The 113,997-nt window shown below is 72.4% G+C and carries 102 protein-coding genes (2 of these 102 cut by a window edge); 66 read left to right on the top strand and 36 right to left on the bottom strand.

Annotated elements, in window-relative coordinates:
- From ACN9MM_RS08510 to ACN9MM_RS08495, 4 genes are all read right to left on the bottom strand, one after another.
- Nucleotides 1–1,123, bottom strand: partial view of an FAD-dependent oxidoreductase gene (locus tag ACN9MM_RS08510; RefSeq protein ID WP_426363045.1) — the 5' portion only. It extends 482 nt beyond the left edge of the window; the window shows 1,123 of its 1,605 coding nt (coding positions 1–1,123); it begins with the start codon at nt 1,121–1,123; the stop codon falls past the left edge of the window.
- A 6-nt stretch (nt 1,124–1,129) separates the two neighbouring features.
- Nucleotides 1,130–2,665: a glycerol kinase GlpK gene (gene glpK / locus ACN9MM_RS08505; RefSeq protein WP_426363044.1), complete on the bottom strand. Its 1,536-nt coding sequence runs from the start codon at nt 2,663–2,665 to the stop codon at nt 1,130–1,132.
- Nucleotides 2,666–2,700: 35 nt separating this feature from the next.
- Nucleotides 2,701–3,459, bottom strand: coding sequence for an MIP/aquaporin family protein (locus ACN9MM_RS08500; protein ID WP_426363043.1), 759 nt, complete (start codon nt 3,457–3,459; stop codon nt 2,701–2,703).
- Nucleotides 3,460–3,737: 278 nt separating this feature from the next.
- A complete protein-coding gene (locus tag ACN9MM_RS08495) occupies nt 3,738–4,502 on the bottom strand; it encodes an IclR family transcriptional regulator (RefSeq protein WP_426363042.1) in 765 nt (254 codons plus the stop codon).
- Nucleotides 4,503–4,746: 244 nt separating this feature from the next.
- Here ACN9MM_RS08495 and metH point away from each other — a divergent pair, with 244 nt between their 5' ends.
- The 4 genes from metH to ACN9MM_RS08475 all read left to right on the top strand — a co-directional run bounded on the left by metH (nt 4,747) and on the right by ACN9MM_RS08475 (nt 12,794).
- Nucleotides 4,747–8,256, top strand: coding sequence for a methionine synthase (metH, locus tag ACN9MM_RS08490; protein ID WP_426363041.1), 3,510 nt, complete (start codon nt 4,747–4,749; stop codon nt 8,254–8,256).
- A 138-nt stretch (nt 8,257–8,394) separates the two neighbouring features.
- Entirely contained in the window at nt 8,395–9,093 is a 699-nt protein-coding gene (locus ACN9MM_RS08485; protein ID WP_382861120.1) for an HAD family hydrolase, read from the top strand.
- 463 nt (nt 9,094–9,556) lie between these two features.
- Nucleotides 9,557–11,146 carry an ABC transporter substrate-binding protein gene (locus ACN9MM_RS08480; RefSeq protein ID WP_426363040.1) on the top strand — a complete coding sequence of 530 codons (1,590 nt, stop codon included), beginning with the start codon at nt 9,557–9,559 and terminating at the stop codon, nt 11,144–11,146.
- A 67-nt stretch (nt 11,147–11,213) separates the two neighbouring features.
- Nucleotides 11,214–12,794, top strand: a complete 1,581-nt coding sequence (locus ACN9MM_RS08475) for an ABC transporter substrate-binding protein (RefSeq protein ID WP_426363039.1) — start codon at nt 11,214–11,216, stop codon at nt 12,792–12,794.
- A 67-nt stretch (nt 12,795–12,861) separates the two neighbouring features.
- On the opposite strand, the gene ACN9MM_RS08470 is transcribed toward ACN9MM_RS08475, so the two are convergent.
- Entirely contained in the window at nt 12,862–13,539 is a 678-nt protein-coding gene (locus ACN9MM_RS08470) for a response regulator (protein WP_030691890.1), read from the bottom strand.
- A gap of 58 nt (nt 13,540–13,597) precedes the next feature.
- Nucleotides 13,598–14,500 carry a RecB family exonuclease gene (locus ACN9MM_RS08465; RefSeq protein ID WP_426363038.1) on the bottom strand — a complete coding sequence of 301 codons (903 nt, stop codon included), beginning with the start codon at nt 14,498–14,500 and terminating at the stop codon, nt 13,598–13,600.
- A gap of 181 nt (nt 14,501–14,681) precedes the next feature.
- Here ACN9MM_RS08465 and ACN9MM_RS08460 point away from each other — a divergent pair, with 181 nt between their 5' ends.
- From ACN9MM_RS08460 to ACN9MM_RS08450, 3 genes are all read left to right on the top strand, one after another.
- Nucleotides 14,682–15,815, top strand: a complete 1,134-nt coding sequence (locus tag ACN9MM_RS08460) for a site-2 protease family protein (RefSeq protein WP_426368699.1) — start codon at nt 14,682–14,684, stop codon at nt 15,813–15,815.
- An 18-nt stretch (nt 15,816–15,833) separates the two neighbouring features.
- Complete coding sequence (locus ACN9MM_RS08455) at nt 15,834–16,721, top strand: tRNA (adenine-N1)-methyltransferase (RefSeq protein WP_015032448.1); 888 nt, start codon at nt 15,834–15,836, stop codon at nt 16,719–16,721.
- Nucleotides 16,722–17,022: 301 nt separating this feature from the next.
- Nucleotides 17,023–17,601 (top strand): hypothetical protein, encoded by a 579-nt coding sequence (locus tag ACN9MM_RS08450; RefSeq protein ID WP_426363037.1) that lies wholly within the window; start codon nt 17,023–17,025, stop codon nt 17,599–17,601.
- Nucleotides 17,602–17,605: 4 nt separating this feature from the next.
- Here the strand turns inward: ACN9MM_RS08450 and ACN9MM_RS08445 are convergent, their stop codons facing one another.
- Nucleotides 17,606–17,917: a ferredoxin gene (locus ACN9MM_RS08445; protein WP_426363036.1), complete on the bottom strand. Its 312-nt coding sequence runs from the start codon at nt 17,915–17,917 to the stop codon at nt 17,606–17,608.
- 240 nt (nt 17,918–18,157) lie between these two features.
- Here ACN9MM_RS08445 and arc point away from each other — a divergent pair, with 240 nt between their 5' ends.
- The 5 genes from arc (at nt 18,158) to prcA (ending at nt 23,805) form a co-directional block, all read left to right on the top strand.
- Nucleotides 18,158–19,924, top strand: a complete 1,767-nt coding sequence (gene arc / locus ACN9MM_RS08440; protein WP_382861103.1) for a proteasome ATPase — start codon at nt 18,158–18,160, stop codon at nt 19,922–19,924.
- A 190-nt stretch (nt 19,925–20,114) separates the two neighbouring features.
- Nucleotides 20,115–21,626, top strand: coding sequence for a depupylase/deamidase Dop (gene dop / locus ACN9MM_RS08435; protein ID WP_426363035.1), 1,512 nt, complete (start codon nt 20,115–20,117; stop codon nt 21,624–21,626).
- Nucleotides 21,627–21,786: 160 nt separating this feature from the next.
- Complete coding sequence (locus ACN9MM_RS08430) at nt 21,787–21,999, top strand: ubiquitin-like protein Pup (protein ID WP_030315996.1); 213 nt, start codon at nt 21,787–21,789, stop codon at nt 21,997–21,999.
- A 161-nt stretch (nt 22,000–22,160) separates the two neighbouring features.
- Nucleotides 22,161–23,000, top strand: a complete 840-nt coding sequence (prcB, locus tag ACN9MM_RS08425; RefSeq protein ID WP_382861097.1) for a proteasome subunit beta — start codon at nt 22,161–22,163, stop codon at nt 22,998–23,000.
- 52 nt (nt 23,001–23,052) lie between these two features.
- On the top strand, nt 23,053–23,805 hold the full coding sequence (gene prcA, locus ACN9MM_RS08420; protein WP_365223025.1) for a proteasome subunit alpha: 753 nt from the start codon (nt 23,053–23,055) through the stop codon (nt 23,803–23,805).
- A 62-nt stretch (nt 23,806–23,867) separates the two neighbouring features.
- Here the strand turns inward: prcA and ACN9MM_RS08415 are convergent, their stop codons facing one another.
- On the bottom strand, nt 23,868–24,887 hold the full coding sequence (locus ACN9MM_RS08415; protein WP_426363034.1) for a LacI family DNA-binding transcriptional regulator: 1,020 nt from the start codon (nt 24,885–24,887) through the stop codon (nt 23,868–23,870).
- 123 nt (nt 24,888–25,010) lie between these two features.
- Between ACN9MM_RS08415 and ACN9MM_RS08410 the strand changes: the two genes are divergently transcribed.
- The 13 genes from ACN9MM_RS08410 to ACN9MM_RS08350 all read left to right on the top strand — a co-directional run bounded on the left by ACN9MM_RS08410 (nt 25,011) and on the right by ACN9MM_RS08350 (nt 39,038).
- Nucleotides 25,011–26,282, top strand: coding sequence for an MFS transporter (locus ACN9MM_RS08410; RefSeq protein ID WP_383695009.1), 1,272 nt, complete (start codon nt 25,011–25,013; stop codon nt 26,280–26,282).
- A 69-nt stretch (nt 26,283–26,351) separates the two neighbouring features.
- Nucleotides 26,352–27,713: a Pup--protein ligase gene (pafA, locus tag ACN9MM_RS08405; protein WP_033204999.1), complete on the top strand. Its 1,362-nt coding sequence runs from the start codon at nt 26,352–26,354 to the stop codon at nt 27,711–27,713.
- Nucleotides 27,714–27,830: 117 nt separating this feature from the next.
- Nucleotides 27,831–28,772, top strand: coding sequence for an FKBP-type peptidyl-prolyl cis-trans isomerase (locus tag ACN9MM_RS08400; RefSeq protein WP_426363033.1), 942 nt, complete (start codon nt 27,831–27,833; stop codon nt 28,770–28,772).
- A 58-nt stretch (nt 28,773–28,830) separates the two neighbouring features.
- Nucleotides 28,831–29,211 (top strand): FKBP-type peptidyl-prolyl cis-trans isomerase, encoded by a 381-nt coding sequence (locus tag ACN9MM_RS08395; RefSeq protein WP_426363032.1) that lies wholly within the window; start codon nt 28,831–28,833, stop codon nt 29,209–29,211.
- 123 nt (nt 29,212–29,334) lie between these two features.
- Nucleotides 29,335–30,291 carry a helix-turn-helix transcriptional regulator gene (locus tag ACN9MM_RS08390; protein ID WP_426363031.1) on the top strand — a complete coding sequence of 319 codons (957 nt, stop codon included), beginning with the start codon at nt 29,335–29,337 and terminating at the stop codon, nt 30,289–30,291.
- Nucleotides 30,292–30,307: 16 nt separating this feature from the next.
- Nucleotides 30,308–31,261 (top strand): helix-turn-helix transcriptional regulator, encoded by a 954-nt coding sequence (locus ACN9MM_RS08385; RefSeq protein ID WP_365223013.1) that lies wholly within the window; start codon nt 30,308–30,310, stop codon nt 31,259–31,261.
- Between the two features lie 52 nt (nt 31,262–31,313).
- The gene (locus ACN9MM_RS08380) at nt 31,314–31,577 is read left to right on the top strand and encodes a hypothetical protein (RefSeq protein ID WP_189804517.1); all 264 of its coding nucleotides are present in this window, start codon (nt 31,314–31,316) and stop codon (nt 31,575–31,577) included.
- A gap of 58 nt (nt 31,578–31,635) precedes the next feature.
- A complete protein-coding gene (locus ACN9MM_RS08375) occupies nt 31,636–31,833 on the top strand; it encodes a hypothetical protein (protein WP_426363030.1) in 198 nt (65 codons plus the stop codon).
- 184 nt (nt 31,834–32,017) lie between these two features.
- The gene (gene tatA / locus ACN9MM_RS08370) at nt 32,018–32,305 is read left to right on the top strand and encodes a Sec-independent protein translocase subunit TatA (protein ID WP_426363029.1); all 288 of its coding nucleotides are present in this window, start codon (nt 32,018–32,020) and stop codon (nt 32,303–32,305) included.
- A gap of 105 nt (nt 32,306–32,410) precedes the next feature.
- Complete coding sequence (tatC, locus tag ACN9MM_RS08365) at nt 32,411–33,313, top strand: twin-arginine translocase subunit TatC (protein ID WP_426368698.1); 903 nt, start codon at nt 32,411–32,413, stop codon at nt 33,311–33,313.
- 254 nt (nt 33,314–33,567) lie between these two features.
- Nucleotides 33,568–36,396 (top strand): DEAD/DEAH box helicase, encoded by a 2,829-nt coding sequence (locus ACN9MM_RS08360; RefSeq protein WP_426363028.1) that lies wholly within the window; start codon nt 33,568–33,570, stop codon nt 36,394–36,396.
- Between the two features lie 169 nt (nt 36,397–36,565).
- The gene (locus tag ACN9MM_RS08355) at nt 36,566–38,197 is read left to right on the top strand and encodes a cytochrome P450 (protein WP_426363027.1); all 1,632 of its coding nucleotides are present in this window, start codon (nt 36,566–36,568) and stop codon (nt 38,195–38,197) included.
- Nucleotides 38,198–38,234: 37 nt separating this feature from the next.
- Nucleotides 38,235–39,038, top strand: coding sequence for a class I SAM-dependent methyltransferase (locus ACN9MM_RS08350; protein WP_426363026.1), 804 nt, complete (start codon nt 38,235–38,237; stop codon nt 39,036–39,038).
- A 22-nt stretch (nt 39,039–39,060) separates the two neighbouring features.
- Here ACN9MM_RS08350 and ACN9MM_RS08345 read toward each other — a convergent pair whose 3' ends face one another.
- The 3 genes from ACN9MM_RS08345 to ACN9MM_RS08335 are packed head-to-tail and all read right to left on the bottom strand — an operon-like array spanning nt 39,061 to nt 41,358.
- The gene (locus tag ACN9MM_RS08345) at nt 39,061–39,990 is read right to left on the bottom strand and encodes an ADP-ribosylglycohydrolase family protein (RefSeq protein ID WP_426363025.1); all 930 of its coding nucleotides are present in this window, start codon (nt 39,988–39,990) and stop codon (nt 39,061–39,063) included.
- 4 nt (nt 39,991–39,994) lie between these two features.
- Nucleotides 39,995–40,447, bottom strand: a complete 453-nt coding sequence (locus ACN9MM_RS08340) for an ABA4-like family protein (RefSeq protein ID WP_426363024.1) — start codon at nt 40,445–40,447, stop codon at nt 39,995–39,997.
- Nucleotides 40,444–41,358, bottom strand: a complete 915-nt coding sequence (locus tag ACN9MM_RS08335) for a hypothetical protein (RefSeq protein WP_426368697.1) — start codon at nt 41,356–41,358, stop codon at nt 40,444–40,446. Before ACN9MM_RS08335 ends, ACN9MM_RS08340 begins: the two co-directional genes overlap by 4 nt.
- 199 nt (nt 41,359–41,557) lie before the next feature.
- Here ACN9MM_RS08335 and ACN9MM_RS08330 point away from each other — a divergent pair, with 199 nt between their 5' ends.
- Nucleotides 41,558–42,190 (top strand): MerR family transcriptional regulator, encoded by a 633-nt coding sequence (locus ACN9MM_RS08330; RefSeq protein ID WP_426363023.1) that lies wholly within the window; start codon nt 41,558–41,560, stop codon nt 42,188–42,190.
- Between the two features lie 919 nt (nt 42,191–43,109).
- Here ACN9MM_RS08330 and ACN9MM_RS08325 read toward each other — a convergent pair.
- Together ACN9MM_RS08325 and ACN9MM_RS08320 are read right to left on the bottom strand one after the other, a co-directional pair.
- Nucleotides 43,110–43,946 (bottom strand): siderophore-interacting protein, encoded by an 837-nt coding sequence (locus ACN9MM_RS08325; RefSeq protein WP_426363022.1) that lies wholly within the window; start codon nt 43,944–43,946, stop codon nt 43,110–43,112.
- Between the two features lie 126 nt (nt 43,947–44,072).
- A complete protein-coding gene (locus tag ACN9MM_RS08320; protein WP_426368696.1) occupies nt 44,073–44,978 on the bottom strand; it encodes a 5'-3' exonuclease in 906 nt (301 codons plus the stop codon).
- 349 nt (nt 44,979–45,327) lie between these two features.
- Between ACN9MM_RS08320 and ACN9MM_RS08315 the strand changes: the two genes are divergently transcribed.
- From ACN9MM_RS08315 to ACN9MM_RS08300, 4 genes are all read left to right on the top strand, one after another.
- Nucleotides 45,328–46,404, top strand: coding sequence for a quaternary amine ABC transporter ATP-binding protein (locus tag ACN9MM_RS08315; RefSeq protein WP_426363021.1), 1,077 nt, complete (start codon nt 45,328–45,330; stop codon nt 46,402–46,404).
- Entirely contained in the window at nt 46,397–48,211 is a 1,815-nt protein-coding gene (locus ACN9MM_RS08310) for an ABC transporter permease/substrate binding protein (RefSeq protein WP_426363020.1), read from the top strand. Before ACN9MM_RS08315 ends, ACN9MM_RS08310 begins: the two co-directional genes overlap by 8 nt.
- Nucleotides 48,212–48,373: 162 nt before the next feature.
- Nucleotides 48,374–48,925: a helix-turn-helix domain-containing protein gene (locus tag ACN9MM_RS08305; RefSeq protein ID WP_382861045.1), complete on the top strand. Its 552-nt coding sequence runs from the start codon at nt 48,374–48,376 to the stop codon at nt 48,923–48,925.
- Between the two features lie 7 nt (nt 48,926–48,932).
- Nucleotides 48,933–49,655, top strand: a complete 723-nt coding sequence (locus ACN9MM_RS08300) for a helical backbone metal receptor (RefSeq protein ID WP_426363019.1) — start codon at nt 48,933–48,935, stop codon at nt 49,653–49,655.
- Here ACN9MM_RS08300 and ACN9MM_RS08295 read toward each other — a convergent pair.
- Nucleotides 49,582–50,742 (bottom strand): TDT family transporter, encoded by a 1,161-nt coding sequence (locus tag ACN9MM_RS08295; RefSeq protein WP_426363018.1) that lies wholly within the window; start codon nt 50,740–50,742, stop codon nt 49,582–49,584. The two genes, ACN9MM_RS08300 and ACN9MM_RS08295, sit on opposite strands and share 74 nt — an antisense overlap.
- A gap of 349 nt (nt 50,743–51,091) precedes the next feature.
- On the opposite strand from ACN9MM_RS08295, the gene ACN9MM_RS08290 reads away from it, so the two are divergent.
- Entirely contained in the window at nt 51,092–51,949 is an 858-nt protein-coding gene (locus tag ACN9MM_RS08290; protein WP_426368695.1) for a LysR family transcriptional regulator, read from the top strand.
- A 21-nt stretch (nt 51,950–51,970) separates the two neighbouring features.
- Here ACN9MM_RS08290 and ACN9MM_RS08285 read toward each other — a convergent pair whose 3' ends face one another.
- A complete protein-coding gene (locus ACN9MM_RS08285) occupies nt 51,971–53,596 on the bottom strand; it encodes an amidohydrolase (RefSeq protein ID WP_426363017.1) in 1,626 nt (541 codons plus the stop codon).
- A 101-nt stretch (nt 53,597–53,697) separates the two neighbouring features.
- Nucleotides 53,698–54,417 carry a TetR/AcrR family transcriptional regulator gene (locus tag ACN9MM_RS08280; protein ID WP_426363016.1) on the bottom strand — a complete coding sequence of 240 codons (720 nt, stop codon included), beginning with the start codon at nt 54,415–54,417 and terminating at the stop codon, nt 53,698–53,700.
- A gap of 68 nt (nt 54,418–54,485) precedes the next feature.
- Between ACN9MM_RS08280 and ACN9MM_RS08275 the strand changes: the two genes are divergently transcribed.
- Nucleotides 54,486–55,916 carry a purine-cytosine permease family protein gene (locus ACN9MM_RS08275; RefSeq protein ID WP_426363015.1) on the top strand — a complete coding sequence of 477 codons (1,431 nt, stop codon included), beginning with the start codon at nt 54,486–54,488 and terminating at the stop codon, nt 55,914–55,916.
- A gap of 91 nt (nt 55,917–56,007) precedes the next feature.
- On the opposite strand, the gene ACN9MM_RS08270 is transcribed toward ACN9MM_RS08275, so the two are convergent.
- The 3 genes from ACN9MM_RS08270 to ACN9MM_RS08260 form a co-directional block, all read right to left on the bottom strand.
- Entirely contained in the window at nt 56,008–56,688 is a 681-nt protein-coding gene (locus ACN9MM_RS08270) for a gamma-glutamyl-gamma-aminobutyrate hydrolase family protein (protein WP_426363014.1), read from the bottom strand.
- Nucleotides 56,689–56,717: 29 nt separating this feature from the next.
- On the bottom strand, nt 56,718–58,151 hold the full coding sequence (gene eat, locus ACN9MM_RS08265) for an ethanolamine permease (RefSeq protein WP_426363013.1): 1,434 nt from the start codon (nt 58,149–58,151) through the stop codon (nt 56,718–56,720).
- Between the two features lie 116 nt (nt 58,152–58,267).
- Nucleotides 58,268–58,996, bottom strand: a complete 729-nt coding sequence (locus ACN9MM_RS08260; protein WP_382861025.1) for a FadR/GntR family transcriptional regulator — start codon at nt 58,994–58,996, stop codon at nt 58,268–58,270.
- An 89-nt stretch (nt 58,997–59,085) separates the two neighbouring features.
- Between ACN9MM_RS08260 and ACN9MM_RS08255 the strand changes: the two genes are divergently transcribed.
- The 4 genes from ACN9MM_RS08255 to ACN9MM_RS08240 all read left to right on the top strand — a co-directional run bounded on the left by ACN9MM_RS08255 (nt 59,086) and on the right by ACN9MM_RS08240 (nt 63,970).
- Nucleotides 59,086–60,450: a glutamine synthetase family protein gene (locus ACN9MM_RS08255; protein WP_426363012.1), complete on the top strand. Its 1,365-nt coding sequence runs from the start codon at nt 59,086–59,088 to the stop codon at nt 60,448–60,450.
- A gap of 23 nt (nt 60,451–60,473) precedes the next feature.
- Nucleotides 60,474–61,829: an aldehyde dehydrogenase family protein gene (locus ACN9MM_RS08250; RefSeq protein ID WP_426363011.1), complete on the top strand. Its 1,356-nt coding sequence runs from the start codon at nt 60,474–60,476 to the stop codon at nt 61,827–61,829.
- A gap of 5 nt (nt 61,830–61,834) precedes the next feature.
- Nucleotides 61,835–62,620 carry a 3-oxoacyl-ACP reductase gene (locus ACN9MM_RS08245; RefSeq protein WP_426363010.1) on the top strand — a complete coding sequence of 262 codons (786 nt, stop codon included), beginning with the start codon at nt 61,835–61,837 and terminating at the stop codon, nt 62,618–62,620.
- Nucleotides 62,621–62,701: 81 nt separating this feature from the next.
- A complete protein-coding gene (locus ACN9MM_RS08240) occupies nt 62,702–63,970 on the top strand; it encodes a haloacid dehalogenase-like hydrolase (protein ID WP_426363009.1) in 1,269 nt (422 codons plus the stop codon).
- Here the strand turns inward: ACN9MM_RS08240 and ACN9MM_RS08235 are convergent.
- Nucleotides 63,967–65,169 carry an amino acid deaminase/aldolase gene (locus ACN9MM_RS08235; RefSeq protein ID WP_426363008.1) on the bottom strand — a complete coding sequence of 401 codons (1,203 nt, stop codon included), beginning with the start codon at nt 65,167–65,169 and terminating at the stop codon, nt 63,967–63,969. The two genes, ACN9MM_RS08240 and ACN9MM_RS08235, sit on opposite strands and share 4 nt — an antisense overlap.
- Before the next feature lie 108 nt (nt 65,170–65,277).
- Between ACN9MM_RS08235 and ACN9MM_RS08230 the strand changes: the two genes are divergently transcribed.
- From ACN9MM_RS08230 to ACN9MM_RS08220, 3 genes are read left to right on the top strand one after another with little or no spacing between them, the layout of a single operon-like run.
- Nucleotides 65,278–66,807, top strand: coding sequence for a hypothetical protein (locus tag ACN9MM_RS08230; RefSeq protein WP_426363007.1), 1,530 nt, complete (start codon nt 65,278–65,280; stop codon nt 66,805–66,807).
- On the top strand, nt 66,804–67,988 hold the full coding sequence (mycP, locus tag ACN9MM_RS08225) for a type VII secretion-associated serine protease mycosin (RefSeq protein WP_426363006.1): 1,185 nt from the start codon (nt 66,804–66,806) through the stop codon (nt 67,986–67,988). The genes ACN9MM_RS08230 and mycP overlap by 4 nt, the downstream gene beginning before the upstream one ends.
- 34 nt (nt 67,989–68,022) lie before the next feature.
- On the top strand, nt 68,023–68,754 hold the full coding sequence (locus ACN9MM_RS08220) for an SseB family protein (protein ID WP_382867134.1): 732 nt from the start codon (nt 68,023–68,025) through the stop codon (nt 68,752–68,754).
- A 93-nt stretch (nt 68,755–68,847) separates the two neighbouring features.
- Here the strand turns inward: ACN9MM_RS08220 and ACN9MM_RS08215 are convergent, their stop codons facing one another.
- Nucleotides 68,848–69,216 (bottom strand): DUF1844 domain-containing protein, encoded by a 369-nt coding sequence (locus tag ACN9MM_RS08215; RefSeq protein WP_426363005.1) that lies wholly within the window; start codon nt 69,214–69,216, stop codon nt 68,848–68,850.
- Between the two features lie 353 nt (nt 69,217–69,569).
- Between ACN9MM_RS08215 and infC the strand changes: the two genes are divergently transcribed.
- From infC to pheT, 7 genes are all read left to right on the top strand, one after another.
- Entirely contained in the window at nt 69,570–70,250 is a 681-nt protein-coding gene (gene infC, locus ACN9MM_RS08210; protein ID WP_383661014.1) for a translation initiation factor IF-3, read from the top strand.
- Nucleotides 70,251–70,373: 123 nt separating this feature from the next.
- Nucleotides 70,374–70,568 carry a 50S ribosomal protein L35 gene (gene rpmI / locus ACN9MM_RS08205; protein WP_015032399.1) on the top strand — a complete coding sequence of 65 codons (195 nt, stop codon included), beginning with the start codon at nt 70,374–70,376 and terminating at the stop codon, nt 70,566–70,568.
- 106 nt (nt 70,569–70,674) lie between these two features.
- Entirely contained in the window at nt 70,675–71,061 is a 387-nt protein-coding gene (gene rplT, locus ACN9MM_RS08200; RefSeq protein ID WP_017241732.1) for a 50S ribosomal protein L20, read from the top strand.
- A gap of 143 nt (nt 71,062–71,204) precedes the next feature.
- A complete protein-coding gene (locus ACN9MM_RS08195; protein WP_426363004.1) occupies nt 71,205–72,044 on the top strand; it encodes a TrmH family RNA methyltransferase in 840 nt (279 codons plus the stop codon).
- A gap of 81 nt (nt 72,045–72,125) precedes the next feature.
- Entirely contained in the window at nt 72,126–73,352 is a 1,227-nt protein-coding gene (locus ACN9MM_RS08190) for an ATP-binding protein (RefSeq protein ID WP_426363003.1), read from the top strand.
- 156 nt (nt 73,353–73,508) lie between these two features.
- Nucleotides 73,509–74,648 (top strand): phenylalanine--tRNA ligase subunit alpha, encoded by a 1,140-nt coding sequence (pheS, locus tag ACN9MM_RS08185; RefSeq protein WP_426363002.1) that lies wholly within the window; start codon nt 73,509–73,511, stop codon nt 74,646–74,648.
- Entirely contained in the window at nt 74,648–77,176 is a 2,529-nt protein-coding gene (gene pheT / locus ACN9MM_RS08180) for a phenylalanine--tRNA ligase subunit beta (protein ID WP_426363001.1), read from the top strand. The genes pheS and pheT overlap by 1 nt, the downstream gene beginning before the upstream one ends.
- A 91-nt stretch (nt 77,177–77,267) precedes the next feature.
- On the opposite strand, the gene ACN9MM_RS08175 is transcribed toward pheT, so the two are convergent.
- Complete coding sequence (locus ACN9MM_RS08175; protein ID WP_426363000.1) at nt 77,268–78,491, bottom strand: IS30 family transposase; 1,224 nt, start codon at nt 78,489–78,491, stop codon at nt 77,268–77,270.
- 391 nt (nt 78,492–78,882) lie between these two features.
- On the opposite strand from ACN9MM_RS08175, the gene ACN9MM_RS08170 reads away from it, so the two are divergent.
- The 3 genes from ACN9MM_RS08170 to ACN9MM_RS08160 all read left to right on the top strand — a co-directional run bounded on the left by ACN9MM_RS08170 (nt 78,883) and on the right by ACN9MM_RS08160 (nt 82,165).
- Nucleotides 78,883–79,950 (top strand): PP2C family protein-serine/threonine phosphatase, encoded by a 1,068-nt coding sequence (locus tag ACN9MM_RS08170; RefSeq protein WP_426362999.1) that lies wholly within the window; start codon nt 78,883–78,885, stop codon nt 79,948–79,950.
- Nucleotides 79,951–80,231: 281 nt separating this feature from the next.
- The gene (locus ACN9MM_RS08165; RefSeq protein WP_426362998.1) at nt 80,232–81,572 is read left to right on the top strand and encodes a transcriptional regulator; all 1,341 of its coding nucleotides are present in this window, start codon (nt 80,232–80,234) and stop codon (nt 81,570–81,572) included.
- A gap of 62 nt (nt 81,573–81,634) precedes the next feature.
- Entirely contained in the window at nt 81,635–82,165 is a 531-nt protein-coding gene (locus ACN9MM_RS08160) for an NUDIX hydrolase (RefSeq protein WP_426362997.1), read from the top strand.
- A 118-nt stretch (nt 82,166–82,283) separates the two neighbouring features.
- Here the strand turns inward: ACN9MM_RS08160 and ACN9MM_RS08155 are convergent, their stop codons facing one another.
- Nucleotides 82,284–83,144: a 3-hydroxybutyryl-CoA dehydrogenase gene (locus tag ACN9MM_RS08155; protein WP_426362996.1), complete on the bottom strand. Its 861-nt coding sequence runs from the start codon at nt 83,142–83,144 to the stop codon at nt 82,284–82,286.
- Between the two features lie 229 nt (nt 83,145–83,373).
- On the opposite strand from ACN9MM_RS08155, the gene ACN9MM_RS08150 reads away from it, so the two are divergent.
- Nucleotides 83,374–84,567 (top strand): glycoside hydrolase family 10 protein, encoded by a 1,194-nt coding sequence (locus tag ACN9MM_RS08150; protein ID WP_426362995.1) that lies wholly within the window; start codon nt 83,374–83,376, stop codon nt 84,565–84,567.
- A gap of 7 nt (nt 84,568–84,574) precedes the next feature.
- Here the strand turns inward: ACN9MM_RS08150 and ACN9MM_RS08145 are convergent, their stop codons facing one another.
- The gene (locus tag ACN9MM_RS08145; RefSeq protein ID WP_426362994.1) at nt 84,575–84,778 is read right to left on the bottom strand and encodes a DUF1918 domain-containing protein; all 204 of its coding nucleotides are present in this window, start codon (nt 84,776–84,778) and stop codon (nt 84,575–84,577) included.
- A 93-nt stretch (nt 84,779–84,871) separates the two neighbouring features.
- On the bottom strand, nt 84,872–85,870 hold the full coding sequence (locus ACN9MM_RS08140; protein WP_426362993.1) for a DMT family transporter: 999 nt from the start codon (nt 85,868–85,870) through the stop codon (nt 84,872–84,874).
- Here ACN9MM_RS08140 and ACN9MM_RS08135 point away from each other — a divergent pair.
- The 4 genes from ACN9MM_RS08135 to ACN9MM_RS08120 all read left to right on the top strand — a co-directional run bounded on the left by ACN9MM_RS08135 (nt 85,869) and on the right by ACN9MM_RS08120 (nt 89,743).
- Nucleotides 85,869–87,305, top strand: a complete 1,437-nt coding sequence (locus ACN9MM_RS08135; RefSeq protein WP_426362992.1) for a PLP-dependent aminotransferase family protein — start codon at nt 85,869–85,871, stop codon at nt 87,303–87,305. The two genes, ACN9MM_RS08140 and ACN9MM_RS08135, sit on opposite strands and share 2 nt — an antisense overlap.
- A gap of 104 nt (nt 87,306–87,409) precedes the next feature.
- A complete protein-coding gene (locus ACN9MM_RS08130; protein WP_426362991.1) occupies nt 87,410–87,871 on the top strand; it encodes a GNAT family N-acetyltransferase in 462 nt (153 codons plus the stop codon).
- A 69-nt stretch (nt 87,872–87,940) separates the two neighbouring features.
- The gene (locus tag ACN9MM_RS08125) at nt 87,941–88,516 is read left to right on the top strand and encodes a histidine phosphatase family protein (protein ID WP_426362990.1); all 576 of its coding nucleotides are present in this window, start codon (nt 87,941–87,943) and stop codon (nt 88,514–88,516) included.
- Between the two features lie 63 nt (nt 88,517–88,579).
- Nucleotides 88,580–89,743: a methyltransferase gene (locus tag ACN9MM_RS08120; protein WP_426362989.1), complete on the top strand. Its 1,164-nt coding sequence runs from the start codon at nt 88,580–88,582 to the stop codon at nt 89,741–89,743.
- Between the two features lie 45 nt (nt 89,744–89,788).
- Here the strand turns inward: ACN9MM_RS08120 and ACN9MM_RS08115 are convergent, their stop codons facing one another.
- The gene (locus ACN9MM_RS08115) at nt 89,789–90,193 is read right to left on the bottom strand and encodes a VOC family protein (RefSeq protein WP_426362988.1); all 405 of its coding nucleotides are present in this window, start codon (nt 90,191–90,193) and stop codon (nt 89,789–89,791) included.
- Nucleotides 90,194–90,325: 132 nt separating this feature from the next.
- Between ACN9MM_RS08115 and ACN9MM_RS08110 the strand changes: the two genes are divergently transcribed.
- A complete protein-coding gene (locus tag ACN9MM_RS08110) occupies nt 90,326–91,345 on the top strand; it encodes an MDR family NADP-dependent oxidoreductase (protein WP_426362987.1) in 1,020 nt (339 codons plus the stop codon).
- Nucleotides 91,346–91,400: 55 nt separating this feature from the next.
- Nucleotides 91,401–91,913, top strand: coding sequence for a MerR family transcriptional regulator (locus ACN9MM_RS08105; RefSeq protein WP_426362986.1), 513 nt, complete (start codon nt 91,401–91,403; stop codon nt 91,911–91,913).
- 60 nt (nt 91,914–91,973) lie between these two features.
- Here ACN9MM_RS08105 and ACN9MM_RS08100 read toward each other — a convergent pair whose 3' ends face one another.
- From ACN9MM_RS08100 to ACN9MM_RS08075, 6 genes are all read right to left on the bottom strand, one after another.
- Complete coding sequence (locus ACN9MM_RS08100; protein WP_426362985.1) at nt 91,974–93,572, bottom strand: ABC-F family ATP-binding cassette domain-containing protein; 1,599 nt, start codon at nt 93,570–93,572, stop codon at nt 91,974–91,976.
- Between the two features lie 244 nt (nt 93,573–93,816).
- A complete protein-coding gene (locus ACN9MM_RS08095) occupies nt 93,817–94,776 on the bottom strand; it encodes a sigma factor-like helix-turn-helix DNA-binding protein (RefSeq protein WP_426362984.1) in 960 nt (319 codons plus the stop codon).
- 102 nt (nt 94,777–94,878) lie between these two features.
- Nucleotides 94,879–96,201 carry a M48 family metalloprotease gene (locus ACN9MM_RS08090; RefSeq protein WP_426362983.1) on the bottom strand — a complete coding sequence of 441 codons (1,323 nt, stop codon included), beginning with the start codon at nt 96,199–96,201 and terminating at the stop codon, nt 94,879–94,881.
- A 156-nt stretch (nt 96,202–96,357) separates the two neighbouring features.
- Complete coding sequence (gene argG / locus ACN9MM_RS08085; protein ID WP_426362982.1) at nt 96,358–97,812, bottom strand: argininosuccinate synthase; 1,455 nt, start codon at nt 97,810–97,812, stop codon at nt 96,358–96,360.
- Nucleotides 97,813–97,893: 81 nt separating this feature from the next.
- Entirely contained in the window at nt 97,894–99,318 is a 1,425-nt protein-coding gene (locus tag ACN9MM_RS08080) for a hypothetical protein (RefSeq protein ID WP_426362981.1), read from the bottom strand.
- Between the two features lie 192 nt (nt 99,319–99,510).
- Complete coding sequence (locus ACN9MM_RS08075; RefSeq protein WP_426362980.1) at nt 99,511–100,113, bottom strand: hypothetical protein; 603 nt, start codon at nt 100,111–100,113, stop codon at nt 99,511–99,513.
- 135 nt (nt 100,114–100,248) lie between these two features.
- On the opposite strand from ACN9MM_RS08075, the gene argC reads away from it, so the two are divergent.
- The 5 genes from argC to ACN9MM_RS08050 are packed head-to-tail and all read left to right on the top strand — an operon-like array spanning nt 100,249 to nt 105,079.
- Nucleotides 100,249–101,277, top strand: coding sequence for an N-acetyl-gamma-glutamyl-phosphate reductase (argC, locus tag ACN9MM_RS08070; protein WP_426362979.1), 1,029 nt, complete (start codon nt 100,249–100,251; stop codon nt 101,275–101,277).
- On the top strand, nt 101,274–102,425 hold the full coding sequence (argJ, locus tag ACN9MM_RS08065; RefSeq protein ID WP_426362978.1) for a bifunctional glutamate N-acetyltransferase/amino-acid acetyltransferase ArgJ: 1,152 nt from the start codon (nt 101,274–101,276) through the stop codon (nt 102,423–102,425). The genes argC and argJ overlap by 4 nt, the downstream gene beginning before the upstream one ends.
- Nucleotides 102,422–103,345, top strand: a complete 924-nt coding sequence (gene argB / locus ACN9MM_RS08060; protein WP_382867057.1) for an acetylglutamate kinase — start codon at nt 102,422–102,424, stop codon at nt 103,343–103,345. Before argJ ends, argB begins: the two co-directional genes overlap by 4 nt.
- The gene (locus ACN9MM_RS08055) at nt 103,342–104,541 is read left to right on the top strand and encodes an acetylornithine transaminase (RefSeq protein ID WP_426362977.1); all 1,200 of its coding nucleotides are present in this window, start codon (nt 103,342–103,344) and stop codon (nt 104,539–104,541) included. The genes argB and ACN9MM_RS08055 overlap by 4 nt, the downstream gene beginning before the upstream one ends.
- Before the next feature lie 7 nt (nt 104,542–104,548).
- Nucleotides 104,549–105,079, top strand: coding sequence for an arginine repressor (locus ACN9MM_RS08050; RefSeq protein ID WP_033206443.1), 531 nt, complete (start codon nt 104,549–104,551; stop codon nt 105,077–105,079).
- A 316-nt stretch (nt 105,080–105,395) separates the two neighbouring features.
- On the opposite strand, the gene ACN9MM_RS08045 is transcribed toward ACN9MM_RS08050, so the two are convergent.
- Nucleotides 105,396–105,995: a pyridoxamine 5'-phosphate oxidase family protein gene (locus ACN9MM_RS08045; RefSeq protein ID WP_426362976.1), complete on the bottom strand. Its 600-nt coding sequence runs from the start codon at nt 105,993–105,995 to the stop codon at nt 105,396–105,398.
- A 43-nt stretch (nt 105,996–106,038) separates the two neighbouring features.
- Nucleotides 106,039–107,346: a hypothetical protein gene (locus ACN9MM_RS08040; protein ID WP_426362975.1), complete on the bottom strand. Its 1,308-nt coding sequence runs from the start codon at nt 107,344–107,346 to the stop codon at nt 106,039–106,041.
- Nucleotides 107,347–107,484: 138 nt separating this feature from the next.
- Between ACN9MM_RS08040 and argH the strand changes: the two genes are divergently transcribed.
- The gene (gene argH / locus ACN9MM_RS08035) at nt 107,485–108,912 is read left to right on the top strand and encodes an argininosuccinate lyase (protein WP_426362974.1); all 1,428 of its coding nucleotides are present in this window, start codon (nt 107,485–107,487) and stop codon (nt 108,910–108,912) included.
- Nucleotides 108,913–108,923: 11 nt separating this feature from the next.
- Here the strand turns inward: argH and ACN9MM_RS08030 are convergent, their stop codons facing one another.
- Complete coding sequence (locus ACN9MM_RS08030; RefSeq protein WP_426362973.1) at nt 108,924–109,433, bottom strand: HAD domain-containing protein; 510 nt, start codon at nt 109,431–109,433, stop codon at nt 108,924–108,926.
- Nucleotides 109,434–109,518: 85 nt separating this feature from the next.
- Here ACN9MM_RS08030 and ACN9MM_RS08025 point away from each other — a divergent pair, with 85 nt between their 5' ends.
- Nucleotides 109,519–110,070 carry a TetR/AcrR family transcriptional regulator gene (locus ACN9MM_RS08025; RefSeq protein ID WP_426362972.1) on the top strand — a complete coding sequence of 184 codons (552 nt, stop codon included), beginning with the start codon at nt 109,519–109,521 and terminating at the stop codon, nt 110,068–110,070.
- Nucleotides 110,067–111,611, top strand: coding sequence for an MFS transporter (locus ACN9MM_RS08020; RefSeq protein WP_426362971.1), 1,545 nt, complete (start codon nt 110,067–110,069; stop codon nt 111,609–111,611). The genes ACN9MM_RS08025 and ACN9MM_RS08020 overlap by 4 nt, the downstream gene beginning before the upstream one ends.
- Nucleotides 111,612–111,684: 73 nt before the next feature.
- On the opposite strand, the gene ACN9MM_RS08015 is transcribed toward ACN9MM_RS08020, so the two are convergent.
- Nucleotides 111,685–112,356, bottom strand: coding sequence for a lysophospholipid acyltransferase family protein (locus ACN9MM_RS08015; RefSeq protein ID WP_382867035.1), 672 nt, complete (start codon nt 112,354–112,356; stop codon nt 111,685–111,687).
- 242 nt (nt 112,357–112,598) lie between these two features.
- On the opposite strand from ACN9MM_RS08015, the gene ACN9MM_RS08010 reads away from it, so the two are divergent.
- Together ACN9MM_RS08010 and ACN9MM_RS08005 are read left to right on the top strand one after the other, a co-directional pair.
- Nucleotides 112,599–113,783, top strand: coding sequence for a glycerophosphodiester phosphodiesterase (locus ACN9MM_RS08010; RefSeq protein ID WP_426362970.1), 1,185 nt, complete (start codon nt 112,599–112,601; stop codon nt 113,781–113,783).
- Nucleotides 113,784–113,897: 114 nt separating this feature from the next.
- On the top strand, nt 113,898–113,997 hold the beginning of the coding sequence (locus tag ACN9MM_RS08005) for a sigma-70 family RNA polymerase sigma factor (RefSeq protein ID WP_426362969.1). It continues 527 nt past the right edge of the window; the window shows 100 of its 627 coding nt (coding positions 1–100); the start codon lies at nt 113,898–113,900; its stop codon lies off the right edge, out of view.

Genomic DNA, 113,997 nt, shown 5'->3' with positions numbered 1-113,997 from the left:
GGCCCTCGGTGACGACCGTCTCGCGCTTGGCCTTGGAGGTGTCGCCGGGGCCGCCGGGGAGCACCCGGAGGCCGGCGAACGAGTACGTGATCAGGTCGCGCGAGAGCTGCTGGTCGCGGATGGAGAAGGCGGCCTCGTCCAGGATCTGGGCGGTGTCCTTCTCGGTGACCTCGACCTGGCCGGGGTCGCCCTCGTACTCCTCGTCGGTGGTGCCGAGGAGCAGCATGTCCTCCCAGGGGAGGGCGAAGGTGATGCGGTACTTGTCGATCGGGGTGGCCAGGGCGGCCTTCCACGGCGACGTCCGCTTGAGGACCAGGTGCGCGCCCTTGGAGAGGCGGATGGAGGGGGCCGCGTTGGGGTCCTCCATCTTGCGCAGGTGGTCGACCCACGGGCCGGTGGCGTTGAGCACGAGGCGGGCGCTCACGCCGAACTCGTCGCCGCTGGTGCGGTCCTTCAGCTCCGCTCCGGTGACCCGGCCGCGGGTGAAGCGCAGGCCGGTGACCTCGGCGTGGTTGAGGACGGTGGCACCGGCGTCGACGGCGGCGCGGACCGTCATCAGCGCCATGCGGGCGTCGTTCATCTGGTCGTCGCCGTAGACGGCGACGGCCTTCAGGTTGTCGGTGCGCAGCTCCGGCACGTCCTGCGCGGCCTTGGCGGGGGAGAGCAGGTGGCCGACGCCGTCGCCGAACGCCGAGAGGGCGCTGTACGCGAAGACACCGGCGCCGAGCTTGGCCGCGCCGTGCGGGCCGCCCTTGTAGACGGGCAGGTAGAAGGTGAGCGGGTTGGCGAGGTGCGGTGCCACCTGGCGCGAGACCGCACGCCGCTCGAAGTGGTTCTCCGCGACCAGCTTCACCGCGCCGGTCTGCAGGTAGCGCAGGCCGCCGTGGAGGAGCTTGGAGGAGGCGGAGGAGGTGGCGCCGGCGAAGTCGCCGGCGTCCACCAGGGCCACCCGCAGACCCGACTGCGCGGCGTGCCAGGCGGTGGAGATGCCCAGGATGCCGCCTCCGATCACCAGGAGGTCGTACGTCGCCTTGGAAAGCTGTTCCCGGGTCTCGGCGCGGCTCGGCAGGGAACCGGCAGCCGGGTGCGTCCCGAGGGCAGGGACGCTCTGCAGGGTGGTCATGTCGTATTACTCCTCGTCAGATCCGTCTTCGAGCCAGCCCATGGAGCGTTCCACGGCCTTGAGCCAGCTCTTGTACTCGCGATCACGCTTGTCGGCGTCCATGCGAGGGGTCCATTCCGCCGCCCGGCGCCAGTTGGCGCGCAGCGCGTCGGTGTCCGGCCAGAAGCCGACGGCCAGACCGGCGGCGTAGGCGGCGCCGAGGCAGGTGGTCTCGGCGACCATCGGACGCACGACGGGCGCGTCCAGGAAGTCCGAGAGGGTCTGCATCAGCAGGTTGTTGGAGGTCATGCCGCCGTCGACCTTGAGCGCGGTCAGCTCGACGCCGGAGTCCTTCGTCATGGCGTCGGTGATCTCGCGGGTCTGCCAGGCGGTGGCCTCCAGGACGGCGCGGGCGATGTGCGCCTTGGTGACGTACCGGGTGAGGCCGGCGATGACACCGCGCGCGTCGGAGCGCCAGTACGGGGCGAACAGGCCGGAGAAGGCCGGCACGAAGTAGGCGCCGCCGTTGTCCTCGACCGAGGACGCGAGGGTCTCGATCTCGGCGGCGGACTTGATCAGGCCCATCTGGTCGCGCATCCACTGCACCAGCGAACCGGTGACGGCGATCGAGCCCTCCAGGGCGTAGACCGGCTTCGCGTCGCCGATCTGGTAGCCGACCGTGGTCAGCAGGCCGCTGTAGGAGTTGATGATCTTGTCGCCGGTGTTCATCAGCATGAAGGTGCCGGTGCCGTACGTGGACTTGGCCTCGCCCTCGGCGAAACACGTCTGGCCGAACAGGGCGGCCTGCTGGTCGCCGAGCGCGGAGGCGACCGGGACGCCGTCGAGGATGCCGCCCTTGACCGTGCCGTACACCTCGGCGGAGGAGCGGATCTCCGGCAGCACGGCGGCCGGGATCTCCATCGACTGCAGGATCTTGTCGTCCCAGCCCATGGTGTGGAGGTTCATCAGCATGGTGCGGGAGGCGTTGGTGACGTCGGTGACGTGGTGGCCGCCGTCGACGCCGCCCGTGAGGTTCCAGATGACCCAGGAGTCCATGGTGCCGAAGAGGATGTCGCCGCGCTCGGCGCGCTCGCGCAGGCCCTCGACGTTGTCGAGCAGCCAGCGGACCTTCGGGCCGGAGAAGTAGCTCGCGAGCGGCAGGCCGGTCTCGCGGCGGAAGCGGTCCTGGCCGACGTTGCGGCCGAGCTCCTTGCAGAGCGAGTCGGTGCGGGTGTCCTGCCAGACGAGGGCGTTGTGGACGGGCTCACCGGTGTTCTTGTCCCAGAGCAGCGTGGTCTCGCGCTGGTTGGTGATGCCGATGGCCTTGACGTCGGCGGCGGTGATCTCCGCCTTCTCCAGGGCGCCGGTGACGACCTCCTGGACGTTGGCCCAGATCTCGGCGGCGTCGTGCTCGACCCAGCCCGGCTTCGGGAAGATCTGCTCGTGCTCCTTCTGGTCGACCGAGACGATCCGGCCGTCCTTGTCGAAGACGATGCAGCGCGAGGAGGTGGTGCCCTGGTCGATGGCCGCGATGAACGGGCCGGAGGTGTGAGCGTCGGTCACGGTGTGCTCCAAGGGAAGTCTGGAAGAAGGACGGCTCAGGCGAACGCGATGTTGTAGATACCCGCGGCGATGGCGCCACCGATCAGCGGACCGGCGACCGGGATCCAGGCGTAGCTCCAGTCGGAGCCGCCCTTGTTCGGCAGCGGGAGCAGGGCGTGCACGATGCGCGGGCCGAGGTCACGCGCCGGGTTGATGGCGTAACCGGTCGGGCCGCCGAGCGAGAGGCCGATGGAGACCACGACGAACGCGGTGATCAGGGCGCCGATGACGCCGAGACCCTTGCCGCTGTCGTTGAGGCCCTGGGTGAGCACGGCCAGGACCAGCACGACGGTGCCGATGATCTCGGTGGCCAGGTTCTGCCAGGTGTTACGGATCTCGGGGCCCGTGGAGAAGACGCCGAGCACCGGGCCGGGGCCCTCGATCGGCTTCTCGCCGACGGTCTCCGGGTCCGTGAGGTGGGCCTGGAACTGGCCGTAGTAGGCCACCCAGACCAACGCCGCGCCGATCATCGCGCCGAGCATCTGGCCGGCGATGTAGATGGGGACGTTGCCCCACTCGCCGTCCTTGATCGCGATTCCGACCGTGACGGCGGGGTTCAGATGGGCGCCCGAGAGGGAAGCGGTCATGTAGACCGCCGTCATGACGGCGAAGCCCCACCCGAAGGTGATCGCGAGCCAGCCCGCGTTGCGGGCCTTGGAGCTCTTGAGCGTGACGGCGGCGCACACACCGCCGCCGAGCAGAATGAGAACGGCGGTACCGATGGTCTCGCCGAGGAAGATGTCGGAGCTGGACACCCGCGACTCCTTTGTCCTTCGTCCAGGGGAAGGCGAACCCCGGGTCCCTCCGGTGGTCCGCGCCCTCGTGTGAGGGCGTTGCCGGCCCTTGGCACTGCCACACTCTAGCGTGTATTGCCGTTAGGTGTTCGACAATGCCGACCGATGAACGGAAGTTTTGCCCTCGGGTTAACAGCACGTCAAGGGTCTGGGAAGTGAAAAACCCGCCGATAACGCGATCGTTACCGGCGGGTTCGGTTCTGTGCGGAGGACGGCCGGGGCCGCCGCGCACGGGCGGGTCAGAAGCGGCCGGCCCCCAGGTCGCGGGAGACGGCGCGGGCGCAGTCCCGCACCGCGGCCACCAGCTCGGGGCGCAGCTCCCCGGCCGGACACACCCGCTCCACGGCGCCCGTGACCGCCACCGCGCCCACCGGCATCCGCCGCCGGTCGTGGATCGGCGCCGCCACCGACGCCACGCCCTCCCAGGTCTCCTCCACGTCCGCCGCCCAGCCCCGGGCCCGCGTCATGTCGAGCAGCGACTCGAAGTCGACGAGCTCCGTGGTCGTCCGGGGCGTGAACGCCTCCCGCTCGACCTCCAGCACCTCGCTGTGCGCCACCGGGTCGTACGCCGAGAGGACCTTGCCGAGCGCCGTGGAGTGCAGGGGCTGCATGGCCCCCACCTCCAGGACCTGGCGGCTGTCGTCCGGCCGGAAGACGTGGTGCACGATCAGTACGCCCTTCTGGTGCAGCACCCCCAGGTGCACGCTCTCGCCGCTGGACCGCGCCAGGTCGTCCGTCCACACCAGGGCGCGCGCCCGCAGCTCGTGCACGTCCAGATAGCTGTTGCCGAGCCGCAGCAGCTCCGCGCCCAGCTGGTAGCGGCCCGAGGCCGCGTCCTGCTCCACGAAGCCCTCCGCCTGGAGGGTGCGCAGGATGCCGTGGGCCGTCCCCTTGGCGAGTCCGAGCGAGGACGCGATGTCGGACAGGCCGAGCCGGCGCTCGCCGCCCGCGAGCAGTCGCAGCATGGCCGCCGCTCTTTCAAGCGACTGGATGTTCTTCGCCATCGCCCGGCCCCTCACCCTTCTCACGCTGTTCGACAATGCTGAACACTATCGGTCGATGCCGACCTTGCGTCACACCAGACAGTGTCTTCCAAGGAGGGGCAGGACCGGGAGTCCCCGCACACAGGATGCCGTCCGGCCCGTGGGACGCCGTGTCCACCCCGGCCCCCACGCGGTTACGCTGGCCCCGTGCACCCTCCACCGAGAGTGCAAAGCCGACAGCCGTCGCATCCCAGGGAGCTCATCCATGGCCTCGTCGCCGACCCCTTCCGCTGACAGCCGGACCCGCGCCGCCGCCCTCCGCGAGGCACTCGCAAGCCGAGTCGTCGTCGCCGACGGAGCCATGGGCACCATGCTCCAGGCCCAGGACCCCACCCTCGAGGACTTCCAGGACCTCGAAGGATGCAACGAGATCCTCAACGTCACCCGGCCCGACATCGTCCGTTCGGTGCACGAGGCGTACTTCGAGGTCGGCGTCGACTGCGTCGAGACCAACACGTTCGGCTCCAACCACTCGGCCGCGGGCGAGTACGAGATCGCCGACCGGATCTTCGAGCTCTCCGAGGCGGGCGCCCGGATCGCCCGCGAGGTCGCCGACGAGTTCGGCGCGAAGGACGGCCGTCAGCGCTGGGTCCTCGGCTCCATCGGACCCGGCACCAAGCTCCCCTCGCTCGGCCACATCCAGTACGACGTGCTGCGCGACGGCTACCAGCAGAACGCCGAGGGCCTCCTCGCCGGCGGCGCCGACGCCCTGATCGTCGAGACGACCCAGGACCTCCTGCAGACCAAGTCCAGCATCGTCGGCGCGCGCCGCGCGATGGACGCCCTGGGCGTGGACGTGCCGCTGATCTGTTCGCTCGCCTTCGAGACCACCGGCGTCATGCTGCTCGGCTCCGAGATCGGCGCGGCGCTCACCGCCCTGGAGCCCCTCGGCATCGACCTGATCGGCCTGAACTGCTCCACCGGCCCGGCCGAGATGAGCGAGCACCTGCGCTACCTCGCCCGCCACTCCCGTACGCCGCTCATGTGCATGCCGAACGCCGGCCTGCCCGTGCTCACCAAGGACGGTGCGTACTTCCCGCTCACCGCGTCCGAGATGGCCGACGCGCAGGAGAACTTCGTCCGCGACTACGGCCTGTCCCTGGTCGGCGGCTGCTGCGGCTCGACGCCCGAGCACCTGCGCCACGTCGTCGAGCGGGTCCAGGGCCTCACGCCCCCCGAGCGCTCCCCGCGCCCCGAGCCCGGCGCCGCCTCGCTCTACCAGACCGTGCCGTTCCGGCAGGACACCGCCTACATGGCGATCGGCGAGCGGACGAACGCCAACGGCTCGAAGAAGTTCCGTGAGGCCATGCTGGAGGCGCGCTGGGACGACTGCGTCGAGATGGCGCGGGACCAGATCCGTGAGGGCGCGCACATGCTCGACCTGTGCGTGGACTACGTGGGCCGGGACGGCGTCGCCGACATGGCGGAGCTGGCGGGCCGTTTCGCGACGGCCTCCACCCTGCCGATCGTGCTCGACTCCACCGAGGTGGACGTCCTGCGGGCCGGGCTGGAGAAGCTGGGCGGCCGGGCGGTCATCAACTCGGTGAACTACGAGGACGGTGACGGGCCGGAGTCCCGGTTCGCGAAGGTCACCCGTCTGGCCCAGGAGCACGGTGCGGCTCTGATCGCTCTGACGATCGACGAGGAGGGCCAGGCCCGGACCCCTGAGCACAAGGTCGCGATCGCCGAGCGGCTCATCGAGGACCTGACGGGCAACTGGGGGATCCACGAGTCGGACATCCTCATCGACACCCTGACGTTCACGATCTGCACGGGTCAGGAGGAGTCACGGAAGGACGGCATCGCCACGATCGAGGCGATCCGTGAGCTCAAGCGCCTCCACCCGGAGGTGCAGACCACGCTGGGTCTGTCGAACATCTCCTTCGGTCTGAACCCGGCGGCCCGGATCCTGCTCAACTCGGTCTTCCTCGACGAGTGTGTGAAGGCGGGTCTGGACTCGGCGATCGTGCACGCGTCGAAGATCCTGCCGATCGCGCGTTTCGACGAGGAGCAGGTCACCACCGCGCTGGATCTGATCTACGACCGGCGGGCCGAGGGCTATGACCCGCTGCAGAAGCTGATGGCCCTGTTCGAGGGCGCCACGACGAAGTCGATGAAGGCCGGCAAGACCGAGGAGCTCCTCGCGCTGCCGCTGGCCGAGCGTCTGAAGCGGCGGATCGTGGACGGTGAGAAGAACGGTCTGGAGGCCGACCTCGACGAGGCGCTGGAGAGCCGTGCGGCGCTGGACATCGTCAACGAGACGCTCCTGGACGGGATGAAGACGGTCGGTGAGCTGTTCGGCTCGGGTCAGATGCAGCTGCCGTTCGTGCTCCAGTCCGCCGAGGTCATGAAGACGGCGGTGGCCCATCTGGAGCCGCACATGGAGAAGTCGGACGCGGAGGGCAAGGGCACGATCGTCCTGGCGACCGTCCGCGGTGACGTCCATGACATCGGCAAGAACCTGGTCGACATCATCCTGTCGAACAACGGCTACAACGTCGTCAACATCGGGATCAAGCAGCCGGTGTCCGCGATCCTGGAGGCCGCCGAGGAGCACGACGCCGACGTCATCGGCATGTCGGGCCTCCTGGTGAAGTCGACGGTGATCATGAAGGAGAACCTGGAGGAGCTCAACCAGCGCGAGCTGGCCGCCAAGTATCCCGTGATCCTCGGCGGCGCCGCCCTGACCAGGGCGTATGTCGAGCAGGACCTGCACGAGATCTATCAGGGCGAGGTCCGCTACGCCCGCGACGCCTTCGAGGGCCTGCGTCTGATGGACGCGCTCATCGGCGTCAAGCGGGGTGTCCCGGGAGCCGTTCTCCCCGAGCTCAAGCAGCGCCGGGTCGCCAAGGCGACCGCCGCGCTCGAGGTGGACGAGCCGGAGCCCGGCGGCCGGTCGGACGTGGCCGTCGACAACCCGGTGCCGACGCCGCCCTTCTGGGGCACCCGTGTCGTCAAGGGCATCCCGCTGAAGGACTACGCGTCCTGGCTCGACGAGGACGCCCTCTTCAAGGGCCAGTGGGGCCTCAAGCAGAACCGGGCCGGCGACGGACCGGCGTACGAGGAGCTCGTGGACACCGAGGGCCGGCCCCGGCTGCGCGGCTGGCTGGAGCGCCTCCACACCGAGAACCTCCTGGAGGCGGCCGTCGTTCACGGCTACTTCCCCTGCGTCTCCAAGGGCGACGACCTGATCATCCTGGACGAGGAGGGCAACGAGCGGACCCGCTTCTCCTTCCCGCGCCAGCGCCGGGGCCGCCGCCTGTGCCTCGCGGACTTCTTCCGCCCGGAGGAGTCCGGCGAGACCGACGTCGTCGGCCTCCAGGTCGTCACCGTCGGATCGAGGATCGGCGAGGCCACGGCCAAGCTCTTCGAGTCCGACTCCTACCGCGACTACCTGGAACTCCACGGCCTGTCCGTGCAGCTCGCCGAGGCCCTCGCCGAGTACTGGCACGCCCGTGTCCGCGCCGAGCTCGGCTTCGGCGGCGAGGACCCGGAGAACGTCGAGGACATGTTCGCGCTCAAGTACCGCGGCGCCCGCTTCTCGCTGGGCTACGGCGCCTGCCCCGACCTGGAGGACCGCGCGAAGATCGCGGACCTGCTCCGCCCGGAGCGCATCGGCGTCCACCTCTCCGAGGAGTTCCAGCTCCACCCCGAGCAGTCCACCGACGCCATCGTCATCCACCACCCCGAGGCGAAGTACTTCAACGCACGGTGACCGCCGGCCGGGCGCGTGACGTAAATCCACGCGTTCCCGGTGATCGCGACGTACACTTGTCGGTCCAGTGCAGGCCGGTCTTCCTCCCCGTACCGGGGAGGGGGCCGGCCTTCTCGTCCCTCCATGGAGGTGTGCCGGATGACCAGTACGGTCCCCGCGTCCCTGTTCCGTACGAACGGCAGCTCCGCCCTGCAGGCGGTCTTCCTCGACATGGACGGGACCCTCGTCGACACGGAGGGGTTCTGGTGGGACGCCGAGGTGGAGGTCTTCGCCGACCTCGGGCACCGGCTGGACGAGGCCTGGCGGGACATCGTCGTCGGCGGCCCGATGACCCGCAGCGCGGGCTACCTCATCGAGTCCACGGGCGCCGACATCACCCTCGAAGAGCTGACCGTCCTGCTCAACGAGAAGTTCGAGCAGCGCATCGAGCGGGGCGTGCCCCTCATGCCGGGCGCCGAGCGGCTCCTCGCCGAACTGGCCCAGCACTCCATCCCCACCGCCCTCGTCTCGGCCTCGCACCGGCGGATCATCGACCGGATCCTCGCCTCGCTCGGCCGCGACCGCTTCGCCCTCACCGTCGCCGGCGACGAGGTCGTCCGCACCAAGCCGCACCCCGAGCCGTACCTGACGGCCGCCCAGGGCGTCGGGGCCGACCCCACGCTCTGCGCCGTCATCGAGGACACCGCCACCGGTGTCGCCGCCGCGGAGGCGGCCGGCTGCCGGGTCGTCGCGGTGCCCTCCGTCGCCCCGATCGCGCCCTCCCCGGGCCGTGTCGTCGTGCGGTCCCTCGAAGAGGTCGACGTGCCCTTCCTGCGCACGCTGATCACCGGAATCTGAGCTTTATCTGAGCTTTCCCCCGGCCGAATGCGCTATCGCGCCGGGAAAGCGGACAGGCCATTCGCCGAAAGGCGCTCCACGTGACCTTGGTCACCCAGAGTGCCCGACGTAGGGTGGCCTGTCCTCGTTCGGTGACCGAAAAGGGCCTTTTCGGTGCTCCCATGTGTCCCGATTCGCTCAGGGCCGTCCGCATCATCCGGCGCATGACTATCGAGCCTGCCGCATTCATGATCACTGTGCGATTACCCCCACGGCCGCCCGTGGTCCGGCAATAGCGGCGCCGCCCACTAATCTTTCGCGAGTACTTCGCCGTATAACCGCGTGCCCCGGCGCACACCCAAGTCGCCGTGAACACAGGACCGATCGCAACACCCGGCCCGATCGCTCCCGCCCCGACCGGGCGGCCGGCGGCGGAGTTCCACTGACCGCTGTACCCCAGTGCCGGATGAGGAGATCGTCCCTGATGAACCGCAAGACCCTGGTGCTGCCGGCCGTGGCCGGACTGCTCGCCCCTCTGCTCGCCGCCTGCGGTGGATCCGAGGACGCCAGAGCGATCGCCGTCGGCACCACGGACCAGTTCATCGCCACGCAGGACGCCCCGGCCCCGCTCGACCCGGCCTACGCCTACGACACCGGCGCCTGGAACATCCTGCGCCAGACCGTCCAGACCCTGCTGCACGTGCCCCGCGGCGGCGGCGAGCCCGTCCCCGAGGCCGCCCAGAGCTGCGGATTCTCCGACAAGGCCAGCGAGAGCTACCGCTGCACGCTCCGCCCCGGCCTCACCTTCGCCGACGGCACCCCCATCACGGCCGAGGACGTCAAGTACTCCGTCGAGCGCGTCCTGAAGATCAAGTCGGACAACGGCACGGCCGCCCTCCTCTCGAACATCGACACCGTCGAGACCCAGGGCACCGACGGGGTCGTCTTCCACCTGAAGACCCCCGACGCGACCTTCCCGTACAAGCTCTCCACTCCCGTCGCAGGCATCCTCAGCAAGGACAAGTACGCCTCCGACCAGCTCCGCGACGGCTTCGACGTCGACGGCTCGGGCCCCTACACCCTGAAGGTCGAGCGCGAGGGCGACAAGGCCACCCGCTTCGTCTTCACCAAGAACCCGGCCTACAAGGGCGACATCACCCTGCGCAACGACAAGGTCGAGCTGCGCCCCTACGCCGACGCCGACGCCATGGGCAAGGCCCTGGAGAGCGACGACATCGACATGATGGCCCGCTCCCTGTCGCAGAAGCAGATCAAGGACCTCACCGAGACGCCCAAGGACGGCATCCGCGTCACCGAGGTCCCCGGCCTGGAGATCCGCTACCTCGGCTTCAACACCAAGGCCCCCTCCGTCCAGGAGAAGGCCGTGCGCCAGGCCATGGCGGCCGTCGTCGACCGGGGCGCCCTCGTGAACCTCGTGTACGGCCCCACCGCCGAGCCGCTCTACTCGCTGATCCCCTCCAGCATCACCGGCCACGCCACCCCCTTCTTCGACGAGTACGGCGAGCCCGACACCGACCGCGCCGCCAAGATCCTCAAGGACGCGGGCATCAAGACCCCGGTCAAGGTGACCCTCAACTACACCACCGACCACTACGGCGCCGAGACCGCCCAGGAGTTCGAGGCGCTCAAGAAGCAGCTCGTCGCCAGCGAGCTCTTCGACGCCACCGTCAAGGGCGCCGAGTGGTCCACCTTCCGCACGGCCCAGAAGCGCGGCGACTACGCCGTCTACGGCCTCGGCTGGTTCCCGGACTACCCGGACCCGGACAACTACATCGCGCCGTTCCTGGACAGCGACAACTTCCTGAACACCCCGTACGTGAACAAGACCGTCCGCGAGAAGCTCATCCCGCGCTCGCGCCGCCAGGCCGACCGCAACGCCGCCAGCCCCGTCTACGCGCAGATCCAGAAGATCGTCGCCGAGGACGTCCCCGTCCTGCCCCTGTGGCAGGGCAAGCAGTACGTCGCCGCCCGCGACGACCTCAACGGAGTCGAGTACGCGCTCAACACCTCCTCCGACCTGCTGCTGTGGGAACTGGGCCGCGGCACCGCCTGACCCCTTCGTTGTCCCGGCCGCGCGCCCCTGCGCGGCCGGCCTGACAAGAGATCAAGAGGCAAGTTCTGTGAAGGCACACAACAAGTGGCTGACGGCTCCGCTCGCCGCAGGCCTGTCCGCCGCCCTCCTCAGCGGCTGCGGCACCGAGCAGGGCGGCTCCGGGGGCTCCGGAGGCGGCATACGCGTCGGCATGTCCGACGAGATCCTCGCCACCGACCCGGCGGCCGGCTACGACCCCGGCTCCTGGCTGTTGTTCAACAACGTCTTCCAGTCCCTCCTCGCCTTCCCCAAGGGTGGCTCCGAGCCCGAGCCCGAGGCCGCCGAGGAGTGCGAGTTCTCCACGGGCAGCAAGGTCTATACCTGCACCCTGCGCGACGGCCTCACCTTCTCCAACGGCAACAAGCTCACCTCCGAGGACGTCAAGTTCTCCTTCGAGCGCGCCCTCAAGATCGCCGACCCCGCCGGCCCGGCGCCGCTGCTCTCCACCATCGACACCATCGAGACCCCGGACGAGCGGACCGTCGTCTTCCGCCTGAAGGTCCCGGACGCCACCTTCCCCAGCAAGATCGCCTCCGGCGCCGGCTCCATCGTCGACCACCGGGACTACCCCGCCGACGCGCTCCGCACCGACGGCAAGGCCACCGGCTCCGGCCCGTACAAGCTGGACTCCTTCAGCGACACCGAGGCCACCTTCTCCGCCAACGCCGGCTACAAGGGCAACGCCAAGCCCAAGAACGGCGCCGTCACCCTCAAGCTCTACCGCGGCGACCGCTCCGCCCTCTCCAAGGCCCTCACCGACGGCGACATCGACGTGGCCTACCGAGGCCTCTCCGCCGACGACATCGCCGCCCTCGAGAACTCCGCCACCACGGCCGACAAGGGCATCGAGGTCGTCCAGGGCAGCAGCGCCGAGGTCCAGCACCTCGTCTTCAACATGAACGACCCGGTCGTCGGCAAGCTCGGTGTCCGCAAGGCCATCGCGCACCTCGTCGACCGCGAGGCCCTCGTCGAGAACGTCTACAAGTCGACGGCCACGCCGCTCTACTCGATCGTCCCGGCCGGCATCGCCGGACACAACACCGCCTTCTACGACACCTACGGCGTCCCCGACAAGGCCAAGGCGGAGAAGGCCCTCCGCGCCGCCGGCATCACCGACAAGGTCAAGCTCACCCTCTGGTCCACGCCCAGCCGCTACGGCCCGGCCACCGACCAGGAGCTCAAGGCCATCGCCGAGCAGCTCAACGCGAGCGGCCTGTTCGACGCCGACGTCAAGTCCGTCGCCTACGACCAGTACGAGAAGGACATCGCCGCCGGCAAGTACGGCGTCTACGTCAAGGGCTGGGTCCCCGACTACCCCGACGCCGACAACTTCACCGGCCCCTTCTTCGGCGAGGGCAACGTCCTCGGCAACCACTACGACAACCGCACCATCACCGGCAGCCTCCTCCCGAAGACCGCCGCCGCGGCCGACCGCGCCGCCACCAGCGACGAGTACGGCCGCCTCCAGGACCTCGTCGCCGAGGAACTCCCGCTCCTGCCGCTCTGGCAGGGCAAGCAGTACGCCGTCGCCCGCGACGACGTCACCGGCCTCGAATGGACCCTCGACGCCTCGACCGTCTTCCGCTTCTGGGAGATCCGCAAGGGCTGACACCCCGACCACGCACGAGGGCCCGGTACGCACCACGCGCACCGGGCCCTCGTCGTCGTCCCCGCTCCTACTGGCCGCCGGCCCCCGGCCGCACCAGACCGCTCTCGTACGCGTACACCGCGGCCTGCACCCGGTCCCGCAGGCCCAGCTTCGTCAGCACATGACCCACATGGGTCTTCACCGTCGTCTCGCTGACGAACAGGTCCGCCGCGATCTCCGCGTTCGACAGACCCCGCGCCACCAGCTTCAGCACCTCCACCTCACGGTCGGTCAAGGTGTTCAGCGTGTCCGGGACCTGCTCCTCGCCCGTCGGCAGATGCGCCGAGTACTTGTCGAGCAGCCGGCGCGTGATCGACGGCGCCAGCATCGCCTCGCCCGCCGCCACCACGCGGATCGCCTGCACCAGCTCGTTCGCCGGGGCGTCCTTGAGGAGGAAGCCGCTCGCCCCCGCCCGCAGCGCCTCCACCACGTACTCGTCCAGATCGAACGTCGTCAGGACCAGTACCTTCGCCGGACCGTCGCGCCCGGGCCCCGTGATCTGCCGCGTCGCCTCCACCCCGTCCATCCGCGGCATCCGGATGTCCATCAGGACCACGTCCGGCTGCAGCGCGCGCACCTGCTCCTGCGCCTGCAGACCGTCCCCGGCCTCACCCACCACCGCGATGTCCTGCTCCGCCTCCAGAATCATCCGGAAGCCGGTCCGCAGCAGCGGCTGATCGTCGACCAACAGGACGCGGATGGTCACAAGGGCTCCTTCACGGTGCTGAGCTCACACGAGAGGCCCGCCAGGATGCGGGCCGTGCTCAGGAAGACGGCTGGGCCGGGTCCATTCTGCCCTGCCCGGATTCACCCGACTCCGGCGGGCGCGCGGAAACGATCTTCAGCGGATACACCGGGGGAGTCCCCCCGAACTCCGGACAGACCGCCTGATGATCACACCAGCCGCACAGCTTCGTCGGCCGCGGCCGCCAGTCACCCGACTCCGTCGCCAGCCGGATCGCGTCCCACAGCGCGTGCAGCTTCCGCTCCACCCGCAGCAGATCCGCCTCCACCGGGTCGTACGTCAGCACCTCCCCGCTGCCCAGGTACACCAGCTGCAGCCGCCGCGGGATCACCCCCTTCAGCCGCCACACCACCAGCGCGTAGAACGTCATCTGGAACAGCGCGCCGTCCCGGTACTCGGGCCGCGGCGCCTTCCCCGTCTTGTAGTCGACGATCCGCACCTCGCCCGAGGGCGCCACGTCCACCCGGTCGATCACCCCACGCAGCCGCAGACCCGAATCCAGCTCCGTCTCCACGAAGAGCTCGCGCTCCGCCGGCTCCAGACGCGTCGGATCCTCCAGCGTGAACCACCGCTCGACCAGCGCCTCCGCCTCGCCCAGCCAGCCCGCCAGGCGCTCCCCGTCCGGATCCTCCGCGAACAGCTCGCCCAGCTCCGGCTTCGACTCCAGCAGCCGGTCCCACTGGCCCGGAACCATCGACCGCGCCCGCGGCGCCGTCCGCTCCGCCGCCGGATCGTCGAAGAGCCGCTCCAGAACCGCGTGCACCAGCGTCCCCCGCGTCGCCGCCGCACTCGGCTTCTCCGGCAGCCGGTCGATCACCCGGAACCGGTACAGCAGCGGACACTGCATGAAATCGCTCGCCCGCGACGGCGACAACGACATGGGCGCCCGCGGCTCCAGCGGCACCTGCTCGCTCGTACTCATGACGAAGACCCTACGACCCGCCACCGACAACCAGCGGCATACCATCGACCTGGGACCCCGTCGCACTGCATGATCGAACCGTGACGCACCGACGCGGGGTCACACCACGCGACGAGAGGAACCCGTGAACCAGGACGAGCCCAAGCCGCAGCGGACCGAGGAGCCCGGCGGCGGGATCCTCATGGGACGGCCCTTCGGCGTGCCCGTCTACGTCGCCCCCAGCTGGTTCCTCGTCGCCGCCCTCATCACCTGGGTCTTCGGCGACCAGATCGACCGCGTCCTGCCCGAGCTCGGCGCCGCCCGCTACCTCGTCTCCCTCTTCTTCGCCGTCGCCTTCTACGCCTCCGTGCTCGTCCACGAACTGGCCCACACCATCGCCGCGCTCCGCTTCAAACTCCCGGTGCGCCGCATCCAGCTCCAGTTCTTCGGCGGCGTCTCCGAGATCGAGAAGGAGACCGAGACCCCCGGCCGCGAATTCGTCCTCGCCTTCGTCGGCCCCCTGCTCTCCCTCGTCCTCGCCGGCGTCTTCTACCTCTCCCTCTACGCCGTCGAACCCGGCACCGTCCCCGGCGTCCTCCTCGCCGGCCTGATGATCTCCAACCTGATCGTCGCGATCTTCAACCTGCTCCCCGGCCTCCCCCTCGACGGCGGCCGCATGCTCCGCGCCGTCGTCTGGAAGATCACCGGCAAGCCCATGAGCGGCACCGTCGCCGCCGCCTGGGTCGGCCGCGCCCTCGCCGTCCTCGTCCTCGTCGGCCTGCCCCTGCTCACCCGCACCGGCCTCCTCGGCAACTCCACCGACGACATCGGCGGCTTCGAGACCGTCACCGACGCCCTCCTCGCCGCGATCCTCGCCGCGATCATCTGGACCGGCGCCGGCAACAGCCTCCGCATGGCCCGCCTCCGCGAGCACCTCCCCGAGCTCCGCGCCCGCGCCCTCACCCGACGCGCCATCCCCGTCGAACCCGCCACACCGCTCTCCGAGGCGCTCCGCCGCGCCAACGAGGCCGGCGCCCGCGCGCTCGTCGTCGTCGACGCCGCCGGCGAACCCACCGGCATCGTCCGCGAGGCCGCCATCGCCGCCGTACCCCAGCACCGCCGCCCCTGGGTCGCCGTCAGCACCCTCGCCCAGGACCTCACCGACGGCATGCGCGTCCCCGCCGAACTCACCGGCCAGCCCCTCCTCGACCACCTCCGCGCCAGCCCCGCCACCGAGTACCTCGTCGTCGAGGAGTCCGGCGAGATCTACGGGGTCCTCGCCACCACCGACGTCGAGCGCGCCTTCGTCCAGGCCATGGCACGACCGTCCGCGTAACCCCGGTACTCTGGTCACATGTCCGAACCGACCGGTGCCGCCCGCCGACGCGGGCCCTTCAAGGTCGGGGACCAGGTTCAGCTGACCGACCCCAAGGGCCGTCACTACACGTTCACGCTCGAAGAGGGAAAGAACTTCCACACCCACAAGGGTTCTTTCCCGCACGACGAACTGATCGGCGCCCCCGAGGGCAGCGTTGTCCGTACCACCGGAAACGTCGCCTACCTCGCGCTGCGCCCCCTGCTCCCCGACTACGTCCTGTCCATGCCCCGCGGCGCAGCCGTGGTCTACCCCAAGGACGCGGGGCAGATCCTGGCCTTCGCCGACATCTTCCCCGGCGCCCGCGTCGTGGAAGCCGGAGTGGGCTCGGGATCGCTGAGCAGCTTCCTCCTGCGCGCCATCGGAGACAGCGGCATGCTGCACTCCTACGAGCGCCGCGAGGACTTCGCCGAGATCGCGAAGGGCAACGTCGAGCGCTACTTCGGCGGACCCCACCCCGCGTGGCAGCTGACCGTCGGCGACCTTCAGGACAACCTGTCCGACACCGACGTCGACCGCGTCATCCTGGACATGCTCGCGCCCTGGGAGTGCCTGGAGGCCGTCTCCAAGGCCCTGGTCCCCGGCGGCATCCTCTGCTGCTACGTGGCGACCACCACCCAGCTCGCCCGCACCGTGGAGTCCATCCGCGAGTTCGGCTGCTACGCCGAGCCGCAGCCGTGGGAGTCCATGATCCGCAACTGGCACGTCGAGGGCCTCGCCGTCCGCCCCGATCACCGCATGATCGGCCACACCGGCTTCCTCGTCACCGCCCGTCGCCTCGCGGACGGGGTCGAGCCCCCGATGCGCCGCCGCCGCCCAGCCAAGGGCGCCTACGGCGAGGACTACGAGGGCCCCAACAAGGGCTGACGTCCCGACATTCACAGCGCGCCGCCGCCGAGTTCCCCGCCCACGCGGGAGAACTGGGCGGCGGCGCCCTCATGTTCGCCTCGCCGTGCGCCGGAGACGGGCCGACCCCCGGTCGCGGACGGAGCGACCGTCGCCGAGGGCGGAGTGACCGTCACCGAGGACGGAGCGACCCCGGGCCGAGGGCGGAGTGACCGTCGGCCGAGGGCGGAGCGACCGTCGCCGACCCACCTGTTCCGTCCCCCTGTGACGTGTGGCACGATGCCGGGAACCCCGCCGCACCACCCCACAGGAGACGTCGCGCGTGCAGCCCTCCGCCGCCCCGGACCTCGCGGACCTCGCCCACACCCACGCCCGGTCGGCCCACTGGCTGGCCACCGCCACCGCGACCGCCGCGGTCGTCGCCCTCGCCGGACTGCTCCAGCCCGGCCCCGCCGGAGCCTCCGCGGCCCCGGCCGCCGCACCCCGCCCGGCACCCGCCCCCGAGGCCGCCGGAGCCGACTACCCCCTGGACTGCGGGGGAGGACCCCGTACCGTCGCAGAGCGGGCCACCGGAGACCTCGACGGCGACGGGAACCCCGAGACCGTTGCGGTCGTGCACTGCGAAGCCGGCTCCGGCACACCGCCGAGCGGCGTCTACGTCCTCACCCGGAGCAAGGAGAGCGGCACCCCCGCGCGCGTCGTCGCGACGCTCGTCGCACCCGACGAGCACCGGAGCGTCACGGAGCTCGCCGTACGCGGCGGGGCCGTGCGCGCCACCCTCCTCGGCTACTCGTCCCCCGACGTGCCCAGCTGCTGCCCCGACGAGAAGGAGCAGGTCAGCTGGCACTGGCAGAGCGGCGCCTTCGTCCGCGCCGGCCAGGCCGACGCACGCGGCGCCTGATCCGTCACTCGGCGTCGGGGCCGTACACCTCGACCTTGTCCGCGACCCGGCGCACGTGGATGCAGTCGCCCGGGCACTCCTTCGCGGAGTCCACCACGTCCTGCAGCAGCGGCAGCGGCACCGGCGTGGTGGCCCCCGCGTCCTGAAGGAGCTCGTCGTCGCCGCTCTTCACATAAGCGAGCCCGTCGATGTCGAGCTCGAAGACCTCGGGAGCGTACTCCGCGCAGATCCCGTCCCCGGTGCACAGGTCCTGGTCGATCCAGACCTCGAGCGCCTCCTCGGCACCCGCCGCCGGGTCCTCATGCTGCACGGTCATATCTCCTGCCGTTTCTGCTTCGCGCGATAAGTCGGGCCACCTCTGACGGGTGTTGACCAAAGACGACGATACAACCGCCCGCTTTCAGACGGTGAAGGGTGGGTATTCCCCTGGCGAGAGGGGAAGCGCAAGGGTGAAGATCGGACACACCCCAGAGTCTTTTTGATCTAGGGGTTTCAATCACCACCCACGCAGGTAGGGTCAGGAAGCGTCCAGCTCCCCTTGGAGGAGGTGAGGACCGTGGCAGCCCACGACGACGACATCAACCGCGGCATCCGGCCGGGGCGGGGGTCTGAAGACCCCGCCGGTCAGGTTGCCTATCTCGAGCAGGAAATCGCCGTCCTGCGCCGCAAGCTCGCCGACTCTCCGCGCCACACGAGGATTCTCGAAGAGCGGATCGTCGAGCTGCAGACCAACCTGGCCGGCGTGTCCGCGCAGAACGAACGTCTGGCGAACACGCTCCGTGAGGCCCGCGACCAGATCGTGGCTCTCAAGGAGGAGGTCGACCGGCTCGCACAGCCGCCGGCCGGCTTCGGTGTCTTCCTGCAGGCCAACGAGGACGGCACGTGCGACATCTTCACCGGGGGCCGCAAGCTCCGGGTGAACGTCAGCCCGAGCATCGAGCTCGAAGAGCTCAAGCGCGGCCAGGAAGTCATGCTCAACGAAGCGCTCAACGTGGTCGAGGCCATGGAGTTCGAGCGCGCCGGGGACATCGTCACCCTCAAGGAGATCCTCGAGGACGGCGAGCGCGCCCTGGTGGTGGGGCACACCGACGAGGAGCGGGTGGTGAGGCTCGCCGAGCCTCTGCTGGACGTCACCATCCGCGCCGGCGACGCCCTGCTGCTCGACTCCAGGTCCGGCTACGTCTACGAGGTGGTCCCCAAGAGCGAGGTCGAGGAGCTCGTCCTCGAAGAGGTCCCGGACGTCGACTACGACAAGATCGGCGGTCTGGGCAACCAGATCGAGCTGATCCGCGACGCGGTCGAGCTTCCGTACCTCTACCCGGACCTCTTCAAGGAGCACGAACTGCGGCCGCCCAAGGGCATCCTGCTCTACGGCCCGCCCGGCTGCGGCAAGACGCTGATCGCGAAGGCCGTGGCCAACTCCCTGGCCAAGAAGGTCGCCGAGGTGACCGGCCAGCCCGCGGGGAAGTCCTACTTCCTCAACATCAAGGGCCCCGAGCTCCTCAACAAGTACGTCGGCGAGACCGAGCGGCACATCCGCCTCGTCTTCCAGCGTGCCCGGGAGAAGGCGAGCGAGGGCACCCCCGTCATCGTCTTCTTCGACGAGATGGAATCCCTCTTCCGCACCCGCGGCTCCGGTGTCAGCTCGGACGTGGAGAACACCATCGTCCCGCAGCTGCTCGCCGAGATCGACGGCGTGGAGGGCCTGGAGAACGTCATCGTCATCGGCGCCTCCAACCGCGAGGACATGATCGACCCCGCGATCCTGCGGCCCGGCCGGCTCGACGTCAAGATCAAGATCGAGCGTCCGGACGCGGAGGCGGCGAAGGACATCTTCGCGAAGTACCTCACGGCCACCCTGCCGCTCCACTCGGACGACATCTCCGAGCACAGCGGCTCGAAGGCCGCCGCCGCCCACGGAATGATCCAGTCCGTCGTCGAGCAGATGTACGCCGAATCCGAGGAGAACCGCTTCCTCGAAGTCACGTACGCGAACGGCGACAAGGAAGTCCTCTACTTCAAGGACTTCAACTCCGGCGCGATGATCCAGAACATCGTCGACCGGGCCAAGAAGATGGCCATCAAGGCCTTCCTCGACCACAACCAGAAGGGCATCCGGGTCTCCCACCTCCTCCAGGCGTGCGTGGACGAGTTCAAGGAGAACGAGGACCTGCCCAACACCACCAACCCCGACGACTGGGCCCGGATCTCCGGAAAGAAGGGCGAGCGGATCGTCTTCATCCGCACGCTCGTCACCGGAAAGCAGGGCGCGGACACCGGACGCTCCATCGACACGGTGGCCAATACCGGTCAGTACCTGTAAAACGCCCACCGGCTGCGGATGTCCGGAAACCGGGCATCCGCAGCCGACGCATTCCATCCAGCATTTCCCCCGGCATCACAGGGAAACAGGGAAATACTGCAACTGATCTCCCCACCAGCGCGGAGCCGCTCTAGGCTCATCGGTACCGCCGAGTCGCGCACAGTGAGCGCCGCCGGGCAAGGAGGGCCGCATGACCGTACGGCGAGTAATGGGCATCGAGACGGAGTACGGGATCTCCGTCCCCGGACACCCGAACGCCAATGCCATGCTCACCTCGTCCCAGATCGTCAACGCCTACGCGGCGGCGATGCACCGGGCGCGCCGCGCCCGCTGGGACTTCGAGGAGGAGAACCCGCTGCGGGACGCCCGCGGCTTCGACCTCGCCCGCGAGGCCGCCGACTCCAGCCAGCTCACCGACGAGGACATCGGTCTGGCCAACGTGATCCTCACCAACGGGGCCCGCCTCTACGTGGACCACGCCCACCCCGAGTACAGCGCTCCCGAGGTCACCAACCCGCGGGACGCCGTCCTCTGGGACAAGGCCGGCGAACGGATCATGGCGGAGGCGGCCGAGCGCGCCGCACAGCTCCCCGGAGCCCAGCCCATCCACCTCTACAAGAACAACACCGACAACAAGGGCGCCTCCTACGGCACGCACGAGAACTACCTGATGAAGCGGGAGACCCCCTTCTCGGACATCGTGCGGCACCTCACCCCCTTCTTCGTCTCCCGCCAGGTCGTCACCGGCGCGGGACGGGTCGGCATCGGCCAGGACGGGCGCGAGAACGGCTTCCAGCTCAGCCAGCGCGCCGACTACTTCGAGGTCGAGGTGGGCCTGGAGACCACCCTCAAGCGGCCCATCATCAACACCCGGGACGAGCCGCACGCCGACGCCGAGAAGTACCGCCGCCTGCACGTGATCATCGGCGACGCGAACCTCTCGGAGATCTCCACCTACCTCAAGCTCGGCACCACCGCCCTCGTCCTCTCGATGATCGAGGACGGCTTCATCACGGTCGACCTCGCCGTCGACCAGCCGGTCCGGACCCTGCACCAGGTCTCGCACGACCCGACGCTCCAGTACCTGATCACGCTCCGCAGCGGCCGGACACTGACCGCGGTCCAGCTCCAGATGGAGTACTTCGAGCTGGCCAGGAAGTACGTGGAGGAGCGCTACGGCTCGGACGCGGACGAGCAGACCATGGACGTCCTCACGCGCTGGGAGGACACCCTCGGCCGGCTCGAGACCGACCCGATGAGCCTCGCCGGCGAGCTGGACTGGGTCGCCAAGCGGGAGCTCATGGAGGGCTACCGGCGCCGCGACGGCCTGGACTGGGACGCGGCCCGGCTGCACCTGGTGGACCTCCAGTACGCGGACGTACGCCCCGAGAAGGGCCTCTACAACCGCCTGGTGGCCCGCGGGCGCATGAAGCGGCTCCTGGACGAGGACGAGGTGGTGCGGGCCGAGACGGCGCCTCCGGAGGACACCCGGGCCTACTTCCGGGGCCGCTGCCTGGAGCAGTACGCCGACGACGTCGCCGCGGCCTCCTGGGACTCGGTGATCTTCGACCTGCCCGGCCGGGACTCGCTCCAGCGCGTCCCGACCCTGGAGCCGCTGCGCGGCACCAAGGCCCACGTGAAATCGCTCCTGGACCGCTGCCGGACCGCGGAGGAACTGGTCCGCGTGCTGTCGGGCGGCTGAACCGGGGGCCCGGTACGGGCCTGAAATACCCCGGCGCTGGGAATCATGGAATCAGTGCCCGGGCGTTGTGGAAACTGCGGGGCCGAAGTCAGACCCGACCTATAGGGTCTGATCTTGTACGGACTCAACCGAGCGGGCCGATTCGAGCGGGGTGAGGGATATGGCGACCAAGGACACCGGCGGCGGACAGCAGAAGGCGACGCGATCCACGGAGGAGGTCGAGGAGACCACCACGGAGGCGAGCTCCGACCTCCAGGAACGCCAGGAGAAGCTGAGCGACGACGTGGACTCCGTCCTGGACGAGATCGACGACGTACTCGAGGAGAACGCGGAGGACTTCGTCCGAAGCTTCGTCCAGAAGGGCGGCGAGTAGCCGCCTCACGCGCCTGTCGTCCTCCGTCCCCGGAGCCCCGGAGAAAGCCGTGGGTCCGGGGACGGATGACAAGCGGTGGCACGGGTAAGGTCCGTGCACAGTAAGCAAGATCGGCTCGCGCTCCCCACGGCAGGCCGACTCTCCCACCCGGAAGGAATCGCGTGGAAGCCAACCCTCGTAGCACCGGGCGTCTGCCGGCGGCCTTCCTGACGCCGGGCTCGTCCTCCTTCATGGACTTCCTGGCCGATCACTCGCCCGACCTGCTCCCGGGGAACCGGAAGCTGCCGGAGGGGATCGTCGAGGCGCCGCACGGCACCACCATCGTGGCCGCCACGTTCCCCGGCGGTGTCGTGCTCGCCGGTGACCGGCGGGCGACCATGGGGAACATGATCGCGCAGCGGGACATCGAGAAGGTGTTCCCGGCGGACGAGTACTCGGCCGTCGGCATCGCCGGCACCGCCGGTCTCGCCGTGGAGATGGTCAAGCTGTTCCAGCTGGAGCTGGAGCACTTCGAGAAGGTGGAGGGCGCGACGCTCTCCCTGGAGGGCAAGGCGAACCGCCTCTCCACCATGATCCGGGGCAACCTCGGCATGGCCATGCAGGGGCTCGCCGTCGTTCCGCTCTTCGCGGGCTGGGACGAGGGCAAGGAGAAGGGCCGGATCTTCTCGTACGACGTGACCGGCGGCCGCTCCGAGGAGCACGGTTTCGCCGCCACCGGCTCCGGCTCGATCTTCGCGCGCGGGTCGATGAAGAAGCTGTACCGCGCCGACCTGACCGAGGAGCAGGCCACCACACTGGTGGTGCAGGCGCTGTACGACGCGGCGGACGACGACTCGGCGACCGGCGGTCCCGACATGGCCCGCCGGATCTTCCCGATCGTCACCGTCATCACCGAAGAGGGCTTCCGCAGGCTCAGCGAGGCCGAGTCCTCCGGCCTGGCCCGGTCGGTCACCGAGCGGCGCCTGGAGCAGCCCGACGGGCCGCGCGCCGCCCTGCTCTGACCGTTCGTCGCCCGTAGAAGCCCTTCAGACCGGAAGAAAGGGACGGTAGCCGGTGTCCACGCCGTTCTATGTCTCACCCCAGCAGGCCATGGCCGACCGGGCCGAGTACGCCCGCAAGGGCATCGCCCGCGGCCGCAGCCTGGTCGTCCTCCAGTACACCGACGGCATCGTCTTCGTCGGTGAGAACCCGTCCCGTGCCCTGCACAAGTTCAGCGAGATCTACGACCGGATCGGCTTCGCGGCCGCCGGAAAGTACAACGAGTACGAGAACCTCCGCATCGGCGGTGTGCGCTACGCCGACCTGCGGGGTTACACCTACGACCGGGACGACGTCACCGCGCGGGGCCTGGCCAACGTCTACGCCCAGACCCTGGGCACGATCTTCTCCAGCGCGGGGGAGAAGCCGTACGAGGTGGAGCTGGTCGTCGCCGAGGTCGGCTCCGAGCCGGAGGGCGACCAGATCTACCGGCTGCCGCACGACGGCTCGATCGTGGACGAGCACGGCTCGGTCGCGGTCGGCGGGAACGCGGAGCAGATCAGCTCCTTCCTGGACCAGCGGCACCGGGACGGCATGTCGCTGGCCGAGGCCCTGAAGCTGGCCGTGCAGGCGCTGTCGCGGGACACCAACGGCACCGAGCGGGAGATCCCCGCGGAGCGCCTGGAGGTGGCGGTCCTGGACCGTACGCGTCCGCAGCAGCGCAAGTTCAAGCGGATCGTCGGCCGCCAGCTGTCGCGTCTCCTGGAGGCGGACAACGCGGCGGCGACGAAGACGGACGAGCCCTCGGACGAGGCTCCGGAGGAGTAGTCGCGGCTGTGCCCGGAGGGGCCCCGGTCCAGGCGGACCGGGGCCCTTCGGCGTACCGGCGCTCAGACGGCCGGTGCCGGGCCCGAGGAGCCGCGAGGGACGAGGGAGACGGGCAGGGCGACCGGTTCGGGCCGTTCGCCCGCGAGGACGGCCAGGAGGGCCTCCATGCCCCGTCGGCCGAACTCCTCGGCGGGGAGCCGGACCGTGGTCAGTTCGGGCTCCACGACGGTGGCCAGGGCCATGTCGTCGAAGCCGGTGACCGAGAGGTCCTCGGGGACCCGCAGGCCGAGCCGGCGCGCGGCCTTGCAGACGCCGACGGCGAGGATGTCGTCGTCGCAGATCACGGCGGTGGGCCGGGGGCCGGGGGCCGCGAGGGCCGTTCCTGCGGCCTCCCAGGCGTCCGCGACGTTCAGCGGGGACCGCACGGTGCGCACGTCGGCGTCGCCCAGGGCGCGGGCGAGCACCTCGGCCCGTACGTCGAAGGTCCAGGACGGGGCCGCGGACGCCAGGTGCAGGAAGCGGCGGTGGCCGAGGGCGAGGAGGTGCTCGGTGACGCGGCGCATGCCGTCGGCGACGTCGAGGTTGACGTGGGCGGCGGCGCCCGAGCCGCCCGGGTCGCTGTCGAGCATGACGAGCGGGAGGTCGCCGCCGCGGAAGGCCTGGAGGGCGTCGGTCGCCATCGAGGAGGCGATGACGCCGTCGAGTGCGGCCTGGGCCGAGGCGAAGGGGTCGCGGGCGGGGCCGAGGCCGTCGGGGGAGGGGTAGAGGACGACGCCGAATCCGTGTGCGGCGGCCGCGGCGGCGGCGCCCGTGTAGACGTGGGCGAAGAACTCGTTGGTGAGGGCCGGGACGACGAGCAGGGCGGTGCGGGTGCGTCCGAGGCGGAGGTTGCGGGCGGCGAGGTTGGGCCGGTAGCCGAGTTCGGACGCGGCCTCGCGCACGGTCCCGGCGGTGCGCTCGGAGACGCGGCCGCGCCACTTGTCGCCGAGGACCAGGGAGACGGTGGCCTGGGAGACCCCCGCGGCCCGGGCCACGTCGCGGCTGGTGGGGCGGGTGCCGCCGATCGGTTCCGGGGTCTGCACACATGCCTCCGCGTCGGACGGTTCCGGGTCGCGGGCTGGACCCGCGCGCTGCCGACATGGTACGTATGACGTCGGACGTTATACGTAAAACCTCGGTGCTTCCGGGGCGGAGGGGAGACCGACATGGCCACCGAGGCCACGGCGCACGGCGGCTATCTCGACATACTCAGGGCGCCGCACGCCGCCAGGCTGCTCGCCGGCACCCTGGTCGGGCGCCTGCCCAACGGCACCGGCCCCATCGCGATGACCCTCTTCGTCCGGGACCAGGGCGGCAGCTACACCCTGGCCGGCGGCCTCATCGCGGCCTACGGCGTCTCCAACGCCGTCGGGCAGCCGCTCCTCGGCCGTGCCGTCGACCTCAAGGGCCAGCCCCGCGTCCAGCTGCCCGCCGCCGTCCTCTCCGCGCTCGGCATGGCCCTGTTCGCCCTCACCGGCATCGGACACCTCGGCCTCGCCTACGCCGCCGTCGTGGTCGCCGGGCTCTTCACCCCGCCGCTGGAGGGCGGCCTGCGGGCCCTGTGGCCGAGCGTCCTGGGCCGCGAGGACCGGGTCCACCGGGCGTACGCGCTGGACGCCGTCGCCCAGGAGGTCATGTTCACCGTGGGCCCGCTCCTGGTGACGCTCCTGGTCGCCCTGCGCTCGCCCGCCGCCGCCCTCGTCGTCATCAACGTCCTCGGGATCCTGGGCGCCCTCGCCGTCGTCCTCTCCGAACCGTCCCGCACCTGGCGCTCCGCCACCCGCGAGGCCCACTGGCTGGGGGCCCTGCGCTCGCCCGGGCTCCTCGCCCTCCTCGGGTCGTTCTTCTTCGTGGGCCTCGCGCTCGGCTCCATCACGGTGGCCGCCGTCGCGTACGCCGACGACCGGGGCACCCCGTCCGTGTACGGCTGGCTGATGGCCGCCCTCGGCCTGGGCGCGCTGGTGGGCGGCGTCGTCTACGGCGCCCGGCAGTGGTCCGGGGCGCCCGAGCGGCGGCTGCGGGTCCTCGTGGCCCTCCTCGCGGTGTGCTACCTGCCGCTCATGCTCACCCCCGGCCCCGTCGCCATGACCGGTCTCTCGGTGCTGTCCGGGGTCTTCCTCGCCCCGGTCCTCGCCTGCGCGTTCATCGTGGTCGACCGGCACGCCCCGCGCGGCACCGTCACGGAGGCCTTCTCCTGGCTCGTCACCACCTTCGGGGTCGGCGCGGCCCTGGGCTCCGCCGTCGCCGGCCCCGCGATCGAACTGGCCGGTACGGTCGCCGGGTTCGCGGTGGCCGGGGCGGGCGGCCTCGTCGCGCTCCTGGTCCTGCTCGCCACCGGGCGTGTCCTCGCCGCCCCCGTCGCGGCCGGGGGCGCCGTGCGACACGCCGTCGGAGAGACGGTCCCCACCGCCGTACACAGCGAAAAGAACACGCACTGATCGGAAAATGATCGAAACGGGAACGTCCAACCCGGTTTCAGCGCACGCCGTCAGGCGTAATGTTCAGACATGGACCGCCGCATTTTCGGGCTGGAGAACGAGTACGGCGTCACGTGCACGTTCAGGGGACAGCGCCGACTGTCTCCTGACGAAGTGGCGCGCTACCTCTTCCGCCGTGTCGTGTCATGGGGCCGCAGCAGCAATGTCTTCCTGCGGAACGGCGCCCGCCTGTACCTCGACGTGGGTTCGCATCCGGAATACGCCACACCGGAATGCGACAACGTGACCGAACTGGTCACCCACGACAAGGCCGGCGAGCGTATTCTCGAGGGCCTGCTCGTCGACGCCGAACGCCGCCTGCACGAGGAGGGAATCGCGGGCGACGTCTACCTCTTCAAGAACAACACCGACTCGGCCGGAAACTCCTACGGCTGCCACGAGAACTATCTCGTCGCCCGTCACGGAGAGTTCTCCCGGCTCGCGGACATCCTCATTCCCTTCCTCGTGACGCGGCAGCTCATCTGCGGCGCGGGAAAGGTCCTCCAGACCCCGCGCGGCGCGGTCTTCTGCGTCTCCCAGCGTGCCGAGCACATCTGGGAGGGCGTCAGCTCGGCCACCACCCGCTCGCGGCCCATCATCAACACCAGGGACGAGCCGCACGCGGACGCCGAGCGCTACCGCAGGCTGCACGTCATCGTGGGCGACTCGAACATGTCCGAGACGACCATGCTGCTCAAGGTCGGCGCCACCGACCTCGTGCTGCGCATGATCGAGGCGGGCACGGTCATGCGCGACCTGACGCTGGAGAACCCCATCCGGGCGATCCGCGAGGTCAGCCACGACATCACCGGCCAGCGCAAGGTCCGCCTCGCCAGCGGCCGGGAGGCCTCCGCCCTGGAGGTCCAGCGCGAGTACTACGAGAAGGCCGTGGACTTCGTCGACCGGCGCGGCATCCGCTCCGGCACGGTCGCCCAGGTCCTGGAGCTCTGGGGCCGCACGCTCGACGCGATCGAGAGCGAGCGGCTCGACCGGATCGAGACCGAGATCGACTGGGTCATGAAGCACCGGCTCATCGAGCGCTACCGGGCCAAGCACAACATGACCATGTCGAACCCGAGGGTCGCGCAGATAGACCTCGCCTACCACGACATCCACCGTCGTCGCGGGCTGTACTACCTGCTCCAGAAGAACGGACAGGCGGCCCGCATCTGCAACGACCTGAAGATCTTCGAGGGCAAGTCGGTGCCCCCGCAGACCACTCGGGCACGGCTGCGCGGCGACTTCATCCGCCGCGCGCAGGAGCAGCGGCGGGACTTCACCGTCGACTGGGTCCACCTCAAGCTCAATGACCAGGCGCAGCGCACGGTGTTGTGCAAGGACCCGTTCCGTTCCGTCGACGACCGGGTGGAAAAGCTGATCGCCGGAATGTAGGCAGGTCGTATCGGTCGGCAGGGCCCCGCACGTTCGGCGTGCGGGGCCCTCGACGTGACAGGAGGAGCGCCTAGAGTGTCGGCACAACTACTGTGCCGTCTGAGATCTGAGGAACACGTGCGCCGACTTGCCGGCCTTCTCGTCGTCCCACTGCTGCTGCTCTCCACAGCGGCGTGCGGCAGCGACGACAAGGGCTCCGATTCCGCCTCGATGACGAACGGGCTGCCCACCATCACCGCGGGGCAGAAGTTCGGGGAGAAGCCGACCCTCGCCAAGGGCGAGGGCGACCCGCCCAAGGAGCTCAAGGTCAACGTCATCAGTGAGGGCACGGGCCCGGTGACGAAGAAGGGCGACGCGCTCCAGGTGAACTACCTGGGCCAGGCCTGGGACTCCACCACCCCCTTCGACAACAGCTTCGACCGCGGTCAGCCCTTCGACGTGACGCTGGGCGCCGGTCAGGTCATCAAGGGCTGGGACCAGGGCCTGGAGGGCCAGAAGGTCGGCAGCCGCATCGAGATCGGCATCCCGCCGGAGCTCGGTTACGGCGAGGCCGGCTCGCCGCCGAGCATCAAGCCGAACGCGACCCTGGTCTTCGTCGTCGACATCCTGAAGGCCGTGACGATCCCGAAGTCCGCCACGGGCACCCCGGTCGCCCAGGACGACAAGGACCTGCCGATCGTCGGGACGAACACCGACGGCAAGGCGCCCTCGCTGACGGTCCCGAAGACGGACCCGCCGACCAAGCTCGTGTCGAACTACGTGCTGGAGTCCAAGGGCGAGGCGGTCAAGGCGACCGACACGGTCGTCGTGAACTACGTCGCCGCCCTGTGGAAGGACGGCAAGGTGTTCGACTCGACGTACACCCAGGGCAAGCCCGCGAACTTCCCGCTCCCGCAGCTGACGCTGAAGGGCCTCAAGGACGGCCTCGTCGGCAAGAAGGTCGGCAGCCGCGTCCTGATCGTCGCCCCGCCGTCGGAGGCGTTCGGCGACAAGGAGCAGCAGGGCATTCCGAAGAACTCCACGCTGGTCTTCGCCGTGGACATCCTGACGAAGATGTAAGACTGTCCCGTTCGCGCGTCCCACCGTCGCGCGGTTCATCCGTATGAGGAGCAGTTCAGTGAGCATCGAGAAGCCCGAGATCGACTTCCCGGGTGGCGAGCCGCCGAAGGACCTGGAGATCAAGGACCTCTGGGAAGGCGACGGCGAGGTCGCCAAGGCCGGTCAGTTCGTGCAGGTCCACTACGTGGGTGTGGCCTTCTCCACCGGCGAGGAGTTCGACGCCTCCTGGAACCGCGGCAGCGCGCTCGAGTTCAAGCTCGGTGCCGGCCAGGTCATCGCCGGCTGGGACCAGGGTGTCCAGGGCATGAAGGTCGGCGGCCGCCGCCAGCTGATCATCCCCGCGCACCTCGCCTACGGCGACCGTGGCGCCGGCAGCGGCGCGATCGCCCCGGGCGAGACGCTGATCTTCGTCTGCGACCTCGTGGCCGTGAAGGGCTGACGTCCAGGTCGTTCCGAGGGCCCCCGCCGTCCACGGCGGGGGCCCTCGGCTTTTGTCCCGACACCCCGGGGCGGTACGGTCGGACGTCCGAGAAGTGAACCGGCGGAAGGGTGCAGGGCGTCGATGGCGATTGCCAAGTCCGAGCGGCTGATGAATCTCGCGCTGTGCCTGCTCGGGACGCGCCGCCCGCTGAGCAAGCGGGAGCTCCGCGGCTCCATCGAGGCGTACCTCGAAGCGAGCGGGGACGACGCCTTCAACCGCATGTTCGAGCGGGACAAGGACGATCTCCGCGAGCTCGGTCTCGTCATCGAGACCGTCGAGAACCTGGAGGGCGAGACCGGATACCTGGCCCGCCGCGACTCCAACCGGCTGCCGCCGATCACCCTCGACGCCGAGGAGGCCGCCGCGCTCGGCCTCGCCGCCAAGGTGTGGCAGCAGGCCCGGCTCGCCGGCGCCGCGAGCGGTGCCCTGCAGAAGCTCCGCGCCGCCGGCATGCCCGAGGCGGAGGACTCGTACGACACCCAGCCGAGCGCCCTCGAACCGCGCATCCCGGTCCACGAGACCGCCTTCGAGCCGCTCATGCTGGCCTGCCGCGACCGCCGCCCCGTCGTCTTCGACTACCGCAAGGCCAACGCCGCCCGCCCCGAGACCCGCCAGGTCGAGCCCTGGACCCTCGAGTGCTGGCGCGGCCACTGGTACCTGGCCGGCTGGGACCGGGACCGTGGTGCCGAGCGCGTCTTCCGGCTCTCCCGCATCACCGGCAAGGTCCGCTCGCGGGCCGGCGCCTTCACCGCGCCCGTGCCCGACGTCTCGACCGTCCGCGAGACCGTCGAGAGCTGGGCCGGCGAGACCGCCACCCGCTCCGCGCGGATCCGGCTGCGCGCCGGCTGCGGCTACCCGCTGCGGGCTCGCGCCCGGGCCGTGACCGAGGGCGGCGACGGCTGGGACGAGCTGGAGATCCCGTACGGGCACGGGCTCGACGCCTGGCTCGTCGAGTTCGGCCCCGACGTCGTCGTACTGGAACCGACCGATCTGCGGGCCGATGTGGTGGAGCGGCTGCGCGCCGTGGCCAAGGGCTGAGGGGGAGACGTACCGCATGGCTGCCAACGCGATCGACCAGACGAGGCGGATGCTCTCCCTCGTCACCTATCTCCGTGAGCGCCCGGGCGCTCACGTCGCCGATGTGGCGCGTGCCTTCGGGATCACCGAGGACGAGCTGATCTCCGACCTGGACGTGCTGCCCATGTGCGGCACCAGCTTCCGGGGCGGCGACCTGCTCGACATCGACACCGACGGCGACCGGATCTGGTGGCACAACCCGGACGACGTGGCCGAGCCGCTGCGGCTCGCCGCCGACGAGGCGACCGCGCTGCTCGTCGCGGCCAGGGCGGTCGCGACCCTGCCGGGGCTCCGCGAGAGCGACCGGGACGCCCTGCTGCGGGCCACCGCCAAGCTGGAGGCGGCGGCCGGCGAGGCCGCCGGGGCCAGCGCCAGGCTCTCGGTGACCTTCGAGTCCGAGGGCGGGGTCTTCGCCGAGGTCGACCGGGCCATCTCGGAGCGCAGGCGCCTGTGGGTGCGGTACTACTCGCCCGCGCGCGACGAGCTCACCGAGCGCGAGGTCGACCCGATCCGGCTCTTCGCCGTCGGTCACACCTATATGGAGGCGTGGTGCCGGCTCTCCGAGGCGCGCCGCACCTTCCGGCTCGACCGGGTCGCGGAGATCCGGATCCTCGACGAGCACGCGGCGCCCCCGGAGCTGGAGCTGCGGGACCTCTCCGAGGGCCTGGTCCAGCCGTCGGCCGACGACCCGGAGGTCGTGGTCGAGGTGGGGCCCGGGGGCCGCTGGGTCGCCGAGTACTACCCGCACGACCGGGCCGAGGAGCTGCCGGACGGCGGGCTGCGGATCACGCTGCGGACGCCGGACCCGGCCTCGCTGCGCAGGCTGGCGCTGCGGCTCGGCAGTGACGGGCGGATCGTCGCGCCGGCGGAGCTGGCCGACAGCGCGCGGACGGCGGCGGCCGCCGCGCTCGCCGCGTACGAGGGCGTGTGACGTTCCCCGCTCCGGGGACGCTGTTACTGACGTGATGCCAGAAGTCGAGAAGATGAGGGAGATGTCCGCGATGCACGGTTTTGCGGCGTCCATGGCCCCGGTCCTCTTCAAGGCCGCCTGCCCCGACTGCCGCTCGCGCTTCGAGCTCTCCGCGAGCGCCCTGCGCCTGGCCATCGGGGCGAGCCGCCGCACCACCTTCTACTCCTTCACCTGCCCCGAGTGCGGCAGCTCCGTCCGCAAGCCCGCGGGGGAGCGCATCGTGGAACTCCTGACCGGTGGCGGCGTGCGGACCCTGCGCCTCCACACCACCGTCTGAACGCCCCGTGCGCCACCGTGTGAACGACCCGTACCGGCCCAGCGTCTAGGCTCAGTACATGTTCTGGCCCATGCTCGCCATCGCCCTCGGCTTCCTCGGCCTCGCCGTCCTCGGCGTCCTCGCCGTCCGGGTCTTCCTGGAGGTCCAGCGCCTCGGCCGCCAGGTGGCCCGCACCACAGAGCGGATCCAGCAGGCCGCCGAAGAGCTCGAAACCGCCGCCGTCGGCCTGGCCCGGACCGGTGAGTCGCTCCGCTGAAGCCGTGCCGTACGCTGCACGAAGGGCCCCGTTCGGGGCCCGCGGGACGCAATCGGGAGTATGCACGGGCATTGCCCCGCGTTTACTCCTGCGGGTTACGATCGCAGGCAGCGCGGTGGCCGGACGCATGTCCGACCCGCCGGGCACGCACTCCATGTCGCCTCGGTGAAGAAGGTAAACAGCTATGGGTAGGCTCGGCCCCACCGAGATCATTCTCATTCTCGTCGTCGTCATCCTCCTGTTCGGCGCCAAGAAGCTTCCCGACATGGCCCGCTCGCTGGGCAAGTCGGCCCGCATCCTCAAGAGCGAGGCCAAGGCGATGAAGGCGGACGACCAGCAGGCCGCCCCTGCCCCCGCCGACCCGCCGCACGCCGGCACGCAGGAGCCCGCCCCGCGCACCATCCAGGCCGCTCCCGGCGACGTGACCAGCGCGCGTCCCGTGACCGAGCCCTCGGACACCACCAAGCGCTGACCCGGTCCGCCGCGGCCGCCGCACCGTGCGGCGGCCTGCCGCACGAGATGAGGACGTGGGTTGCCCAAGTCTGCCCGCAAGCAGGAGAAGGATCCCGAGGGCCGGATGCCCCTCGTGGAGCACCTGCGTGAACTCCGCAACCGACTGGCGAAGGGTCTCCTCGCCATCACGGTGGTGACGATCGCGGCCCTCGTGTACAGCGAGGAGCTGCTGCAGTTCCTGTCGAAGTCGGTGCCCAAATGCCCCGAGAACGTCACCAGTGACGGCGGCAACTGTGCGGTCGTCACCTTCAACACGCTGATGGCCCCCTTCAGCACGACGATCCAGGTGTCCCTGACGGCGGGTCTCGTGATCGCCAGCCCGGTCTGGCTCTACCAGCTGTGGGCCTTCATCGCGCCCGGACTGCACAGGAACGAGAAGAAGTACACGTACGCCTTCGTCGGCGCGGCCGTGCCGCTCTTCGCCGCGGGCGCCTACCTCGCGTACCTCATCCTCCCCGTCAGCGTGAAGGTCCTCATCAGCCTCACGCCCAGCGGCTCCGCGAACCTCCTGGCGCTGAACGACGTCCTCGACTTCACCCTGCGCATGGTGCTCGTGTTCGGCCTCGCCTTCGAGCTGCCGCTCGTCCTGGTGATGCTCAACGTCACCGGTGTCCTCAGCGGCCGCCGCATGGCCGGCTGGTGGCGCGGCGTGATCATGGGCGTCTTCGTCTTCGGCGCCGTGATCACCCCGACCACCGACCCCGTCGGCATGCTGGCCCTCGCCGGGCCCATCACGATCCTGTACTTCGGCGCCGTCGGGTTCTCCCTGCTCAACGACCGCCGTCGCCGGCGTGCGAACCCCGACGCCGAGCTCGACGACGACGAGGCCTCCTCGCTCGACCTCACCCCCGAGACCGTCGGGTCCGTCGAGCCGGTGGGCGCCGCCCGGGCCCTGCCCGAGCAGGCCACCGGTGAGCACGGCGGGGCGGGCGCGCAGCGGCTCAACGGGTACGACGACATCACCTGATCCCGGCAGTCTCGATCGTCAGGCTCTCGGATGGCTGGAAGGCCCCCCGGACTCGGTCCGGGGGGCCTTCTTCGTGGGGTTCCGGAGCCGGTCCGGGGGTCTTCCTCATGGGGCTCCGGACCCGGTCCGGGGTCTTCCTCATGGGGCTCCGTCCCCGGGGTCTTCCTCCCGCACCCCACCGGAACCGAGCCCTCCGCATCCCCTCGATAAAGATCGCGTCACTGTCAGAGGTGGCGGGTAGGCTCGACAACAAGATGACAGAGGACCTCACACCAGCCCAGGCGTACGCGGCAGCCCTCGCGCGCAACGCCGAGCAGGCCACCGCACTGGCGCCCTTCCGCGAGATGTACGAGTTCGGTCTGGACCCGTTCCAGATCGAGGCCTGCCAGGCACTCGAAGCGGGCAAGGGCGTGCTCGTCGCCGCGCCCACGGGCTCCGGCAAGACCATCGTCGGCGAGTTCGCCGTCCACCTCGCCCTCACGCAGGGCCGCAAGTGCTTCTACACGACCCCCATCAAGGCGCTGTCGAACCAGAAGTACGCCGACCTCGTCAAGCGGTACGGCGCCGACAAGGTCGGCCTGCTCACCGGTGACAACAGCGTGAACGGCGACGCCCCGATCGTCGTCATGACGACCGAAGTCCTCCGCAACATGCTGTACGCGGGCTCCCAGGCCCTCTCCGGCCTGGGATACGTCGTGATGGACGAGGTCCACTACCTCTCCGACCGCTTCCGTGGCGCCGTCTGGGAGGAAGTGATCATCCACCTCCCCGAGTCCGTCACCCTGGTCTCACTCTCCGCGACCGTGTCCAACGCCGAGGAGTTCGGCGACTGGCTCGACACCGTCCGCGGCGACACCGAGGTCATCGTCTCGGAGAGCCGCCCCGTACCCCTCTGGCAGCACGTCCTCGCCGGACGCCGGATGTACGACCTCTTCGAGGAGGAGACCGACCACGGCGGCCGCGGCGCGTCCCGGCGCGAGGTCAACCCCGACCTCCTCCGCCTCGCCCGCACCGAGAACACGCGCACGTACAACCCGCGCGACCGGCGGCGCGGCAAGATGGTCCGCGAGGCCGACCGCGAGCGCGAGCGCCGCCAGCGCTCCCGGATCTGGACCCCCGGCCGCCCCGAGGTCATCGAGCGCCTCGACGCCGAAGGGCTCCTGCCCGCCATCACCTTCATCTTCAGCCGCGCCGGCTGCGAGGCCGCCGTCCAGCAGTGCCTCTACGCCGGACTCCGGCTCAACGACGACGAGGCACGCCTGCGCGTCCGCGAGATCGTCGAGGAGCGCACCGCCGCCATCCCCTCCGAGGACCTCCACGTCCTCGGCTACTACGAGTGGCTCGAAGCCCTGGAGCGGGGCATCGCCGCCCACCACGCCGGCATGCTCCCGACCTTCAAGGAGGTCGTCGAGGAGCTCTTCGTCCGCGGCCTGGTCAAGGCGGTCTTCGCCACCGAGACCCTCGCCCTCGGCATCAACATGCCCGCGCGCACCGTCATCCTCGAGAAGCTCGTCAAGTGGAACGGCGAGCAGCACGCGGACATCACCCCCGGCGAGTACACCCAGCTCACCGGTCGCGCCGGGCGCCGCGGCATCGACGTCGAGGGCCACGCCGTCGTGCTCTGGCAGCGCGGACTCGACCCCGGCCACCTCGCCGGACTCGCCGGCACGCGCACGTACCCGTTGCGCTCCAGCTTCCGGCCCTCGTACAACATGGCGGTCAACCTCGTCGACCAGTTCGGCCGGCACCGCTCCCGCGAGCTCCTGGAGACCTCCTTCGCCCAGTTCCAGGCCGACCGCTCCGTCGTGGGCATCTCGCGCCAGGTCCAGAAGAACGAGGAAGGACTCGAGGGGTACCGCGAGGGCATGACCTGCCACCTCGGAGACTTCGAGGAGTACGCGCGGCTGCGCCGCGACCTCAAGGACCGCGAGACCGAACTGGCACGCCAGGGCGCCGCCCAGCGCCGCGCCCAGGCCGCCAGCTCCCTGGAGAAGCTCAAGCCCGGCGACGTCATCCACGTCCCCACCGGCAAGTTCGCGGGCCTCGCCCTCGTCCTCGACCCCGGCATCCCGGCCGGCCGCACCAACGGCCACCGCGGCTTCGAGCACCACGACGGGCCGCGCCCCCTCGTCCTCACCGCCGAACGGCAGGTCAAGAGGCTCGCCTCCATCGACTTCCCGGTCCCGGTCGAGGCGCTGGAGCGCATGAGGATCCCCAAGTCCTTCAACCCGCGCTCCCCGCAGTCCCGCCGCGACCTCGCCTCCGCCCTGCGGAGCAAGGCCGGGCACATCAACCCCGAGCGTCACCATCGGCAGCGCTCCGCCGCCGCCGACGACCGCGAGATCGCCCGGCTGCGCACCGAGCTCCGCGCGCACCCCTGCCACGGCTGCGACGAGCGGGAGGACCACGCCCGCTGGGCCGAGCGCTACCACCGCCTCCAGCGCGACACGCAGCAGCTGGAGCGGCGCATCGAGGGCCGCACCAACACCATCGCCCGCACCTTCGACCGGATCGTCGCGCTCCTCACCGAGCTCGACTACCTGCGCGGCAACGAGGTCACCGAGAACGGCAAGCGGCTCGCCCGCCTCTACGGCGAGCTCGACCTGCTGGCGAGCGAATGCCTCCGCGACCGCGTCTGGGAGGGCCTCACCCCGGCCGAACTCGCGGCCTGCGTATCGGCGTTGGTGTTCGAGGCGCGTCAGGCGGACGACGCCGTCGCGCCCAAGCTGCCCACGGGCAACGCCAAGGCGGCGCTCGGCGAGATGGTCCGGATCTGGGGCCGGCTCGACGCCCTCGAAGAGGATTTCAAGATCAACCAGGCGGAGGGCGTCGGCCAGCGCGAGCCCGACCTCGGCTTCGCCTGGGCCGCCTACCAGTGGGCCTCCGACAAGAGCCTGGACGAGGTGCTCCGGGAGGCGGAGATGCCCGCGGGCGACTTCGTCCGCTGGTGCAAGCAGGTGATCGACGTCCTCGGGCAGATCGCCGCGGCGGCGCCCAAGGAGAACAGCACGGTCGCCAAGAACGCCCGCAAGGCGGTGGACTCGCTGCTGCGCGGTGTCGTCGCCTACAGCTCCGTGGGCTGACGGGTCGGCAGTTCATGAAGGGGCCCGTGGCGTGCGCGCCGCGGGCCCCTTCGGCACGCCCCCGACAGGGGTTGTCCACAGGTCGTCGTCCACAGGGGTGGCGCGGGGGCCCGGGCTTCCGCTTGCATGGACTCGCAAGCAGGGGAAGCCAGTTGGGGAGGGGACGCGCATGACCACGCAGGCCGGTCCGGACGCCGGGACGCAGGACGAGGGGCAGCCGGCGGAGGCGTCGGGCGGAGGGCCGGTGGTGGAGGCGCCGGGTGGGGAGCCGGTGGCGGAGGCGTCGGGCGGAGGGTCGGTGGCCGAGACGGCGGACAGAGGGCCGGTGGCCGAGACGGCGGACGGGGAGCCGGCGGTGGAGGTGTCGGGCGGAGGGGCGGTGGCCGAGGCGGCGGTGGAAGTGCCGGACGGGGAGCCGGCTGTGGAAGTGCCGGACGGGGAGCCGGTGGTCCGGGAGGCCGCTCCGGTGTTCGCCGAAGGGCCGCGCGGAGTGCCCCTCCTCGGGAACCTCCCGGCCTTCGGCAAGGACCCCCTCGCCTTCTTCGAACAGCTGCGGGAGCGCGGGGACTTCGTCCGCTGGCGCTTCGGTCGCGGTCCCGCCCTCTTCATCGCCCACCCCGAGAACATCGGCGAGCTCCTCACCGAGATCGAGCGCAGCTTCGACCAGCCCGACCTCGGCATCGCCTTCCGGACCCTCCTCGGCAACGGTGTCATCGTCTCCAAGGGAGCCGACTGGCGGCGCAAGCGCTCGCTCGTCCAGCCCTCCGTCCGCCCCAAGCAGGTCCGGTCCTACGCGTCGACGATGGCCGAGTGCGCCGTCGACCTCGCCGACCGCTGGAGCGACGGGCAGCGGATCGACATCAAGAAGGAGATGGCCGCCCTCACCCAGCTCATCGCCGTCCGCACCATCTTCGGGGTGGACACCGCCGCGGACGCCGAAGCCATCGGGCGGGCGATGGACGTCGCGCAGCGGGAGATCGGCGCCGAGTTCAGCGGCATCGGGGCGGTGTTGCCGGACTGGGTCCCCACCCCGGGGCGAGCCCGCATCAAGCGCGCGACGGCCGTCATCGACGCGGAGGTCTCGCGCGTCGTCTCCCGCCACCGAGACGGCGACACGGAACGTCCCGACCTCCTCAGCCGGCTGCTCGCCGCCCGGGACGAGACGGGTGCGCCGCTCTCGGACCAGGAGATCCGGGACGAGACGGTCACGCTCTACATCGGCGGCCACGAGACCACCAGCTCCACGCTCGTCTGGGCCTGGTACCTGCTCTCCCGCAACCCCCGGGTCCGCAACGCCCTCGCCGAGGAGCTCGACCGGGTCCTCGCCGGCCACGAGCCCGGGTACGACGACTACGCCTCGCTCACGTACACCCAGGCGGTCATCAAGGAGACCCTGCGTCTCTACCCGACGATCTGGCTCCTCACCGGCATAGCCAAGGAGGGTGCCACCCTCGGGGGCACCCCCGTTCCCGCCGGGACGCGTGTCTGGTCCAGCCAGTGGTCCACCCACCGCGACCCCCGCTGGTACGGGGACGCGGAGGCCTTCCGGCCGGAGCGCTGGCTCCCCGGGGAGAACGGTGAACCGGCCGAGCGGATACCGGAGTACGCATGGTTCCCCTTCGGCGGCGGCCCACGCGTCTGCCTGGGCACCCGCTTCGCCCTCGTGGAGGCCGTCCTGGTACTCGCCGTCCTCGCCCGCCGCTACCACCTGGACCTCACGACGGAGGACATCCTGCCGGTCCCCAGCCTCACCCTCCAGCCGGACCGAGACGTCCTGGCCGTGGTCCACGCCCGGAAGTGACATCCGGCCGCGCGCTGAGGACGGCTATCGTCGCCGAATGGCTCAGGAAACCGAGAAGTTCGACACCGCGATGGCCACCTGGCAGGAATGGCAGGAAGCCCCCTGGGGCCGTCTCCGCTACACACTTGCCGAGGCGAACCTGATGCGTCACCTCGACGAGGGAACCGGAGGCGGGCCGCTGCGGATCCTCGACCTGGCGGGCGGCGACGGCGGTGACGCGATGCGGCTGGCCGCGCGCGGGCACCACGTCACCGTCGTCGATCTCGCACCGGCCATGCTGGCCGCCGCCGAGGCACGCGTGGCGGAGCGGGGGCTGTCGGAACGGGTGACCTGTGTCCGGGCCGATGTGCGCACCCTGCCGGTGGACATCGCCACGGGCGGCTTCGACGTGGTGCTGTGTCACAACCTGCTGCAGTACGTGGACGACGTGTCCGGCACCCTGGCGACGGCGCTCGCCCCGCTGGCGGAGGGAGGGCTCTTCTCCGTGATGGCGATCAACCGGCACTCGGCGCCCCTGAACGTCGCCGTACGGTCGCTGGACCCCGCCGCGGCCCTGGCCGCACTCGACAGCGACCGGCTCCGGAACGAGATGTTCGACTCCGAACTGACCCTCCACGCGGCGGAGGAGATCATCCCGCTCCTCGGGGACCTCGGCTGCAGGGACGTGCGGCACTACGGCATCCGCAGCTTCTGCGACTACCTGACCGACGACGCGCGCAAGTACGACCCGGAGTACTACGCCGACCTCGAACGGCTGGAGCTGGCCACGACCGCGCGAGCCCCCTACATGCACACCGCGCGCCTCTTCCAGCTCACGGCACGGAAGGGGAAGGCCTCCTGACGGCCCGGTGACCCCGGCGCCTTCACCCCTGCCCGACCAGGGACCTGGCGAGGGCCCACAGGTCCGCGGCGCGCAGGACCCGACCGGCGGAACCGGGAAGGGGGACGTGGAGAGGGGCCGTCCAACGCGCGGGGATGGCGCCGGGACCGTACACCGCGCCCGCGAGGGTGCCGGTCACGGCGGCCACGGTGTCGGTGTCGCCGCCGAGGTCGACCGCCGCGGCGAGAGCCTCCTCGAAGGAGTCCGTGGTCCGCAGTGCCCAGATCGCCGAGCCGAGGCAGGGCCAGACGGCCCCGTTGAACTCGGTCGCGTCGTCCGGGTGCCAGAGCGGGTCGAGCACCCTCGCCCACCGCTCCCGGTGTGCCGGGTCCACCTCGGCCAGCGTGGCGGTCACGGCGGCGAGCGGGTCCTCGCCGAGGAGGGCGACCCGGACCAGCTCGTGAAGGATCGCCGTGCCCTCCCAGGCGGCCCGGTCCCCGTGCGTGAGCGCGGCGATCCGGCGAGCGGCGTTCATGGTCTCCGTTCGGCCCCGTGCCGCGAAGTACACCGCGGAGGTCGAGGCCCTCATCAGTGAACCGTTCCCGGCCGCGCGCCCGTTGATCTGGAAGTGCAGCGCGGCGGCCACGTCCCAGGCGTCGCCGCCCAGCAGGACCTGCTCGGTCTGGAGGCCGATGTCCTTGGGATCGGCCGCCGCCCAGCGCCGGAACCGGTCGAAGACGTCCGGCAGGTCGAGGCCGCCCCGTTCGAGGAGTGACTCCCCGAGCAGGACGGCCATCTGTGTGTCGTCCGTCGCCTCGCCCGGATCCCAGCCGCCACCCCCGCACAACTCCCCGGCTCCGTCCGGGAACCGCTCCCGGAACACGCCCGGCAGGGCGAACTCGAAGGGCGCTCCCAGCGCGTCGCCCACGGCGGAACCCAGTACGGCGCCCACGGCCCGGTCGGTGTCTGGCATCCGGTCAGACTAGGGCGTGCGGGGCCGGCCGGCGGTCCTTCCGGGGCGTCCTGACCGCGCGGGCGATCAGGAACAGGGGCAGGCCGACGGGGGAGAGGAGGATCGTCAGGAGCAGCAGCGGGCCCATCAGGAGGGGTGAGATCGAGAGGCGGCGGGCCTCGCGGTACATCCACTGGCCCAGGAGGAGGTCCCAGGCGATGACCTGGGCCCAGAGCGCGCCGGCACCGTTGGCGAGGGCGGTGAGTTCGCGGAACGTGTCGATGTCCGGGCTGCTGACCGCCGCCCACAGCTCGGGCAGGACGGGAGCGGCGAGGACGGCCCAGACGGCCAGGATCGGCAGGACGGTCAGCGGGGAGGCCGCGAGCCGCTCGGTGACCCGCCGGCGCGGCGCGAAGATCATGAGCAGCCAGACCGGTGCCGCCAGGAGGAACGACAGCTCGAAGAGGAAGCCGGTCATGCCGAGACCTCCCGGGTGAGAGCGGGGGTGGGGGCGCCGTCGGTACGGAGCGACAGGGCCGTCGCCGCACCGCCCAGCACCACGATCGCCGCCGCGCCGGCGAGTGTCGCGCCGTCCGGTGCGAACAGCGCCTGGCCACGCAGGGCCTCCCAGACCAGCAGGACGAAGGTCGCCGCGTACACCGCCGACGCCGTGAGCGTGAGGCGCAGCCGGACGCCCTCGTCGGCCAGGCGGGCGAAGGCCGGGAAGCGGGCGGAGCGCGCGGCGAGGGCGGTCAGGACGATCAGCAGCAGAGGGAGCAGTTGCAGCGCGTGCATGCCGAAGAAGTGGGCGATGCGCAGGTCGCCGCCGGTGGTCGCCCAGCCGGTGAGCGGCATCGACGGGCCGCCGTCCGGGACGCCGACGCTGTGCGCTCCGCTGATCGGCGGGTTCTCGACCGCCAGCTGCTCCGGCGTCGGACGGACCATCAGGAAGCCGACGCCGGCGCCCGCGAGGGCGATGAGGGAGGACAGGCGGACGGCCCAGGCCATCGCCCGGTCCAGGATCCTGGCCCGCAGCAGGAGCACCGCGATGACCAGGGCGCCCAGCCACAGCACGACGACGGTGGCGCCCATGATCTGGAAGACGGCGCCGTCGAAGGGGGTCGCCTGGTTGAAGTGGCTCTGGGTGCCGCGGATCACCTGGAGGGTGATGAGCGCCATCTCCACGACGCCGGCGACGGTGATCACCGTCCCGGCCCACCAGCCGGCCCGCCTGCCGCGGGGGAGCAGGGTGAGCATCCAGGCCAGCGACAGCCCGTAGGCGACGAACGATACGGAGAACTTGAACGGCTTGGTCCAGATCGGGACGCCCACGAGTATTCGGTCGTCGACGACGATGCCGACGGCCGAGACGAGGGCGAGGAGGGCCATCGAGGCGGAGAACCAGACGAGCGGGCGGTGCAGCCGGGACGGTGCGGCGAGTGGGGTCTGCGGGTTCGGTAAAGAAGACATACGGATCCCCCCGTGGAAGGTATGGATAGTGGCACTCGCCACTATCTGATAGCGCCACTATCTATGATGGGGTGCCGGTCGGCAAGGGCCGGGAGAGAACGTGGAAGGTGAACACGCGGTGCGCATCGGAGAATTGAGTCGCACGACCGGGGTGTCGGTGCCGACGATCAAGTTCTACGTACGGGAAGGACTGCTGCCCGCCGGAGAGCTCACGAGTCCGAACCAGGCTTCGTACGGGGAGACGCACGTGCGGCGACTGCGCCTGATCCGGGCGCTCCTGGACGTGGGCGGCCTGTCGGTGGCCGCGGTCCGTGAGGTGATCGTGGCGGTCGACGACTCCGACCGGCCGCTGCACAAGGTGCTGGGCGCGGCGGCGGACCGGCTGGTGCCGCGTTACGACCACGAGTCGGGTGCCGGCATGGAGGAGGCGCGGAAGCGGGTCGCCGAGCTGATCGCCGAGCGCGGCTGGCGCACGTACGAGGGCAGCGCCGCCGCGGAGGCCCTCGCGACGGCGCTGGCGGCCCTGGGGGAGGCCGGTCACGGCGGGTTCACCGAGGTCCTCGGCGCGTACGCGGACGCGGCGGAGCGGGTGGCGCGGGCCGACCTGGAGTACGTCGCGCACCACGTGGCGCGCGAGGAGGTCGTGGAGAGCGTGGTCGTCGGCACGGTCCTCGGCGACGCGATCTTCTCCGCGCTGCGCCGGATCGCCCACGCGGACGCCTCGGACCGCGTCTTCGGCCGCACGACCTGACCCACGGGACCTGGCCTACGCGGGCGGCGGTGCGCACGGGGGCGCCGGCTGCCGGGTGGGTGAGTGGTGCCCGGGGCCGGGCGTTCGGGGGCGGCGTGGCCCGCTCGTGCGGGCTGCCGCGTGGGCGCGGACGCCCGTGGTCAGGTCCTCGGGGAGCCGGCGCCCCCGAACACGCGGCGGGTGCGGTGTCCACGCAACCGCGGCCTGCCTGCGGGGCGAGTGCCGACGGCGCGCCCGTGGGCACCGGCCGCGCACATGGCGGCACGGGCCGTGCACATGGAGGCACCGGCCGCGCGCATGGCGGCACGGGCCGCCGGGCGTACCCGGATGCGGCACCGGCCGTTCGCGCGGCCGTGCGGGCCGCTGAGTGCACGGGGCGGATCTGGTTCGGCCCGCGGAGCGGGTGCAGCCCCTCTGCGAGCCTCGCGCCGCGCGCGTACGCGGACACCGCACGGGCCGCTGGGCGTACCCGGGCTTAGCGCCGGCCGCTCGCGCGGCAGCCCGGGCCGCCGTGTGTACCGGGTGCCTCTGGTCGCGCCCGCGGGGTGAGGGCCGACCGTGTGGTCGGAGCACCGCGCCGGCCGTACGCGCGAAGCCACCGAGCCCGCCGCGCGGACGGGGGCGCCTCGGCGCGCGTCTGCAGGGCGAGGGCCGAGCTCCTTGCGTGCGAACGTATTGCACCAGCCGCGTACGGGCCGCGTACGGGTCGCAACCGCCGCGTACGGGCCACCCGCCGCGTACGGGTCGCACCCGCCGTGCCTACAGGACCGCGTCCCGCCCGTGCCTGCGGGACCGCGCCCCGCCCGTGCGTGCGCGCATCGCGCCCCGCCCTGCCTACGGGCCGCACCCGCCGTGCGTGCGAAGCGCCGAGGGGCGGCGCCGTGTCCGGGCGCCGCCCCTCGGTCTCGTGCGTGCGGGCTCAGTTCTCCTGTTCGCGTTCCACCTGGTCGTTCCACTCGCGCTTGATCGCGCGCCACGCCTCGTCCGACTTGCCCAGGCGCCAGTAGCCCGAGATCGACAGGCGCTCGCGCGCCACGCCCCGGTCGAGCCGCAGGTGCCGGCGGAGCTCCTTCACGAAACCCGCCTCGCCGTGGACGAAGGCGTGCACGTCGCCCGCCGGGAACTCCAGGGCCGTGACCGCCTCCACCAGCGCCTCGCCCGCCGGGCGGTCGCCCCGGTGCAGCCAGGTCACGTCTATGCCCTTCGACGTCGCCAGCTTCTGCTCCTCGGCCGCGTCCGAGACCTCGATGAGAGCCTGCGCCCTCGCCCCCTCGGGCAGGGCCTCCAAGGCCACCGCGATCGCGGGAAGCGCGCTCTCGTCGCCCACGAGCAGGTGCCAGTCCGCCGCCGGGTCCGGCGCGTAGCCGCCGCCGGGGCCGAGGAAACGCACCGTCTCGCCCGCCTGCGCGCGCGCCGCCCAGGGGCCCGCGAGGCCCTCGTCGCCGTGGACCACGAAGTCGATGGTCAGCTCGCGGTGCACCGGGTCCCAGGACCGCACCGTGTACGTCCGGGTCGTCGGCCACTGGTCCCGGGGGAACTCCGCCCGGATCCGCTCCATGTCGAACGGCTCCGGGTAGGCGACCCCCTCCGGAGCGAAGAGCAGCTTCACGTAGTGGTCGGTGTAGGTGTCCGCCGCGAAGCCGTCGAGCCCGGGGCCTCCGAGCACGACCCGCACCATGTGCGGAGTGATCCGCTCGGTGTGCACCACGCGCGCTTCGGTGGCCTTCGGTGCCTTGCGGGCCTGCTGCTCTGCCACGAGGGGCTCTCCTGACTCTGCGTACTTAGGTATGCCTAAGCTAGCATCCCTCGGCGGGAGAGGCCCAGGGGTCACCCGAATGACCCCTGGTCGCAGCGCCCGACGCAGCCCTCCGGAACCCCTCCGTCAGCGCTCCAGGACCGGAAGCAGGCGCCCCACCGCCCCGCCCAGGCCCCAGCGCTTCACCAGCGCCTCCAGGGCGGCCGGGTCGCGGGGCGCGGTCGGCAGGGCCGCCGTGAACTCCGGCAGCGGTGCGTCGGAGGCGACCCGCACCACCGTCGGCGCCACGTCCAGGTACCCGGCCGCCTCCACGATCCCGCGCCGCTTCGCCGGCGTCAGCTTCGACGTGCGGTCCTCCGCCGCGGCCCGGACGCCGGCGAGGTCCCCGTACTCCGTGATCAGCTGCGCCGCCGTCTTCTCGCCGATGCCCTTCACCCCGGGCAGCCCGTCGCTCGCGTCCCCGCGCAGCGCCGCGAAGTCCGCGTACTGGTCGGGCCGCACCCCGTACTTCGTCCGGATCAGCTCCCCGTCCACCAGGTCGCAGTCGCCGACGCCCTTGCGCGGGTACAGCACGCGGACGCCCCGGGCGTCGTCGACCAGCTGGAACAGGTCGCGGTCGCCGGTGACGATGTCCACGGGTCCCTCGGCGCGGCCGGCCAGCGTGCCGATCACGTCGTCCGCCTCGTACCCCGCCGAGCCGACCCGCGCGATGCCGAGCGCCGCGAGGACCTCCTCGATGACCGGCACCTGCGGGGACAATGTGTCCGGGATCTCCTCCTCGTCCGGGCCGGTCTCCGTCTCCACGGCCACCCGGTGCGCCTTGTACGAGGGGATCAGGTCCACGCGCCACTGCGGGCGCCAGTCCTCGTCCCAGCAGGCCACCAGATCGTCGGGGTGGTGGTCCTGGACGAGCCGGGTGATGAAGTCGAGCAGCCCGCGCACGGCGTTCACCGGGGTGCCGTCCGGGGCCCGGACGGAGTCCGGCACGCCGAAGTACGCGCGGAAGTAGAGGCTGGCGGTGTCGAGGAGCATCAGGCGTCGCGTCACACCCCGATCATGCCGCACCCCACCGACAGGACCCTCCTTCCGCGCGCGGGACCGCAGGGACCCCGTGGGGACCCCGCAGGAAACCCCTCCCGGACCCCTCTCGGTTTTCTCTCGGTTTTCTCTCGGCCCCCTCCCGGACCCCTCGCGTGACCCCCGTCACCTTTGCGTTTGCACCCTGTGAAGCCGGGCAGGCGCGAGCCCGGAGCGGAACCCGGTACCGGATTCAACGAAAAGGATCCCGTACGCGACGGGCCCGCGGGCCGATCCCGCCCGCTCCACGGCCGGCCACGCGGGGGTGGTGAGGCCGTTCTTCGTCTCTACCCGTGAGGTGTATGTGTCCAGGCTCCAGGCCGACCACCTGTACAAGGTGTTCGGCAGACGACCCGACGAAGCCGTCCGCAGGCTCGCCGCCGGCGCCGACCGCGAGGAGCTGCGCGCCGAGGGGACGACCGCCGCCGTCGTCGACGCGGGCTTCACCGTCGACCCCGGTCAGATCTTCGTCGTGATGGGCCTGTCCGGCTCCGGGAAGTCCACCCTCCTGCGCATGCTCAACGGCCTGCTCGAACCCACCGCGGGCCGGGTCCTCTACGACGGCCACGACCTCACCGCGCTCTCCCCCCGCGAGCTGCGCGCGGTCCGCTCCACCAAGATCAGCATGGTCTTCCAGCACTTCGCGCTCTTCCCGCACCGAAACGTCCTGGAGAACGCCGCCTACGGCCTGGAGGTCCAGGGCGTGCCCCGCGCCGAGCGCGAGACCCGCGCCGCCGAGGCCCTCGAACTGTGCGGCCTCGGCGGCTGGGAGAAGTCCTGGCCGGACGAGCTCTCCGGCGGCATGCAGCAGCGGGTCGGCCTGGCGCGCGCGCTCGCCACCGACGCCGACCTGCTCCTGATGGACGAGTCCTTCAGCGCGCTCGACCCGCTGATCCGCCGCGACATGCAGGACCAGCTCCTCGTGCTCCAGAAGCGCCTGAAGAAGACCATCGTCTTCATCACCCACGACCTCAACGAGGCCATGCGCCTCGGCGACCGGATCGCCGTCATGCGCGACGGCAGGATCGTCCAGCTCGGCACCGCCGAGGACATCCTCGTCCGGCCCGCCGACGACTACGTCGCCTCGTTCATCCAGGACGTCGACCGCTCCCGGGTCCTCACGGCCTCCGCGGTCATGACCGACGCCGTCGCCCCGGCCGACTGCCCCGACGGCTGCTCCTGCCGGGCCGTCGGGCCCGACACGCTCGTCGCCGACCTGTGCGCCGTCGCCGCCCTGGCCCCGCACCCCGTGACCGTCGAGGACACCGACGGCTCCGTCCTCGGAGTCGTACCGACCGAACGCCTCCTCGCCGTCATGGGCGGTGTCGCCGCGACGCATGCCCCGCTCGCCAAGGCCCAGGAGGTGACCGCCGGTGCCTAGGCTCCCTCTCGGCCAGTGGGTCGACAGCTCCGTCGACTGGCTCCAGGCCCAGCTCTCCTGGCTGTTCGACGCCGTCAGCACCGGCGTCACCGGCCTCTACGACGGCATCGACGCCGTCCTGTCCGCCCCCCACCCGCTGCTCTTCGCCGGCATCCTCGCCGTCGTCGCCTGGTGGCTGCGCGGCCTCGCCGCCGGCGTCCTCGCCTTCGCGGGCTTCGCGCTCGTCGACTCGCTCCAGCTGTGGGACGAGGCGATGGCGACGCTCTCGCTCGTCCTCGTCGCCACCCTCGTCACCCTGGTGATCGCCGTACCGCTCGGCATCTGGGCGGCCCGCTCGAAGACCGTCAGCGCCGTCCTGCGGCCCGTGCTCGACTTCATGCAGACCATGCCGGCGATGGTCTACCTCATCCCCGGCATCATCTTCTTCGGCGTCGGCGTGGTCCCCGGCATCATCGCCACCATCGTCTTCGCCCTGCCCCCGGGCGTGCGCATGACCGAGCTCGGCATCCGCCAGGTCGACGGCGAACTCGTCGAGGCAGCCGAGGCATTCGGCACCACCCCGCGCAACACGCTGCTGCGGGTGCAGCTGCCGCTCGCCCTGCCGACGATCATGGCCGGTGTCAACCAGGTCATCATGCTCGGCCTCTCCATGGTCGTCATCGCCGGCATGGTCGGCGGCGGCGGACTCGGCGGCGCCGTCTACCGCGCCATCGGCAACGTCGACATCGGCCTCGGTTTCGAGGCGGGCGTCTCCATCGTCGTCCTCGCCATGTACCTGGACCGGATGACCGGCGCCCTCGGCCGCCAGGTCTCCCCGCTGGGCCGCCGCGCCGCCGCCAAGGCGCGCGCCGCGCTGAGCGCGAAGCGGCCCGGGGCGAAGCTCTGGGCCCACCGCCCGCAGCCCGTCGCCGCGCTCGTCGGCGTCGTCGTCCTCGCGCTCGTCGCCGGCGGCATGGGCTTCCTCGGCGGCAACGGCGGCGCGACCTCCACCTCCGCCGCAGGCGCGAACGGCGGCCACGGCAAGAAGGTCAGCATCGGCTACATCCCCTGGGACGAGGGCATCGCCTCCACGTACCTCTGGAAGGAGCTCCTGGAGCGCCGTGGCTACGAGGTCGAGACCAAGCAGCTGGAGGCCGGCGCCCTCTACACCGGCCTCGCCGGCGGTCAGCTCGACTTCCAGACCGACGCCTGGCTCCCCGTCACCCACGCCCAGTACTGGGAGAAGTACAAGAACAAGCTGGAGGACCTCGGCTCCTGGTACGGCCCCACCTCCCTGGAGCTCTCCGTCCCCTCGTACGTGAAGGGCGTCGACTCGCTCGCCGACCTCAAGGGGAAGGCCGGACAGTTCAAGGGCCGCATCGTCGGCATCGAGCCCAGCGCCGGAATGATGGGCATCCTCAAGGACAAGGTGCTCAAGGAGTACGGCCTGGAGGGCGAGTACCAGGTCGTCGACGGCTCCACGCCCGGCATGCTCGCCGAGCTGAAGCGCGCCTACGAGCGCAAGGAACCCGTCGTCGTCACTCTCTGGTCCCCGCACTGGGCCTACTCCGCCCACGACCTGAAGAAGCTCGACGACCCCAAGGGCTCCTGGGGCAAGGGCGACGGCGTCCACACCCTCGCCCGCAAGGGGTTCGCCGCCGAGAACCCCGAGGTCGGCGCCTGGCTGAAGAACTTCTCGCTGACCGAGAAGCAGCTCACCGACCTCGAAGCCGTCATCCAGGAGACCGGCAAGGGCAAGGAGCAGCAGGCCGTCCGCACCTGGCTGGACCGGAACCCCGGCCTCGCGGAGAAGCTCGCACCGCAGTAGCCCTCACGGGGTGCCGGAGCCGGGCAGAGGCTCACTGGCCGAAAAGGGGTGGTCGCCGAACGTGTTCGGCGGCCACCCCTTTTCGTCACGACGCGAAACCCCGCCCCAAAGCTGCGTAAGGTTCAGGTAACCGACCGGTACGAGCAGAGGGAGGGAGCCGACATGGACGAGAAGGAAGCACCCCGCGTGGGCGCGGCCGTCAAGAGGCGCCGCAGAGCGCTCCAGCTGACCCTGGCCGTCGTCGCCTCCCGCAGCGGCCTCTCCGTGCCCTTCCTCAGCCAGGTCGAGAACGAGCGCGCCCGCCCCAGCCGCCGCTCCCTCGAACTCGTCGCCGAGGCCCTGGAGACCACGGCCGGCGAACTCCTCGCTGCCGCCGAGGCCTCCCGCACCGTCGACGTCGTACGGGCCGGGGAGCGGACCCCGGGCATGCCCCCGGGCGTCCGGACGCTGGTCCGGGGCCGCCACCAGCTGCACGCCCTGGAGTTCACCGGCGAGCAGGACGCCGGGCGCGAGTTCCAGCACCGGAACGACGAGCTCCTGTACGTGGCCGACGGCGCCGCCGAGGTCGAGGCCGAGGGCCGCGCCCACCGGCTCGGCCGCGGCGACACGCTCTACCTCTCCGGCGGCGTACGGCACCGCTGGCGCGCCACCGAGCCCGGCACCCGGCTCCTCGTCGTCGCCGTCGGCGACCACGTCGAGGCCGAGGAGCAGTGAGGCCCTCGTGACGCCGAGGGTCGTCTCCCTCGTGCCGTCCCTGACCGAGGCCGTCGCCGTCACCGCGCCCGGCGTCCTCGTCGGCGCGACCGACTGGTGCAGCCACCCCGCCGGCCTCGACGTCGTCCGCGTCGGCGGCACCAAGAACCCCGACGTCACGGCGATCGCCGCGCTCCGGCCCGACCTCGTCCTCGCCAACGAGGAGGAGAACCGCGCCCCCGACCTCGCCGCGCTCCGGGCCGCCGGACTCGACGTCCTCGTCACCGGGATCCGCACTCTCGACCAGGGGCTGCGGGAACTGGAGCGGGTCCTCGCCGCCTGCGGCGCGCCCCCGCGCCCCCGCTGGCTCGTGGAGGCCGAGGAGGCCTGGGAGTCCGTGACGCCGGTGGAGCCGTGCACCGCCGTCGTACCGATCTGGCGGCGGCCCTGGATGGTCCTCGGCCGTGACACCTTCGCCGGCGACCTGCTCGCCCGCCTCGGCGTCCGGAACCTGTACGCCGACCACCCCGAGCGCTACCCGCGCCTCCCGCTCGACGCACTCCGCGCCGCCGGACCCGACCTCGTCGTCCTGCCCGACGAGCCCTACCGCTTCACGCGCGACGACGGCCCCGAGGCGTTCCCCGGGACCGCCGCCGCCCTCGTCGACGGGCGCATGCTCACCTGGTACGGGCCGTCACTGGCCGAGGCCCCGCGGGCGCTGTCCCGGGCCCTGCGAGCAGCGCACCGCTGAGCAGCCCGCGCAGCGTGTGGAGACCCGCCACCAGCCAGGCCGCCACGAGGAACACATAGAGACCGATCGCGAGCCACCGGAACACGGCGAGACCGGTGTGCTGCGCCAGCCCCTCGGCACCGGTCACACACGTCCCCACCGGGAACGTGAACGCCCAGAACGTCATCGCGAAGCCCATGCCCCGCCGCCGCGCCCGCAGCACCATGGCCCCGGCCAGCGCCAGCCACATCATCGCGAAGCCCATCACGGGCACCCCGTAGAGGACGGCGAAGGCGGCGAAACCGTGCGCGTACGGGGCGGGCAGCACGCCCGCGGCCGTGTCGGCGAACTTGTTCGCGGCGGTCGTCGACTGGCCCAGCGGGCCGAGGACCAGGAAGAGGGTGGGGGTCAGCGCGAGCGGCAACGGACCGCCGGTCACGAGCCGGCCGAAGACCAGCGGCAGCATGACCAGGGTGGCGAGCAGGCTGACGCCGAACAGGGCGTGGCAGCCGATCAGCAGGGTCTGCTGAGCCTGCCCGGCGGGCAGGTGGGGTACGAGAAGGGGGCCGAGCGCGGCGGAGACCATGGGTGCGACGACCGGCAGCAGCCACACCGGCGAGGCGCTCTCGATCCGGTGGTGCACGACCATGAGGTACGGGACGGCCACCGCGGCCACCAGGCCGATCAGCGTTCCGGCGGTGAACAGCACCGTGTCCAGGGCGACGGCCGCCGGGAGCCCGATCCAGTCCCGGCCCACGATCATCGCCCCGCCGCCGACCGCGAGCAGCGCCATCGACAGACAGCCGTAGAACGGCGCCATCGCCGGGTCCATGAGATGGGCACGGGCCTGGTCCCGGTGCCGGGCCCAGTGCGCGGCGCGCGCGGCGACCAGGGTGAGCAGCATCGCGAGTGACAGGACCCAGACCGCGGCGCAGGCCGTACGGAGGCCGGGGACGTCCACCGGGAGGGCGGCGCCGGCGTTGGCGACGATGGCCGTGCCCATCACGGAGGCGTACCAGTTGGGTCCGAGGTGACGGACGGTCCGGGTCGCCCTGGTGCCGGGGGTGGTGGCGCGGAGGGCGGGGAGAGGAGGTGCGAGGCTTGCCATGACTCGATCGTTTCGCGCCGGAACGGCCCCCACCAGGGACGTTGTGGCTATGAGGCCATAAGCTGCCTTTATGAGCAGTGAGCAGGGCACGACACCGACCCCCGTCTCCGGCGAGGACGTCTCCGACCGGGCCGACTCTCACCAGGGTGGCTCGGGCCAGGCCGGCTCTCACCAGGTCGGCTCGGGGCAATCCGGATCTCGCCAAGTCGGCTCGGGCGAATCCGGCTCTCACCAGGTCGGCTCGGGCCAATCCGGCTCTCACCAGTCCGGCTCTCACCAGTCCGGATCTCACGAGCCCGGCTCCCACCGGGTCCTCTCCCACCGGGTCCCGGACCTCGGCGCCCTCGAACTGCTCCTCGCCGTCGCCCGGCACGGGAGCCTCGGCGCGGCCGCCCGCGAGGTCGGGATCACCCAGCCCGCCGCCAGCAGCCGCATCCGCTCCATGGAACGGCAGCTCGGCGTGGCCCTCCTCGACCGCTCGCCGCGCGGCTCCCGGCTCACCGACGCGGGCGCCCTCGTCACCGACTGGGCCCGGCGGATCGTGGAGGCCGCCGAAGCCTTCGACGCGGGCGCGCAGGCGCTGCGCGGGCGGCGGGACTCGCGGCTGCGGGTGGCCGCGTCCATGACGATCGCCGAGTACCTGCTGCCCGGCTGGCTGATCGCGCTGCGCGCCGAACGGCCCGACACGGCCGTCTCGCTCCAGGCCGGGAACTCCGCGGCCGTGGCGGAACGCCTCTTCTCGGGCGAGGCGGACGTCGGCTTCGTCGAGGGGCTCGCCGTCCCGGACGGCCTGGACGGGGTCGTCGTCGCGCACGACCGGCTCGCGGTCGTCGCCGCGCCCTCCCACCCCTGGGCCCGGCGCCGGAAGCCGCTCGACCCGGCGGAGCTCGCCGCCACCCCGCTGATCCTGCGGGAACGCGGCTCGGGCACCCGGCAGGTCCTCGACGCGGCGCTCTCCGCGCACGGGGGACTCGCGCAGCCGCTCCTCGAACTCGCCTCCACCACGGCGGTGAAGGCGGCGGCGGTGAGCGGGGCCGGGCCCGCGGTGCTCAGCGAGCTCGCGATCACGGAGGAGCTGGCGTCGCGGCGCCTCGTGGCGATTCCGGTGGAGGGGGTACTGCTCCGCCGCGACCTCCGCGCGGTCTGGCCGGCGGGCCACCGCCCGACGGGCCCGGCCCGAGACCTGCTGTCCCTCACCCGAGGCTGAGGGGCCCGCACCCCCACGGGCTCAGACGTCCGTCGCTCGGAACGTCACGCGGCCCGACACCGTCGTCAGCAGGACCGGGACGTCCGGGAGTTCCGTCGCCGGAGTCGTCAGCGGGTCCGCCCCCAGCACCGTCAGGTCCCCGCGGTAGCCCACCGACAGCCGACCCGCCTCGTGTTCCTCGCCCGCCGCGTACGCCGCCGCCGTCGTCATGCCCCGCAGCGCCTCCAGCGCCGTCAGCGCCTGCTCCGGTCCGTGCGGTGCCTGCCCGAGGTCACGGCTCGGGCGCCGGTGCCGCGCCCCGGCCATCACGCCGAGCGGCGGGAACGGCGCGATCGGCCAGTCCGAGCCGAGCACCACCGTCGTACCCGAGTCCGCCAGGTCGCGGCAGCGCCACGCGCGCGACGCCCGCTCCTCGCCGAGGCGCCGCGACCAGTTGTCGGTGTGGTCGGCCCGGGTGAAGTCGCAGCAGTGCGTGGGCTGCATCGATGCCAGGACGCCCAGCTCCGCGAACCGGCGCAGCGTGTCGTCCGGCACCGTCTCGATGTGCTCGACCCGGTGCCGCACCTCGCCCCCGCCGGTCCGTGCCTTCTCGACCGCGTCGAGCACGTGCCGTACGGCCGCGTCGCCGATGGCGTGCGTCGCGGTGGCCACACCCGCCCGGTGCAGCTCCCCGATGATCCGCGTGTACGCCTCGGGGTCCGGCCAGAACGCGTGCGTGGACTCGCCGTGGCAGTCCGGGCGCTCCAGCCACGCCGTGCCGTTGTCGATCGTCCCGTCCATGAAGAGCTTCACGCCGGCGACCTGCCAGAACTCGCCGCCCGTGCCCTGGAGGGCGATCAGGTCCCGTACCCCGGGCTCGTCGGTGCCCGGCTGGCACCAGGGCGCGACCCGGAGCCGCAGCGGCAGCTCACCGGCCGCGTCGAGCTCCCCGTACAGGGCGAGGCTGTCGCCGTTGGCGTCCATCGCGTGACCGCCGGTGAGGCCCGCCGCCGCCATCGACCGCAGCGTCGCCGCGAGCCGCTGCCGGCTCTCCTCCCGCGTCGGCCGGGGAGCGACCCGCTCGACCAGCTCGCAGGCGGCGTCCTCCTGGAGCAGTCCGGTCGGGCGTCCGTCGGCGTCGCAGACGACCTCGGCGGAGGCCTGGTCGAAGGTGCGGGGGCCGTCGACCCCGGCGAGTTCGAGGGCCCTGCGGCTGGCCAGGGCCGAGTGGGCGTCGAAGAGCAGCAGGAACGCCGGCACACCGTCGAGCACGGCGTCGAACGGCGCGGTGCCGACGGGCCGGTCGCCGAAGACGTTCGGGTCGAGACCCCAGCCGAACAGCCACTGGCCCCGGTCGAGGTTCCGCACCTCGCGTGCCAGGGCCTCCCGCACGTCGTCGACGTCCGCGCAGTACGACAGGTCCAGGCCGTGGGTGAGTTCGGCACCCGACACCGGGTGCAGGTGGCCGTCGACCAGGCCTGGGGTGACGACGGACCCCTTGAGGTCGACGACGGTGGTCGCCGGACCCGCCAGCGCCCGGATCTCGCGGTCGTCGCCCAGGGCGGAGATCCGGCCGTCGTCGGAGACGGCGAGCGCGGTCTCCGGCAGGAACGCCCCCGTGCCGGGGTCGAGCAGACGGGCGGAGAGCAGGACGAGTCGGGTGCGCACGATGGCTCCAGAAGATCGCGGATGGGGGAAGTGCGGTGGTGAGTGGGGTTCAGTGGGGTGGGTGAGGTGAGGTCGTGGCTCGGTCGGCGTCGCGCCGGTCGTCACTGCGGCTCGGGCTCCTCGGCGCCGTCGGGCTCCGCGCGCTCCTCGGTGCCCTCGGGCCCCTCCGTCCCCGTCCACCCCGCCGGCAGCGCCACCTCGGTCAAGGCGCCGTACGGCAGGCCGAGTTCCCGTTCCGCCGTCGTCACCGCCATGCGCGCCACCGCCTCCGGGACGTCGCTCCGGTCCGTGTTGGCGTGGGAGCCGAGGCCGTCGAGGACCACCAGGATGTGGATCGCCGCCGCGCGCGGGTCGTCCGTCCGGAACTCGCCCCGCTCGACGCCCTCGCGGATGAGTCCTTCGATGCGGTCGTCGGAGGCGAGCTCCTGCGTGGAGACCCGCTCGCGCAGCACGGGCCGGTAGCGGCTGAGGTGCCGGGCGTTGATCCACAGGCGGCTGATGTCGTCGTACGCCTCTCCGGCCGAGAGGGCGAAGTAGCGCGCGAGGTACTGCGTGGGGGTGCCGTCGGGGCGGTCGGCGGGCAGCAGGGCGTCGAGCTCTCCGGTGGCGGCGACGCTGAACGCCTCGGCCACCAGATCCTCCGCCGACGGGAAGTAGTGGCTGATCAGACCGGGTCGTACGGCGAGCTCGTCGGCGATCCGCCGGAGCGTGACGCACTCCAGGCCCTCGGTCAGGGCGACCCGGGCCGCGGTCTCCACGATCTCCGCCCTACGGGCTTCGGGAGTTTTCCGAATTCTCTTGCGCTGGACGCTTGACGGCATACCGGGGACACTATTGAGTGTGCGACCAATAAGCAACCAGGTGGGCACACACGCATCCGGAGGGCCGCATGGCTTCCACGATCCCCGACCCCGGCGCCGTCCGCGCCGAGGTCACCCCGCCGGCCGACCGCCCCGGCCGCATCGAGGCCCACGGCATCGATCACATCCCCGACAGCGAGCGCCACGGTCATCCGCGCGAGCTCTTCTCCGTGTGGGCCGCGGCGAACGTCAACTACCTCAGCCTCGTCATCGGCGGTGCCCTCGTCCTGATGGGCCTGAGCCTCTGGCAGGCCGTCGGCGTGATCGTCGTGGGCAACCTCTTCTGGGTGCTGACAGGGCTCCTCGCCACCTCGGGACCGGCCGCCGGCGCGCCGAGCGAGGTGATCACGCGGGCGCTGTACGGCGTCATCGGCAACCGGGTGAACAACGCGATCGGCGGCTGGCTGGTCTCCGTGTGCTACTTCGCGCTCAATCTCGCCGCCGCCGCGACCGCCGCCTTCGCGCTCGTCGAGAAGGCCGGCATCACCGCGAGCGTCCCCGTCAAGGTGGTGGTGATCGTCGTCATCGCCGCGCTCACCCTCGCGATCAGCGTCTACGGCCACGCCCTGATCATCAAGCTGTACCTGCCGATCACCCTGGCCCTGGCCGGTGCCTTCACCGTCGTCGCGCTCGCGGTCCTCCGCCACGCCGACTTCTCGTACACGCCCGCCGAGCCGGCCAGTGGCGTCGGGCTCTGGGCCCTGCTCGTCGCGGGCACCACGCTGATCGCCTCGGGCCCGCTCTCGTACACGACGAGCGCCGACTTCTCCCGCTACCTGCCCCGTACGGCCTCGAAGAAGGCGATCATCGGCTGGACCGCGCTCGGCGCCTTCGTGCCCAGCGTCGTCGTCTGTTCGCTCGGTGCCTTCGCGGCCACCGCCGTCGACATGACGGACCCCCAGAACGCGCTCCAGGAGATCCTGCCGGGCTGGTTCGTGCCCGTCTTCCTGCTGGCCCTGATCCTCGGCACGATCTCCATCAACGCCCTGACCGCGTACAGCGCCGGACTCGCCCTCCAGGCCGTCGGCCTGCGCATCCGACGCACCGTCAGCGTCCTCTTCGACGGCACGGTCGCGGTCGCGCTCACCCTCTACGGCCTGCTGGTCTCCAACTTCCTGGACACCGTCAGCAACGCCCTCCAGGTGATCGTCGTCCTGAGTGGCCCCCTGATGGCCGTCTACGCCACGGACATCCTCCTGCGCCGGAACCGGTACGACGGCCGGGCGCTCTCGGACGAGACCCCGGGCAGTGCCTTCTGGTTCACGGGCGGCGTCAACCGGGCGGGCGCCCTCGCGCTCGTCGTGGGCGTGGCCGCGGCCGCCCTGTGCGTCAACACCCTTTACACGGGCCCGGTCGCCTCGGCGCTCGGCGGCGTCGACCTCTCGCTGCCGGTCGGCATGGTCGTCGCCTCCGGCCTGTACGTGCTCCTCGGCCGTCGCGCGGTGACGGCGACGAGCTGAGCCACGGGGCGGAGGTCACCGCCCCCGAGCCGCCCCTCATGCCGCGGGGCGACCGGAGCCCACCCCGGTCGCCCCGCTCCTCGTCGCCGTGTCAGCGGCCCGCCGCCTCCACCAGGCCCCGCATCACACGCAGGTCCTCGCCCATCTCCGGGTGCCACTGCACCCCGAGCGCCCAGGCCGGTGCGGCCAGCTCGACCGCCTCCACCGTGCCGTCCTCCGCGTGGGCCGAGGCCGCGAGGCCCGTGCCCAGCCGGTCCACGGCCTGGTGGTGGTAGGTCGGCACCTCGGTGAGCTCGGGCACCAGCGACGCGTACCGCGTGCCCGGCACCGGCTTCACCGCGTGCCGGCCGATCACCCCGACCGCCTCCACGTGCCCGTCCAGGTGCTGGATCAGCGTGCCGCCGAGCGCCACGTTCAGGAGCTGCATGCCCCGGCAGATGCCGAGCAGCGGGGTGCCGGAGGCGAGGGCCGCGTCGATCAGGGCCAGCTCCCAGGTGTCCCGGGCGCGGGCCGGCGGGCCGGTGCGGGGGTCGGGCTCGGCCCCGTACCGTGCGGGCTCGACGTCCGCCCCGCCCGCGACGACCAGGCCGTCGAGCCGGGCCACGACCGCCGCCGCGTCCTCGGGCCCGCCGGGCGGCAGCATCACCGCGAGGCCTCCGCTCTCCCGTACGAGACGCGGGTACGGGGCGGGGAGCAGCGCGGCGGTCATGTCCCACACCCCCCAGCGCGCCTGGTCCAGGTAGGTGGTCACGCCGATGAGCGGCTTGGTCACGGAAACGTCCTCCAGGAAGGGAAGGGGCATCAGTCGCGTTCGAGTTCGGCCTCGGCCGCGGCGAGCGCCGCGAACTCCTCCTCGGGCGCCCTGGCCACCAGATGGTGCCGACTGTAGAACGCGAAGTAGGCGAGGGCGATCACGTACACCCCGAGTGCCATGAACGCCGCCGTCCGGTCCACCAGGAAGGTCGCGGCGAGCGCCGCGAGGGCGAGGACGAAGGCCACCGACGAGGTCACGATCCCGCCGGGCGTGCGGTACGGCCGGTGCAGTCCCGGCTCGCGGCGGCGCAGCACGATGTGGGAGAGCGCCATCAGGGCGTACGAGATCGTGGCGCCGAAGACCGCGATGTTCAGCATCCGGGCCCCGTTCCCGGTCCCGGCGGCGAGCGCGAAGCCGAGGGCGCCCGGGATGAGGAGTCCCAGGTAGGGCGACTTGCGGCGGCTGGTCAGGGAGAGGAACCGGGGCAGGTAGCCCGCCCGGGAGAGGGCGAACAGCTGGCGCGAGCCGGCGTAGATCAGGGAGAAGAACGAGGCGACCAGGCCCGCGAGGCCCGCGTAGTTCACGAAGCGGCTGAGCACGGTGGGGTCCCCGTCGCCCTGGAGCGCCACGACCAGCGGGTTTCCGGCCTCCTGGACGGCGGCCGAGCCGCGCGCCCCGGTGGCGGCGAAGAAGGTCATGACGGCGAGCAGCACCAGGATCCCCATCGCGATCGCGAGCGCCCTCGGCATCGACCGCACCGGGTCCTTCGCCTCCTCGGCGGCGAGCGGCACGCCCTCGACGCCGAGGAAGAACCACATGCCGAAGGGGAACGCGGCCCAGATCCCGAGGAGCCCGAAGGGCAGCCAGGAGTTCGATCCGAAGGCCTCGCCGTCGACCGGGATGTCGTTCAGGCCGTCCACGTGGAAGTCGGTGAACGCGCCGAGCGCGAAGACGACCAGGGCCGCGACCGCGATCGCCGTGACGATCAGGCTGAAGCGCAGCGCCTCGCCCACGCCCCACAGGTGGATGCCGATGAAGAGCGCGAAGCAGACGAGGTAGACCGGCCAGCCGGACTCCAGGCCGAAGAGCCCCAGGGACTCCACGTAGTCGCCGATGAAGAGGGAGATCGCGGCGGGGGCGAGGATGTACTCGATGAGGATCGCGGTGCCGGTGAGGAAGCCGCCCCAGGTGCCCAGCGCCCGGCGGGCGAAGCCGTAGCCGCCGCCCGCGGTGGGCAGGATGGCGGAGAGTTCGGCGAGCGCGAAGACCAGGCAGGCGTACATCGCGCCCATCAGGACGGTGGCGACGGCGAGCCCGCCGAAGCCGCCCTTCGACAGGCCGATGTTCCAGCCGGAGAAGTCCCCGGACACGACGTACGCCACGCCGAGCCCGGTCAGCAGCAGCCACCCGGCGCTGCCGCGGCGCAATGCCCGGCGCTCCAGGTAGTCGTCCTTCGTCGGCGTGGTGTCTTCGAGCGTCATGGCAGCGTCAGCTCCCCGCAACGGGCCCAATGGATTGGAGCCATACCTTTGCGGTGGCCGACGGGGGAGCGCAACCCCCGTGCGTTACTTTCGGGTTACGCCGGGAAGCGCGCGGCTCAGGTCAGGAAGCCCCGCAGTAGCGCCGCCGTGCCCGCGCAGTGCTCCCGCATCACCTCGCGCGCCGCGTCCGCGTCCCCGTCGAGGACCGCCTCCACCAGGGCGGTGTGCTGGTGCTGGGAGTGCTCCAGGTTGCGTACGAGCAGGGGGATGCAGTCCAGGAGGTCGTTCACCGTCGCGCGGACGGCGGCGTACTGGGCCGTCAGCGTCGGCGAGCCGGAGAGCTCCGCGAGCGTGAGGTGGAGCAGGGTGTCCTGGCGGCGGTAATCGGCCAGCGGGGCGTCATGGGTCGCCGCGACGGCCGTCCGCAGCCGCTCGGCGCCCGCCGCGTCGAGGCCGTGGGCCGCGCACAGCCCGGCGGCGCCCACCTCCAGGACCTCACGGAAGCGCAGGGTGTCCTCCATGTCGACGGTGGCGATCCGGCGCCGCAGCTCGTCCTCGTCGGCCGTCTGCGTCCGGGGCAGCACGAACGTCCCGCCGTACCGGCCGCGCCGGCTCTCCACGAGCCCCTGCTCCTGGAGGACCTTGAGGACCTCGCGCAGGGTCACCCGGCTGATCCCCATCCGCTCCGCGAGCTCCCGCTCGGCGGGCAGCCGCTCCCCGCCGGGCACCAGGCCGAGCCGCACCACCTGGAGGATCTGCTCCAGCGCCTCCTCGAACCCGTTGCCCGCCCGCACCGGCCGCAGCACGGGCGTCAGCCGGTCCGCCGGTTCACTCGTACTGGCCACGTTCTCGTTTCCCTTCCTCCAGCACTTCCCAAGCAATGGTCTTCCGCAATACCTTATGGCTCCCGGCAGGCCGAAGGAGGAGCAATCCCGTGGCAGACCGCACACCCCCGCTCACCGTCGAGGAGCTCCGTGCCCTCGTTGCGAGCGGCGAGATCGACACCGTCGTCCTGGCCTTCCCCGACATGCAGGGACGCCTCCAGGGCAAGCGGTTCGCCGCACCGTTCTTCCTGGACGAGGTCCTCGGCCACGGCACCGAGGGCTGCAACTACCTCCTCGCCGTCGACACCGACATGAACACCGTCGACGGCTACGAGATGTCCTCCTGGGACCGCGGCTACGGCGACTTCGCGATGCACCCCGACCTCACCACCCTCCGCCGCCTCCCCTGGAACGACGCCACCGCCATGGTGACCGCCGACCTCGCCTGGGCCGACGGCACCCCGGTCGTCGCCGCGCCCCGCCAGATCCTCCGCCGCCAGCTGGAGCGCCTCGCGGAGCTCGGCCTCACCGCCCACGTCGGCACCGAGCTCGAGTTCATCGTCTTCAAGGACAGCTACGAGCAGGCCTGGGACGCGAACTACCGCGGCCTCACCCCCGCCAACCAGTACAACATCGACTACTCCGTCCTCGGTACCGGACGCATCGAACCCCTCCTGCGCCGCATCCGCAACGAGATGACCGGCGCCGGACTCACCGTCGAGTCCGCCAAGGGCGAGTGCAACCCCGGCCAGCACGAGATCGCCTTCAAGTACGACGAGGCCCTCGTCACCTGCGACCAGCACGCCGTCTACAAGACGGGCGCCAAGGAGATCGCCGCCCAGGAGGGCTGCTCGCTCACCTTCATGGCGAAGTACAACGAGCGCGAGGGCAACTCCTGTCACATCCACCTCTCGCTCCAGGACGCCGACGGGCACAACGTGATGGCCGGGGACGACCCCCACGGCATGTCCGAGACAATGCGGCACTTCCTCGCGGGACAGCTCGCCGCCCTCCGCGACTTCTCCCTCCTCTACGCCCCGAACATCAACTCCTACAAGCGGTTCCAGCCCGGCTCCTTCGCGCCCACCGCCGTCGCCTGGGGCCACGACAACCGCACCTGCTCGCTCCGGGTCGTCGGCCACGGCCGCTCCACCCGCTTCGAGAACCGCCTCCCCGGCGGCGACGTCAACCCGTACCTCGCCGTCGCCGGCCTGGTCGCCGCGGGCCTCCACGGCATCGAGCAGCGCCTCGAACTGCCCCCGCCCTGCACCGGGAACGCGTACAACGCCGAGTACGCGCACGTCCCCACCACCCTGCGCGAGGCCGCCGAACTCTGGGACACCAGCGAGATCGCCAAGGCCGCCTTCGGGGCCGAGGTCGTCGCCCACTACCGCAACATGGCCCGCGTCGAACTCGACGCCTTCGACGCGGCGGTGACCGACTGGGAGCTGCGCCGCTCCTTCGAACGCCTGTGACGAAGACGAAAGAAGAGGAAGAGTTGCTCCAGGTACTGAACCCGGCGACCGAGGAACTCGTCGCCACCGTCCCCGCCGCCACCCCGGCCGACGTCGACGCCGCCGTCGCCCGCGCCGCCACCGCCCAGCGCGGCTGGGGCGCCGCCGCGCCCGCCGACCGGGCCCGGCTGCTCCGCCGCTTCGCCGCCGTCGTCGACGACCACGTCGAGGAACTCGCCCGCCTGGAGGTCACCGAGGCCGGCCACACCCTCGGCAACGCCCGCTGGGAGGCCGGCAACGTCCGCGACCTGCTCGACTTCGCCGCCGGGGGAGTGGAGCGGCTCAACGGCCGCCAGATCCCCGTGGCCGGCGGCCTCGACATCACGATCCTCGAACCGCTCGGGGTCGTCGGCGTCATCGCCCCCTGGAACTTCCCCATGCCGATCGCCGCGTGGGCCACCGCACCCGCCCTCGCCGCCGGCAACGCCGTCCTCCTCAAGCCGGCCGAGACCACCCCGCTCACCGCGCTCCGCCTCGCCGAACTCGCCCTGGAGGCGGGCCTTCCCGAAGGCCTCTTCCAGGTCCTCCCCGGCACCGGACCCGTCGCCGGGAACGCCCTGGTCGAACACCCCGGCGTCGCCAAGATCGTCTTCACCGGCTCCACCCGGGTCGGAAAGTCGATCATGGCGAAGTGCGCCGACCAGGTGAAGCGGGTCACCCTCGAACTCGGCGGCAAGAGCCCCAACATCGTCTTCGCCGACGCGGACCTGGAGGCCGCGGCGGCGGCCGCGCCGATGTCCTTCCTCGACAACAGCGGCCAGGACTGCTGCGCCCGCACCCGCATCCTCGTCCAGCGGAGCGCGTACGACCGCTTCCTGGAGCTCCTCACCCCCGCCATCGAGGAGATCGTCGTCGGCGACCCCGCCGACGAGCGCACCCAGATGGGCCCGCTCATCTCCCGCGCCCAGCTCGACCGCGTCCGCTCCTACGCCACCGACGATCTCGACGGCATCCGGGGCAAGGCGCCCGAGGGACCCGGCTTCTGGTTCCCGCCGACCGTCCTCACCGGCGTCGCCGAGGACGCGCCCTGCGCCGTCGAGGAGATCTTCGGACCCGTCGCCGTCGTCCTGCCCTTCGAGGACGAGGCCGACGCGATCCGCCTCGCCAACGCCACCGAGTACGGCCTGTCCGGCTCGATCTGGACCCGTGACGTCGGCCGCGCCCTGCGCGCCTCCCGCGCCGTCCGGGCCGGCAACCTCTCTGTCAACTCGCACTCCAGCGTCCGCTACTGGACGCCGTTCGGCGGCTACCAGCAGTCCGGCCTCGGCCGCGAACTCGGCCCCGACGCCCTGACCGCCTTCACCGAAACCAAGAACGTCTTCCTCAGCACGGAGGCCTGAACCGCATGAGCACCGAAGAGATCGTCTGCCGCCGCCTCGTCGGCCGCACCGCCGTCATCACCGGAGCCGGCAGCGGCATCGGCCTCGCCACCGCCCGCCGCCTCGCCTCCGAGGGCGCCAACGTCGTCTGCGCCGACATCGACGAGCGGGCCGGCAAGGCCGCCGCCGAGGAGGTCGGCGGCACCTTCGTCAAGGTCGACGTCACCGACCCGGAGGAGGTCGAGGCGCTCTTCAAGACGGCGTTCGACACCTACGGCTCCGTCGACATCGCCTTCAACAACGCCGGCATCTCGCCCCCCGACGACGACTCCATCCTGGAGACCGGCCTGGAGGCCTGGAAGCGCGTCCAGGACGTCAACCTCACCTCCGTCTACCTCTGCTGCAAGGCCGCCCTGCCCTACATGCGCCGCCAGGGCAAGGGCTCCATCATCAACACTGCCTCCTTCGTCGCCATCATGGGCGCGGCCACCAGCCAGATCTCGTACACCGCGTCCAAGGGCGGCGTCCTCGCGATGTCCCGCGAGCTGGGCGTCCAGTTCGCCCGCGAGGGCATCCGCGTCAACGCCCTCTGCCCCGGGCCCGTCAACACCCCGCTCCTCCAGGAGCTGTTCGCCAAGGACCCCGAGCGGGCCGCGCGCCGCCTCGTCCACATCCCCGTCGGACGCTTCGCCGAGGCCGAGGAGATCGCCGCCGCCGTCGCCTTCCTCGCGAGCGACGACTCCTCCTTCGTCAACGCCAGCGACTTCCTCGTCGACGGCGGCATCTCCGGCGCGTACGTGACCCCGCTCTAGGCGTTCACCCAGAATCCCCCCACCGGACAGCCGGGCGTCGCAAGGCGCCCGGCTGTCCCGCGTACACCCAGGAGAGTGATCATGAACGACAAGCTCCGCGCCTCCGCCGCCGCGGCCGCCCTCGCCCTCGCGGCCACCGGCCTCCTCCCCGCGGCGAACGCCGAGGCGCGCCCCCCGGCCGGGCCCGCCGGATGCCCCACCCTGAAGATCTCCGAGGGCTGGTACGGGCAGAACAAGGCCCGCATCGACGACCTCATCGCCGAGCAATGCGGGGACCGTGGCACGGGCGGGAGGAAGCCCGTCGCGGTCTTCGACTGGGACAACACCGTCATCAAGAACGACGTCGGCGACGCCACCTTCTACTGGCTCCTGCGCAACGACCGCGTCCGGCCCCCGAAGGACGGCGACTGGTCCACCACCAGCCGCCACCTCACCCCCGAGGCCGCGACCGCCCTCGGCCAGGCCTGCCCCACCGGCGTCCGCACCCTCCCCACGGCCACCGACACCCGCTGCGCCGACGAACTCCTCTCCGTCTACGGCTCGGGCACCACCACCGGCGGGAAGACCGCCTTCGCCGGCTACGACCGCCGCCGCACGGAGCCCCAGTACGCCTGGCTCGCCCAGCTCCTGCACGGCTGGACCACCCGCCAGGCCGCCTCCTTCGCCGCCGCCGCCCGCGCCGAGAACCTCGCCGCCCCGCAGGGCGCCACCCAGCAGGTCGGCACGGCCCGGGTCACCGGTTGGGTCCGCTACTACGACCAGCAGCGCGACCTGATCCGCACCCTCCAGGACGGCGGCTTCGACGTCTGGATCGTCTCCGCCTCGCCCGAACCCGTCGTCGACGTCTGGGCGAAGGGCGCCGGCGTCGACCCCTCCCACGCCCTCGGCATCCGCAACACCACCGACCACGGCCGCCTCACCAGCCACCTCAAGGGCTGCGGCACCGTCCGGGACGGCGAGGACACGATGATCACCTACATCGACGGCAAGCGCTGCTGGATCAACCAGGAGATCTTCGGCGTCCGGGGCCCCGCCGCAGAGCGCGTCCAGCCCGCCGCCCGCCGCCAGGTCTTCGCCGCGGGCGACTCCGACACGGACATCTCCTTCCTGCGGGACGCCACCGGGCTGCGCCTGGTCCTCAACCGCAACAAGAACGAACTCATGTGCCGGGCGTACGAGAACGGCGACGGCCGCTGGCTCGTGAACCCCATGTTCATCGAGCCGAAGAAGCAGAAGACGAGCGCGTACCCCTGCTCCACCACCGGCTACACGGCGGGCGACGGCACGGCACAGCCGGTACGGCGCACCGACGGCAGCGTCGTCCCGGACCAGCTGGACACGGTGTTCTAGAGGAAGGTCATTCCCTCGCCCCGGTACGTGGGCACGGCCGACGTCACGCGATCGCCCACGACCAGGTGCAGGCTCTCGAACCGCTCGCACAGCTCCCCGGCCTTCGCGTGCCGGAACCAGACCTTGTCGCCGATCCGCAGATCGTCGGCCGGGGAGCCGAGCAGCGGGGTCTGCACCTCGCCGGGACCCTCCTGGGAGTCGTACCGGAGCCCCTCCGGCAGATACGGGACGGGCAGCCGGTCCCGGCCCGCGGCCCCCGACGCGGGATAGCCGCCGCCGAGGACCGTCACCACGCCCACCCCCGGGCGGCGGACCACCGGCTGAGCGAAGAGCGCGGCCGGGCGCCCGCTGAAGGACGTGTAGTTGTCGAAGAGACGCGGCACGAAGAGGCCCGAACCGGCGGCGATCTCCGTCACCGCGTCCTCGGCGGCCGTGTGCTGCACGCTGCCGGTGCCGCCGCCGTTCACGAACTCCAGGTCCGGCGCCACCGCCCGTACGGCCCGCACCACGGCCGCCCGGCGCTCCGCCAGCTCCCCGCGGGCGGCGGACTGCATCAGCCGGATCGCCCGCGACCTGAACGGCCGGCCCGCCACCGCGTCCCCGACCCCGGCGACATGCCCCTCGTACGCCATGATCCCGACCAGCCGGAAACCGGGGCGCCGCACCACGGAACGGGCCAGCTCGGCCAGGTCCGCCGGGGTCCGCAGCGGCGAACGCCGCGCCCCGACCCGTACCCGGCCGCCGAGCAGCCGGAGCGCGGTGTCCATCTCCAGACAGACCCGCACCTCCTCCGTCCCGCCCGCGCGGGCGGCGTCGATCAGATCGAGCTGCGCCACGTCGTCCACCATCACGGTCACGGCGGCGGCGAGCTTCGGATCCCGCGCGAGCTCCCCGAACCCGGAACGGTCGGCGGAGGGGTACGCGAGGAGGACGTCCTCGAACCCGGCCCGCGCCAGCCACAAGGACTCGTCGAGCGTGAACGACATGATCCCGGCGAAGCCCTCCCGCGCCAGGACCCGTTCGAGCAGCGCGCGGCACCGCACGGACTTGCTCGCCACCCTGATCGGCTTGCCCCCGGCCCGGCGCACGAGGTCCGCCGCGTTGTCGTCGAAGGCCTCCAGGTCGACGATCGCCAAGGGCGCGTCGAGATGAGCGGTGGCCCGGTCGTACCGGGCCCGGTCGGCGGCACGGGGAGTCATGGCCCGAGCTTGCCAGACCGGTTTACGGGTGGGTACCCCTGGGTTCCCGCGTGCGGGGGAACAGCCCGTAGAGTGACGGGCATTGTCGACACGAGCGGGGGGACGGGGATGACCGGCGAGCACCGCGCCACGACCTCCCGCATCACGGACGCCCTGCTCCAGGCCCCGGAGACGGCGGACCGCCCCCAGGCGGAGACGGCGGACCTTCCCGCGGTGGAGACGACGACCCGCCTGCGCCCGATCACGCTGACGGACCCGCCTCCGGCGCCCCAGCCGGGCCGGGTGCCGCCCGCCCGGCCCACGACGACCCCGCCGCCCGCACCGGCCCCGGTGACGCCCGTACGACCCACGGCGGGGACGCCTGTACGACCCGCCGCGGGGACGCCCGCACCGCCGACGCCCCCGTCGACCCGGCCGGGCCCGGTGCTGCCCGCACCGCCGACCGCGCCCCCGTCGCCCCAGCCCGGCCCGGTGCTGCCCGCGCGGCCAAGCCTGACGTCCGCGCCGCCGAGCGCCCCGGCCGCGACGACGGCCGTTCCGCCCGCCCCGCCCCGGCCCACGGCCGCCCGCGCAGGCTCTCCGGACGCCCCCGCACGACCCGTGGCCGCCCCCGACTGGCCCACGGCCGCGCAGGACGAGCCCACCGGCCGTCCCGTCGGGCCTGCCGGGCCGACGGGCGTCGGCGCCCGGGCCACGGCCACGCCCGCCCGGCCCACGGCCACGCCCGCCCGGCCCGTCGTCGCCGGGCGTCCCGGCCCGCACGCGGGCGGTGCCGGCTCCCCACGGGCGCAGGCCCTTCCCCCGTACGCTCTCTCCTACGGCCCCGGTGCCCTCCCGCCCGAGACGCCCGTCGAGGTCACCACGCGTCTGCGGCCCGTGCGGGAGCGGCGTCCCGGGCGGACCCTCGCGGTCGCCGCCTGCGCCGTGCTCGGCTTCGGGCTCGTCGGGGGCGCCCTCGCCGGTGTCTGGCTGGCCGCCGCCGAACCCGGCAAGCCCGCCGAACCCGTCGGCTACACCGAGGCCGAGGACCTCTGGCACGACTCCCCCGTCGACGCCCTCTTCCCCCGCACCCTCGCCGGCCCCGGCGCCGGCCCCGGCGGCGCCGCCCGCACCTGGACCCGGATCGTCGTCGCCCCGGACGCCCCCTGCACCTCCGCCGTCCTCGCCAAGGGCCTCCTCGCCACCGTCGAGCCCCTCGGCTGCGAGCGCGTCCTGCGCGCCACGTACACCGACGCCACCGCCAGCAGCGTGATCACCGTCGGGCTCGTCTTCACCCGCGCCGACGCCGCCACCCAGCGCACCCTCGGCCCGGACCTCACCGCCCGCCTCGGCGCCGACGTCCCCCCGGCCCTCGCCGGCCCCGGCACCGTCGCCGCCCGCTTCGGCGCCCCGCAGCGCGCCGCCTGGTGGCTGAACGCCCCCGCCGACCTCCCCGTCGTCGCCACCGCCGTCTCCGGCTTCGCCGACGGCCGGACCGTCGACGGCGGCCCCGTGCCCGCCGACCGGGCCATGGCCCCGAACCGTACCGACGCCACCTCCCAGTCCGGCCTCGGTCACGAGGCCAAGGGCATCACCGAACGCCTCGTACGCCTGCTGCGCACGGCCGCCACCACGGCCGCCAAGGAGAACGCCCGGTGACCCGACCCACCCACCGCCGCCGGGCCCGCGGCGGCGCGGTCGCCCTTCTCGCCGCCGCCTTCTCCGTCCTGCCCGCCACCACCGCCCCCGCGCACGCCGACACCATCAGGGCCCGCCAGTGGGGTCTCGAAGCCCTCCACACCAGCGAGGTCTGGCGCACCACCAAGGGCAAGGGCGTCACCGTCGCCGTCCTGGACACCGGCGTCGACGCCGACCACCCGGACCTCGCCGGTTCGGTGCTCACCGGACGCGACCTCATCGGCTTCGGCGCCTCGAAGGGCGACCGTGCCTGGGCCCGGCACGGCACCGCCATGGCCGGCATCATCGCCGGGCACGGCCACGGCCCCGGCGCCCAGGACGGCGTCCTCGGTGTCGCCCCCGACGTCCGCATCCTCCCCGTGCGGGTCATCCTGGAGTCCACCGACAAGGCCCGCGACAAGGCCCGCAAGTCCCGGGGCACCGCCCTCGCCGAAGGCATCCGCTGGGCCGCCGACCACGGCGCCGACGTCATCAACCTCTCCCTCGGCGACGACTCCAAGTCCGCCCACCCCGACGCGGGCGAGGACGCCGCCGTCCAGTACGCCCTCGCCAAGGGCGTCTCCGTCGTCGCCTCCGCCGGCAACGGCGGCGAGAAGGGCGACCACATCTCGTACCCGGCCGCCTACCCCGGCGTCATCGCGGTCACCGCCGTCGACCGCTACGGCACCCACGCCGCCTTCTCCACCCGCCGCTGGTACGCCACCGTCAGCGCCCCCGGCGACGACATCGTCATCGCCGACCCCGACCGCCGCTACTACGAGGGCTGGGGCACCAGCGCCGCCGCCGCGTTCGTCTCCGGGGCCGTCGCCCTCGTCCGCTCGGCGCACCCCGACCTCACCCCCGCCCAGATCAAGCGGCTCCTCATCGACACCGCCCGCAACCGGCCGAAGAGCGGACGCAGCGACGCCAAGGGGTACGGGACGGTCGACCCGGCCGCCGCGATCGCCGCCGGCCGACGGATCAGGGGCGGCGACCCCAGGACCACCACCACCGGCTACCAGGGCCGCTACTTCGGACCCGGACCCGTCCCCGCCGTCGAGGAGAGCCGCCCCCTCGGCCTGCTCGCCCCCGTGGCCGGCGGACTCGGCGCCCTGCTCCTCCTCACCGCCGTGATGATCCGGCGCGCCCACCGGACCTCCTAGCCGGCGGCCCGGACCCGCCGGTTAGGCTCGGGGCGTGGCCCTCAAGAACATCCCGGACCCCGGTTTCTCCGAAGACGACGGCACCGCCGACCCGCGCCTCGCCGCGGCCCTCGCGGCCTGGGCGGAGGACAGAACCGCCCACGGTCCCGTCCTCGAAGCCCTGAAGGGGGCCCGGCTCCTCGTCCCCGTGGTGGCCGTCCTCGGCGAGGTCGAGATCGACCCCGTGACGGGTCTGAAGCAGGAGAAGACGAGCGACATGGCCGTCCCCACCCTCACGGCGGGCGACCGGCGGGCCCTGCCGGCCTTCACCTCGATCGCCTCGCTCGCCCTGTGGGACCCGGAGGCGCGCCCCGTCGCCGTGCCCACGCAGCAGGCGCTGGCGGCGCTCGTCCACGAGAAGGCCGACACCCTCGTCCTGGACATGGCCGGCCCCGTGCCGTACCAGGTCACCGGCTCCGCCCTGCTCGCCCTCGCCGAGGGCCGCTCCAGCGCCGACCCGCTCGACGACCCGGCCGTACGGGAGGCCGTGCGCGCCGCCGTGGCCGCCGAGCCTGCGGTGCTCCGCGCCCACCTGGGGCCCGGCACCGCCGACGGCACCGTCGCCCTGGTGCTCGACGCCGACGCCTCCCCGGCGGAGGCCGCCCAGCGGGTGGCCCGTGCCCTGGCCGCCGACGAAACACTGAGGGCCCGCCTGGTGCGGGGCCTCGACCTGGCACTCCTGCCGGCCTCGGCCACGCCTCCTGGCGAGCCCTTCTACGTGAGGTAGGTCCTGGCCGTACACCGGCCTCCAGCCGTACACCGGCCCCGTGGCTGCTGTCTCCCGGGGGCGACCCCCGTGCCCCCGCAGCCCCGACGAGCTCTAGCCGTACACCGGCCCCGTGTACTTCTCGCCCGGTCCCTGGCCCGGGTCGTCCGGGATCAGGGAGGCCTCGCGGAAGGCGAGCTGGAGGGACTTCAGGCCGTCCCGCAGGGGCGCCGCGTGGAAGGAGGACACCTCCGTCGCGCCGGCGTCCAGGAGGCCCGCGAGCGCGTGGATCAGCTTCCGCGCCTCGTCGAGGTCCTTGTGCTTCTCGCCCTCCTCGGTGAGCCCGAGCTTCACGGCGGCGGCGCTCATCAGGTTCACGGCGACGGTCACGATCACCTCGACGGCCGGGACCTCCGCGATGTCGCGGGTCATGCTTTCGAAGTCGGGGGAGTCCGTGGACTCGTTCTGGGGCGTCTCGCTCATGCCCACACGATAAGCGGACGTACGGTTCGCGCCGACCGCCGGGTCCTGCTAACCTTGTGTAACGACCGGCCGGACATCTGCGTGTCCGGCCCACAAGTGGAGGCTCCGTACTCCCACCTGACCACCCTCACGGGTGGCGGGTCACCGGTCAGGTGGCGCCCATCGTTCCGTACGGACGATGGAGCCGCCCGATGTGCGCCCCGCGGTTCACCGTGGTGGTGCTCCGGTTTTCCGTGGAGCCCCGCCTGTGTACTGTACCGGGGCGTTTTTCATGCGCCGGCTCGGTTGGTCTCAGAAACAGACGTTGCGCGTCCGTCCGCCAGGCGGTCGCGTGGTGCTACCGAGGAGGATCCATCAGCGCCGAGCCCCGCATCAACGACAGGATTCGCGTTCCCGAGGTGCGACTTGTCGGACCCAGCGGCGAGCAGGTCGGGATTGTTCCGCTTGCCAAGGCCCTGGAGCTCGCACAGGAGTACGACCTCGACCTGGTCGAGGTCGCGGCGAACGCCCGTCCGCCCGTGTGCAAGCTCATGGACTACGGGAAGTTCAAGTACGAGTCGGCCATGAAGGCCCGTGAGGCGCGCAAGAACCAGGCGCACACGGTCATCAAGGAGATGAAGCTCCGGCCGAAGATCGACCCGCACGACTACGACACCAAGAAGGGTCACGTCGTCCGGTTCCTCAAGCAGGGTGACAAGGTCAAGATCACGATCATGTTCCGTGGTCGTGAGCAGTCCCGCCCCGAGCTTGGTTTCCGACTGCTGCAGCGGCTGGCGTCGGACGTCGAGGAGCTTGGCTTCATCGAGTCCAACCCGAAGCAGGACGGCCGGAACATGATCATGGTTCTCGGTCCGCACAAGAAGAAGACCGAGGCCATGGCCGAGGCGCGTGAAGCCCAGGCCGCACGCAAGGCCGAGCGTCAGGGTGTCTCCGCCGAGGAGACGTCCGAGGCTCCGGTCGCCGAGGCCCCGGTCGCCGAGGCCCCGGTCGCCGAGGCTCCGGCCGACGCTCCGGCCGAGACCCCCGAGGCGTGACCCGACGGGCTGCCACCCAGGCAGCCCTGGGCCCCGCCCGGAACCACCAAACGAAGAATTGACGCTCCCGGATGTCCGGTGCCCGCACCGGGGGGAGCGCCACTGACGAGGAGATACGGCGCGATGCCGAAGAACAAGACGCACTCCGGTGCCAAGAAGCGCTTCAAGGTCACCGGCTCCGGCAAGATCCTGCGCGAGCGCGCCGGCAAGCGCCACCTGCTCGAGCACAAGTCGTCCAAGCTGACGCGTCGCCTCACCGGCAACGCCGAGATGGCCCCGGGCGACGCGGCCAAGATCAAGAAGATGCTGGGCATCTGATCTGATCACCCGCCCTCGGTGACGGGGGCTTCCGGCCAAGTCCGGGACCCATTCGTTTTTCGGGTCGTGTGAGTCCAACCACGACCCCGCTACAAGGAGTTAACAAGTGGCACGCGTCAAGCGGGCAGTCAACGCCCACAAGAAGCGCCGGGCGATCCTCGAGGCGGCCTCCGGCTACCGCGGTCAGCGTTCGCGCCTGTACCGCAAGGCCAAGGAGCAGGTCACCCACTCTCTGGTCTACAACTACAACGACCGCAAGAAGCGCAAGGGCGACTTCCGTCAGCTGTGGATCCAGCGCATCAACGCCGCTGCCCGCCAGAACGGCATGACGTACAACCGCCTCATCCAGGGTCTGAAGGCCGCCAACATCGAGGTGGACCGCAAGATCCTCGCCGAGCTGGCCGTCAACGACATCAACGCGTTCGCCGCGCTGGTCGAGGTCGCGCAGAAGGCCCTCCCGGCCGACGTCAACGCCCCGAAGGCCGCCGCCTGATCTTCCAGGCCGCAGTACTTCTGCCCGGACCCGCAGGCCTCGCGCCTGCGGGTCCGGCGCGTTGACCGCCCCAGGGCCCGTCTGACCATCCCGTCGGATCAGGCCCAGCCGCCGTACCCGACGAGTCAGAGAGCCGCAGGCACATGTCCACCCCCGAGCTGATCTCCCCGCGTTCCCCGCGCGTCGTCGCCGCCCGGCGGCTCGCCAAGCGCAACTTCCGGGGCAAGGACCGCCTCTTCATCGCCGAGGGCCCGCAGGCCGTCCGCGAGGCCGTCGCGCACCGCGGCTCCGGAGGCGAGCCCACCCTCGTCGAGCTCTTCACCACCGTCGAGGCCGCCGAGCGCTACGCCGCGATCGTCGACGCCGCCCGCGCCGCCGGCGCCCGCGTCCACTTCGCCTCCGACGCCGTCCTCGCCGAGGTCTCCCAGACCGTCACCCCGCAGGGCCTCGTCGGCGTCTGCCGGTTCCTCGACTCGCCGTTCGAGGAGATCATCGCGGCCAAGCCCAAGCTGGTCGCCGTCCTCGCGCACGTCCGCGACCCCGGGAACGCCGGCACCGTACTGCGCTGCGCCGACGCGGCCGGCGCCGACGCCGTCGTCCTCACCGACGCCTCCGTCGACCTCTACAACCCCAAGTCCGTCCGCGCCTCCGTCGGCTCCCTCTTCCACCTGCCGGTGGCCGTCGGCGTCCCCGTCGAGCAGGCCGTCGCCGGACTCAAGAGCGCGGGCGTACGGATCCTCGCCGCCGACGGGGCGGGCCAGGACGACCTCGACGACGAGCTCGACACCGGCACCATGGGCGGGCCCACCGCCTGGATCTTCGGCAACGAGGCCTGGGGGCTGCCCGAGGAGACCCGGGCGCTCGCCGACGCCGTCGTCCGCGTCCCGATCCACGGCAAGGCCGAGAGCCTGAACCTCGCCACCGCCGCCGCGGTCTGCCTGTACGCCTCCGCCCGCGCCCAGCGCCCCCGAACCTCCGCCTGAGGGGTCCATTCCGCTGCCCCCGCCCAGTAGAGTGACGCACTCGGGGGCCCACTGCGCTACACGGAGGGGTGGGGAACGGGGATGACGGTCGGCACGGACAGTCCCGCACAGGCACGGAGCGCCGCGCCGCACGCCCCGGAGCAGCCCGGGGCCGGACCCGAGCCGCCCGAGAGCGGCCGGCCGCAGCCCGAACCCGCGACGATCGCCGGATCCGCATCCGCGGAGCCCGCCGCATCCGCGGCATCCCTCGGATTCGCCGGGCTCGACCCCGACGACCTGCCCGACGGTCTCGTCATCGCCGACGAGACCGGCCGCGTCGTCAGCTTCAACGCCGCCGCCGCCCGCATCACCGCCGTACCCGGCGACCGGGCCCTCGGCCTCCCCCTCGACCGGGCGCTGCCCCTGGAGGACCTCAAGGGACGCCGCTGGTGGGCGCTGACCGATCCGTACGGCGGTCTCTCCACCCGGCGCGGACAGCCCGAGCGGAACCTGCTGCTCCCCGGCGGCCGCGAGGTCCTCGTCTCCGCCCGCTACGTCCGCGAGCACCCCACCGGGCCCGTCCGCCGCGTCGTGGTCTCGCTGCGCGGCACCGAGGCGCGCCGCCGCACCGAGCGCAGCCACGCCGAGCTCATCGCCACCGTCGCCCACGAACTGCGCTCCCCGCTCACCTCCGTGAAGGGCTTCACCGCCACCCTCCTCGACAAGTGGGAGCGGTTCAACGACGAGCAGAAGCGGCTCATGCTGGAGACGGTCGACGCCGACGCCGGCCGCATCAAGCGGCTCATCGCCGAACTCCTCGACATCTCCCGGATCGACTCCGGCCGCCTCGAAGTGCGCCGCCAGCCCGTGGACATCGCCGCCGCCGTCGGCCGGCACATCCAGGTGCACATCACCGGCGGCCAGTCCCCGGACCGTTTCTTCGTACGGATCAGGCCACGGCTGCCCGCGCTGTGGGCCGACCCCGACAAGATCGACCAGATCCTGGGGAACCTCCTCGAAAATGCGGTGCGCCACGGCGACGGAACCGTCACCATCGAGGTGGCACCCACCACGCTGGGCGACGACGGAGAAGAGGGGACGGAGGTCACCGTGAGAGACGAGGGACCCGGTATCCCCGAAGCGTCGATGAGCCGCGTCTTCACCCGCTTCTGGCGGGGCAGCAAACGCGGCGGCACCGGCCTCGGCCTCTACATCGTCAAGGGCGTCGTCGAGGCCCACGGCGGCACCATCACCGTCGGACGGGGCCCCCGTGGCGGGGCCGAGTTCCGATTTATCCTGCCCGTCGGCACCCCGGCCCACCTCCTCTGACGTCTCAGCAGTCGAGACCGTACGAGATCAGGAGCCGCCCGGCCTGCCCACGGGCTCATTCGCGTCCCCGCGCCCCGTTAGACTCGTCCTTTGGCACGTTTGCGCCCTTGACGTCGAGCGGGGCCGCCCAGCCAGCCAACGGAAGCACGGGAAGAGATGTCCGCACCCAATAAGTCGTACGACCCGGTTGAGGTCGAGGCACTGAAACCGGAAGAGATCGAGCGCATGCGGGACGAGGCGCTCGCCGCCTTCGCCGCCGCGGGCGACCTCGACGCGCTCGCGCACGCGAAGACGGCGCACACCGGTGGCACCTCGCCGCTGGCGCTCGCCAACCGGGAGATCGGCGCCCTGCCCCCGCAGGCCAAGGCCGCCGCCGGAAAGCTCGTGGGCCAGGCCCGCGGCGTCGTCTCCAAGGCGCTCGCCGCCCGGCAGACCGAGCTGGAGGCCGAGCGCGACGCGCGCGTCCTCGTCGAGGAGGCCGTCGACGTCACCCTGCCGTACGACCGCGTCCCGGCCGGTGCCCGGCACCCGCTGACCACGCTCATGGAGCGCGTCTCCGACGTCTTCGTCTCCATGGGGTACGAGGTCGCCGAGGGCCCCGAGGTCGAGGCGGAGTGGTTCAACTTCGACGCCCTGAACTTCGTCCCGGACCACCCGGCCCGGCAGATGCAGGACACCTTCTTCGTCGAGGGAACCTCCGCCGACGGAAAGGCCACCACCGGCGACGAGTCCGGCGTCGTGCTCCGTACGCACACCTCGCCGGTCCAGGCCCGCACGCTCATCGACCGGGAGCCCCCGGTCTACGTCGTGTGCCCCGGACGCGTCTACCGCACCGACGAGCTCGACGCCACGCACACCCCGGTCTTCCACCAGATCGAGCTGCTCGCCGTCGACGAGGGCCTGACCATGGCCGACCTCAAGGGCACCCTCGACCACATGGTCCAGGCGCTCTTCGGCCCGGACATGAAGACCCGGCTGCGGCCGAACTTCTTCCCCTTCACCGAGCCGTCCGCCGAGATGGACATGCTCTGCTACGTCTGCCGCGGCGAGTCCGTCGGCAACCCGGACCGTCCCTGCCGCACCTGCGGCAGCGAGGGCTGGATCGAGCTCGGCGGCTGCGGCATGGTCAACCCGAAGGTGCTCGTCGCCTGCGGTGTGGACCCCGAGAAGTACAGCGGATTCGCCTTCGGGTTCGGCATCGAGCGGATGCTGATGTTCCGCCACAACGTCGACGACATGCGAGACATGGTCGAGGGTGACGTCCGGTTCACCCGGCCGTTCGGGATGGAGATCTGATGCGGGTCCCGCTTTCTTGGCTGCGGGAGTACGTCGACCTGCCGGCGACGGAGACCGGCCGCGACGTCCAGGCCAAGCTCATTTCGGCAGGCCTCGAGGTCGAGACCGTCGAGCAGCTCGGCGCCGGCCTGACCGGCCCGCTGGTGGTCGGCAAGGTCCTCACCATCGAGGAGCTGACGGACTTCAAGAAGCCGATCCGCTTCTGCACCGTCGACGTCGGCCAGGCCAACGGCACCGGCGAGCCCCAGGAGATCATCTGCGGCGCCCGGAACTTCGCCGAGGGCGACAAGGTCGTCGTGGCCCTGCCCGGCGCCGTGCTCCCCGGAGACTTCCGGATCGCCGAGCGCAAGACGTACGGCCGCGTCTCCCGGGGCATGATCTGCTCCGGTGACGAGCTCGGCATGGGCGACGACGGCACGCACGGCATCATCGTGCTGCCGCCGGAGCACGAGGTCGGCACCGACGCCACGGTCCTCCTGGAGCTGTTCGACGAGGTCCTCGACATCGCCGTCACCCCGGACCGCGGCTACTGCCTCTCGATGCGCGGTGTCGCCCGCGAGACGGCCACCGCCTACGGCCTGCCGCTGCGCGACCCGGCGCTCCTCGACGTGCCCGCGCCGAACTCGTACGGCTACCCGGTCCAGATCACCGACCCGATCGGCTGCGACCGCTTCACCGCGCGCACCGTCGTCGGCCTGGCGCCCGAGGCCCGCTCCCCGATCTGGCTGCAGCGCCGCCTCCAGAAGGCCGGCATGCGCTCGATCTCGCTGGCCGTCGACATCACCAACTACGTGATGCTGGAGCTCGGTCAGCCGATCCACGCCTACGACCGCAACCGGCTCGACGGCCCCATCGGGGTCCGCCGTGCCGAGGCCGGCGAGAAGATCACCACGCTCGACGGCACCGTGCGCGTCCTCGACGCCGCGGACCTCGTCATCACCGACAACCGCGGCCCGATCGGCATCGCGGGCGTCATGGGCGGGGCCAACACGGAGATCGCCGACCCGGTGACCGACCCGGAGACCGGGATCGTCACCGGCAGCTCCGAGGTCGTCATCGAGGCCGCGCACTTCGACGCGATCTCGATCGCCCGCACGGCCCGCCGCCACAAGCTGTCCTCCGAGGCGTCCAAGCGCTTCGAGCGCGGGGTCGACCCGCAGGCCGCCGCCGCTGCCGCGCAGCGCTGCGTCGACCTGCTGGTGCTGCTCGCGGGCGGCACGGCCGAGGCCGGGGTCACCGAGGTCGCGGCCCCGTCCGCGCCCCGGACGATCGCCATGCCGGCGAACCACCCGGACACGGTCGCGGGCGTCGACTACGGCCGCGAGACCGTCGTCCGCCGCCTCCAGGAGGTCGGCTGCGACGTCTACGGCCAGGACGAGCTCGTCGTCACCGTGCCCTCGTGGCGCCCCGACCTCAACGCGCCGAACGACCTCGCCGAAGAGGTCATCCGGCTGGAGGGCTACGAGAACCTGCCCTCCACGCTGCCGAAGCCCCCGGCCGGCCGTGGGCTCACCGAGCGCCAGCGCGTCCACCGCCGCGTCGGCCGCGCCCTGGCCGGCGCCGGCTACGTCGAGGCGCTGAACTACCCGTTCATCGGCGAGCAGGCCCTCGACCAGCTCGGTCTCGACGCGGACGACGACCGTCGCCGCCTCGTGAAGCTGGTCAACCCGCTCTCGGACGAGGAGCCCGCGCTCCGTACGACCCTGCTCCCGGGTCTGCTCGGCGCGCTCCGCCGCAACGACAGCCGCGGCAGCCACGACCTGGCGCTCTTCGAGACCGGTCTGGTCTTCCGGCCGGGCGACCAGCCGGGCGTCGCCGTCCGCCTGGGCGTCGACCGCCGTCCCACCGACGAGGAGATCGCCCGCGTCAACGCCGCGCTGCCCGCGCAGCCGCGCCGCGCCGCCGTCGTCCTCGCCGGTGCGCGCGAGCAGGCCGGCTGGTGGGGCAAGGGCCGTCCGTCCGACTGGGCGGACGCCGTCGAGGCCGGCCGGACCGTGGCCGCCGAGGCCGGGGTCGAGCTGATCATCAGCGCCGACCAGCACGCGCCCTGGCACCCGGGCCGCTGCGCCGCGTTCCACGTCGAGGTGGACGGCGAGAAGGTCCTCGTCGGCCACGCCGGCGAGCTCCACCCGCGCGTGGTGAAGGCGTTCGGCCTGCCGGCCCGCGCCTGTGCGATGGAGATCGACCTGGACCTCCTGGAGAAGGCGAACGAGGGTCCCCTGAAGGCCCCCCGGATCTCCTCCTTCCCGGTCGCCACCCAGGACGTCGCCCTGGTCGTCGCCTCCGGCGTCCCGGCCGCCGACGTCGAGGCCGCCCTCACCGAGGGCGCGGGTGAACTCCTGGAGTCCATCCGGCTGTTCGACGTCTACACCGGCGACCAGCTCGGCGAGGGCAGCAAGTCCCTCGCGTACGCGCTGAAGTTCCGTGCCACGGACCGGACGCTGACGGTCGACGAGGCCAGCGCGGCCCGCGACGCCGCGGTGGCCCTGGCCGCCGAGCGCACGGGCGCGGTCCTGCGCGGCGCCTGACCGGCACCGCGAGCAGCACGCCGAGCAACACCAGGAGGGCCGCCCCGGGGATGGCGGTTTCTAGCGGTCGTTGCAACACGTGGTTGGTTGTCTAGGCCGCGAGCAGTTTATGCAGGCGCTCGGCTGGGGTTTCCCAGCCGAGCGTTTTGCGTGGGCGCCGGTTGAGCTGGTCTGCGACGGCGACGAGGTGTTCGGGGGTGTGGACGGACAGGTCGGTGCCCTTGGGGAAGTACTGCCGCAGCAGGCCGTTGGTGTTCTCGTTCGAGCCTCGCTGCCAGGGGCTGGCGGGGTCGCAGAAGTAGACCGGGATGTCGGTGACGAGCGTGAACTCGTGGTGGCGGGCCATCTCGCTGCCCTGGTCCCAGGTCAGGGACCGCGCGAGATGGGAGGGCAGGGTCTGGGCGGTGGCCGCCAGGGCGCCCAGGACGGCGTCGGCTCCGTGGTCGTTCGGCAGGTGCAGGAGCATCACGTAGCGGGTCGCGCGCTCCACGAGGGTGCCGATCGCGGACTTGCCGTCCTTGCCGATGATCAGGTCGCCCTCCCAGTGGCCGGGCACGGCCCGGTCATCCGCCTCGGCCGGACGATCGCTGATCATGACCATCGGGGTGGTGAAGCGGGGCTGGCGGCTGTTGGCCTGCCGCTGGGGCCTGCGGCGGGCCCGCCCGGAGCGCAGGGCGCCGGCGAGCTCACGCCGCAACTGTCCCCGGCCCTGGACGTAGAGCGCCTGGTAGACGGTCTCGTGGACCACGTGCATCTCCGGCCGGTCGGGGAACTTCTGCCGCAGAGCCTGGCATATCTGTTCCGGGCTCCACTTCTCGTCCAGCATCGCCTGGACGGCGTCCCGCAGCTCGCGGTTGCGGAGGATCTTGCGGGGTTTGGGGCGGGGCCGGCGGGAATCGGCGCGGGCCTGGGCCGCGTGCGGCCGGTAGTGCCAGCGGCCGCGGGTCCCCTCGGTCCGGTTGCGGCGGATCTCCCGGCTGACCGTGGACGGACTGCGGCCCAGCTCGGCGGCGATCGCCCGCACCGTGGCCTTCTCCCGCAGCCGGTCCGCGATATGGATCCGCTCGTCCTCACGCAGATACCGGGAAGCACGGGAAGGCGGCGCCACCATGCGCATCGGTGGTGCCGCCTTCTGCCGCCGGTCGGCGCTGCGGCCGTTGAGCCACTTCCGGCCGGTCCGTGCATCGATGCCGACGATCCGGCATGCCTCGGCGTTGCTGTGTCCCTGCTGCATGAGCCGGGAGTATGCCTCTCGCTCCCGGCTCAGCTTCACAGGTCCCTGGGCCGTCCGGATCTTGCGGATCTCGAAGTTCATCGCATCCCCTGAACTGGGGTGTTGCAACGACTCCTAGAACCCAAGGATTCCCGGGGCGGCCCTCCGCCGTGTACGGGCCGGAGCCGCATGCCGTGTCCGGGCAAGAACCTCAAGCGGGTGCCCGCCGGTACCGCATGCGAGGTACGGGGCCGGATCCCCCTGCCCTCCGCGCGGGCCCGGAATCCGTACGCTCGCGCGGGATCCGGTCGTCCGTGCGCGTGGCGCAGCCCTGGCGGAGGGCGGCGCGAGAGGGGCGCTCACTCCTTCGGGTGAGATCGCCGGGGGGTGTTCCACGGGGGACCGCGGGGTCGGCAGAATCGACGCGGCCACAGGGGCGGACCTGTGGGCCGCAGGGCCTTCGGGCGCTGTCGGGGCTCGGGAAGGGCCGTGCATGATCCGTACCAGGTCGTTGCTCGCCGATGGCTCCCGGCTCCGCCGGCTGGCCCCGCTCGCTCTTCCCACCGCCTGGGGTTCCGTGGCCGTGGCGTGGAGGTTCGGCTGTCCGCTGGCCCGGCAGCCGGGGCTGCCCATGCGGATCGCCACCAGTGTCGTCTTCCTCACCGTCGGCATCGGCCTGGTGCTGGGCCTCCGCCACGGGCTCGTGCGGGAACTGGCGCGGGTCCGGGCCGTCGCCGCCGCCACCCAGCGGGTCCTGCTGCGCCCGCCGCCGGCCCGTCTCGACGGCCTCGCGCTGGCCGCGGGGCAGCTGTCCGCCTCCCGGGGCGCGTCCGTCGGCGGGGACCTGTACGAGGCGGTGGCCACCCCGTACGGCGTGCGGATCGTCATCGGGGATGTCCGGGGCCACGGGCTCGCCGCGCTCGGCGCGGTGGTCGCGGTGCTCGGCAGCTTCCGCGAGGCCGCCCACGACGAGCCCGAACTCGCCGGTGTGCTGCGGCGGTTGGAGAGGGCCCTGGAGCGGCATCTGAGGGAGCGCGCACGGGACGAGCATCCGGCGACGGCGGGCGCGGAGCCCGAGCACCCGGTGGCGGAGGAGTTCGTCACCCTGCTGCTCGTGGAAGTCCGCCCCGACGGCCGCCTGGCCGTCCTCAACTGCGGTCACCCCGGCCCGTACCGCCTCGGACCGCGGGTGGAGCGGCTCCCGGTCGGGGTCCCGCTGCCGCCGCTCGGGGTGCTGCCGCTGCCCGCCGGGATCGTGCCGTACGCGGCGGGCCGGCTGCTGCCCGGCGAGACGCTGGTCCTGCACACCGACGGCGCGGAGGAGGCCCGTGACCACCGGGGCCGGTTCTTCGCGCTCGACGCCGCCCTGGCCGGGGTGCCCGGCGAGGCGCCCGCCGCCCTGGTCCGCCGGGTCCAGACGGCGCTGCTGCACCACACGGGCGGCCGGATCGCCGACGACATCGCGCTGCTCGTCGTGCGCAACGACCGTGTCCGGGTGCCGGCGCAGCCCGCCGAACCCGGGCTGCGCCGCCCCCGGCCCGCCCCCTCCTCCCACTGCTGAGCGGAGGGGGCCGGGACCGGCGTCGCCCGCCCCGCCACGGAGTGTCGGGCAGATCAGCGGAGCGGGCGACGCGGACCGGGCGGCCGCACTGTACGAGGGGGAGCCGGCGGCCCGGTCGTCGCCTTGCGGCGAGAAGCACAGTCAACCGGGGCCGGGACGAGCGTGGCAGAGTACGCGGACCGGGAGAACGGGTACTTCGTTCACACCCCGTGCGAAATCGGCCGCCGCTACGCTGAGTTCACCGAGCGTGCGGAGCGGCCACGCGAGCCACCGGAGCGGTCATGCAGCCCAACACCTTGCTCGACGCCCTGCTCGACGAAGCGGGCGTCTCGAACGCCGGCCTGGCCGCCCGGGTGAACCGGGCGGGCCGGGCCCGGGGCCTCACCCTGCGGTACGAACACACCGCGGTGGCCCGCTGGTTGAAGGGGCAGCGGCCGCGCGGCCAGGTGCCGGACCTGATCTGTGAGGTCCTCGCCGCGCGGCTGCGCCGGCAGGTGACCCTGGACGACATCGGCCTCGGCGTGCCGGGCAGCCCGCCGCCGGCGGCCGGATCGCCGCTGTCGGGCTTCGTGGAGCGGGCGGCCGCGCTGTGGCGCTCCGACGAGCAGCAGCGGCCGCACATAGTCGCCGCCCCGGCCGTGACCGGCACCCCGGCGGTGATGCCGGTGTGGGAGTGGGAGAACCCGCCGGAGGACGTGGACGTCTCCCGTACGGGCCGGACGACGGTCTCGGCGGCCGACATCAGCGTCCTGAGCGCGGCCCGCTCGCACTACGAGCAGATGTACCGCAGGGCCGGCGGCATCGCGACCCGCGCCCGGATCGTCGGCTTCCTGAACACCGAGACCGCGCCGCTGCTCCGGGGCACGTACAGCGACGCGCTGGGGCGGCGGCTGCACCGGGCCACCGGCGGGCTGGTCGCGGTGGCCGGGATCTGCGCGTACGACGCGGACGCGCACGGCCTCGCCCAGCGCTACTTCCACCAGGCGCTGCGGCTGGCGAAGGCGAGTGGGGACCGGGGGCTCGGGGCGTACGTGATCGCGCTCCTCGTCAACCAGTCGCTGTTCATGGGGGAGTACCGGCAGGCGGTGGCGTTCGCGGAGGCGGCGCTGCGGGCGGCGGGGTCGCAGATCACCCCGGCGCTCGCCGCCGACCTGACGGCGATGCAGGCGAAGGCGTACGCGCATCTGGGTGACGGGGCGGCCGCGCTGTCCTGCATCCGGCGGGCGGAGGCGGCCGCGGGGCGGATCAGCCCGGGGGAGGAGCCGGTCGAGACGGGCTACGTCCAGCCGGGGTTCGTCAACGTCCAGGTGGCCGAGGCCCTGCTCGGTCTGGGTGATCTCGCCGCGGCCCACGAGCATGCGTCGGAGGCGGTCGGGACGCCCTCGCACGACCGGGGCCGGGTGCACCGGCTCGCCATGCTGTGTCAGATCGAGCTGCGGCAGGGGGAGGCCGACCGGGCGGCGCGGACGGCGGTGGAGATGACGGAGCGGGCGCGGGGGATGGAGTCCCGGCGGCTGAGGGACCGGCTGACGCAGGTGCGGGAGGGGCTCCTCGCGAGCGGCGGCGGGGATGCCCGGGAGGCCGCCGCTCTCATCGACGGGGCGCTACGCGTTCCCCTGTGAGCCGTCAACTGCTGCGATATTGCCACCAAACAAGCACCGACCGATCGGAAGGTGGCAAGAACGTGCAGTGGACGAAATTGAGCGAACGCTCTGTCTATGAGAACCGCTGGTTCCAGGTGAACCTCGCGGACGTCGAACTCCCCGACGGCCGCCATCTCGACCACTATCTGATCCGGCTCCGCCCGGTGGCCGTCGCGACGGCCGTCAACGAGGCCGACGAAGTCCTGATGCTCTGGCGTCACCGCTTCATCACCGACAGCTGGGGCTGGGAGCTGGCCGCCGGCGTCGTCGAGGACGGCGAGGACGTCGAGGCCGCCGCGGCCCGAGAGATGGAGGAGGAGACCGGCTGGCGGCCGGGACCGCTGCGCCATCTCCTCACGGTGGAGCCCTCGAACGGCCTCACCGACGCGCGCCACCACCTCTACTGGGCGGAGCGCGCCACGTACACCGGACCGCCCGAGGACGCGTTCGAGTCCTCGCGGCGGGCCTGGGTCCCGCTGAAACAGATCCCCGACATGATCGCCCGGGGCGAGATCCCGGCGGCGAACATGGCCGCGGGGCTGCTGATGCTCCACCATCTGCGCCTCGGCTGAGACGCGGGGGCACCTGTGCCGGACGGCCCGTGCCTGTGCGGGGGTACGGGCCGTCCGGCCGGAGTCACGGCGTCAGGGGTCGGACGCCGGACTCCGGGTCTTGGGGAGTGCCGGGTCCTCAGGCGTACGGGTAGAAGCCCGAGCCCGTCTTCCGGCCGAGCCGTCCCGCGTCCACCATGCGCTGGAGCAGCGGGGGAGCGGCGTACAGCGGCTCCTTGAACTCGGAGTACATCGAGTCGGCGATGGACGCGATCGTGTCCAGGCCGATCAGGTCGGAGAGCTTCAGCGGGCCCATCGGGTGGGCGCAGCCGAACTCCATGCCGTTGTCGATGTCCTCGCGGCTGGCGATGCCCGACTCGAACATCCGGATCGCCGAGAGGAGGTACGGCACGAGCAGCGCGTTGACCACGAAGCCGGAGCGGTCCTGCGCGCGGATCGCGTGCTTGCCGAGCACCTTCTCCGCGAAGGCCTGGGCCCGGCTGATCGTGCCCTCGGAGGTGGTGAGGGCCGGGATCAGCTCGACGAGCTTCTGCACCGGGGCCGGGTTGAAGAAGTGGATGCCGATGACCTGGTCGGGGCGGGAGGTCGCCACGGCCAGCTTCACCAGCGGGATGGAGGAGGTGTTGGAGGCCAGGATGGCGTCCGGCCGGGTGATCACCTGGTCGAGGACCTGGAAGATCTCGGTCTTGACCTGCTCGTTCTCGACGACCGCCTCGATGACGAGGTCTCGGTCAGCGAACTCGCCCAGGTCGGTGGTGAAGCTGAGACGGGCGAGCGTCGCGTCCCGCTCCTCCTCGCTGATCTTGCCGCGTTCGGCGGCCTTGTTCAGCGAGTTGAAGAGCCGTGTGCGGCCGATCTCCAGCGCCTCGCCGGTGGTCTCGGCGACCCTGACGTCGAGCCCGCTCCGGGCACACACCTCTGCGATGCCCGCGCCCATCTGGCCGCAGCCCACCACTCCGACGCGCTCAATGTCGGCCATGGAGTCCGTCACCTCGTGCCTTTCGCTCTTCTCCGGCGGCGGGGGCCCGTGTGATTCCGGGTGCGTCCGCCTCTACCCCCACGACGTTACCGCTCATTAACCGATGATCGATCGTCCGGGGCGGGCATGCTGTCCGGGTGCGTGTGACGTATCCGACAGGGGAGGGGTACAAGTGCGGCCTATCGGCAGAAGAGGGTTCGTCGCCGGCGTCGGCGGAGCGGCGCTCGCCGTGACGGGAACGACAGCGGCCCCGGCGGCCGGTGCCGCACGGCCGGCGCGGGGGAAGCCGCACCGCAGGCGGGAGTTCCGGGGGATGTGGCTGGCGACCGTCGCCAACCGCGACTGGCCCTCCCGGGCCGGACTGGCCGCCGAGCAGCAGCGCGCCGAGCTCCTCCGCCACCTGGACACGGCCGTCGAGCGCCGGCTCAACACGGTGGTCCTCCAGGTCAGGCCCACCGCCGACGCGCTCTGGCCCTCGCCGTACGAGCCGTGGGCGCAGTACCTGACCGGCACGCAGGGCCGGGATCCCGGCTGGGACCCGCTGGGCACGGCCGTCGAGGAGGCCCACGCCCGGGGCCTCGAACTGCACGCCTGGTTCAACCCGTACCGCGTGGCGAACCACACCGACCCGGGCCGGCTCGTCGCCGGCCATCCGGCCCGGCTCCACCCCGAGTGGGTCCTGCCGTACGGCGGGAAGCTCTACTACAACCCGGGGCTGCCCGAGGTCCGGGCCTTCGTCCAGGACGCGATGCTGGACGCGGTGCGCCGCTACGACATCGACGCCGTGCACTGGGACGACTACTTCTATCCGTACCCGGTGGCCGGGCAGGTCTTCGCCGACGACGAGGCGTACGCGCGGTACGGCGGGGACTTCCCGGACAAGGCGTCCTGGCGGCGGAACAACACCGACCTGCTGGTCTCGGAGATGTCCGCCCGGATCAGGGAGACCGGGAAGCGCACGGCCTTCGGCATCAGCCCGTTCGGGGTCTGGCGGAACGTCGGCACCGATCCGGAGGGCTCGGACACGCGCGCCGGTGTCCAGACCTACGACGACCTCCACGCCGACACCCGGAAGTGGATCCGTGAGGGCTGGATCGACTACGTCGTCCCGCAGCTCTACTGGCACATCGGGCTGCCCGCCGCCGACTACGCCAAGCTGCTGCCCTGGTGGGACGCGGTGGTCCGGGACACCGGGGTCGGCCTGTACATCGGCGAGGCGCTCTACAAGGCGGGCGATCCGGCCCAGCCCGCGCCCTGGCAGGATCCGCGGGAGCTCTCGCGCCACCTGGACCTGGCCCGGGCGTACCCCTCCGTCGGCGGCCACTGCTGGTTCTCCGCGAAGGAGATCGCCGCAGACCCGATCGGGGCGATGACCACCGTGGTGGCCGATCACTACCCGACCAGGGTCCGTCCGCCGAAATAGGGGGGGCTCAGCCGGTCCCCATCTGCGGGTGATGGCGTACGACGGTGTCGGGGCCCGGCGACATCAGGGCCTCGTGGCCGTCGTCGTCGAACTTCACGCGGTACGGGGGAGTGCCGTTCTCCCCCAGAACCTGAAGGACCTCGGCCGTGCGGTCGTGGTGACCCACGGTCCGGCCGTGTACCAGCAGCTTGTCGCCCACGCTCGCCTGCATCGGGCTGACCTCCTCGCGACCGGGCTTCTCCTGGCCTGCACTGCGCAGGGTCTCTAGCTGCCATTGTGACCCGTCATGCCCCGATTCGTCGCGTCAGCTCTTCGCCCGCTGGGTGACCGCGATGCAGACCAGGACCGCCACCGCGGCGATCGGGGCTGCCAGCGGCAGGGTCTCGCCGAGGAGGAAGACCGACCAGACGAGAGTGAGGAGCGGCTGGGCGAGCTGGAGCTGGCTGGCCTTGGGGATGCCGATGGCGGCCATGCCCCGGTACCAGACGTACAGGCCGAAGAACGTGGAGCCGGCGGCGACCCACACGAGGCCGATGACGCCGTGCGCGGTCAGGTGCACCGGCTCGAACGACAGCGACACGGCCGAGGCGGCCACCATCAGCGGCAGGCAGAGGAGCAGGGCCCAGCCGATGACCTGCCAGCCCGGCATGGTCGCGGCGAGCCGGCCGCCCTCGGTGTAGCCGGCCGCGCACACGAGCAGCGCCCCGAAGAGGTAGAGGTCGCCCGTGGAGAACGAGCCGCCGCTCTGCTGGAGCGCGAAGCCCAGTACCACCACGGCGCCGGAGACGGCCGCGATCCAGAAGGTGCGGGACGGCCGGCGCCCCGTCCGCACGGCGGCGAAGGTCGCCGTGGTCAGCGGCAGGAGGCCCACCACCACCGCGGCGTGCGAGGTGGTGGAGGTCTGCAGGGCCAGCGTGGTCAGGATCGGGAAGCCGATGACGACACCGCAGGCGACGACCGCGAGGCCCGCCCAGTGGCGGCGCTCGGGCAGCGGTGCCCGGCGCGCGAGGAGGAAGGTGCCGGCGATGAGCGCGGCGAGGGTGGAGCGCACGGCCACCAGCGACCAGGGGCCGAAGCTCTCCAGGCCCCAGACGGTCGAGGGAAAGGTGAGCGAGAAGGAGATCACGCCGAGCCCGGCGAGCAGGGTGCCCCTGGTCCGGGGGTCGGCGGCGGCGCGGTTCCCGGCGGCGGCGGTGCCGGAGGCCGTGGCCCCGGTCCCGGTGGCCGGAGCCGCGGTCCGAGTCGATCCGGTGGCGGTGACCGCTATCGTCGCCGGAGCAGTAGCGCTATCCTGTGTTCTCATGCAAGAGCGTAGCAGTGTCGCGGAACTGGCGAACTCCCTGAGAGTGGAGCTCAACCGCTACTCTCCAGGTGGAAAGCTGCCGTCGAGTCGGGCGCTCGTCGAGCGCTTCCACGTCTCCCCGGTCACCGTCACCCGGGCCCTCGCCCAGCTCGCCGCCGAAGGCCTCGTCGTCACCCGCCCCGGAGCCGGCGCCTTCCGCTCGGAACCCCGCACCCCCACCCCGGTCGTCGGCGACACCTCCTGGCAGGAGGTCGCGCTCAGCGCCGACATCGCCACCGAACTCGTCCCCCGGGCCGTCGACGCCTCCGGTGTCCTCGTCACCCTCTCCGCGCCCCCGCCCGGCGTGATCGAGTTCAACGGCGGCTACCTCCACCCCTCCCTCCAGCCCGAGAGCGCCCTCGCCGCCGCCCTCGCCCGGGCCGGCCGCCGCCCCGGCGCCTGGGGCAGGCCCCCCACCGACGGCCTGCCCGAACTGCGCGAATGGTTCGCCCGCGAGATCGGCGGCAGCGTCACCGCCGCGGAGATCCTCATCACCGCGGGCGGCCAGTCCGCGATCAGCACCGCGCTGCGCGCCCTCGCCCCGCCCGGCACCCCCGTCCTCGTCGAGTCGCCCACCTACCCGGGCATGCTCGCCGTCGCCCGCGCGGCCGGACTCCGCCCCGTCCCCGTCCCGACCGACGCCGACGGGGTGCGCCCCGAACTCCTCGAAGCCGCGTTCCGTGCCACCGGCGCCCGCGTCTTCGTCTGCCAGCCGCTCTTCCAGAACCCCACCGGGACCCTGCTGCGACCCGAGCGCCGCTACGAGGTCGTCCGCATCGCCAGGGCCGCCGGCGCCTTCGTCGTCGAGGACGACTTCGCCCGCCGCCTCGTCCACGAGGACGCCGGCCCGCTCCCCGCGCCGCTCGCGGCCGACGACCCCGACGGCGTCGTCGTCCACGTCCGCTCCCTCACCAAGATCACCTCGGCGAGCCTCCGCGTCGGCGTCCTCGCCGCCCGCGGGCCCGTCCTGGAACGACTGCGCGCCATCCAGGTCGTCGACAGCTTCTTCGTCCCCCGGCCCCTCCAGGAGGCCGCGCTCGAACTCGTCGGCTCCCCGGCCTGGCCCCGCCACCTCCGCGCCGTCTCCCAGGAGCTCAGGAGCCGCCGGGAGGTCATGACGGGCGCGCTCGCCCTCCACCTCCCCGAACTCGCCCTGCCGCACATCCCCTCCGGCGGCTACCAGCTCTGGCTGCGCCTCCCCGACACCCTCCCCGAGGCCTCCCTCCTCGCCGCCGGCCTGCGCGCCGGCGTCTCCGCCGCCCCCGGCCGCCCCTACTTCTGCGCCGAACCCCCCGCCGGCCACATCCGGCTGAGTTTCGCGGGTGTCGCGGGGCCCACGGAGATCGTCGAGGGCGTGCGCCGCCTGCGGACGGCGGTGGACGAGCTCACCGGCTGACCCCGGAGACCGGGCCGCGCGGGCACACCGCCCGGCCCGGCCCACGGCCCTGGCCGCGGGCAAATTCACCTGACAAGCCCACCCGCTCCTGGAAGCCTTCGCCCATGAGCGACAGCACCACCTCCGACACCCCCGGCGCCCCCCTCCTGCACGGGGCGTACGAGATCTCAGCCGACCCCGCCCGGATCGACGCCGCCCGCGTCCACCACTGGCTGTCCACCGACGCCTACTGGGCCCTCGGCCGACCTCGGGAGAAGCAGGACGGCGCCATCGCGGGCTCCCTGAACCTAGGCGCCTACCACCGGGCGACCGGCGAGATGAGCGCCTACGCGCGCGTCGTCACCGACTACGCCACCTTCGCCTGGCTCTGCGACGTCTACGTCGTCCGCCCGGCCCGCGGCACCGGCCTCGGCACCGCGCTCGTCACCGCCGTCCGCGACCACCTCGCACCGTACGGACTGCGTCGCATCCTGCTCGCCACCGCCGACGCGCACGGCGTGTACGAGAAGGTGGGTTTCACGCCACTGCAGAATCCGGACAAGTGGATGGCTCTCGGGCAGCAGTGAGCCCCGCCCCCTCCGGTCCCGGCACATGACCCCTTGACCAGCGGAGTCACCGGCCTCACGATCGCGGCCATGAGTCTTCGGGTGACGCTCGTCACGGCGGCACGCAGCTCCTCCCTGCTCGCCGAACGCTTCGACGACGACCGGCCGCTCGACGAGGCCGGCTGGTACGAGGTGCAGCAGGCCGCGCCCGCGCTCATCCCGCTCGGCGCGGCCGAACTGCGCTACTGCTCCCCGACCCCGCGCAGCCGCGCCACCGGCACCGCCCTCGGCTACGCGCCCCTCGCCCAGCCCGCACTCCGCGACTGCGACATGGGCCGCTGGCGGGGCCTCACCCTCGCCGAGGTCGCCGCCCTCGAACCGGCCGCCGTCGACGCCTGGCTCACCGACGCCCGCACCGCCCCGCACGGCGGCGAACCACTCCTCGCCTTCATCACCCGGATAGGGAACTGGCTCGACACCCGCCCCGCCGAGGACGGCTCCATCGTCGCCGTCGCCGAACCCTCCGTCGTACGGGCCGCCCTCGTGTACGCCCTCAAGGCACCGCCCGCCACCTACTGGAACGTCGACGTCCGCCCCCTCTCCACGATCACCCTCACCGGCCGCCCCGGCCTCTGGCACCTCCACCTCGCCACCGCCCCCCACTGACGGCTCCCCGGACGGGCACGAAGGTGGGGAACCGGGCCCCGGACCGGCTAGCCTGAGAACACGATGAACCGTTTGAGCACGTCATGGGGCGCCTTCACGCTGACCCGCTTCCCCGAGGACCCGCGCGACCAGCTGCGCGCCTGGGACGCGTCCGACGAGTACCTCCTCGGCCACCTCGCCGAGAGCGGGACCGACCTGTCCGGGAACGTCACCGTCCTCGGCGACCGCTGGGGCGCCCTCGTCACGGCGCTCCAGGCGGCGGGACCCCGCGAACTCGTCCAGATCACCGACTCGTACCTCGGCGAGCAGGCCACCCGCGCCAACCTCGCCCGCGCCGGCGCCGCCCCGGACGCCGTCCGTCTCCTCACCACCCAGGACCCGCCGCCCGAGCGGATCGACGTGCTCCTCGTCCGCGTCCCCAAGAGCCTCGCGCTCCTGGAAGACCAGCTGCACCGGCTCGCTCCCGCCGTGCACGCCGACACCGTCGTCGTCGGCACGGGCATGGTCAAGGACATCCACACCTCCACGCTCAAGCTCTTCGAGCGGATCCTCGGCCCCACCCGCACCTCGCTCGCGGTGAAGAAGGCCCGGCTCATCCACACCACCCCCGATCCGGCCCTCACGCCCCGGCCGAACCCGTGGCCCCACCAGTACGCGCTCCCCGAGGACACCCCCGCGCCCGGTCTCCCCGGACTGACCGTCACCAACCACGCCGGCGTCTTCTGCGCCGACCGCCTCGACATCGGCACCCGCTTCTTCCTCGCGAACCTGCCCGGCGGTCTCGGCCGGGCCCGGGTCGCCGACCTCGGCTGCGGCAACGGCGTCGTCGGCCTCGCCATCGCCCTCCACGAGCCCGAGGCCGAACTCGTCTTCACAGACGAGTCGTACCCCGCGGTCGCCTCGGCCGAGGAGAACTTCCGCACCCACCTGGGCCCGGACCGCAAGGCCGAGTTCGTCGTCGGCGACGGGCTCACCGAGCTGGCGCCCGGCTCGGTCGACCTCGTCCTCAACAACCCGCCGTTCCACAGCCACCAGGCCACCACCGACCGCACCGCCCGCCGGATGTTCGCGGACGCGCGGCGCGCCCTGCGCCCCGGCGGCGAGCTGTGGGTCATCGGCAACCGGCACCTCGGCTACCACGTCACGCTCCGCCGGATCTTCGGCAACAGCGAACTCGTCGCGAGCGACGCCAAGTTCGTGGTGCTGCGCGCGGTGCGCCAGGGCTAGAGGCCCCCGGGGTGTGTCCGGCCGACCAGCCGGACACACCCCACTTCATATGTTCCAGGAGCGGGAGCACAGGACGAGCCGGTACCCGTCCGGATCGGCGATGGTGACGCCGTACTCGTCCCAGTACGGGTTGTGCGCGGGCACCCGCGTGCCACCGGCGGCGAGCAGCCGCTCCACCTGCTCCTCCTCGACCGGCGCACCGAGATACACGACGAACAGGTCGTCGACCGTCGGGCTGGGCTCCAACGGGTGCTCGGGATCACGGGTCAGCTCGAAGTGCCAGCTCCCGTCCCGGGGCCCGACCATGAGCAGGTCGTGCGCCCCGGGCACCCGCTCGGTGCTCCGCCACTGCACGTCGAGCCCGAGCCCGTCCACGTAGAACCGCTCGGCGGCGGTGAGGTCCCGCGAGGGGCGGGCGACCCGTACCCGGGTCTGCGCATCGATGATCATGCCTCAAGGCTAGGCCGTCCCGCCGTCTCCGTCCCTCAGGGATCACCCTCTCCCTTCACGGACTTGACCCTGACGCGCGGGTCAGGGTCTACGGTCCCGCCGACCCGACCGACCCTCCTCCTGGAGCGCCCCATGGCCACCCACCGAGAGATCCGGCTGCGCACCCGACCCGAGCGCGGCCTTCCGGCACCCGAGCACCTCGCCCTCGTCACCACCGCCCGCCCCGTGCCCGCCCCGGGCGAAGTCCTCGTCAGGAACCGCTGGTTCGCGGTCTCGGCCGCCCTGCGGACCCTCATCGGCGGAGCGGTGAAGGGAGCTCCCTTCCCTCCCGTCGAGCCCGGCGACCCACTCTTCGGCGCCGCCGTCGGCGAGGTCGTGTCCGCACCGGACAGCACCGGCCTGCGCTCCGGAGACCTCGTCTCCCACTGGCAGGGCTGGCGCGAGTACGCCGCCGTCTCGCCGTCGCTCTGCACGCCCCTCGGCGACGCGCTGCCCGACCCCGTCGCCCACCTCTCCCAGGGCCGGACCGCGTACGCCGCCCTCACCCGGGGCGCGGACGTACGCGCCGGGGACACGGTCCTCGTCACCGGCGGGGCCGGCGCCGTAGGGACGATGGCCGGGCAGATCGCCCGGCTCCTCGGCGCGGGCCGGGTCATCGGCAGCACCAGCTCACCCGCCAAGGCCGAGCGGCTCGTCACCGAACTCGGCTACGACGTCGCCGTCGTCCGTGGCGCCCCCGTGCCCTTCGCCGCGCAGCTCGCCGAGGCCGCGCCCGACGGCATCGACGTCGTCCTCGACACGGTCGGCGGCGAGCAGCTCGGGGCGGCGGTCGCCGCCGCCCGCCCCGGAGCGCGGGCCGTCCTCGTCGGCGCGCTCTCCGGCCAGCTCGACCCGGAGGGGACCGGAGCCACCGCGCGCGTGGAGCTCGATTCGTACCCGCTCGTCCTCAAGCGGATCTCCCTGCGCGGCTTCAGCCCGCTCGACCACCCGGAGACGGAGGCCGAGTGGCGGGACCGCTTCGGCGGCTGGCTGCGCACCGGGGCGATCACCTTCCCGCACGTCAGGGTGGCGGGCATGGAACGGGCCGCCGAGGCGTTGCGGGAGGTGATGCGGGGGCGGTATCTCGGCGCGGTCGTGGTCGAGTTGCCGTGACGGTGACGGTGGACGGTGACGGTCCAGGCGACGGTCTCGGTGAAGGGTGGTCGGCATGCGGATCGGTGACGCGGCGGCAGCGGCGGGGACCACGCCCCGGGCCCTGCGCCTCTACGAGCAGCGGGGCCTCCTCCCGCCACCGGACCGCACCTCCACCGGTCAGCGGCGCTACGGCCCGGACGACATCGCGCGCGTGCGGGTCGTGCGGGAGCTCCTCGCCCTCGGCCTGACGATCGAGGACGTACGCGCGTGCGTGGACCGCCTCCCCCTCCTCGACGTGGAGGCGATCCGCTCCCGCCGGGTCCCCGAGGGAGTGTGCGTGCGGGCGTCCCCGGTCGTGAGCCGCCGGCTCGCGGCCCTCGACGCGGAGATCGCCCGGCTCACCCGCCGCCGCGACGAACTGGCGGCCCGCACGACCCCGCAACCGGGACCCGGACCCGGCCAGGAAGCCTCGGTGACGGCTCCGCGCCCCGGCCCGGAAACCCCGGTGACGGCTCCGCGACCCGGACCTGGACCCGGCCCGGAAACCCCGGTGGCGGCCCCGCGACCCGGTCCGAAGCCCCGGTGACGGCCCCGCGCCCCGGACCCGGCCAGGAAGCCCTGGCTGCCGCTCCCGGTCGGCGGACCCTCACGTCAGGGTGACCAGCTCCCGGTACTGCGCGTTCCACAGGTCCTCCTTCGCGTCCGGGAGCAGCAGGACCCGCTCCGGGCGCAGCGCGTCGATCGCGCCCTCGTCGTGCGTGACCATCACGATCGCGCCCGGATACGTGCCCACGGCCGCCAGCACCTCGTCGCGGGACGCGGGATCCAGGTTGTTGGTGGGCTCGTCCAGGAGCAGCACGTTCGCACCGGAGTGCACCAGGGCGGCCAGTGCGAGCCGCGTCTTCTCGCCGCCGGACAGCACCCCGGCCGGCTTGTCGGCCTCGTCGCCCCGGAACAGGAACGCGCCGAGCACCGCCCGTACCTCACCGTCCGTCAGGTGCGGGGCCGCCGCCGCGAGGTTCTCCCGGACCGTACGCCCCCGGTCCAGCGTCTCGTGCTCCTGCGCGAAGTAGCCGAGCCGCAGCCCGTGGCCGCGCACCACCCGCCCCGCGTCGGGCGTCTCCTGCCCGGCGAGGAGGCGCAGCAGTGTCGTCTTGCCGGCGCCGTTGAGCCCGAGGACGACCAGTCGGCTGCCCCGGTCCACGGCCAGGTCCACGCCGTCGAGCACCCGCCGATCCCCGTACGCCTTGGTGAGCGACACGGCGCCCAGCGGCATCCGGCCGCTGGGGGCGGGTTCGGGCAGCCGGATGCGGGCGACCCGCTCGGCCTGCCGCGCCGGGGCGAGCCCCGCGAGCATCCGGTCGGCGCGGCGCGCCATGCTGCGGGCCGTCGTCGCCGTCGCCACCCTGGACTTCATGCGGTCGGCCTGCGCGTGCAGGGCCGCCGCCTTCCGTTCGGCGTTGGCGCGCTCGCGCACCCGGCGCCGTTCGTCGGCGTCCCGCTGGGCGAGGTACGCGTCCCAGCCGGTGTTGTGGACGTCGAGCGCGGCGCGCCGCGGGTCGAGGTGGAAGACCCGGTTGACGGTGTCGGCGAGGAGCCGCAGGTCGTGGCTGATCAGCACGAGTCCGCCCCGGTGGGCGGCGAGGTGGCCGCGCAGCCAGCCGACCGAGTCGGCGTCCAGGTGGTTGGTCGGCTCGTCGAGCAGCAGCGTGTCGTCCCGCCCGTGCCCGGCGAAGAGGATCCGGGCCAGCTCGACCCGCCGCTTCTGGCCGCCGGACAGCTGCCCGACGGGCCGGTCCATCAGCGCGTGCGGCAGGCCGAGACCGGCGGCGACTCGGGCGGCCTCCGCCTCCGCCGCGTACCCGCCACCGGCCTCGAAGGCGGTCTCGGCGGCGTCGTACGCGGCGAGCGCCCGCGCGTCGGGCTCCTCGCCGAGCCGTCGGGCGGCGTCCGCGAGCCGCCGGGCCGCCCGGTCGAGGCCGCGCGCGGAGAGGATCCGGTCGGTGACGGTCACGTCGGGGTCGGCGGCCCGCGAATCCTGGGCGAGATGCCCGAGGGAGCCGGTACGGGTGACGGTGCCGGCGGCCGGGGCGCGCAGCCCCGCCAGGGTGTCGAGAAGGGTGGTCTTGCCGGCGCCGTTGCGGCCGACGAGACCGATCCGGTCGCCGGGGGCGACGTGGAAGGAGACGCCGGACAGCAGGAGCCGGGCGCCGACGCGCACGTCGGCACCACGAACGGTGATCATGGGATAACGCTCCGAACAGGCTTGAGGGCACACGGGTGGCGTGGGTGCGGGTCCTCAGCTAGGAGATTCGGGGCGTCGACATGCGGCCGAGGCTAACGGAGCCGGCCGCCGGGCGCACCGGAGTTTCGCCCGGCCCGCGCCCCGGCTGTCGGCCCCGGCTGTGTGCTTCGGCCTCGCCCTCAGCTGTCGGCCTCAGCTGTTGGCCTCGGCTCTCGGCCTCAGGTGTCGGCCTCGGCTCTCGCCCTCAGCTGTCGGGGAACGCCAGGTCGAGCGCGCGTACCCGGTCCTCGCCGGTGGTGAGCGAGAGCGTGACGATCCGGTCCCTGTGGAGGGTGGCCGCGAACGCCGAGACCGGCCGCCCGGCGGCGAACCCGACCGCGCCGACGGCCCCGTCGACCAGCGCGGGCCGGGACACGTCCACGCTCCGCGCGAAGGCGGCGGCCGTCTCGGCGACCGCGGCGACCCCGTGCACCGGGCCGCCGTCGGAGTACGCGACGACGCCCGGATCGAGGACTGCCACCAGCGCCCGGGCGTCACGCGCGCGTGCGGCCGCCACGAACCGGTCCACCACCGCGCGCTGCCGTCCCCGCTCGCCCTCGGTACGGACCGCTCCGCAGCCCCTGATCCGCTCCCGGGCCCCCCGCGCCAGCCGCGCCACCGCCTCGGGGGACCCGCCGACGATCCGCGCGGTCTCGGCAGCCGGCAGCCCGAACACGTCGTGCAGGACATAGGCGAGCCGCTCCGCGCTGCCAAGCCTCTCCAGCATCACGAGCAACGCCAGCCACAGCGGCTCGACGTCACCGCGCCCGGCATCGCCGCCCCCGAGCCGCCCGTCCCCGACCTGCCCGTCCACCAGCCGCAGGTCCCCGACCTGCCCGTCCACGCCCCCGAGCCGCCCGTACCCGAGCTCCCCACCCGGGCCCCCTCGTCCGGGCGACCGCGCCTCGGTCCCTCGTTCCTTCAGCTCCCGTACGCAGGCCTCGCCCACCGCCGCCGTCAGCCAGGCGCGTACCGTCGTGTCGCCGTCCCTCCCGAGCCCCGCCCGGGCCGCCGCGAGTGCCGTCTCGGCCTCGGCGGGCGATCCCGTGATCCGCAGGGCGACGGCCCGCAGCTGCTCCTCGTGGGCGTCGAAGCGCCCGGTCAGGGCGGTCAGAAACGTGTCGTCGTCGTGCATGGCGTCCCACTCCTCGTCGGTTCCCGTCACCGCGTTGACGAGAGGCCGTGCCGCGATGTGACAGAAATCGCCCGCGTAGGGTCAGGAACCCTCCGCACCGCCCCCGGGATCGCCCCCGGGATCGCCCCCGGATCACCCCCGGACGAGCTCCCGCGCCACATTCCGCCTCGCTCCGTCCAGCTCGGCGTCGACCTCCGCCGCCCTCGCCGCGTCCAGGACGATCTGCGCCCCGCCCAGGGTGCCCCGGGAAAGGCGCCGCCGCCGCAGATGGGTGGGCGGGTGCGTCGAGTCCACCTGGTGTCCGCGCCGCTCCGCGACCCGCCGCAGCCGCTCGTACTCGTGGTCCGGGACCGACGCCGCATGCGCGGCCAAGCGCTCCCACAGGCCTTGGGCCGGATCCTCGCGGCGTGCCGCGCCCCCGATCCGGGTCCGGGCCGCCACGGCCTCCCGGCGCAGCTCGCCGGCGATGCTCCCCCCGATGAGGAGCCGGTCCATCAGCCCGGCCGCCGCCTCCGCGCCCGCGGTGCGGGCCGCGGTGGAGTCGGCGAGGTACTCGGCGCGCTGCGACCCGCGCAGCGTCAGGTGCTCCAGGACGACGAGGAGGCCGTCGACGAGCAGTCGGGGCAGGGCGGTCACCAGGTTCACGAAGTGCTCGGTCAGGCTGTGGGCGGGTTCCGGGGCCAGCGTGTAGCGCCAGGTGTCGAGCGACTGGAACGCGCCGCCGACGAGCAGGGAGTGCCGGGTGTCCCCGTGAGCGTAGTGCCCGAACTCGTGGCCGAGGAGCGCGATCCGCTCCTGCGGGGACAGGGTCTCCCAGAGGCCGAGGCCGATGTGGAGCACGCGGTGCTGCCGGAGGCCGTACGTGCTGACCGAGGCGTTGACGTCGGCATCGATCACCACGGCCCGTACGCCCGACGTGCCGACGGCCCCGGCGACCTCGTCGAGCAGGGCGTAGAGCCGCGGCGCGTCCGCGCGCCGCAGGAGCACCCGCCGGCCGTCGTCCTTCGGGAGCCGGCCGAACCGGGGCCTCAGCACGACGGCGAGGCCGATCGACAGGCCGCCGAGCACGGGCAGGGCGCCGACGCCCCAGTAGGCGACGAGCAGCCACAGGCCGCCCGCGAACAGGGCGACGGTGATGCCGTGGATCGTCGACGCGAGCACCGCGGCCCACCAGCCGGCCGCCCCGCGCGGTGAGGGCCGGGGCGCGTGCGCGTCCGCTCCGCCGCCGGCGACCGGGTCCGTGAGGTCGGCGAGGAGCTGCTCCCCGTACTCCCGGGCGAGGCGCCGCCGCAGGCGCTCGATCCGTCCCGGGGACTCCTCGTCGCGCACCTCGGGGTCCACGTTCCAGTCGCACGCGGCGCACCAGGTGACGTACCGCCCGCCCTCGGCCACGGGCTCCCCGCACTCGGGGCAGCCTCTTCCCGCCGCCCGGACCGCTTGCGCCGTCTCTGTCATTCCGTACTCCCCACCCCGGGCGCCCCACGCGGCACGCCCCGTGCCGTTCTGTTCCGCGCAGACCCTAGCCGCCCCGTCACACCTGCTGTGACCAGCGAAAAGGCCGGTTCGACACAAAAGTGTCGAACCGGCCTTCCGTGGTCGTGGCGCCGTGCGTCAGTCCGTGCCGAACTCCATCGCGGCCCGGTCCAGCATCTCCTCGTCGTCGGAGACCTCGCCGCGCGAGGCGATGGCCTCGGCGCCGCCCTCGGGCAGCTGCGTCATGGTGCCGATCAGACCGGTCGCGGCCGCCTGGGCGGCGCCGATGGAGGGGCTGCCGGTGCCGATCAGGCCGAGGCCGGCGTACTGCTCCAGCTTGGCGCGCGAGTCGGCGATGTCGAGGTTGCGCATGGTGAGCTGGCCGATCCGGTCCACCGGGCCGAAGGCCGAGTCCTCGGTGCGCTCCATGGACAGCTTGTCCGGGTGGTAGCTGAACGCCGGGCCCGTGGTGTCGAGGATCGAGTAGTCCTCGCCGCGCCGCAGTCGCAGCGTCACCTCGCCGGTGACGGCGGCGCCGACCCAGCGCTGGAGCGACTCGCGGACCATGAGGGCCTGCGGGTCCAGCCACCGGCCCTCGTACATGAGGCGGCCGAGACGCCGGCCCTCGTTGTGGTACTGGGCGAGGGTGTCCTCGTTGTGGATCGCGTTGACCAGGCGCTCGTACGCGGCGTGCAGCAGCGCCATGCCGGGGGCCTCGTAGATGCCGCGGCTCTTGGCCTCGATGATCCGGTTCTCGATCTGGTCGGACATGCCCATGCCGTGGCGGCCGCCGATGGCGTTCGCCTCCATGACCAGGTCGACGGCGGAGTGGAACTCCTTGCCGTTGATCGTGACCGGGCGGCCCTGCTCGAAGCCGATCGTGACGTCCTCGGTGGCGATCTCGACCGACGGGTCCCAGAACTTCACACCCATGATCGGGTCGACGGTCTCGACGCCCGTGTCCAGGTGCTCCAGGGTCTTGGCCTCGTGCGTGGCGCCCCAGATGTTGGCGTCGGTGGAGTACGCCTTCTCGGTGCTGTCCCGGTAGGGCAGCTCATGGGCGAGCAGCCACTCGGACATCTCCTTGCGGCCGCCGAGCTCGGTCACGAAGTCCGCGTCCAGCCAGGGCTTGTAGATCCGCAGGTGCGGGTTGGCGAGCAGGCCGTAGCGGTAGAACCGCTCGATGTCGTTGCCCTTGAACGTCGAGCCGTCGCCCCAGATCTGGACGTTGTCCTCGAGCATCGCGCGGACCAGCAGGGTGCCGGTGACGGCGCGGCCGAGCGGGGTGGTGTTGAAGTAGGCGCGGCCGCCCGAGCGGATGTGGAACGCGCCGCAGGTGAGCGCGGCAAGGCCTTCCTCGACCAGCGCGGCGCGGCAGTCGACCAGGCGCGCGATCTCGGCACCGTAGGTCTTCGCGCGGCCGGGCACCGACGCGATGTCGGGCTCGTCGTACTGGCCGATGTCGGCGGTGTAGGTACAGGGGATGGCGCCCTTGTCGCGCATCCATGCGACCGCGACGGAGGTGTCGAGGCCGCCGGAGAAGGCGATGCCGACGCGCTCGCCGGCGGGCAGGGAGGTGAGGACCTTGGACATGGGAAGATTATGCATGAACTCGCATGGTCATGCAAAGGGTGGATTCCCGGGGCTTCACGGAGTCGGTCGGCGCGCCCGGACTCAGGCGCGTTCCCCCAGGTCGGAGACGCCCGGCCGGCCGTCGGGCACGCCCGCCCGCTCCAGGAGCGCCCGCATCTCGGCGACCGGCAGCACTCGGTTGCAGGCCGCCGCCACCCCCACCTCCGGATCCTCCAGCAGTTCCACGACCCGGGCCACCGGAAGCCGCCGGTCGAGCGCGGCCGCCTCCCGCACCCGGGGCTCCGGGTCCCGGCTCAGCCGCTCGACCAGCGCGGGCGTGGTACCCGGATCGCGCAGGCTCAGCGCGCGGGCCCGCGGGTCCGGCGCGTCCGCGAACCGCGCCGCGAGACCCGCCGCCGGGAACCGTGGCCGGGCCGTCAGCATGCCGACGGCCCGGTGGGAGCCGTTCAGGTACAGGTCGAGCAGCAGCTCCGGCGGCGCCAGCGGGTGGCGCTCGGCGAGCAGCAGCCGTACGGCGAAGTCCGCGTCCCCCGCCAACGGCTCCACACAGTCCTCGGGCAACTCCCGGCAGACCGCCGCGCTGCGGCGCAGCCAGGTGTGCGCGGACCGCGCACACCGGCGCAGCACGTCCGGATCCTCACGCGCGTCCCACACCCACCCCAGGGTGTCGAGCCGGTCCTCGGGGCCGACCTGCCAGTCGACGGCGGCCCGTTCCTCTTCCGAGAGCTCGGGGCGGGCGGAGACCGCGAGCCGCACGGCGGGGTCCTCGTGACCGGCGAGCCCCGCCGCCAGGTCCGGAGGGAGGGTGGGGTTGCGCGCGAGCCGCGCGAGCCACGCCCCGTCGGCGACGAGGCGCTCGGCGAGGGGGCGCCCGAGCCGGCCGCGTTCCAGGACGTCCCCGAGCCGCCAGCCGTCCGTGAGCGTCTCGACGAGCTCGGCCGTGCGTTCCTCGTCCTCGTGCATGACCTGCATCGACGCGGCCGTGCGTACCGCCGGGTCCGTGTCGTCGAGGAGCGCGGCGCGTACCCCGTCGGTGAGCTCGCCCCAGACGCGCCGGCAGGCGGCGAGCCGGAACAGCGGGTCCTCGTGGCGGGCGAGCGGCACCAGGACGTGCACCGGCACGCCGGCCGATTCGACGGTCTCGTGCCGGACCATGCCGCGCTCGTGGTTCAGCAGCCGCTCGTACGCCGCGTCGGGCAGGGGTGGCACCTGGGTCCGGTACGGGGTCGGGCCGATGGCGACGGCGATGGCGTCCGACGCCGGGCCGTCGAGGAGGCGGGCCCGCAGCTCGGGAGCCGCCGCCGCGCTCTGCGCGAGCAGGAGCCGTACCTTGCGATCCGGATGGCGGAGCATGGCCTCGGCCACGCTGTCGGGCAGGGAGGTGCGCCAGGCCAGCCGCTGCGCGATCCCGTCGTCCCCGCCGTCCGTCGCGAGCAGCCGCAGCAGTACGTCGGCCGGAGCCGCGGGATTGCTCGCGAGTCCCGCCATCGCTCGACGTGCCGCCACCATAAGTTCCCCCGTTCCTCATGCCCCGCAGGATCGTACGGCCGTACGAGGGACGGCACTCCGCCTAGTAAGGGCCGCCCTGGAACAGCAGGTTGCCGTGGTGGTCCGTACGAGGGGCGGCACTCCGCCTAGTAGGGACCGCCCCGGAACAGCAGGCTGCCGTGGTGGTCCGTACGAGGGGCGGCACTTCGCCTAGTAGGGACCGCCCCGGAACAGCAGGCTGCCGTGGTGGCGCGGGCGGTCGCCCCGCTCGTGGGCCGCGTCCGAGCGGTCGGCGGGGGCCGTGCGCCCGGCGAGGGCGCGGAGGGTCGTCAGGCCCGCCAGCACCTCCTCGCGGCGGTCCGCGGACTTCATCCAGGCCGGCAGCCGGGCGAACATCGCCATGGTCGGGGAGGCGTGGCGCACGCGCAGCCGCGCCCCCACGTACGCGGCGAGCGCGTCGACGTGCTCCTCGTCGTAGGCCCACAGGATCAGCCCCGCGCAGCGGGTCTGGAGCCAGAGCGGCCGCCGGAAGAACGGGTCCTCGGTGCCGCCGGGCACCGCGCCGACCAGGCCGCCGCCCCGCTGCCCGGCCGTCCACTCGGCGACCGCGCCGCAGCCGCCGCAGGTGAGGCGCCGGGGCTGGAAGAGCAGGGCGCTGAAGTACTTCGGTGCCGGAAGGCCGGGTCGGGGCGTCACGAGCGCACGGCCGCCGCACCTCGGGCAGACGACGAGCACCCGCCCGGTGAACTGGACGAGCCAGGTGCCGTGGTCGTGGTGGCGGACCGGTCCGGGGCGTGTGGGCTCGGCACTCATGGGGGACACCTTGTCAGGCCGTGCCGCGCCGGGCGACCGGTTATGCGGTGCTCCGGTCCGGGCCCGCCGATCACCGAGTCGTTGCATAAAAGTTCGGCGAGACGTATAGTCATGCCATCCATGAGGAGGGTTTCGATGACGGTACGAGTAGCAGTGGCGGGTGCGAGCGGATACGCGGGCGGAGAGCTCCTGCGTCTCCTCGTCGCCCACCCCCACGTGGAGATCGGCACACTGACCGGGCACTCCAACGCCGGCCAGCGCCTCGGGGCCCTCCAGCCCCACCTGCTCCCGCTCGCCGACCGCGTCCTCGCGCCCACCACGGCCGAGGAGCTCGCCGGACACGACGTGGTCTTCCTCGCGCTGCCGCACGGCCAGTCCGCCGCCGTCGCCGAGCAGCTCGGGCCCGACGTCCTCGTGGTCGACATGGGTGCCGACTTCCGCCTCAGGGACGCGGCCGACTGGGAGACGTACTACGGCTCCCCGCACGCCGGGACCTGGCCCTACGGCCTCCCCGAACTGCCCGGTGCCCGCGCCGCCCTCGAGGGGTCCAAGCGGGTCGCGGTCCCCGGCTGCTACCCGACGGCCGTCTCGCTCGCCCTCTTCCCGGCGTACGCGGAGGGCCTCGCCGAGCCCGAGGCCGTGATCGTCGCCGCCTCCGGCACCTCCGGCGCCGGCAAGGCCGCCAAGCCGCACCTGCTCGGCAGCGAGGTCATGGGCAACATGACCCCGTACGGCGTCGGAGGCGGCCACCGCCACACGCCCGAGATGATCCAGAACCTCAGCGGACCGGCGGGGGAGCGGGTCACCGTCTCCTTCACGCCGACCCTGGCGCCGATGCCCCGGGGCATCCTCGCCACCTGCACGGCCACCGCGAAGCCCGGCGTCACCGCCGGGACCGTACGGGCCGCGTACGAGAAGGCGTTCGCGGACGAGCCCTTCGTCCACCTGCTCCCCGAGGGGCAGTGGCCGGCCACGTCGTCCGTCTACGGTTCCAACGCCGTTCAGGTGCAGGTCGCGTACGACGCGAACGCGAACCGGATCATCGCCATCAGCGCCATCGACAACCTCACCAAGGGCACCGCCGGCGGCGCGGTGCAGAGCATGAACATCGCCCTCGGACTCCCCGAGGCCACCGGACTTTCCACGATTGGAGTCGCTCCGTGAGCGTCACCGCAGCGAAGGGATTCACGGCGGCGGGCATCGCCGCCGGGATCAAGCAGAACGGCAACCCGGACCTGGCCCTCGTGGTCAACACCGGGCCCCGCCGCGCCGCCGCGGGAGTCTTCACGTCCAACCGCGTCAAGGCCGCGCCCGTCCTCTGGTCCCAGCAGGTCCTCGCCGACGGCGAGCTCACGGCCGTCGTGCTCAACTCCGGCGGCGCCAACGCCTGCACCGGCCCGAAGGGCTTCCAGGACACCCACGCCACCGCCGAGAAGGTCGCCGACGTCCTCGGCATCGGCGCCGGCGAGGTCGCCGTCGCCTCCACCGGCCTCATCGGCGTCCTGCTCCCCATGGACAAGCTCCTGCCCGGCGTCGAGACCGCCGCGGCCGAACTCTCCGAGCACGGCGGCGAGAAGGCCGCCATCGCCATCAAGACCACCGACACCGTCCACAAGACCTCCGTGGTCACCAAGGACGGCTGGACGGTCGGCGGCATGGCCAAGGGCGCGGGCATGCTCGCCCCGGGCCTCGCCACCATGCTCGTGGTCCTCACCACCGACGCCGACGTCGACGCGAAGGGCCTCGACGCTGCCCTGCGCGGCGCCACCCGGCTCACCTTCGACCGGGTCGACTCCGACGGCTGCATGTCGACCAACGACACCGTCCTCCTCCTCGCCTCCGGCGCCGCCGGCGTCACCCCCGCGCAGGACGAGTTCGCCGAGGCCGTCCGGAGCGTCTGTGACGACCTCGCCCGCCAGCTCATCGGCGACGCCGAGGGCGCCAGCAAGGACATCCGCATCGAGGTGATCAACGCCGCGACCGAGGACGACGCCGTCGAGGTGGGCCGCTCCATCGCCCGCAACAACCTCCTCAAGTGCGCCATCCACGGCGAGGACCCCAACTGGGGCCGGGTGCTCTCCGCCATCGGCACCACGCAGGCGGCCTTCGAGCCCGACCGGCTCAACGTCGCCATCAACGGCGTCTGGGTGTGCAGGAACGGCTCCGTCGGCGAGGACCGCGACCTGGTCGACATGCGCTACCGGGAGGTCACCGTCACCGCCGACCTCGCCGCCGGCGCGGAGTCCGCCGTCATCTGGGCGAACGACCTCACCGCGGACTACGTCCACGAGAACAGCGCGTACTCGTCATGAGCAACACCGCGCGGAAGCACACCGCCCTCCCGAAGGCCCAGATCCTCATCGAGGCCCTGCCCTGGCTCACCCGCCACCACGGCAAGACCGTCGTCATCAAGTTCGGCGGCAACGCCATGATCGACGAGGACCTCAAGGCCGCCTTCGCCCAGGACGTCGTCTTCCTGCGCCACGCCGGCCTCAAGCCGGTCGTGGTGCACGGCGGCGGCCCCCAGATCAACCGCGCCCTCGACCAGGCCGGCCTGGTCAGCGAGTTCAAGGCCGGCCTGCGGGTCACCACTCCCGAGGCCATGGACGTCGTACGGATGGTCCTCGCCGGCCAGGTCCAGCGCGAGCTCGTCGGGCTGCTCAACCAGCACGGCCCCTTCGCCGTCGGCATGACCGGCGAGGACGCGCACACCATCACCGCCACCCAGCACCGGCCGGTCATCGAGGGCGAGCGGGTCGACATCGGCCGCGTCGGCGAGATCACCGCCATCGAGACCGGAGCCATCGAGGCGCTCCTGGAGGACGGCCGGATCCCGGTCATCTCCTCCATCGCCCGCTCCCAGGACGACGGACATGTCTACAACGTCAATGCTGATACGGCGGCTGCGGCACTCGCTGCGGCGCTGGGTGCCGAGACCCTGATGGTCCTGACCGACGTCGAGGGCCTCTACGAGGACTGGCCGAACAGCGACGAGGTCATCAGCAGGCTCACCGCGAGCCAGCTGGAGAAGCTGCTGCCCGATCTCTCCAGCGGCATGGTCCCCAAGATGGAGGGCTGCCTGCACGCCGTACGGAACGGGGTCACCACGGCCCGCGTCATCGACGGCCGGGTCCAGCACTCGATCCTGCTGGAGATCTTCACGGACGAGGGCATCGGCACGATGGTCGTCCCCGACGACCGGGGCGCCAAGAACGATCAGGGGGAGAAATGACCGGCAACACGGAGCTGACCCAGCGGTGGCAGGGCTCGCTCATGAACAACTACGGCACCCCCCGGCTGCCGCTGGTCCGCGGCGAGGGCGCCAAGGTCTGGGACGCCGACGGCAACGAGTACCTGGACTTCGTCGGCGGCATCGCCGTCAACGCCCTCGGCCACGCACACCCGGCGGTCGTCGAGGCCGTCACCCGGCAGATCCAGAGCCTCGGCCACGTCTCCAACCTCTTCGTCGCCGAGCCGCCCGTCGCCCTCGCCGAGCGGCTCCTGAGCCTCTTCGGCCGCCCCGGCAAGGTCTTCTTCTGCAACTCGGGCGCCGAGGCCAACGAGGCCGCGTTCAAGATCGGCCGGCTCACCGGCCGCTCCCACATGGTCGCCACCTCCGGCGGCTTCCACGGCCGGACCATGGGCTCCCTCGCGCTCACCGGCCAGCCCGGCAAGCAGACCCCCTTCCTGCCGCTCCCCGGCGACGTCACGCACGTGCCGTACGGGGACGTGGAGGCGCTGCGGGCCGCGGTCACCGAGGACACCGCCTTCGTCATCATCGAGCCCATCCAGGGCGAGAACGGCGTCGTCGTCCCCCCCGCCGGCTACCTCCGGGCCGCCCGGGAGATCACCCGCGCCAGCGGCACCCTGCTCGTCCTCGACGAGGTGCAGACCGGCGTCGGCCGGTGCGGCCACTGGTTCGAGTACCAGGCCCACGAGGGCGTCGAGCCGGACGTCGTGACCCTCGCCAAGGGCCTCGGCGGCGGCCTCCCGCTCGGCGCGACCGTCGCGTTCGGCGAGGCGGCGGAGCTCTTCGCGCCCGGCCACCACGGCACCACCTTCGGCGGCAACCCGGTCGCCTGCGCCGCCGGACTCGCCGTCCTGGACACCCTCGCCGCCGACGCGGCCCTCGACCACGTGAAGGCGGTAGGGGAGCGGCTGCGCCAGGGAATCGAGGGTCTGGGCCACCCGCTGGTCTCCCACGTCCGTGGTGCGGGCCTCCTGCTGGGTATCGTGCTCACCGGGCCCCTCGCACCCCAGGTGCAGCAGGCGGCCCAGGACGCCGGCCTCCTGGTGAACGCGCCCGCCCCCGACGTCGTACGGATCATGCCTCCGCTGGTCCTCACCGACGCCGAGGCGGACGCCTTCCTCCAGGCGCTGCCCGGGGTCCTGGACGAGGCGAACGGGCAAGGACGAACCGGAGAATGAGACGACGATGACCGACGCGCAGGAGAACGAGCACGGAGGGCCGTCCGTTCCGCAGACCCGCACCGCCCGCCACCGCAGGATCGTCGACATCCTCAACCGGCAGCCGGTGCGCTCGCAGAGCCAGCTCGCCAAGCTCCTCGCGGACGACGGGCTGAGCGTCACCCAGGCGACGCTCAGCCGTGACCTCGACGAGCTCGGCGCGGTGAAGATCCGCAACACGGGCGGCGAGCTGATCTACGCGGTGCCCAGCGAGGGCGGCTTCCGCACCCCGCAGGCGCCGCTCGGCGAGTCCGCCAAGGAGGAGCGCATGCGCCGCCTCTCCGGCGAACTGCTGATCTCCGCCGAGGCCTCCGCCAACCTGGTGGTGCTGCGGACCCCGCCGGGCGCCGCCCAGTTCCTCGCGTCGGCCATCGACCAGGCCGAACTCCACGCGATCCTCGGCACCATCGCGGGTGACGACACGCTGCTGCTCATCAGCCGCGACCCGACGGGCGGTCAGGCGCTCGCCGACCACCTGCTGAAGCTGGCCCAGAAGTAGCGGCCCGGCTCAGTACCGCGTGATCGCCGTCGGACCGCCCCGCGTTCCGACGGCGATGTGCGGTCGGCGTGCGGGATCCGCCCAGGCGAGGACCGCGCGCGTCGCGACGGCCGGTACGCAGACGCAACCGGCCGTCGCCCCGCACCCGTCGGCGTGCGGGAAGAGCCCCCGCCGGCGTCGGCCGTCCGCTCGGGCAGCGGTACGCGCGCGGGTGCGGGCGCGCCGCCCGGGGAGAGCAGGGCGGCGCCGGGAACGAGCAGGGTCCGCATGGCCGTGACGCTGGAACTGCGCCCGCGGCCCCGCCCGTCGTGCGGGGCTATCCGGCGGGCAGCGGGGGCAGTGGGAGCGGCAGCGCGGGCAGCCCGTCGAGGCTGCTCGCGATGTGGTCCTTGCGCTCGCAGTACGCGTTGAACTCGTCGTCCGTCTTCCGGTTGAAGTACTCGGCGTGCAGCGCCCGGTCCTCCTGGTACTCCATCAGCGGCACCGCGAACCCGCAGGCGTCGCTGACCCTGCGCGCGTGCACGAGGACGATCGCCCGCGCGCTGCCCTGCCCCTCGACGGCCTCGGCGGGGAACCGCGCGAACAGCTCGCTCCAGCGCGGGTCGTCCCGCAGCACGGCTTCGCCGGTCCCGTGCACCCGGACGACGGTCGGCGGTCCGGAGAAGGCCGTCCACATCAGTGTGATCCGGCCGTTCCCCGGCTCCCGCAGATGCGCGATCGTCTCGGCGCCGCTGCCGCCGAAGTCGACGTAGGCGAGGGTCAGTTCGTCGAGCACGACGAGCGTGCCCCGGCGGCCCTTGGGGGAGAGGTTGACGTGCCCGTCGCCGGCGAGGGGAGCGGTGGCGGTGAAGAACACCGGCTGCTCCTCGATGAAGGCCCGCAGCCGCCCGTCGATGTGTTCATATGTCTTACCCATGGCGGGCATTCTCCTCGTGCCGACCGCCAGGGGGATACCCGTCTCAGGCTCCGGTCGCCCGGTGGGAACCGCGCCCGAAAGGGAGGCGGAGCATCCGGAGGGCCCGGCGCGTGCGGAGCGCCCATATGTGCGCGTGATCGCCCTCGGCCCCGGCGCCGCCCTCCGCCCGGTGCCCGGCGCGATCCGGCGCCGTGGCCTCGCACGCGAACTCCCCTTCCGGCGGGAGCAGGGCGCCGACCGGAAGGTGGTCCGCCCACGGAGCCAGGGCCAGCGCGGCCGCGCGGGCCACCCGCGGCGAGTCGTCGTTCAGGAGCGGTGCGAGGCGCTCGAACCCGGCGGCGTCGAACCGTACGGCGTCCAGCACGCGCAGCCCCGCCACGGCGCTCGCCCGCACCCGGGGCCGTGCGTGCCCCGTGAGCGCCCAGAGCGCGTCGGCGTCCGCGGCCCGGTCGCCGCACTCGGCGAGGCCGAGCGGAGCGTCGAGGGGCACCGCGTCCCCGGCCGCGCAGGCGGCACGGTAGAGCGGCAGGGGGTCCGTGCCCGTCTGTCGCAGGACCCAGCGCGCGCACGCGCGCACGAGCGCCGACCGGTCGTACAGGAACGGCTCGGCCTCGTCGGCCCGCCCCGCCGCCCGCAGCGCCGTGACGCCCGCCGCCCGCACACGGCCGAGCCGGGCGCCGAGCAGGGGGGCGAGGACGCTCTCGTCGACCGCGCCGCCCGCCGCGGCGAGCGCCGCCTCCGCGCACAGGTCCAGGACGAGCACGTCGTGACCGGCGGCGGCGATCGCCGCGAGCCGGGCGGGGGAGAGCAGGCCGCGCTCGACGGCGATCCGGTGCGCGAGCCGTCGTACGGACCGCTCCTCACTGTCCAGGAGCGCGAGCGGACCGGCTTCGGGACCCTCCCGGAGGGCCGTGGTCAGCAGCTCCTGGGCGGCGCCCCCGCGCAGCCGGTCCCCGGTGCGGAGGGCCACCGCGGTGAGGCGGCCGAGGGCCTCGGGCGCGAGCCCCGGAAGCTCCGCGCGGAGCACGGCGAGGGCCCGGAGCCGTACCGGCTCGGCCCAGTCGGCGCACCGGACGACGACCAGGGGGAGAAGCTCGGGGAAGCGGCCCACGTGGTGCAGCGCGGCCTCCCTGATCCGGCCGTCGGGGCCGCACAGGGCGACGGCCACCTCGGGCGCGGTGGGGCCCCGGTCCGCGGCGGCGGGGAACCACGTGTGCGCGGGGGCGATGCCGGGGTCCCGTCGGAGACCGGCCCGGATGTGCAGGTCGAGGTCGGTCCACGCGCCCGTGCCGGAGCCCTGGAGGGTCTGGGCGAGGCGCTCGGCGACGTCGTCGAAGGGGGTGTTCGGCATGGCGTGGAGCGTAGATCCGGGGTGGCGGCGGTGTCGCCGGATATAAGGGGGGCGGCCCCGGAATCGCGTTGACAAAACATACGGAGGATTGCATAGTTATGCCAGCGGTACACCCCACCCTTCCGAGGAGCAGTAGCTGTGAGCAGCAACAACGGTGACGTCCGGCTCTGGGGCGGACGGTTCGCCGACGGCCCCGCCGAGGCCCTGGCGAAGCTCTCCGCTTCGGTCCACTTCGACTGGCGTCTGGCGCCGTACGACATCGCCGGATCCCGTGCCCACGCGCGCGTGCTGCACAAGGCGGGCCTGCTCACCGAGGACGAGCTGACCCGCATGCTCGCCGGGCTCGACCAGCTGGAGGCGGACGTCGCCGACGGCTCCTTCGTCGGCACCATCGCCGACGAGGACGTCCACACCGCCCTGGAGCGGGGTCTCCTGGAGCGCCTCGGCCCGGACCTCGGCGGCAAGCTGCGCGCCGGCCGGTCCCGGAACGACCAGGTCGCGACCCTCTTCCGGATGTACCTGCGGGACCACGCCCGGATCATCGGCGGCCTCGTCGCCGACCTCCAGGACGCCCTCGTCGGCCTCGCCGAGGCCCACCCGGCCGTCGCGATGCCCGGCCGTACGCACCTCCAGCACGCCCAGCCGGTGCTCTTCGCCCACCACGTCCTCGCCCACGCCCAGTCCCTCTCCCGGGACGCCGAGCGGCTGCGGCAGTGGGACACCCGGACGGCGGTCTCCCCGTACGGCTCCGGCGCCCTCGCGGGCTCCTCCCTCGGGCTCGACCCGGAGGCGGTCGCGAAGGACCTCGGCTTCGAGCGGGGCTCGGCCGGCAACTCGATCGACGGCACGGCCTCCCGCGACTTCGTCGCCGAGTTCGCCTTCATCACGGCGATGATCGGCGTCAACCTCTCGCGGATCGCCGAGGAGATCATCATCTGGAACACGAAGGAGTTCTCCTTCGTGACCCTGCACGACGCCTTCTCCACCGGCTCGTCGATCATGCCGCAGAAGAAGAACCCCGACATCGCCGAGCTGGCGCGTGGCAAGTCCGGCCGCCTCATCGGCAACCTCTCCGGCCTGATGGCCACCCTGAAGGCCCTCCCGCTCGCCTACAACCGCGACCTCCAGGAGGACAAGGAGCCGGTCTTCGACTCCTGCGACCAGCTGGAGATCCTGCTCCCCGCCTTCACCGGCATGATGGCGACGCTCACGGTCAACCGGGAGCGCATGGAGGAGCTGGCCCCGGCCGGCTTCTCGCTCGCCACCGACATCGCCGAGTGGCTGGTCAAGCAGGGCGTGCCGTTCCGGGTGGCGCACGAGGTGGCCGGCGAGTGCGTGAAGGTCGCCGAGTCCGAGGGCAAGGAGCTGGACGAGCTCACGGACGAGCAGTTCGCCAAGATCTCCGAGCACCTCACCCCCGAGGTCCGCACCGTCCTGAACGTCCCCGGCGCCCTCGCCTCCCGCGACGGCCGCGGCGGCACCGCCCCCTCGGCGGTCGCCGTCCAGCTGGTCGAGGTCAAGGCGGACCTGGTCATCCAGCACGCCTGGGCCGAGGCCAAGAAGTAGCACTCAGCCCGTCACAGCGCCGCCGCCCACTCCGCGAGCGCGTCGAAGTCCGGCCGGATCAGTCCGATCCGGGGATCGACGTGCAGCAACAGGGCGGCGGCGAGGTGTTTCTGCTCCACGTACTCGTGGTCGTACGGCGTGATGTCGTCGTCCACCCATGCGAACGGCCGCCCCGCCGCGTACTCCAGGATGTACTGGGTCTTCCAGAACGTCCCGCGCGGGGCGGCCCCGTGCATCTTCGGCCAGTCGATGAACGGCAGCTCGGGGAGCCCGAGGTGCGGCCCGATCCAGTCGTTCGCCTCGCCCTTCCAGGTCGTCGCCCACACCAGCTCGTACGCCCCGGCGAGTGCGCGCAGCTCCGCGCCGTGGTCCGGATTGAGCCACACCCGAAGCGGCTTCGCTTCGAACCAGCCGCTCGGCCGCATCCGGTGCGTGGCGTACCCCTCCGGGCGCCGCTCGCGTTGCGCCGCGTAGGGATTCAGTGGACCGTCGACATCGATCAGCAGCAGTGGCCTGGTCATCTTCACAGCTTTCCGCTCCCACCCGCGATGAGGCGTTGATTTATCGAATGAGACATTGATGTCTCATTAGGTGTATGGTTGTCTCATGTCAGTCGATCGCACCCAGGTGCTCCGTGCCGCCGCGGCCCTGCTCACCCGCAAGGCGACCGCCACCATGGACGAGGTCGCCCGGGCCGCCGGGATCGGCCGGGCCACGCTGCACCGGCACTTCGCGGGGCGGGACGCCCTGGTGCGGGCGCTCGAAGAGCTCGGGATCCAGGAGCTGGAGGCGGCCCACGACCGGGCCCGCACCCACGAGGGCCCCGCCGACGAGGGCGTACGACGGCTCGTCGCCGAGGTCGAGGACGTCGCACCGCTGCTGTCGTTCCTCGTCACCGAGAACCAGCTCTTCGAGGGCGACCAGCAGAACGACGGCTGGGAACGCCTCGACGCCCGGGTCTCCGCCCTCTTCCGGCGAGGCCAGGAGGAGGGCGTCTTCCGCATCGACCTGACCCCCGCCTGGCTCACCGAGGCCTTCTACGGGCTCATCGGATCCGGCGCCTGGGCCGTGCAGGACGGCCGGGTCGCCGCCAAGGACTTCCAGTACATGATCGTCGAGCTGCTGCTCGGCGGAGCGCGCAGGAGCGTGGAGAAGTGATCACCAGCACGATCAAGACCGAGAGCCATATCGAGGGCGCGCACCGCCCCGGCCGGTGGCTCGCCCTCTCCGTGCTCGTCCTGGCCGTCCTCCTCGTGGCGGTCGACGCCACGGTGCTGGGCCTCGCCACCCCCTTCCTCTCCGAGGACCTCGAGCCCACCGGCAACCAGCTGCTCTGGATCGGCGACGTCTACTCCTTCGTGATCGCCGGACTCCTGGTCTCCATGGGCAGCCTCGGCGACCGCATCGGCCGCAAGAAGCTCCTGCTGATCGGTGCCACCGCCTTCGGCGCCGTCTCGGTCCTGAACGCCTACGCGACCAGCCCCGAGATGATGATCGTCGCCCGCGCCCTCCTCGGCGTCGCCGGCGCGACCCTGATGCCGTCGACCCTGGCGCTCATCCGCAACCTCTTCCACGACCCCCGCGAGCGCAGCCTCGCCATCGGCATCTGGGGTGCCATGGCCTCGGCCGGCGCCGCCGTCGGACCGATCGTCGGCGGGTTCCTCCTGGAGCACTTCTGGTGGGGCTCGGTCTTCCTCATCAACCTGCCCGTCATGGCCGTCCTCGTCCTCGTCGGCGCGAAGCTGATCCCCGAGTCGAAGAACCCGAACCCCGGCCCCTGGGACGTGGCCAGCGTCGCCCTGTCCCTCGTCGGCGTCATCGGAATCGTGTACGCCGTCAAGGAACTGGCCTCCCACGGCCTCTCCCCGGACGCCGGCGTCGCCGCGCTCATCGGTGTGGCCGGCCTGGCCGGGTTCGTCCGCAGGCAGCTGACCCTGCCCGTGCCGCTCCTGGACATGCGCCTCTTCCGGCACCGCGGGTTCTCCGGGGCCGTCGCCTCCGACCTGCTGACCATCCTCGGCCTCTCCGGCCTGGTGTTCTTCCTGTCCCAGTTCTTCCAGCTGGTCCAGGGCCGCCAGCCGCTGGAGGCCGGACTCGCCGAACTCCCCGCCGCGATCGGCGCGGTGACGGCCGGTCTGCTCGCCGGTGTCGTCGCCCGCCGCTTCTCCGTACGGTCCGTGGTGGCCGGCGGTCTCGCCGCGGTCGGCCTGTCCCTCGCCGTCCTGACGACGCTCGACCAGCACACCGGCTACCCGCTGCTCGGCGCGAGCCTCCTCGTCGTCGGCGTGGGCGCGGGCTTCTCCTTCACCGTGACCGCGGACGTGATCCTCTCCAGCGTCCCGAAGGAGCAGGCCGGATCCGCCTCCGCCGTCTCCGAGACCGCATACGAACTGGGCGCCGCGCTCGGCATCGCCATCCTCGGTTCGATCGTGACCGGGATCTACCGGGGCTTCGCCGTCCCGGCCGGTGTCCCCTCGGACGTCGCGTCGGCCGCCCACGAGTCGCTCGGCGGCGCGGTCGAGGCGTCCGGCGGTCTCGCCCCCGAGACGGCGAGCGCCCTGGTGTCCTCCGCCCAGGAGGCCTTCGTCGACGGCCTGCGGATCGCGTCCGGCGTCGGCGCGGCGGTCCTCCTCGCGACGGCGGTCGCGGCCTGGTTCCTGCTGAAGGGCCAGAAGCTGGAGGACGGCGTCGAGCACTGACGCACCCGCCGAAGACGGAAGTGCCCCGTACGGCCGAAAGGCGTACGGGGCACTTCCCTGTGTACGAGCGGGGTTACGCCGCCTTCGCCTTCGTGGCGTACATGTCCACGTACTCCTGCCCGGAGAGGCGCATCACCTCGGCCATCACCGAGTCCGTCACCGCCCGGAGCACGTACCGGTCGCGGTCCATCCCGTCGTACCGCGAGAACTCCATCGCCTCGCCGAAGCGGACCGTCACCTTGCCCGGGCGCGGGAAGCCCGCACCGCCCGGCTGGATCTTGTCGGTGCCGATCATCGCGAACGGGATGACCGGCGCGCCCGTCATCAGGGTCAGCCGCGCGATGCCCGTACGGCCCCGGTACAGCCGGCCGTCGGGGGAGCGGGTGCCCTCCGGGTAGATCGAGAAGATCTTGCCCTCCTCCAGCACACGACGGCCCGTCATCAGCGCCGCCACACCACCGCGGCCGCCGTCCCGGTCCACCGGGATCATGCCGACGCTGGTGAAGAACCAGGCCATCGCCCGGCCCTTGAGGCCCTTGCCCGTCACGTACTCGTCCTTGCCGATGAAGTAGACCGGACGGTCCAGGCAGATCGGCATGATCATCGAATCGATGAAGGTCAGGTGGTTGCCCGCGAGGATCACGGGACCCGTACCCGGGATGTTCTCGGCGCCCTCCACGCGGGGGCGGAACATCAGGCGCATGACCGGCCCGAGCACTGCCTTGATGATCGCGAGACGGGACAACGGTTCCTCCGGTGGGAAGCGGGTCGGTCGAGCCTGTCGAACCGACGGCTGCAGCTGGCGACGATACTCGCGGGTCACCCTCACGCGCACATCGGGTTCACCGAGTGGATACGCAGTGTTGACGTGTGTTTCCGCCATGTTCGGCCGAGGTCTGCCGCCCGTAGGGGCCCGCTGCCTAGCGTCGGGGACAACAGTTGGCAGGTGCGGGACATCACACCGCGGCTCACACAGGAGGATCCCTCATGACCCAGGGCGAACGCCGGATCCCGGCACGGCGCACGGTTCTCGGAGCGGCGGGCGCCACCGTCCTCGGCGCCTCCACGGTCCTCGCCGCCGGCACCGGTAGCGCGCAGGCCGCCGCGGCGGACCGGGGCGAGGACCGCACGCCCGGCCGCGGCCAGGGCTACCGCTCCCTGCCCGTCCCCACCGTCATCGGCCACCGGGGCGCCAGCGGTTACCGGCCCGAGCACACCCTCGGCTCCTACCGGCACGCCCTCGACCTCGGCGCCCACGTCGTCGAGCAGGACCTCGTCCCCACCCGGGACGGACACCTGGTCTGCCGCCACGAGAACGACATCACCGGCACCACCGACGTCGCCGACCACCCCGAGTTCGCCTCCCGCAGGACCACCAAGACCGTCGACGGCGTCGCGCTCACCGGCTGGTTCACCGAGGACTTCACGCTCGCCGAGCTCAAGACCCTGCGGGCCAAGGAGCGCATCCCCGCCACCCGCCAGGAGAACACCCTCTACGACGGCCGCTGGACCATCCCCACCTTCGAGGAGGTGCTGCGCTGGGCCGAGGACGAGGGCCGCCGCCGGGGCCGCGAGGTCTGGCTCCACGTCGAGACCAAGCACCCCAGCTACTTCCGCTCCCTCGGCCTCGGCCTGGAGGAGCGGCTCGCGAAGCTCCTGCGCCGGTACGGACGCCACCGCGCGAACTCCCCGGTCTTCCTCCAGTCCTTCGAGCCCAGCAGCATCCAGCGCCTGGCGAAGCTGGTCGACGCCCCCGGCGTCGTCCTGCTCTCCGGAGCGGGCAGCCGCCCCTGGGACTTCGTCGAGGCCGGCGACCCGCGCACCGTCGCCGACCTGGTCACCCCCGAGGGCCTGCGCTGGATCGCCTCCTACGCGCAGGGCATCGGCCCCACGCTCGACCTCGTCATCCCGAAGGACGCGAGCGGCCGGCTCGGCACCCCGACCACCCTCGTCCGCGACGCGCACGCCCAGGGGCTGATCCTCCACCCGTACACGCACCGCAACGAGAACACCTTCCTGCCCGCGGAGTACCGCAGGGGCACGGACCCGACGGCGTACGGCGACGCCTTCGGGTCCCTCAAGCGGTACCTGGAGACGGGGATCGACGGCATCTTCGCGGACAACCCGGACACGGCGCTGCTCGCCGCCGCGGACCTCGCGGGACGCGACTGACCCGGACCCCGGAGGGGGGCCGTACGGGCGGACCGCCGGACCGTACGACCCCCTCCCGGGTGGTTTACGCCCCGTACCGCAACCACGGCCACGGACCCCGGCATCGTGCCGGTCATGACCACCTCCGAGACCGCCCCCGCCCCGGAAGCCCAGGCCCGGGTGACCGCCCCCGAGACCGCGCCCGCCCCCGAAGCCCAGGCCCGGGTGACCGCCC

This window comes from Streptomyces sp. E-08, from assembly GCF_049913095.1.
GTDB lineage: Bacteria > Actinomycetota > Actinomycetes > Streptomycetales > Streptomycetaceae > Streptomyces.
This window is presented reverse-complemented; position numbering and strand designations above follow the sequence as displayed.

Excerpts from the sequence above, each read along its gene's own strand:
- ACN9MM_RS08495 (WP_426363042.1), bottom strand. The coding sequence starts at position 4,502 with ATGGCGAAGAACATCCAGTCGCTTGAAAGAGCGGCGGCCATGCTGCGA.
- metH (WP_426363041.1), top strand. The coding sequence starts at position 4,747 with ATGGCCTCGTCGCCGACCCCTTCCGCTGACAGCCGGACCCGCGCCGCC.
- ACN9MM_RS08485 (WP_382861120.1), top strand. The coding sequence starts at position 8,395 with ATGACCAGTACGGTCCCCGCGTCCCTGTTCCGTACGAACGGCAGCTCC.
- ACN9MM_RS08480 (WP_426363040.1), top strand. The coding sequence starts at position 9,557 with ATGAACCGCAAGACCCTGGTGCTGCCGGCCGTGGCCGGACTGCTCGCC.
- ACN9MM_RS08465 (WP_426363038.1), bottom strand. The coding sequence starts at position 14,500 with ATGAGTACGAGCGAGCAGGTGCCGCTGGAGCCGCGGGCGCCCATGTCG.
- ACN9MM_RS08460 (WP_426368699.1), top strand. The coding sequence starts at position 14,682 with ATGGGACGGCCCTTCGGCGTGCCCGTCTACGTCGCCCCCAGCTGGTTC.
- ACN9MM_RS08455 (WP_015032448.1), top strand. The coding sequence starts at position 15,834 with ATGTCCGAACCGACCGGTGCCGCCCGCCGACGCGGGCCCTTCAAGGTC.
- ACN9MM_RS08445 (WP_426363036.1), bottom strand. The coding sequence starts at position 17,917 with ATGACCGTGCAGCATGAGGACCCGGCGGCGGGTGCCGAGGAGGCGCTC.
- dop (WP_426363035.1), top strand. The coding sequence starts at position 20,115 with ATGACCGTACGGCGAGTAATGGGCATCGAGACGGAGTACGGGATCTCC.
- ACN9MM_RS08430 (WP_030315996.1), top strand. The coding sequence starts at position 21,787 with ATGGCGACCAAGGACACCGGCGGCGGACAGCAGAAGGCGACGCGATCC.
- ACN9MM_RS08410 (WP_383695009.1), top strand. The coding sequence starts at position 25,011 with ATGGCCACCGAGGCCACGGCGCACGGCGGCTATCTCGACATACTCAGG.
- pafA (WP_033204999.1), top strand. The coding sequence starts at position 26,352 with ATGGACCGCCGCATTTTCGGGCTGGAGAACGAGTACGGCGTCACGTGC.
- ACN9MM_RS08390 (WP_426363031.1), top strand. The coding sequence starts at position 29,335 with ATGGCGATTGCCAAGTCCGAGCGGCTGATGAATCTCGCGCTGTGCCTG.
- ACN9MM_RS08385 (WP_365223013.1), top strand. The coding sequence starts at position 30,308 with ATGGCTGCCAACGCGATCGACCAGACGAGGCGGATGCTCTCCCTCGTC.
- ACN9MM_RS08380 (WP_189804517.1), top strand. The coding sequence starts at position 31,314 with ATGAGGGAGATGTCCGCGATGCACGGTTTTGCGGCGTCCATGGCCCCG.
- ACN9MM_RS08375 (WP_426363030.1), top strand. The coding sequence starts at position 31,636 with ATGTTCTGGCCCATGCTCGCCATCGCCCTCGGCTTCCTCGGCCTCGCC.
- tatA (WP_426363029.1), top strand. The coding sequence starts at position 32,018 with ATGGGTAGGCTCGGCCCCACCGAGATCATTCTCATTCTCGTCGTCGTC.
- tatC (WP_426368698.1), top strand. The coding sequence starts at position 32,411 with ATGCCCCTCGTGGAGCACCTGCGTGAACTCCGCAACCGACTGGCGAAG.
- ACN9MM_RS08360 (WP_426363028.1), top strand. The coding sequence starts at position 33,568 with ATGACAGAGGACCTCACACCAGCCCAGGCGTACGCGGCAGCCCTCGCG.
- ACN9MM_RS08355 (WP_426363027.1), top strand. The coding sequence starts at position 36,566 with ATGACCACGCAGGCCGGTCCGGACGCCGGGACGCAGGACGAGGGGCAG.
- ACN9MM_RS08350 (WP_426363026.1), top strand. The coding sequence starts at position 38,235 with ATGGCTCAGGAAACCGAGAAGTTCGACACCGCGATGGCCACCTGGCAG.
- ACN9MM_RS08345 (WP_426363025.1), bottom strand. The coding sequence starts at position 39,990 with ATGCCAGACACCGACCGGGCCGTGGGCGCCGTACTGGGTTCCGCCGTG.
- ACN9MM_RS08340 (WP_426363024.1), bottom strand. The coding sequence starts at position 40,447 with ATGACCGGCTTCCTCTTCGAGCTGTCGTTCCTCCTGGCGGCACCGGTC.
- ACN9MM_RS08335 (WP_426368697.1), bottom strand. The coding sequence starts at position 41,358 with ATGGCCCTCCTCGCCCTCGTCTCGGCCGTCGGCATCGTCGTCGACGAC.
- ACN9MM_RS08320 (WP_426368696.1), bottom strand. The coding sequence starts at position 44,978 with ATGCTCCTCGACACCGCCAGCCTCTACTTCCGCGCGTACTTCGGCGTG.
- ACN9MM_RS08305 (WP_382861045.1), top strand. The coding sequence starts at position 48,374 with ATGGACGAGAAGGAAGCACCCCGCGTGGGCGCGGCCGTCAAGAGGCGC.
- ACN9MM_RS08295 (WP_426363018.1), bottom strand. The coding sequence starts at position 50,742 with ATGGCAAGCCTCGCACCTCCTCTCCCCGCCCTCCGCGCCACCACCCCC.
- ACN9MM_RS08280 (WP_426363016.1), bottom strand. The coding sequence starts at position 54,417 with ATGCCGTCAAGCGTCCAGCGCAAGAGAATTCGGAAAACTCCCGAAGCC.
- ACN9MM_RS08275 (WP_426363015.1), top strand. The coding sequence starts at position 54,486 with ATGGCTTCCACGATCCCCGACCCCGGCGCCGTCCGCGCCGAGGTCACC.
- eat (WP_426363013.1), bottom strand. The coding sequence starts at position 58,151 with ATGACGCTCGAAGACACCACGCCGACGAAGGACGACTACCTGGAGCGC.
- ACN9MM_RS08245 (WP_426363010.1), top strand. The coding sequence starts at position 61,835 with ATGAGCACCGAAGAGATCGTCTGCCGCCGCCTCGTCGGCCGCACCGCC.
- ACN9MM_RS08240 (WP_426363009.1), top strand. The coding sequence starts at position 62,702 with ATGAACGACAAGCTCCGCGCCTCCGCCGCCGCGGCCGCCCTCGCCCTC.
- ACN9MM_RS08235 (WP_426363008.1), bottom strand. The coding sequence starts at position 65,169 with ATGACTCCCCGTGCCGCCGACCGGGCCCGGTACGACCGGGCCACCGCT.
- ACN9MM_RS08230 (WP_426363007.1), top strand. The coding sequence starts at position 65,278 with ATGACCGGCGAGCACCGCGCCACGACCTCCCGCATCACGGACGCCCTG.
- ACN9MM_RS08215 (WP_426363005.1), bottom strand. The coding sequence starts at position 69,216 with ATGAGCGAGACGCCCCAGAACGAGTCCACGGACTCCCCCGACTTCGAA.
- rpmI (WP_015032399.1), top strand. The coding sequence starts at position 70,374 with ATGCCGAAGAACAAGACGCACTCCGGTGCCAAGAAGCGCTTCAAGGTC.
- ACN9MM_RS08195 (WP_426363004.1), top strand. The coding sequence starts at position 71,205 with ATGTCCACCCCCGAGCTGATCTCCCCGCGTTCCCCGCGCGTCGTCGCC.
- ACN9MM_RS08190 (WP_426363003.1), top strand. The coding sequence starts at position 72,126 with ATGACGGTCGGCACGGACAGTCCCGCACAGGCACGGAGCGCCGCGCCG.
- pheS (WP_426363002.1), top strand. The coding sequence starts at position 73,509 with ATGTCCGCACCCAATAAGTCGTACGACCCGGTTGAGGTCGAGGCACTG.
- pheT (WP_426363001.1), top strand. The coding sequence starts at position 74,648 with ATGCGGGTCCCGCTTTCTTGGCTGCGGGAGTACGTCGACCTGCCGGCG.
- ACN9MM_RS08175 (WP_426363000.1), bottom strand. The coding sequence starts at position 78,491 with ATGAACTTCGAGATCCGCAAGATCCGGACGGCCCAGGGACCTGTGAAG.
- ACN9MM_RS08170 (WP_426362999.1), top strand. The coding sequence starts at position 78,883 with ATGATCCGTACCAGGTCGTTGCTCGCCGATGGCTCCCGGCTCCGCCGG.
- ACN9MM_RS08165 (WP_426362998.1), top strand. The coding sequence starts at position 80,232 with ATGCAGCCCAACACCTTGCTCGACGCCCTGCTCGACGAAGCGGGCGTC.
- ACN9MM_RS08155 (WP_426362996.1), bottom strand. The coding sequence starts at position 83,144 with ATGGCCGACATTGAGCGCGTCGGAGTGGTGGGCTGCGGCCAGATGGGC.
- ACN9MM_RS08145 (WP_426362994.1), bottom strand. The coding sequence starts at position 84,778 with ATGCAGGCGAGCGTGGGCGACAAGCTGCTGGTACACGGCCGGACCGTG.
- ACN9MM_RS08135 (WP_426362992.1), top strand. The coding sequence starts at position 85,869 with ATGCAAGAGCGTAGCAGTGTCGCGGAACTGGCGAACTCCCTGAGAGTG.
- ACN9MM_RS08140 (WP_426362993.1), bottom strand. The coding sequence starts at position 85,870 with ATGAGAACACAGGATAGCGCTACTGCTCCGGCGACGATAGCGGTCACC.
- ACN9MM_RS08130 (WP_426362991.1), top strand. The coding sequence starts at position 87,410 with ATGAGCGACAGCACCACCTCCGACACCCCCGGCGCCCCCCTCCTGCAC.
- ACN9MM_RS08125 (WP_426362990.1), top strand. The coding sequence starts at position 87,941 with ATGAGTCTTCGGGTGACGCTCGTCACGGCGGCACGCAGCTCCTCCCTG.
- ACN9MM_RS08120 (WP_426362989.1), top strand. The coding sequence starts at position 88,580 with ATGAACCGTTTGAGCACGTCATGGGGCGCCTTCACGCTGACCCGCTTC.
- ACN9MM_RS08115 (WP_426362988.1), bottom strand. The coding sequence starts at position 90,193 with ATGATCATCGATGCGCAGACCCGGGTACGGGTCGCCCGCCCCTCGCGG.
- ACN9MM_RS08110 (WP_426362987.1), top strand. The coding sequence starts at position 90,326 with ATGGCCACCCACCGAGAGATCCGGCTGCGCACCCGACCCGAGCGCGGC.
- ACN9MM_RS08105 (WP_426362986.1), top strand. The coding sequence starts at position 91,401 with ATGCGGATCGGTGACGCGGCGGCAGCGGCGGGGACCACGCCCCGGGCC.
- ACN9MM_RS08100 (WP_426362985.1), bottom strand. The coding sequence starts at position 93,572 with ATGATCACCGTTCGTGGTGCCGACGTGCGCGTCGGCGCCCGGCTCCTG.
- ACN9MM_RS08090 (WP_426362983.1), bottom strand. The coding sequence starts at position 96,201 with ATGACAGAGACGGCGCAAGCGGTCCGGGCGGCGGGAAGAGGCTGCCCC.
- argG (WP_426362982.1), bottom strand. The coding sequence starts at position 97,812 with ATGTCCAAGGTCCTCACCTCCCTGCCCGCCGGCGAGCGCGTCGGCATC.
- ACN9MM_RS08075 (WP_426362980.1), bottom strand. The coding sequence starts at position 100,113 with ATGAGTGCCGAGCCCACACGCCCCGGACCGGTCCGCCACCACGACCAC.
- argC (WP_426362979.1), top strand. The coding sequence starts at position 100,249 with ATGACGGTACGAGTAGCAGTGGCGGGTGCGAGCGGATACGCGGGCGGA.
- argB (WP_382867057.1), top strand. The coding sequence starts at position 102,422 with ATGAGCAACACCGCGCGGAAGCACACCGCCCTCCCGAAGGCCCAGATC.
- ACN9MM_RS08055 (WP_426362977.1), top strand. The coding sequence starts at position 103,342 with ATGACCGGCAACACGGAGCTGACCCAGCGGTGGCAGGGCTCGCTCATG.
- ACN9MM_RS08050 (WP_033206443.1), top strand. The coding sequence starts at position 104,549 with ATGACCGACGCGCAGGAGAACGAGCACGGAGGGCCGTCCGTTCCGCAG.
- ACN9MM_RS08045 (WP_426362976.1), bottom strand. The coding sequence starts at position 105,995 with ATGGGTAAGACATATGAACACATCGACGGGCGGCTGCGGGCCTTCATC.
- ACN9MM_RS08040 (WP_426362975.1), bottom strand. The coding sequence starts at position 107,346 with ATGCCGAACACCCCCTTCGACGACGTCGCCGAGCGCCTCGCCCAGACC.
- ACN9MM_RS08030 (WP_426362973.1), bottom strand. The coding sequence starts at position 109,433 with ATGACCAGGCCACTGCTGCTGATCGATGTCGACGGTCCACTGAATCCC.
- ACN9MM_RS08025 (WP_426362972.1), top strand. The coding sequence starts at position 109,519 with ATGTCAGTCGATCGCACCCAGGTGCTCCGTGCCGCCGCGGCCCTGCTC.
- ACN9MM_RS08010 (WP_426362970.1), top strand. The coding sequence starts at position 112,599 with ATGACCCAGGGCGAACGCCGGATCCCGGCACGGCGCACGGTTCTCGGA.